The following is an 84,133-nucleotide window of genomic DNA, read 5'->3' as shown; positions in this document are numbered from 1 at the left end:
AAATAATATTCTGTTTCGTGAATAAAGAATAAAGCTGGCATCGAGGTTGCAATTAAAGGAAAGAGAGCGAAGAAAAGATGTATTAACTTGCTTCGTAAGCAATCTTATTTTTAATGGTAGACAGGATGTCCAGTATGAAAAAAGTAGTAAAAGGCTTTTCAGTGTCGTTGTTGGCTTCAGCGTTTGTGATGGTGGGGAGTGTTAATGCAGCCCCAGCTTCAACGGGCTCTACGTTAGATAAAGTGAAAAGTGCAGGTATGCTTAAATGTGGTGTAAGTACTGGCTTACCAGGTTTTTCAAGTACTGACTCAAAGGGTAATTGGGAAGGCATTGATGTTGAGTACTGCCGTGCTGTTGCGGCAGCCGTGCTTAAAGATGCCAATAAGGTGCAATTTGTTCCACTTACAGCAAAAGAGCGATTCACGGCTCTCCAGTCAGGTGAAATTGATATCCTTTCACGTAATACAACATGGACATTGCAGCGAGATGCCGCGCTAGGAATCAACTTTGTTGGTGTAAATTATTATGACGGCCAAGGCTTTATGGCGAATAAAGACTTAGGTATTAGTTCAGCAAAGGAGTTGGATGGCGCGTCAGTTTGTATTCAATCAGGAACAACAACTGAGCTTAACCTTGCGGACTATTTTCGAGTTAATGGCATGAAATTTAAGCCAGTCGTTTTTGATTCGTCGGATCAAACCGTGAAAGGGTTTGAAGCTGGCCGCTGCGATGTCCTGACTTCTGACCAATCTCAGCTATATTCACTTCGTATTAAGTTATCTGATCCAACGTCAGCTGTCGTACTTCCTGAGGTGATTTCGAAAGAGCCGCTAGGCCCTGCCGTTGCACAAGGTGATGATCAGTGGTTCAACATTACAAAATGGACGCTGAGCGTGATGGTTAATGCTGAAGAGTATGGTATTAACCAGAGTAATATCGAAGATAAGAAAACATCGACAGATCCAAATGTACGTCGCCTGCTAGGTATTGAAGGGCCTAAAGGCCAAGGCTTGGATCTAGTTGACGATTGGTCATATCAAGTTATTAAGCAAGTTGGTAACTATGGTGATAGTTTCGAACGTACCGTTGGCACTGGTTCACCATTAAAAATAGCTCGTGGTTTGAATGCCTTGTGGAATGACGGCGGCATTATGTATGCGCCCCCTGTACGTTAATTAATTGGCCGGCTGGCTAGGTGGGTACCAGCGAGACTGGATCGTTGGTATCTGCCTTTTTCATGCGCAAAGAAATAGATTAGTAGTATAGGTGCATAAATGTCGATGAGTAATATAGAGCTAGAATCACACTTGGTTCAAGATAGTGAACTCAACCACGAAAAGAAATTGGGGAAGAGTAGCCAAGGCCATGAGGTTAATTCAGCTACGCCGAAGAAATCGTTAAAGAGTATTATTTATAACCCAACGGTACGCGCAATATTCTTTCAAAGTTTATTATTACTGGGCGTTGGGTTGTTTGTTTTTACAGTAATTAATAACGCGCTTGATAATTTAGCACTACGAGGTATTTCTACAGGATTCGATTTTCTAAATCAAACGGCAGGCTTTGGTATTGGCATGTCTCTTATATCTTACGATGAAACCCATACTTATGGGGCAACTTTCATTGTGGGTTTATTAAATACAGCGCTTGTGGCGGCATTGGGGATTGCTTTTGCAACGTTGCTTGGGTTTCTTGTTGGAATAGCGAAATTATCAAAAAACTGGATATTAAGTCGAGCAGCAGCTGTATATATAGAGACGTTTCGTAATCTTCCTCTACTGCTACAAATTTTATTTTGGTATACCGTCGTTTTACAAGCAATGCCATCACCAAGAAATAGCCTCTCTATCGGAGATGCAATATTTCTTAATGTACGAGGACTATTCTTCCCTGCATTAGTACCGGGTGAAAAGGGCTGGTTAGTTGGTATAGCATTCATTTTGGCGCTATCGCTATCTATGTTTGTGCACTGGATAAGCCGTAAGAAACAGAGAGAAACAGGACATTCACTACCTGCTTGGCGATATACATTGATATTGATAACGGTGATCCCATTATTAGCGTTTTTCATCTTGGGTAAACCTATCGGTATCGAGTATCCAGTACTAAAGGGATTCAATTTCCAAGGTGGTATTGACGTGATGCCAGAGTTGTTTGCCTTGTTAATTGCACTGAGTATTTATACTGCAGCATTTATAGCAGAAATTGTCCGCTCAGGTATTACCTCTGTTAGCAAGGGGCAAACTGAAGCTGCTAGTGCATTGGGGCTAAGGCCTGGGTTGACGTTGAAACTGGTTGTTATTCCACAGGCAATGCGGGTCATTATCCCACCACTGACTAGTCAGTATTTGAATCTAGTGAAAAATTCATCTCTTGCTATGGCTATTGGTTATCCAGACTTAGTGTCGGTTTTTGCAGGAACAACCCTGAACCAAACGGGTCAGGCGATTGAGATCATTTCCATGACAATGGCCGTCTATCTGACATTTAGTTTATTGACGTCATTATTGATGAATTTGTTTAATCGTAAAATGGCTCTGGTGGAGAGATAAAAATGAAAACTTACTATTTTGCACCACCAGAAACGCCACCCGCGAAACTAACGGGCATATCGGCTTGGTTACGATCAAATCTTTTTTCTTCGGCCCTGAATACCCTGATCACCGGTATTGTGGTTGGCATAAGCTTTATTGCGATGGCGAGCTTAATTCAATGGGCGTTACTTGATGCTGACTGGATTGGCGCAACGCGTGATGATTGCACCCGTGATGGGGCTTGCTGGGTGTTTGTTCAAGCTCGTTTCGAACAGTTTTTGTTTGGCTTTTACCCAGCAGATCAATTGTGGCGACCAATCGCATTTATGGTGATGATCGCAGCGACGATAATTGGTTTAGTGGCTGGCAATATTTCAATTAAAAAGAAGCTGTTGGCATTCACACTAATCGGCTTTCCAATTATTTCAACAGTGGTTTTATATGGTGGTGTGCTAGGGCTGCCTGTGGTCGAAACCCATATGTGGGGTGGGTTACTTATCACTCTCGTTATCGCCATTACAGGCATTGTCGTTTCTTTACCCGTTGGCGTTGTGTTGGCGTTAGGACGTCGTTCGAATATGCCCATTGTACGTAGCTTAAGTACGGTATATATCGAATTTTGGCGAGGCGTACCACTTATAACCGTGTTATTTATGGCGTCGGTGATGTTGCCACTGTTTTTAGCTGGGGGAACCGAAATCGACAAGTTGGTCCGTGCATTGATTGGTGTCGTCCTATTCAATGCGGCTTATATGGCTGAGGCGATTCGGGGTGGTTTGCAATCGGTACCGAAAGGACAATATGAAGCTGCGGAAGCGTTAGGGTTATCCTATTGGAAATCTATGCGCTTGGTGATTTTACCGCAGGCATTAAAAGTCAGTATCCCTTCAATTGTTAACACCTTTATTGCTTTACTGAAAGACACCAGTTTGGTGCTGATCATAGGTATGTTTGATGTACTGGGTATTGCTCAATCAGCAAATAGTGATCCGGCTTGGTTAGGTTTTTCAACAGAGAGTTTTGTTTTTGCCGCGTTGATTTTTTGGAGTATGTGCTTCGCTATGTCGAGATATAGCATTCACCTCGAAGGGAAATTGAGTACGGAACACAAGCATTAATTTGGTACAAGGAAGTAAACATGTATACGAAAACAGTTTATAAATCACTGGCGGAAGACACGATCATCCAATTACAAAAAGTGAATAAGTGGTATGGTGAATTCCACGTACTAAAAGACATAAACCTAGAGGTAAAAAAAGGCGAAAAGATTGTTGTCTGCGGGCCATCAGGCTCGGGTAAGTCAACTATGATCCGCTGTATTAATCATCTCGAAAACCACCAGAAAGGTCAGATCCTTGTTGCAGGCACTGAGCTTAATGATGATTTAAAGAATATCGAACTTGTGCGGCGTGAGGTGGGAATGTGTTTTCAGCACTTCAATCTATTCCCGCATTTGACAGTACTTGAAAACTGCACATTATCCGCTGTGTGGGTTAAGAATATGCCCCAACATGAAGCCGATGAATTGGCTATGGAATATCTGAAGCGAGTTCGTATTGCGGATCAAGCCCATAAGTACCCAGGGCAACTCTCGGGTGGCCAGCAACAACGAGTCGCCATTGCTCGCTCATTAACCATGCAGCCACAAATCATGCTGTTTGATGAGCCAACATCGGCGCTTGATCCTGAAATGGTTCGTGAAGTATTAGATGTGATGGTGGAGTTAGCGGATGGAGGGATGACTATGATATGTGTAACTCACGAGATGGGCTTTGCGCGTGAAGTTGCGGATCGAGTTATCTTTATGGATGCTGGTGAAATTATTGAACAAAACGACCCTGAGACCTTTTTCAATAACCCTCAATATGACCGAACTCAGGCCTTTCTACAGCAAATTATTCACTGATTTTATCTAATTTATTGTGCAACATTTTGGCGCTCTTCCAGGCGCCTTTTTTATGCGCTTAAGTTAAAACTGTTATCGATAGTTTTGTTTACGACCTGCTAGCTGAAAGCATTGGGCAACTTTTTCAATGGTTTGGTCTTCAAGGTGAGGGGAGTGGATCATATTAATGGTGAGGGTTTGCGTGCTTTCAATGAGGGAAGATGGCAAAGGGCTGACAAGATCAGTATTAATAAGCGACTCTGGTAACAGTGCAATGGCATAACCGGTATTTACTGCTGTAACAATGTTTTCAAGTAATGTACTGGTTAATACCTTGTGATAGGTAAAATGAGCTTGTTGTAATCCTTGCTCACATAAGTCGCTTAATATGCAGTTATCCTGGTATATCGCAATCGGTAAACTGGCTAGTTGATCCAAGTTGTGGTGATTGGCTGCGACCCAAAAGAGCCTTTCACTCCATAACGTTAATTCATTTTCATATTCAGCCTCACCTGAAACAATGGCGATATCAAGTTCGCCAGTGGCCACTTTTTTTCTGAGTTCACGGCTTCTAGCACAAGTTATCGTCGCCTCTAAATTGGGTATCTCTTTGCGTAGTAGTGGCATGAAATACGTTAGAAAACACTGGGTATAATCGGTGGGTACACCGAAGTTGAAGTGCCCAGCTATCGTGTCTTCATTGAGTGCAGACAATGCTAGATTATTAAGTTGAAGAAACTGTTCGCTATAGGCGAGTAAGGTTTTGCCGACTTCAGTTAACTGAATACCGCGATTATTTCTCTCCATCAATGAGCTTCCAACCATATCTTCCAGCTTTTTTATTTGCATACTGACAGCGGCTTGTGACCGACAAATAACATCAGCTGCTTTTTTGAGTTCGCCGGTTTCAGCCACTACGGCAAAGGTACGTAATAGCTCAAGATCTAATAAGCGATCTTTCTTTAAGGCCTTTTCTGATACTTCCATACGATCACCAAAAAATTCATGATTTAGAAAAAGTGAATTGATAGTTCACTATTATTCGTTTGGCTGAATTGTAGTTATTTTTTACCATGATAAATAGAGCGTAACTTGAAATTTTTGAGGACATTATATGGAACAAAACAAACAGGCCTTACCGAAGAGTATGTCGGGTGTAGTACTGACGGGTCACGGTGGTCTTGATAAGCTGGAATATCGTACTGATCTTGTTGTTCCAACCCCAGCGCAAGACGAGGTCGTGATCAAGGTTGGCGCAGCTGCTGTGAATAATACCGATATCAATACTCGCATTGGCTGGTATTCCAAATCTGTATCGGAACAGACTGATACGGGGGCACTGAATGGTTTTGAAGGTGTTAATGATTCTGATGCGAGCTGGTCGGGCGATGCCCTTAATTTTCCATTAATCCAAGGCGCTGATTGTTGCGGTGTTATTGTTGCTGTTGGTGCAAATGTTGACCAAAAGCGCATTGGTGAGCGAGTACTGGTCAGATCGATTCAGCAAGTTGGTGAAAGTGCAGATTATATTTGCCAAACATTTGGCTCAGAGTGCAATGGTAGTTTTGCTGAATATACAAAAGCGTTATCAAGAGAGGCATTCGCGGTTGAAAGTAAATTAACCGATAGTGAATTAGCATCATTCCCTTGTTCGTATTCTACTGCAGAAGGCATGATTGAACGCGCTAACGTTGCAGCAAGCGACACAGTGCTGATTACAGGCGCGTCGGGTGGCGTTGGATCTGCCGCAATACAGTTGGCGAAGCGACGTGGTGCAAAAGTCATTGCCATTTGTAGCGATAGCAAGCGTGAGCAAATTCTTGCGATAGGTGCTGATGAAGTCATTAGTCGTGAGCAAAATTTACTTACGGTATTAGGTGATGAAAGCGTCGATGTTGTGATCGATCTTGTGGCTGGCAGTGAATGGGGAAAGCTACTGACCGTACTACGTCGTGGTGGGAGATATAGCGTAGCAGGGGCGATTGCAGGGCCAATGGTAGAGTTAGACGTAAGAACATTATATTTAAAAGATCTTACATTCTTCGGTTGCACTTTCCAGCCCAAATCGGTGTTTACAAACCTTATTAGTTATATTGAGCGTGGTGAAATTCAGCCTTTGGTATCAAAAGAGTATTTGCTTAAAAACATTCAGTTTGCACAGCAAGATTTCATGGCGAAAAAATTCGTTGGTAAGCTAGTGCTTCTGCCATAGCGTGGTATAGAAGCGCCTATTATTACTCATGTGTAATATTGATTTTATATTCTCATTATTATCATTTTACAGGTAACAAGTATAATGGTGGTTATCAAATAGATATACCAATATTACAGGCCAATTGTGACAGCCATCGCCTGTTGCACTAGTCTCTACAATGGACGGTGTAGTCGTTTTAGCCAGAGGAATAATAATGAAAAAGAAGGTATTTAACTATTTCCGCTACATCAGCTGGATTGCTATTTTGTGTTCGATGCTTGGTTCAATGCTACTGATCATCATTGGCGCGTATAAAGCTTATTCAGCCTTTGATGTGTTTATTTTTAACGCTATGCCGCCGGCTGAACTTGCACATCTTGATACTGCAGATATTGCGATTAGTTACTTGATTAAATCACTTGATACCTTCCTTGTTGCTTTGGTGTTATTTATTTTTGCCCACGGTATTTTTACACTGTTTATCTGGAATAAAAGTGCAGGGGAAGACCAAACAACAGAAGTGTTGAAGTGGATCAAGACCCCAAACATCGGTCATTTAAAGAATATTCTTGCCGAAGTGATCATTGTTATTTTGTTTGTGAAATTTTTGGAATTGGTATTAATTAACTTTAATAACTTAAGTTGGAATGTATTGATCTTGCCTGTGTCTATTCTATTACTGAGCTTAGGGCTTAAGTTTCTTGGTCTTGGCCAAGATGAAAACCAGAGTGAATGATCCCGCTTTACTGCTATCGTTTTACCAAAGTAAACCTAATGAGGGTGCTATGTATGGCACCCTCGTTAAGTGTAATGTTTAACTTCACACTGATAGCAATGTAGATGGCTTGGTTCACCTGTTTCTGTGTAGGTATACATAGACCAGTTTGAACACGATATGTGCTTTTTATTAGCGTAAACTTTCCCACAATGATCGCAGATGGGTTTAATTGATTCCCAGCGTTTCTGCTCACTATCGAGTGTACGTATTGCTGCTAAGAGAACGAATATAAACCAGAAGGCAGCAAGAGTGATGGCCCAAGCAGGGTTGAACCAAAACGCGACGAGTGGTGCAAGAAACGAACACCATACAAATAGCCTCATCTTGATGTTCTTAATGTGCACGACTTCGGCTAGCCACCAAGTCGATATAGCTGCAACGATTAGGAATACGATGAATAAGTGCATAGATTTCTTCTACAGTTCAGCATAAGGGGGAGGTAGATTAAGGTTTATCTATTTATTGCCACAAATTCGTTAGGAGTGAGAATGCTTGTTAACACGGCATATAGCCCCGTTTCACGCTCTACGAAACCACCGATTTCGAATACAAGGTCTGAAAATACTTTTTTCGTTTTACCATTTTCGTGCTCATCTAAGAAGCAATAACCCTTAGCACCTTGTTTAATCGCTTCCACATGTTCTATTCGTTTGCTGAGTCCAAGGTTTTTGGTGCCATCGGCCTTAGTACGCTCTCTGTTTGTTCCAAGAACACGAACCAAAATTGAATTACCGTCAGTAACGCGATCATTTATGTGCATCTGAAGCATGTAAGCTTCTTTGATTTTCATACCCCACATCCAAGGTACAGGCTGCTTTTCGGCACCTAAGTTAATGAACATTTGATTGCGCCCTATGCTGTCTTTCATTACTTATTTCCTCTGGGTAGATATGGACATTAAAACACTACTTTGTCATTTTTCACCGAAAGTAATGGTTTGCTCGTTAATTTTACGTACACCATTCTGTAAAGTCCACTGTTAGAATTTAATCTTTAGCTCTGGGTATGAGAGTGATTAAGCTAAATGTATACCATGCTAGCTAGGGGAGGTTATCTGTTGGAATACCCAATTGTCTTGAGTTCAATAGGTTTTTAATAAACCAGCTAAAGATCATTTATAACATCAGGAGTCGGTAATTTTTACCGATTCGATACACGTAGCAATACACAACTGTTCACAATTATCCAATGCATTAAAGCAAGCTTTATTTGAATTTTTATCCCATTATTGTTAGTCTCCGCACATATATTTATGTCCACCTCAGTTGTATGTGATGGTCATTTCGTTTTTACTTTTCGATCAAAAGTATTGCAGGGTATTCTTAAACCTTAGTTATGGATAGTACGTTAAATAAACAACGCTCCACAAACACATGTAGTTCAACAAATAAATACAGTATTAGAACTACTGATTACCAAGTTGGTCAGGATAATATTCAAAAATGGGGCGTCGATATACATAACCCTGTGTTCGGCATTAGCGCCGGTCTCATTCTCCTCCTCCTCACTGCACTCCTCCTCGCTGACTCCACTACCGCAAACGAAACATTAACTAGCGTTCGCAACAGCATCATGGCTGAATTTGATGTGTTTTTTATGTGGTCAACTAACTTTTTTGTTCTCTTTACTATGCTGTTGATTATATCGCCATTTGGTAAAATCCGAATTGGTGGTAAGCAAGCAAAAACTGAGCACTCAACGTTGTCTTGGGTAACGATGTTATTTGCTGCAGGTATGGGTATTGGCTTATTGTTTTGGGGAGTAGCTGAACCAACGGCTTACTTTACTAACTGGTGGGGAACCCCATTAAATGTTGAGCCATTTACGGAAGAAGCGAAATCATTAGCACTGGCTGCTACTGTTTATAACTGGGGCATCCATGGCTGGGCTGTCTACGGTGTTGTGGGTCTTGCTCTGGCTTTCTTTTCTTTTAATAAAGGACTGCCATTATCAATCCGCTCGGTATTTTATCCACTTATTGGTGATAGAACTTGGGGCTGGGCTGGTCACATAATTGATATAATGGCAGTACTTGCAACGTTATTTTCCCTCGCCACATCACTTGGCCTTGGTGCACAGCAAGCTGCAGGTGGTATCAATCACGTATTTGGCATAGAAAGCGGCATTGGCCTGCAGCTGATGGTTATTGTTTTTGTGACCTTAATTGCAATTATATCGGTTATTCGAGGCATTAATGGCGGTGTGAAAGTATTGAGTAATATCAATATGATACTAGCATTTTCTCTATTAGCTTTTATGCTGATTTTTAGTTTTGATGTCATTGTTATATCGATTCCAAACACTTTCGTTGCTTATGCAGAGAATTTTGCTGCTCTTAGTTACCCGCATGACCGTGGTGATGCTTCGTGGATGCAGGGTTGGACAATATTCTACTTTGCATGGTGGATTTCATTAGCCCCATTTGTTGGTATGTTCATTGCGCGTATTTCTAAAGGTCGTACTGTACGGGAATTCTTGTGCGCCGTGATCTTTGTACCAACCTTAGTGACATTGGTATGGATGGCGACGTTCGGTGGTATTGCTATCGATCAAGTAATCAATAAGGTAGGTGAGTTGGGTACGAATGGTTTGACTGATATTTCTTTATCATTATTCCACGTATTCGATGCCATCCCGTATGGTAATGCCTTGTCCATATTGTCGATTGTATTAGTATTAATCTTCTTTATTACGTCATCGGACTCTGCTTCGCTTGTGGTCGACAGTATTACGTCGGGTGGGAAGATTGATGCGCCGGTACCACAGCGTATTTTTTGGGCGGTAGTACAAGGTGCTATTGCTGCAACAATGCTTTGGCTTGGCGGTACCGAATCGCTGCAAGCCTTGCAAGCGGGTGTTGTGACAACAGGCTTACCTTTTACCGCTGTCATTTTGGTTATATGTGTAGGCCTGATAAAAGGTTTGAACTCTGAACGAGCTTTATATAAGTAATAATTTAAGTGGTAAAACTTAAGTTTAAAAACTTAATATGATAAATACTAACGGTCTCACACGCATGTTTGAGACCGTTTTTTTGTTCAGGTTGCGAATACTGATAGGGTGAATATATTCTTTGCTGAAGTAGACTTGCCTTAATGGTGACTGTGTAACCTAATGTTCAACCTCCCATATTTTATCAAACTCTCCCTTATGAGGTATTCCTATCAACCGTTATATACTTTAGTATATAACGGTGTTTGTTTTTACCTAAGGCGATAACAATGAAGCGATTGTGGGCATACGGAGCTCTAGTTGGAGCACTCTGTTTTTCAAGTACCATTCAAGCTAGTGAGCGCGTAACTGTTTTTGCTGCAGCATCGTTAACTAATGCATTAAATGAAATTGCAGATACCTACAAAGAAAAAACAGGCGTTAAAACAACTATTTCGTATGCTTCATCTTCAGCACTAGCCCGCCAGATATCTCAAGGTGCACCTGCCGATATTTACATCTCGGCAAATGAAAGATGGATGGACTATGTTGAACAACAACAAGCAATTGAACCTGAAAGCCGTAAGGCATTACTGCAAAATAGTTTGGTTGTTGTCGCCCCTAATGACTACCCGAAAGATAAAATAACAGTCTCGGCATCGTGGGATATTGAGCAAGCACTTCAAGGTACTCGGCTAGCTGTCGGCGACCCAAACCATGTACCTGCCGGGCTATATACTAAAGAATCGCTTCAATATTTCGGTCTTTGGCCTCAAGCCCTGCGTTTGATGGCAAGTGCTAGCAATGTGCGTTCAGCGCTCTTGCTGGTAGAAAGGCAAGAGGCCATGTTAGGGGTCGTATATAAAACCGATGCGCTGATTTCAAAAAATGTGAAAATTGTCTCTGAATTACCATCAGAAAGTCATACTCCAATTTCGTACCCAGTTGCTATTGTTAAAGGTAAATCAAATAGTAAGGTGCAAGGCTTCTACAGTTATTTATTATCAGATGAAGCCACCGCCATTTTTGCGCAATATGGCTTTGGGGACGTGAAGTAGTGTTGACGGAATACGAGCTTCAAGCACTGTTGCTGAGTTTGAAAATATCCAGTGTTGCTGTGTTAGTCAGTTTACCTCTTGGTGTCGCCTGTGCATGGTTACTTGCAAGGGGAAAGTTTATCGGTAAGTCGTTACTCGATGGGCTAGTGCATTTACCGCTGGTGCTACCTCCTGTTGTTATTGGCTATTTGCTATTGGTTCTACTCGGGCGACAAGGTGTTATCGGTAAAGCCTTATATGAATGGTTTGGTCTTACATTCAGTTTTAGTTGGCGTGGGGCAGTTATTGCTGTTGCCGTTGTTTCATTTCCATTGATGGTACGATCTATTCGATTGGCGTTAGAAAGTGTTGATAGCAAATTAGAACAAGCTGCCCGGACGCTTGGTGCAAGTCCGCTCAAGGTCTTCTTTACTATTACCTTACCGTTAACGATACCGGGTATTTTAACTGGCGCGATCTTAGCGTTTGCCCGAGCACTCGGTGAGTTTGGTGCAACTATCACCTTTGTTTCGAATATTCCCGGTGAGACTCAAACTATTCCATTGGCAATGTTTTCATTCATCCAAACACCAGGTGCAGAGCAGCAAGCTGCCCGTCTTTGTGTCATTGCAATTGTGATTGCATTATCTTCATTACTTGCTTCGGAATGGTTAACACGTAAGGCACGCAAAAGGCTGAATGCTCAATGATCACAATTAATGTCAAAAAAACACTGGGTGATCTGAAACTGGATATGCAGCTAGAGTTACCGATGCAGGGCATTACCGCAATATTTGGTCGCTCAGGTGCGGGTAAAACATCACTAATCAATATTTTAAGTGGGCTAAGTAAGCCCGATAGTGGTGCGATTACTATTGGTGAGCATGAATTGTTTAATAGCGAACGCGGGCTCAATTTACCACCTGAAAAACGTAATATCGGTTATGTATTTCAAGATGCTCGTCTATTCCCACATTATACCGTCGCTGGGAATTTACGTTATGGCTGTAAGGTGGAAGATCCTCTGCAATTTACCGCCATTGTTGAAATGTTAGGGATAGTACAGCTGCTGGAGCGTTACCCAGCTTCGTTATCTGGCGGTGAAAAGCAACGGGTCGCTATAGGTCGGGCATTGCTGTCTAACCCCGATATGTTATTGATGGACGAGCCACTTGCCTCGCTCGATTTACCACGAAAACAAGAACTTATGCCATATCTCGAGAAACTGGCTAAAGAAGTTAAGATCCCAATAGTCTATGTAACACATAGTTTGGATGAGATCCTTCGTTTGGCTGATCATATGGTGATGATAAATCAAGGTGAAGTCGTGGTTTCAGGTCATGTAAACAGTGTTTGGGGCGCGCCGGAAATGCGACCGTGGTTACCAGCAAAAGAGCAAAGCTCTTTGCTAAGTGCACGGGTTAATTACGATCATGCACGGTATGCACTCACACAGGTTATGCTGAATCATGACTCGTTCTTGTGGGTGAACAAACTTAATCGAACCCGAGGCGAATGGGTACGTGTACGTATTCACTCCAACGATGTGTCGATAACGAAAGTGATGCCACAGCAGACTAGTATTCGAAATGTTATTTCTGCGCGAATCGATAAAATTCATGCTGTTGATGAGCAACAGAAGGTAGAAGTTCGATTACGGGTTGGTGAAGCTCAATTATGGGCAAATATAACGTTATGGGCTGCCGATGAGCTAAATCTGCAAATAGGTGATCTTGTTTATGCTCAGATTAAAGGCGTTAGTGTGACTCAGGATGATCTTGCTTGATCACTGAATTTGAAAAATGCTTAAAATAGCTCCCAGAGACGGGAGCTATAAAACGTTGTTGCAAGGCTTAGTTAATAGACTGCGCAATGATGATATTACGTTTGATACCTTCTTGTTCATGTGCATCGTCTGTTGCTTTTAGCAGCGCTTGCTGCTTTGCAATGTATGCTTTTGCCAGTTCAGGTGAAGTGAACTTCAGATCTTTGACATTAATTGAAGCGACGTTGGTATAGCGGCCATCTTCGCTTGTCGGTACAGAAATCGTCCCTTCATTGATCAGGTTTTTAATGATTTCACGCTCTTGCTCGTAGCCTTCTAGTCCTGACAGCGCCCAGCGGTTCATTGACTTACCTGTATAGCTCCCTTCTTTAACTTCAGTTAAGTAACGGATTGCAAGGTTACGGATTGTGCCTGCTTCTTCACCGTATTCTTCTTCTGTATCAAACAGAACAGGGAAAGCTTGACCTTCCAGTACACCACCTGCTTTTGTTAAGTGGCCCATACGGTAGCTGTTCATACCAATACGGATAGGGGTGGTATTGGTGATTTGCTTGCCATCAGCAAATTGAAGTTGCTTAATGCGCTGTCCCGCAGGTTCTGTTAAGTCAATGGTGTAGGTAACGCCAGCAAAGAAGTCATTGGTTGAATACTTTGAAGCTCGACGTACAGGGTTGAAACTATATGTGACATCACCAGTACTGACACTATTGAAATAGCCCGCAGACCATTCCATATATTGCTTAAGCTCTTTACCTGTCATTTCGTAGACAGTGATTTCACCACCAGCGTACTGGTAGTTATAGGCAATATCTTTTGCTTTAATCTTGCCAACATCAAGCTTGGCGTAGTCATTGTCGATCTGTAGAGCTATAACATTCGCCTTTGGTGCATAATGCATGCTGGCTTCTTGGAATAGGGTACTGATACCAGTATCTTGGATATGAACTTGTGGAATACCGCGAACCTCATCCGCTGGAACAAGATCGATGCCTGTAAGTTCAGCGACAACTCGATTCGCATTTTCGCGTAAACGCTTATGATAAGGCGCATACAGCTCATCCATCTTTTCGTTAGAAGCAATTCCATCTATTTTGTAGGTGTAGCTGTCTTTATTCACAAGGGTGAACTTGCCATCATTTTCTTCAAATTGAAGGTCAATGCGTGACAATGCTCTACCGTATTTATCTGGTTCGGTAATAATTACGCCATTCACAACTGCTTTGTCGATGCGGGTATGCATGTGGCCAGCAACAATAGCATCAATTTCTGGGTTATCATTGGCGATATCGGTTACGCCGGTGGCTTCGATATTATTTTCATTGTCCAGTCCCATGTGGGCAACAAGAACGATGGCATCAACTTTATCATCAATCTGTTTGATGACTTTTTTAACTTCAAGAGAAGGGTTGGTGAATGTCATGCCTTCAAGACGGTTAGTCCCCTCGGCAAAAACTTGGGTCATTGGGGTATCCATACCGATGATCCCGATTTTGATCCCTTGCTTTTCGATCACCTTATAAGCAGGCAGAAATGGGTTACCGTCTTCTCGTTTAATATTCCCTGCTAAAGATGTACCTGAAAACTGAGATAGGGAACGATTTAAAACATCAAGGCCAAAGTCAAATTCGTGGTTACCAAGTACCCAGACGTCATATTGCATCTCGTTGAAGCCAAGCATCATCGGATCGACAGGTTCATCTTTAAAGGTCTCAACGAAGTTACCTTGAATCGTATCACCGGCATCGACCAAGATGACATTATCTTGATCTTGGCGGATCCCCTTAACTTTTGTTGCAATTTGGCTAAGGCTACCGCGCATGTTCAGTTTGTCACTGGCATAGTCCCATGGCATGAAGTGACCATGAATGTCTGATGTACCCAGGATTGTCACATCTATCATCTCTGATTCAGACGCAAAAGCGTTGCCACATAACGCTAGTATAATGGTTGAGGCTAAAATATTTTTCTTCATTATGATTCTTAAATAGTTGAAAATTCGCTTAAAGCTTACAAATATTACATTTTTATTACGGTGATTACGATCACTAAATAGCGACTACAAGCTCACACTGTTGCATTATTTGTGAGATGTAAATGGTGAAGGGAGCGGAGCTAAAAGGGCACATACAGGAAGCTAGTGAGAGGCACACAGCGGTAAATCGAGTCTTAAATTATTATAAAATCTGAGTTAGAGGCGAAGAGACTCATTTTTATGTGTGCTTTATAGCCAGTGTGGTTTATTTAACGGTATTATTAAATTATCGGATAAAATAGTAAAATATCGATATTAAAAATTTAGTATCAAGCAAAAAAGTTAAAAAACAAAAATAAATTTTTTGTCTTAAACATATTTATTACTAAATTAAAAGTCATGATAATGTCATGGGTGTCTTATTAATCATATCTTGGCGTTAGAATAATTGAGCATGGAATAAATTTAGTGGGTTATATTTATAGTTTATACTTATCAATGGCTTAATGTGACTTTTCGTGTGTTTAGGTATTATCCGTCTTGTTATGATTGTGTCAGGATGAACAAAAAGTAACCGTTGCATATTGAAGCGTTAAGGCTAGAGTCAGTATAGTGTGACTCACGAAATCGCTGACAGACGATTAGCGAAAATATTAATCATGTTTTATTCAGTTAAATATTTAATTTAATTTTTCCTATTTATAGGTGGGTAAAACATATCTAATGTATTCAACGGTTAGGTATCTCATGCGAGTAGTTCCATTAATTCTTCTTTCTTCATTATTATTGGCTGGCTGTGGTTCAGGCGGCTCAGATTCAGGCTCCAACTCTGGCAACAGCGGCTCCGACGTTTCTGATGGCGGTGGTAATTCAAATAATGGCGGTTCCGGTGATAATGGATCAGATGGCAACGATGATGGTAACCCTGTAGTTTTGCCTCCACCAAGTGATGAGTTTGCAGATCAAATGCTATACGCTGTGAATCTAGCGCGCTCGGAACAACAAAACTGTGGTGGAACTATCATGCCAGCAGTACCTGCATTGGAATGGGATTACGATTTAGAAGCCGCGGCATATCGTCACTCGAGTGACATGGCAAATGCAAATTTCATGAGCCACACCGGCTCGGACGGCAGTTCACCTGATCAGCGAATTGCCGATACAGGCTATTCTGCTAATGCATGGGCAGAAAACGTTGCCGCTGGACAACAAAGCATTGATGCCGTTATGACGGCTTGGATGAATAGTGCTGGCCACTGTACCAACATCATGAATGCGAATGTCACCGAGCTAGGTGCTTCACTGGTTGAGAACCCTGGTTCAGGTTATGGCTACTATTGGACACAGGTATTTGCCCGTCCTAAATAACAATCAAGAGATTGGTTTAATTTAGACTTATACCCAAACATCGACGATGTTTGGGTATAGTTGTTTAGGAAGGCTGCTTTTCTAACACTAATACTTGGCCATCAGTAAAATAATGGTTTGATTTTGAGTAGGCTTTTGGGTCACCAAGACGTCGGTAGCTGGCTGACCACTTAGTGTTATCTATCGCTTCTATAATTCTGTCGCGTTCTTGATCGATATCTGGGTCAATGGCATGCAATACAGTGATCATACCTTTGTAGTGAGCAAGTTTTAGATCATTGTCATAACTCACCGATCCCATCCAAATCTCTTTACTTGTTGATTGCTCTTTACCTGCATACCACCATCGAATGTGCCGTCGCTGTACAATATCGCCTTTATGTTGATAAGCGAGTAGTTGTGGCTGTTGAGCCCAATAAAGATCGGAAATAGGCGGTAATTCATCAGTCATTAAAGCAAGGTACTGCTTCAAGTTAAGGTCATCTTTTGAAAATGTTTTGTTTTCAATCCAGCCTTGTTCTGCCATTAAAATGCTTGGGTGTTCACCAATTATCACAACATTTATTGGCTGTGGCTTATAGACCGGAGCCAGACCCGGATAGATTTTGTAATCCAGAGTTTCTAAAGAAACGAGCTGTTCTGTATTCGTAGCACTAGCATTGGCTGATGATATCCACTCAATGCTGTATGCGTTGCTGTGGAAGAAATGGTAGTAATTTGCAGCACCTAAAGAAATAAGCCAGCAAACGGACATGCTAAACCACTTTTTTCTGGCATCGAGCCGATACAGGGTGGCACAAGCAATGGTTGCGAGTGTAATGGCAATCAGTAACACGCTATGTTCTTGAAGGAATAATAAGACAGTATCCCAGCTTGGCAGTAAATGGATGCCTTTTCCTACGAGAAAGCCAATGAGTACAAATTGACCAATGCCAGCGGCAAGGCCAATAGCAGAGTAAAAAGTGAATATGTGCCAAGGGACAGCATAACTTCCGGCTAAGAAAGGCATAATCCATGCGACTGGACCAAGTAGTCGTGCTAGTGCAATAAACCAAGGCCCACGTTTTTTTAAAATCAGCCGTGTTTTGGCGATAGGGCGACGCGTTTTCTTGATACGTCTTCCTAGCCAGCGGCGGCCTTGACCGCCGTACTTGCAGCCAATGAAGTAACTAAGCTGATCGCCAATAAATCCCCCCATAAATACAGCAATTACACCATAAAGTGCACCGCTTGCCAGAAGATAGCCTGCTGCGAGTAGGAAAGGCTCGCCGGGGACGACTAAATTCGGGCCGATTAATGCGTCTAATAGGCTCCCCCCGAAGAACCACCACCACGCATGCTCTGACATAATTTATTTTGCATCCTTGTAGTGATCAAATTTGTAGTCTATTTCGTTTTTACGCATCTCACCGAAGAGGAAACGTCGAACATTGGCTTTGAAGTAAGTCCATCCCATGGTGAATAAACCATCTTGCTCTAGGCGGCGGGGATCAAACCAAAAGCTGATTGGCAGAATTCGATAGCGCCATGTTTGTGCTGCTCGTTTGGCATAATCACAGTCTTCACAGAGTGTAATTTCTGTATCGAAGCCGCCTATCTCGCTGTGCACGCGTTTGGTTGAAAACATGCAGGCACCAACAGCTGTAGGGAAGAAATACGATGTTGCGAATAACCCTGCATTAAAGGCTAGGTAGCCAGCTTTATAGCCCAAAGATAGGTTTTCTGCACCCATATAGACGCCAGCAACCTCAAGCTTTTTCGCCTGTAGGTGGTGTAGGGCATTGGTTAAGAATGTTGGTGATAAACGTACGTCAGCATCTAGGAACAAAAGTCTTTCGTGTTTAGCGAGTTCTGCACCGGTATTTCGTCCTAAGCTTGTTCCACGTTGTTCCATCTTGTGAATCACGAGTGAGGGAAGGGCCTGTTCAAAACCGCGTGCTACTTCACAGGTGTTATCTTCGCTATTTGAGTCGACCACAATCACCTCAAATTGCTGGTGGCTTTGTTTACTGAGATCATCTAGCAGACGACCGATACGTTTTTCTTCATTTAGTGTGATTACAACAATACTGATAGGCGTCATAATTTTTTCTCTTCTTGTTTGAATATGTAGCCATCATACTTAGGCAAGTTTGAACTATTGATGACGGTAGCTATTCATATTCAATTCATATTAAAGAGAATTGAGCGCATATTTTGATAAGAATATAATGATTATCTGAATTGTTTGGAGATTGAAGTTATAAGTTAGAGAGTCATGGTTAGTAATGAGGAGAGTAAGGGGAGGTCATGATATTCACGTTAATCCGTTTAATTACTCTCCATATGGGAAAAGGTGATACTTCACCCTTTTGATTTTTCTAGTAAATAAGCTTCCACATCATGTACCCATTGCGGTCTGTTAATGTATTTCCCAAGTAAGATACATGGAATAAAGAACAAAAACAGTGGGATAGCATCATGAATGTAAGCGCTGGCGTAAGCTTCTTCATGAGAGTAGTAATTTAATACACTTAAAAGGCTAAAGATTGTACCTAACATAACCATTGCTGCAGAGATAACGAGAATGATCCCTAGAATATCTCTGAAATAGACTTTTGATGCTGTCATAACCATTATCTTGAGTTGTTTTCTGTGGCTATGAATATACGCCTAAATATAACTATGAATGTGAAAGAGATCACGCTTGGTGATAGGTTGAAAATAAAAAGAAATTTTATTGATTTTAAGCAAAAAAATGAGCGGGCAAAGCCTGACTACTTCAATGCCCATTTAAATGCTTGGTGAAGACATGCTTTACCATTATGAGAAATTACTTGCCCATGCGATAAAATAATACGTTCAAAAGGCCATGTTAGAATTTCCTGTAAAGATTGGCGTAATCGCGTTTTATCATCAAATGTGAGGCGCCAATAAATAGGCATTGCAGGATTAAAATAGCATCCATTCAGCATCCCGAGGATAAACGTAAATGGGTTAGAACTCGGTTTCAACCAAGCTAATGTGTCACCCACAATCAGTGTTTTTGATTGAGGATCGCAAAAGACGACTTCTTCCATCTTATCACTGCCACGTAAGAGGGTCTGGTAAAGTTGGTGACGCCAGATCACAGGGCTGCTAGCACCAAGGGCATCATCAAAGACTAGGTCAGTACGTTTGTTTTGTAGCCCTGGCGGGGCAAAAAAGTACGCATTGGGATAAGCAAGCCACCATTCAGATAAGAACAAATGGTGATTCATATTAGGTGTGACAATGGCGTAAACTTGACCGAGTTTACTCAGTGCTAGTTGAAGTTTGGTGGTGAGTTGAATAGGGGAGTGGATCAGGAGCTGATTATTATCCAACCGTAGAATAGTCATTCTGGCACCAACGGGAATGCCGTTCATCTTGAACGGCATGTCCACATACCAAAGTCTATCTTTGCTCCATTCAATCATTGGTCGTCCTTAACCAGTGATGAGCTACTTGATTTAGAAGCCCATAAGTTTTAATAAGTTTTCAGCCGTTTCAATGGCTTGTTGGCGATTAGCAATGTTGAGCTTTTGGTACAAATTGCGAATGTGTGTTTTGATTGTTGTCGAGGCCACATCCAGTTCAGAAGCAATTTGTTCATTACTATAACCGGTATAAATAAGCCCCAGTACTTGCCATTCACGTTGAGTGAGTGGGCTGGTACGGATAAGCTCCGGGATATCGGGTAAATTCAGTAGCTTTTCTACAAAGCTCTCGTCAAAGTGTACAGAGCGGTTACGCTCTTTACTGGTCATTTCGCGTAATAACTGTCTTGCGCGGTGCATTTCAAGTTCATTAAGCGACTTATTGTCAACGAGCTCTTGTATCAGGTCACAAATTTCACTGCCATCACATAAGAAAATACCAACCATGCCAGTGCTATTAGTAAGAGACAATGCTTCTTGAAGCTCAGAAAGCGCCGCATCACGGTGTCCTTGCTTCTTACTTAACATTGCTTTTACCACAAGATTTCGGTTTTTGTCTGTGATCAAGTTATGCTTCACACAACTCTCTTCGAGCATATTAAAAATACTTTCAGCACGCTCATAATTACCCATATTGATACAAGCCCGACCAATATTACGCCATTGTAATTGCTGGAAGTGGTTACAAGCAGCCTCTGGTTGTTCGGCTTGAGCCAGCCACTGTTGGATATTCTCTAGATCCCCCGTATTTTGCCAGAAAAGGAGGTTGGCTAAATCGGTATTTGCACGCCAGTCAATATGGTAACTGGAGCGATCCATCATGCTATTACACAGTTCGAGGTAGCGAGCCGATTTATCTTGTTCACCGCGAGTAATCGCGATTCTCGCGAGCATGGAATATGCGTGAAGTGATTTAGTTTCATCGTATGGCGCAAGCACTTCAAGGCTTTTTAAAGCCGCTTCTTCTGCTTCATCCAAGCGGTTCCAGCACCAGAGTATTTGGGCACGTAAACGAAGTAGAAACTCATGAAGAGGAACTTGTTGTAAGTGCTGTTCTTTAACGAGCTTGAAGGCTTGGTCTAATACTTCGAAAGCGGTTTGCACATAGCCTTGCGCAAGTAATATTTCACTTTGTTGCAGTAATGCCCAAAGCGCTTGATGATAAACATGATATTGACGCGCCATTTTCTCCGTTTGTTGCATCATTGGTAGAGCGCGACTTAGGTTACCTAAGCAGTGGTGTACTTCACCCACAACGGATGTTGCAACAATACGGCTACGATAGGTTGTTGATGGCAGTTGCCCAAGCGCTTGCTCTGATAAAGTCAGCGCCTCTTCGGGCTTACTTTGGTTTATGGCGACTTGCGCGCGAAGTGCGTTGAATTCACCTTGTATTGCATCATCTAATACGATATCTCGACAGAGCATCGCTTCTTCTGCGGCGGTGATCATATCGCCGACATCATTATATCGGTGTTGGCTTTGGGCAAGCCACATGCGTAGTAACCCCAAGCGAGGGTGGCTAATTAACTGTTCACTTTTGAGTGAAGCCAGACAATCTTCAAGCAACTTGATTTCGCCATGGTGGTACATTCCCCATCCGTGATCAGTCAAGATCTCAATGATCAGAGCTTCATTTTCACACTTTTGAGCATGAAGTAATGCCTGTTGCGGTGAATCTTGCTTGAGCCATGCCCGCGCTGCTAGGGCATGAAGCTCCCCACGTTGTTGTGGGATTTGAGAGTAACGTTGGTGACGAAGGAATTCGGCAAACAAGTTATGAAAACGGTACCAGTTGTTGTCACCTTCTAATGTGTTTAAGAATAAACCGAAGCGATTCAGTGACTCGAGCATGGCGAGTGCGTCACTTCGGCCAGTTAGCTCTGCCACCAACTGGGCATTGAAAATATCAAGTACGGAGCACTGTAATAGGAATTGCTGTGTCTCGCGATCAAGCTGGTCGAACACTTCTTCAGCAAGATAATCCCATAAGTGGCCACGGTTAAAGTTAGCCATTGATTCTGCCGATTCAACCAGCGTGTTTGGTCTTTGCTGGGCGTGAAGTGCAATAAGCTGTAATGCAGAAGGCCAACCTTCAACCTGTTGGTGAAGATTACGCAGTACCGATGTTTCTATGCTTTCATTAACCCGTTTGCTGAAGAAGCGCTCAGTTTCTTCTTCGTCGAAAGCGAGACGATCGTTATCAACTTCGATAAGAAGATCTCGGATTCGTAGGTTTGCAGTACCGAGCGGTGGCAATGTTCGGCTGGTCACCACAAGCGTGATGTTGTCTGGCATGTTTTTTAAGAAAAAGCGCAAACCGTCGTGAATGTCGTCGTTATTAATAACATGATAGTCATCTAAGACGAGGTAGGTTTGTTCGTGATATTCGCTTAATTCACTAAAAAGCTCACTAAATAACGTCGATAAGCAGGCAAACTGCCGCCGTTCTGCCATTGCTTGTGTTTTAGGGCATGCATTGTTTGTGGCTTTGTTTATCGACTGTAATAGGTAATTGGTAAACCGGAATGTGTCGTTGTCATTCTCATCGATGTTGAACCAACCCGTATGCGAGTGTTCGTTCAACCATTGCGCTGCCATTGTGGTTTTACCGAAACCAGCCGGAGAGCGAAATAGCACGAGGCGATAGAAAGGGGCCTGATCAAGAGTTTCCAGCAATCGCGGACGAATTATCGCGTTATGAAGGCGTGCTGGGCGAGTCAGTTTAGATGGTATCCACATAATCTAGCTATCTTATTGTAAGGTTTAGTCGATTTTGCTCTGTTGTTTGTATTCGTCCGCCACTTAGTCGGCGTCACGTTTTTAATAGAGCTATTATGCTAACAAGTAATGATTATCTTGCATGAAAATCATTACACAGCATTTGATCTGCTCCATAACTTTACATTTCAAAATCTTGAAATCAGCAATTCTTACCCTCTCATCCCCATATTTATGAGCCCGATCACATATATAAGATCTTTCATAAATATTTAAGCCTCTAATTGCACATGAGATTACATCCCTAAAGTGTGAATCATGTTGCATTTGACGCGGTTTGTGAATGGTTCTACACCTCGATTTTTTGCAGGTGGTCACAGAAAGGGGTGTAGAGGCGTAGCTACGCCCCTATTCCTCCTCCCTCACCCCCCATTGGTTGGGAGGATGTTTTAGCCTATAAATAAAGGCAACATAGTCCCCAGTTGGAAATAATCCTAGAGAGAGATTGAACCATGTCAAAAAATGGTCAGGCACAACAATTTGATAAAGCTGCATTTAAAGCATCTGTTGAGAAGCACTTAACTGCAACTTACGCAAACACAGCTGAAACTGCGTCACCGCGTAGCTGGTATATGGCAATGGGCCGCGCCCTTGCAGAAATTAGTACAGGTAGTTTATTAGCGACTGAGCAAAAACTGGCTGAAGAAAAAGCCCGTAGTGTTAACTACCTATCACTTGAATTCTTAATTGGCCGTCTAACAGGGAATAACCTGATTAGCATGGGTCTGTATGAAAATGTGTCATCAGCAATGGAAGAGATGGGTCAGAGCCTAACTGACTTACTTGAAGAAGAGCGTGACCCTGCATTGGGTAATGGTGGTTTAGGGCGCCTAGCTGCTTGTTTTATGGATTCTTTAGCGGCACAAGAATACCCTGCGGTAGGTTACGGTCTTCACTATGAATATGGTCTGTTCCGTCAGTCTTTCGAAGATGGCCGTCAGGTTGAAGCACCAGATGCATGGCGTGGTATTGAAGGTTACCCTTGGGAGGTTATTCGCCCTGAATTAACCCAAGAAGTTAGCCTTTACGGTCATGTTGAAGCTTACGCAGACGAAAATGGTGTTGAATGTCGCCGTTGGGTTCCTGCGATGAGCGTAGAAGGTATCGCTTGGGATCTCCCAATCGTTGGTTACGATAACAACAGCGTTTACCCATTACGTCTTTGGGAATGTCGTTCAAATGCACCGTTTAACCTAGCTCGTTTTAATGATGGGGATTACGTTGGTGCACAATACCCAGCTTTAGAAGCGGGTAACGTCACAAAAGTATTGTACCCAAATGATAATCATGACCAAGGTAAAGCACTGCGCCTAATGCAGCAGTACTTCCATTGTGCATGTTCAATTGGCGATATTCTACGCCGCCACTTCGCTGCTGGTAACAAGATTGAAGCGCTATCTCAGCTTGAGACTATTCAGCTAAACGATACTCACCCAACCATCGCGATTCCGGAACTATTGCGTATTCTTATCGATGAATACAAATTAGGTTGGGACGCTGCTTGGGCTATTTCGTCGAAGACATTTGCCTACACGAACCACACATTACTGCCTGAGGCACTAGAAACGTGGAGCGAAGCACTTATTCAACAAATGCTTCCACGTCATATGGAAATTATCTTTGAAATTAACCACCGCTTCATGAAGCAGGTTGAGGCAACTTGGCCAGGCAACAATGAAGTGAAGCGCAAGCTTTCAATTATTCAGGAAGGCCCACAGCGTATGGTTCGTATGGCTAACTTGTGTGTAGTCAGTACTTATGCCGTTAACGGCGTAGCAGCATTGCACTCTGAGTTGGTTAAGCGCGACCTGTTCCCTGAGTTTAATGAATTATTCCCAGGTCGCCTTCAAAATGTGACAAACGGTGTAACGCCTCGCCGTTGGATTAAATACTGTAACCCAGGTCTTTCTGCGCTAATCAGCGAGAAAGTGGGCGATGACTGGCCAGCGAAGCTTGAAAAAATTGCTGGTCTAGAGAAATTTGCTGACGATGCAGCGTTCCAAAAACGCTACATGGCAGTGAAGAAAGAGAACAAACAGCGTTTGGCTGATTGGGTTGAAGAAAACATGGGTATTGAACTTGATACTGATGCGATCTTTGACATCCAAATCAAGCGCCTACACGAGTACAAGCGTCAGCACCTTAACTTGCTTAATATTCTGGCGCTTTACCACCGTCTTCTGAACGACCCAACATTCGACATGCACCCACGTGTATTCTTCTTTGGTGCAAAAGCAGCGCCGGGCTATGCGTTGGCAAAAGACATTATCTTTGCAATTAATAAAGTTGCTGAGAAGGTTAATGACGACCCGCGTCTAGGCGGCAAGTTAAAAGTTGTCTTCATTCCTGATTACCGCGTAAGTCTTGCTGAAATTTTATTCCCAGCCGCTGATGTGTCTGAGCAAATCTCTACCGCAGGTAAAGAAGCATCGGGTACGGGTAACATGAAGTTCGCCATGAACGGTGCATTAACTGTCGGTACGATGGATGGTGCGAACGTTGAGATGCGTGAAGAAGTGGGTGATGAAAATATCTTCATCTTTGGCCTATTGGTTGATGAAGTACAAAAACTAAAAGAAGAGGGCTACGACCCTTACCGTTATTACCATGCTGATAGCTTACTGCGCGCGGCAATGGATTTATTGGAAACGGATGAGTTTACCCCAGGTCAACCAGGTCAGTTGGCTGCTATTCGCCATAACCTGTTAGACGGCGGTGACCCATACCTAGTACTGGCTGACTTTGCAGATTACGTGAAAACACAAGAAAAAATTGATGCGGAATACCGTGACCAGAAAACCTGGGCACGAAAAGCCATCCTAAATACTGCATTAATGAGTAAATTCAGTTCAGACCGTAGTATCCGTGATTACGCCAATAACATCTGGAAGCTAGAACCAGTAAAGCGTTAATTAACACTTAAAGCGTATGAGTACCAACCTGAATTGGCTGGCTCTCTTCAGGTTGGTATCACCTCTAAATCGATATCAGCAATACCCTAACATCGTAGCAGCCAAATGGCTGCTATCGGAGAGAACGATGAAAGATGATCAAGTATTAAAACAAGTTGCTGACATGGCAGGTATTGCCGATAGCTATGTAAGTGCTTGGGGCGATGATGCTAACGTTGATAGCGATACAATTCGTCGCTTATTAAAAGCGCTAGGTTACGACACAAAAAATGACGAAGCTCTGCTAGAGTCAGCGAATAAAAAGCAGCGTCCAGATGTCTTGGCACCAGTTAAAGTTATTCGTAGCGGCGAAGCTATGCATATTGAAATGCATCTTGGTCAAAGTGCACGTATTAGTGACTTTAGCTGGCGTTTAGAAACCGAGCAAGGGGAAGTACTAGAAGGCTGGCTTCAATCTCAACTTGTTTCAGACACCCGTGTTGAAGGTGGAACTTTATTATTTGCTTTGCCAGATGACCTTGAGTTGGGGTACCACAAACTAGAAGTTTTCCGTAAACGCCGTAAAACGCCATTTGAAATGACATTAATTGTCACTCCGGTGTCTTGTTATAAGCAGGAAGCATTGCTTAATGATAAGAAAGTGTGGGGCACAAGCGTTCAACTTTATTCAATCCGCACGAATCACAACTGGGGCATTGGTGATTTTGGTGACCTGAAACAATTGGTTGCCGATGTGGCTGCTCGCGGTGGTGATTTTGTGGGTTTAAACCCAATTCACTCTTTATTCCCAGCAAATCCTGAAGGGGCGAGCCCATATAGCCCGTCATCGCGTCGCTGGCTAAACCTGATGTACATTGATGTAAGCTCGGTGAGTGAGTTTGCTCAATGTGATGAAGCTCAACAGCTTGTTGGTAGCCCTGAGTTTCAACAACGCTTAAGTGAAGCTCGTGATACCAATTGGGTGAATTACAGTGAAGTGTCTTGTTTGAAAATGGCAGTACTGCCATTACTGTTCAATACATTTAATGAACGTCATTTAAGCAATAACACAGCACGTGCTCAAAAGTTCCTTCACTTTGTTGAAGAGGGGGGCGAAAGCCTGCTTCATCAAGCCGCATTCGATGCGCTGCATGCCGAATTAAAAACAAGTGATGATTCTATTTGGGGCTGGCCTGTCTTCCCTGAAGAATACCGTCATTTCGATAACGCTGCGGTTCAGATCTTTATTAAGAAAAATTACTCGAAAGTACAATTATTCATGTACCTTCAGTGGATTGCTGATACCCAGCTGGCTGAAGTGAATGAGCTGGCTGAAGAGAAAGGCATGGTAATGGGCCTTTACCGTGACCTTGCTGTCGGCGTGTGTGATTCAGGCTCTGAAACATGGGCAGATCATGGTGCACTTTGTCAGGATGTAAGCGTAGGTGCCCCACCTGATATTTTAGGTCCACTGGGTCAAAACTGGGGTTTACCACCGCTGAATCCAGAAGTATTGAAAGAACGTGCTTATGAACCTTTCATTCAGTTACTTCGCGCCAATATGCGTAGCTGTGGTGCACTGCGTATCGACCATGTATTAGGCTTACTTCGCCTATGGTGGATACCAAAGGGTGAGTCGGCAGAAAATGGGGCGTATATGTACTACCCCGTTGAAGATATGATGTCGATTTTGGCGTTAGAGAGCCATCGCCATCAATGTACAGTCATCGGTGAAGATTTAGGTACCGTGCCAGATGAGATCGTTGAAAAACTCGCAACAGCAGGTATTCATTCTTATAAAGTATTTTTCTTCGAAACTGCTGAAGATGGTGGTTTCTATTCACCAAAGCATTACGCAGATCAATCAATGGCTGCATTGTGTACGCATGATATGCCAACGTTACGTGGCTTCTGGCATTGTGATGATTTGAAAATGGGTGAAGAGTTAGGTATCTACCCTAATAAAGAACAGCTTGAAGGTTTGTTCGATGCTCGTGCCGAAAGTAAGCAAAAAATCCTTGATAGTTTGGCTTGGCATGGTTATCTTCCTGAAGGGGTTGGGCATAATGCTGCATATGTTCCAATGGACCGTCACCTGAGTGAAGCAATGCAATTGCATTTAGCAGCAAGTGCTAGCGCACTGTTAAGCCTTCAACTTGAAGATTGGTTAGAAATGGATAAACCAGTCAACATTCCAGGTACGGTTGATGAGTACCCTAACTGGCGCCGTAAGTTGTCGACTACTTTAGATGACATATTTACTCGTCAGAACATTGTTGACTTGACTCAGCGTTTAACTGAAACGCGAGAACAAGCATCACAAAAATCATAATATCAGGAGTAATGCGTTGGACACATTGAAAGTGACCCGCAGTGATAAGGATTACATGCAGCTCGAAAGAGCTGCATTTTCAGACCCATTTTCATTTTTAGGCCCTCAGTATCAGTCTAAGGAAGTCGCACTACGCGTTTATCTTCCTGGCGCTGATAGTGTCGTTGCAATAACTGAAAACGGTGCGCGTTTTACCCTTAGTCGTGAAGGAGATAGCGGCTTTATTTTTGAGGGTGACACCGATTTTACCACTGCTTTATATCAACTTGTTGTTAGTTGGCCGCATGGCGAACAAACGATTTATGACCCTTACCAATTTCATGACCTGATTCAATCGAATGAGTTATTGAGTACGCCTTCGCAAATGCATAGCGAAATGGGTGCTCAGCTTATTACCTTGAATCGAGGCAGCAAGCCAATTTCAGGTGTACGCTTTCTTGTTTTTGCACCGCACGCGTCTGCTGTTAGTGTTATTGGGCAATTTAATGCATGGGACGGCCGTCGTCATCCTATGCAGCGCTTAGATGATGGGGTATGGGGACTATTTGTTCCTGAACTTGAAGCGGATGAACTGTATAAGTTTGAACTGAAAGACAGCCAAGGGAAAGGGCTCCCTCATAAAGCTGATCCTTGGGGTTATCATTCAGAGCAGTACCCGTCGTTTGCATCAAAGGTGTATGACCAAAGCCAATACCAATGGCAAGATACTCAGTGGCAGAACCGTCCTGTATCGGTAAAACACCAGCAGGCATTGTCTTTCTATGAGCTACATGCTGGTTCATGGAAAACCAATGAGCTAGGCGAACTGCTTAATTATCGTGAGCTTGCCGAAGAGCTGATCCCTTATTTAAGTGATATGGGTTATACCCATGTTGAATTAATGCCAGTATCAGAGCACCCATTTTATGGTTCTTGGGGTTATCAGCCAATTGGCTTGTTTGCACCAAGTAGCCGTTATGGTTCGCCAGATGACTTTAAGTATTTCGTCGATATGTGTCATCAGGCCAATATTGGCGTTGTACTTGATTGGGTACCTGCCCACTTCCCATCGGATGATCATGGTCTCGCCAATTTTGATGGTACACCATTATTTAATGACCCAGACCCACGTCGCGGTTGGCACCAAGATTGGCAGAGCTACATTTACGACTACGGCCGTGATCATGTTCGCCGTTTCTTAGTTTCAAATGCTTTGTTCTGGTTTGAGCATTACCACATTGATGGCTTACGTGTTGATGCGGTTGCGTCGATGCTTTACTTGGATTATTCCCGAGAGCATGACCAATGGATCCCGAACCATGAAGGCGGTAATGTAAACTTTGACGCCGTCAGTTTATTGCGTTGGATGAACGAGGAAGTATACCGTTTATACCCTAATGCAATGACCATAGCTGAAGAGTCAACAGCGTACTCTGGTGTGACTAAACCAACAGATATGGGCGGTTTAGGCTTTGGCTTTAAGTGGAATATGGGCTGGATGCACGATAGTTTATCGTATATTCAAGAAGAGCCTGTCCACCGCCGTTACCATCACGATACCATTACTTTCCCAATGGTCTACGCCTATAGTGAAAACTATGTGTTATCACTGTCGCATGATGAAGTCGTGTATGGCAAAGGGTCCATGCTAGACAAAATGCCGGGTGATGAATGGCAAAAATCAGCCAATCTACGTGCTTATATGGGCTACATGTACGGACAACCGGGTAAAAAGTTGAACTTCATGGGGGCTGAAATTGCACAGAGTGCAGAGTGGGCACATGAAGGCCAACTAGAGTGGCATTGGTTGCAATACCCTCGTCACAGCGGCATGCAAGCGTTAGTTAAAGATTTAAACCATCTTTATACGTCTGTACCTGCATTGCATGAACAAGACTGTGATCCGACTGGTTTTGAATGGCGTGTTCAGGATGATGCTGAAAATAGCATTCTTGCTCATGAGCGCTTTGCACTAAATGGTGACAAGGTATTAGTGATATCTAACTTTACGCCAGTGCCTCGCGATGGCTACACCTTTGGTGTGCCAAAAGCGGGTGAATATGAGTTACTGATTAATAGTGACGATGAAAAATACTGGGGTAGTGGTTCACCTGTGAAAAGTGTTGTCGAAACCCAAGAGGTAAGCTCTCACGGTTTAGATAATTCACTTGTGATTGATTTGCCACCATTGTCGACAATGATTTTGCATTTTAAAAGCTAACTTGCCAGCTTGTCCCGTACCTAAGTCACGTTGACGATTGATAGATAAAAGGCCCATAGCGAAAGCTATGGGCCTTTTTTTGGATTATGTTTCGTCCTGAAATATGTCTACACATTGAGGACTTATTATGACGCCACCAAGCAGATATCAACTTATAGATAGTTAACAATATGCGGGTAGTGTCGATTGTGGTATTTCTCTTGTTTTACCATCTCTTTTAGTCCCAGCAGGCTGTTATATGGCTGAGAAACTGATACAAGGTTGATTAACCACGCGGGTAGATTACCCCCAGGATCAGTAAGTACCTGATAGTGAACATGCGTAACTGTATCGCTCACAGGGGTGAACACCCAACGGCTGGTTAGACTTTTTACCCTTACAACGCCTTTCTTTAGTGGCAAATAGTCTGGAATACCTTTTTGTTTAAGGGTAACGGCTAAAGAATCTGGATTTTGAGTCGTTTTATTAAGTACAACGGCATCACGGTCGGCAACAGGCCACGGTGCCTTGCTGAGTGTTACGGTGATGGTCTCTGAATCACTTATCACCTTCTCGGTATGCATTTCATCGACGTTCTCAACCCAGTCGATACCCGCTTGGGTATCCTCAAAGACAGCGATGATAGTACTGAGATCGGCGTTTACCGTTGTTTGCGCCATGAACTCTTTGAAGTCACTTCCTTCAATAGAGCGGTTGTATACTTGTATATCATTACGATCACGCACGTTTTTCCACGGGGCTTCTTGTGCGAAGACCTGAGTAGATACGCCTTGAAAAGAAACCAGTGCAATGAGGCTAAATAGAATTTTTTTCATTATTCCACCACGCGTCCTTTCCAAGAAATGGACTTCTGTTTTGCTAAACGGTACGAGTTAATGATTAACAAACCCTGTAAAGAGATCCCAAATGGGACAAACACAGCATAGACCACAGGTACAAATAACTGAGCCACAAGCACTGCGTATGTTATAAGCAGTACTATTAACATGACAGCGTTGAGACCAAAGCTAATTAGGGCTAATAGCGTTGGATCGTTATTGTAAGCAAACCATGATAATAGAAATAGAATAGGGGTGGACCATGCGATAAAGAGTGACTTGCCTGCCGATGCGATAACACTGGTTAAGTCATTGGTTTCCACTATTCGGTTCATGTTTTTCGAGAAACCGTGCCAAATCTCTTCGGCACTGGTATACATGCGTGTACTCATCAGATCATCAGCAAACGCCCAGAAAATCTTAAACCCACGTGTTTTCATTGCTTTAGCAAATGCGAGATCTTCAGATATCTCAGAGGCAACCACAGTATGTCCTTCTACAGCTTGGTATGCGCTGGTTTTAAACAACATTGCTTGGCCGTTGGCAATCGCTTCTTCTTTTTCTGGATCGTTTGATTCATGAAACTTCATATAAGAGGCGATAGATAAAAATAGGCCCGGTAACAAGTTCTTTTCAGCGGCAGAAACCATGAGCTGGCGAGGATTGAACGAAAGTAGATCAATCTGTTTTGTTAAAGCGAAATCCATAACGCTTTTTAACATTCCTTTCTCTGAGTTAGTATCGGCATCAATAAAGAAGATATATTCCCCATTTGCTTGTAAAGCGCCGGCCATGCAAGCATTACTCTTGCCGATCCAACCTTTGGGCAGTGGCCGACCACTGATACAACGCGCGTTGAAATGACTATTAGACATCAGTGATTCAGCGACTTCACGGGTACCATCTTCAGAGAAGTCATCAACAACAATCACTTCAAGTTTATCTATTGGGTAGTCTTGTTCAAGTATGCTACCAAGCGAGACGTTAAGGTTGTGCTCCTCATTACGAGCAGGGATCACGACAGTAACACTCGGCCAGTTAACTCTAGAATGTTCGCCTTGTTTTATGTGTACCCTGTGCCCAGCTAAGATACCAAGCTTGATTAAAAAGACGACCACCCCAATTAACGAAAGGATAGTTAAAGCGAGTAAAACCATAAATAAAACCTGTTTGACCTAAATTATTCACAACCTAAATGCTAAGACTAAACACTTTTGCTGAACTTCAATTGACTGGTGTTTAATTAAGTGCAAATAAGTTTGACGTTTAATTAAAAAGGTATTGAAATGTAGGCACTATTGACTAGGTAGCTAAGGTGTTACGTGATAATACGAGCATTGCTCCTAACGGATTTGTATTTTCTATTAATCACACTCACCTTTTTTCATTATTGTCTCGCGATGGTAGGTGAGACAGGTAAGATTGGCATTTGGGTATGACGTCATGTGGTGAGTTACTGGCTTTTATCGAATAAATATTTTTCAAATTGTCGCCTTTTTCGAGGGTTTGGCGTCTTATTATCCAGTACATGGTAGTACATCATTGTTGGCAATAGAGAAAATCCCACTGGTCAAACCTCAGTTTGATCTATATTATTCACCGCCCAAATGGTGCGAGCAGATTTTTTTAATGAAAAGCAATTGACTGCTGTTCAATTAAGTATCTGTTAAGTATTGGAATGTAATGATGCCCGCGCGATGACCATGGAAGGGGTTTACTAGATAATTGAGATATAATTTTGAAAATAAAAGTTTTACTGCTAATTGCCACTTTCTTTACTTCAAAGGTTTTTGCACAAGAATCTTTTTTTCCAATTTGGGGAAGTGAAGCAGAAAAGTTAGGTCATACACTGCCAAAGCCTTATGGTTTCTCTGTGTCATATATGGACATGAGTAATCCTATTACGGTGAATAGCATCAATCTTACAGGGCACCCAGTATTGGAAGCTCTTGATGTTGATGCCAATCATGCTGATTTTACAGGCTCAAATATCACGTTTCGTGGTGATGTTTGGGTTTTCCCATTCATGAACGTCTACGGCATTCTTGGCTATACACAAGGCACAAGTAAGGCAAGGATCAACTCGGTTAGCTGTGATCATGCATCTGTACCTGGTTTAGGCAACAAAGCGCTATGCCGTTTGCTTGATTCTGTTGGTGGCGAATTACCTGACAGTGCCATGTTTGAGTTGGATATGGACGGTGGTACCTATGGTATTGGTACGACGTTAGCTGGTGGTGTTGGTAACTGGTTTGCATTACTCGACATGAATTATACCTATACCAGCATTTCTGCAATTGATGGCAACATTAAAACATTTGTTGCTGCACCACGTGTGGGGTACCGCTGGGAATATGGTGGTGGTCGTGAACTTCGAGTTTTCACTGGTGCGATGTATCAAGATGTACAGCAATACTTGTCTGGTGATCTAAAAAGCTTAGGGCTACCTTCTGCCTTAGAGCGAGTTATAGATGAACTAGCCCCTGACGGTAAATTTGAAGTCAGCCAAAGCGCAGATGAAAAATGGAACGGTGTCGTAGGTTTTCAGTACGCCTTTAACCGCGATTGGGATGTCTTGATGGAAGCGGGCTTTGGCCCACGAGAAACATTGTTCTTTGCTGTAAGTCGCCGATTCTAAGTAGATATTCATGATGAAACGTATTGTTCCTATATCGATTTTGCTCTTTTCTACGAGTGTGTACGCTGATCAAGATTTAACACCTTATCAGCGTTATCAACAGTGGCTTAATAATATGCTGCTTGAACTCGGTGCTGATGGTCAATTTAACCCTGATAAAGGGGTAGATTGGAGTGTTATGCCAGGGCCGTTTTATACGCCAGAGAAAGAGTTTGGCATTGGTGTTTCGGCTGTTGGTTTATATCTACCTGACTTGAATGACACTGTTTCTCAGCCAAGTTCAATAACGATTAATGGTTTCGGTTCGATCAACGGTGCTTACGGGATCGCAGTTAGTAATTCGAATTATCTTAAGCAAGACAAATACCGGATTTTTGTTAACGCTGAAATCATTGATTCTCCTGATATTTTCTATGGTGTTGGGGTTCAAGCCGGCAGGAACAATTCAAGGGTTGATTACGACCGTCGTACTTACGCAGCTTCCATGACTGGGCTGGTGCGGGTTTTACCTAATACGTATGTTGGCGGCGGGTTTGAAATTTCACAAAATGAAGCGTCCAAGGTAAAGCAGCAAGAGCCTGATAATAGTTGGATTGGCCAAGATATTGCGGATTTTCCTGAGAAGCAATACAACGCAGGGATGATGCTGACGGTATCTTATGATTCTCGTGATTTCGCCTTAAATGCTTCTGAAGGGCGGTTAGTTCAGCTTGAATATCATAACTTCAATACAGCGTTTGGCTCAGATAATGACTTTGAGCGTGTTGGCTTGAATTATAGCGAATACTACTCACTTTCGGCTATTCCTGGTGTATTAGCATGGCAAACCCGATTCGAGTCTAATTTTGGTGATGTAAGCTGGGATCAAATGGCATTGCTTGGTGGTGCTGAAGCATTACGTGGCTACGAGCAAGGACATTACCGCGATAAAAACATGTTGTTATCTCAAATAGAGTATCGCCAGCCTTTATCTGGCCGTCATGGCATGGTGTATTGGGTTGGTGCGGGTACGTTGGCCGATGAATTTGATGAAATTGGTCAAGACAAATGGCTGACTTCTGTTGGCATTGGTTACCGATTTGAGATCAAACAACGCGTTAATTTACGTCTGGATATGGGCTTTGGTAATGACCAAAGTGGCTTTTATTTTGCCATCAACGAAGCGTTTTAATTATTATGAAAAATGTCTTAGTTCGATTACTCCTTATGGTCTCCGTAGCGTTATTTATTAACGGTTGTACGACGAGCACTTGGTCTACTTATGCAATACCTGATGAGGCAGATGTCGCTAGTATGCTCAAGGGTAAGCCACTGACGCCTGAAACTTGGCATCTTGATGAAGCAAGTTACCCTAACTTTTCTGTACCTCAGAACGTACGTCCATGCTGTGCATTTGGCGATATGCAGAAAGTTAAATTAGGGCCTATTCCAATTCCTTTTTTTCGTCTAAACAATGTGGTCGATATTGATGATCTTGGACCACATAAATTTGCAAGTGGTATTTATTATTACACCCCGTCATCAGCTTCTGCGCTGAGTATCGGTGGTAGCGAAAATAATGGTTTACTCTATGCGAAGCATGGTGGATTTATCGATCTTGCCCATATACGAGATACCGCAGATGATACAATCGCGCTATTTTTTGAAATTTTGGCGAATTTGGGCAATGCTCATCGTATTGAATTACCCGCAGAGCTTGGACCTCGTTATATCGAACTGAAAGCTTTTGATACAAGCACATTAAACGATGAACAAAAATGGCAGCTATCAGCGCATTTAGCGGCAAGACTTGCTTATTTCAAAGCCGAATCGCATGAAATTGCACAGTGGCATGGTTATAGCAGCTTTAGTCGGTGGCCTGAGACTATATCGGCATACTCAATTGAAGATTTGTACTCCAACATGCTCGGTGCAAAGTTGACGTTAGCATTGATTCAACAGCGTAAAATGCTAAGTGAAATCCAATATAATCAGAATTTAACACTGTGGTTGAATGCATCATTACGCGAGTTAGGCGCGGTTGACAAATCACAGGCTAAAGACGTGTTATCGGCGGTTGATGGAGTATGGTGGTCATCACAAGAAGCGATACCTAATAAGTATATGGTACTCAAGCGACATTACGGGTTAGGGGATCATCAGGCGCCATACCTTTTACCGCAAGTGCTGGCGGGGGATGATCAGAGCTCAGATATGTTTAAGCTCGCGACATCTTCACCAACAGTATTGTCGTTGCCTGCAATGGTAGAGGGATTGGATCTTGATAAAATAGCATTACTGGTATTAGAAATTGCGCCTGATTATGCGCCCACATTTTCACACATTCCAGAAGCGATATGGTCAGACAGGATCGACCATACTCAATTTCCATTAATTGCTGAATATGCAGAGCAACAAGATCGTATTGATCTGGAAGCCTTAGGAGCTATCGGTGAATAAATTAATGTTGAACAGCAAGGATTATCGCCCAGTTATTCTTTCCTTATTGTTTCTTGGAGTCGCTGGTTGCTCGACAGTTAATCAATATGATGATCTGACCGTGGTTAATGTGTCAGAGCCAGAGCTTCAATCACAGCATGGACTCCACACGCAACAAGATCTCCAGACACAGAAAGAGCAGGGGCAATTCTTAGGAGAGAAGCCTAAACTTGCAATCGCGTTTGGTGGGGGGGCTTCACGTGGGATGATGCACCTCGGAGTGATGAAAGCACTTGAAGAAGCGGGTATTAAGGCTGATATCGTTACGGGTACATCGGTTGGCGCTATTGCTGCGACGCTATACAGCAGCCATGATTATGAGGAAGTTGAACGGAAGATGTTTGAATTCTCTGAACATCAAATCGTTGATTTCAACTTGTCCCGTAAGGGGTTAATTAAAGGTAAAGCACTCGCAAAGTGGGTTAACAAGCAATCTGGCTATGATGATATCAGCGATCTTCCAATACCAACGGGGATTGTCGCGACGAATTTGACCCAGCAACAAGCCGTTATGTTTACTGCGGGTGATATCGGTGAAGCGGTGCAGACTTCATCAAGTGTTCCTGGGGTGTTTGTACCGATTTATCATAATAGCGATATATTGGTTGATGGTGGTGTATTGTCATTAGTCCCTGTTTACGCAGCCCGTCAGTTAGGTGCTGATATCGTTATTGGCGTTGATGTATTCTGTAGTTTGCCACCGCCACTGAAATATACTGCTGTTGATACCATGGCAAACACATTCTGGGTTCAGAGCTGTATTGCAACCAAGGACGAAATCGAAAGTGCTGATATTGTATTATCGCCAGTCTCGCCTGATCCGAGCTTGATTAACTTTGGTGGGACAAAAGAGCGTGAAGCGGCAATGAATGTCGGCTATGAGGCAATGAAGAAAGCGTTGCCCGAGCTAATGGAACTGTATCAATAGCGAAGCTTCATTAGCTAAATTAGAGATGTTGAAGTTTAATGCTAAAAAAACGATGAGGCTTTCACCTCATCGTTTTTTTATATGGCTTGAGCGTAGTGAATCTTATTTAAATTCAGCACAGCGCATGCGGTTCAGCACTGCCATAACCTCAATGGTACGAGGTTTTGCAATGTCACCATAGTTAGGCATTGAACGGAACCATTCATCATTTGAAAGCATCATTTCAAATGCTTTGCTTGGTGATTTTTCCCAGCCTTTGATTTGTGCCATCTGGAACCATAGCCAGCCAATTGCGTGTAACTGGCTTGAATCAGCAACTTGCTCAAGTGCTTGTAAATTGACAAGCTCACGGCCAAAGCGCATTGATGTTTTGCCTTTAACCTGAATACGGAATTTACCTTCGTCAAGTAACGTTTTCAGGGCCGCACGGTTAAGCTGGCGAGTACGTGGGCGAGTGATCACTTCTGTGCCTTCAAGCTGACGGCGAGTCGGGTGAGTTTCAACCACTTCTTTCGCTTTTGCTGTTACATCAACAGCTTGATAGTTATGCATCTGAATAACGGTATCTGCGACATCAAGGTAGTCACCAGAACCACCCATTACGAGTAATACCGACACACCAAGTTGATCACGTAGCAGCGAAATTCGGTCAACAAGCGGCGTAATTGGCTCATCGTTTTTCGCGATCAATGCTTGCATACGCTCATCACGGATCATGAAGTTTGATGCTGATGTATCTTCATCAATAAGTAACGAATTAGAACCCGCTTCAATTGACTCTTGTAGCCATGACGCTTGTGATGTTGAACCCGATGCATTTTGGGTTGCAAACATACTGGTATCTTTACCCATCGGCAGATTGCTGATGTAAGGGGTAAGGTCGACATTGTGTACACAGCGGCCGTCTTCAGCGCGAATTTTCGAGGCAGTTTCGTCTGCAACAATGTACTCACGACCATCACCCGGAATATGATCGTAGACAGAGTTCTCAATTGCATTTAACAGCGTAGACTTCCCATGGAAACCACCACCAACAATCATGGTAATGCCTTTCGGTACGCCCATGCCGCGGATTTTACCTTTATGTGGTGCTTCAAGTTCAACCGCTAGGTTATCTGGGCTTACAAATGGCACTGCATCGGCTAGTGGTAATTCACTGTTACCGGCTAGACGAGGTAAAACACTCCCGTCAGCAACGAAAGCCATTAAGTTCTTTTCATCAAGTTGGCGACGTAGTGCAACTTGATCTTCAACTGTCTCACAATGGCGTTTAAGCTCATCCATTGGCAATTCGCGGGCGATGGTTGCACGGCGAATGATTTTTGGCATTGTGAATGTAAGTAGATTAGCTGTTTTTTTCGCAATAATTGTTCTGCCGTCTGCTGGCAGGTTTACACGAAAACGCAGCTCAAGGGCATCATCGTCGAATACGACAGCAGTACGGTCAATAACCGTTTGGCCCGGACGGTCAATTTGAATGTCGTTAATCTGCTGAGCGAGTTCAGCAAATTGACGTGCAATAAAGTCACGAGCTGCACGCTGGTAGTCAGCAGATTGATCTTTAAGCCATTCTAGATCAGTTAAAGACCATTTACGGCGTGCACGAACTCGGGATGCTGGCGCATAAGGGTCAGCCTGAGTGATATCGATGAAAAAATCGAAGTCAACGAAGTGATATTCACCGCGAAGGCTGGTGTAGCTGCGGTAATTGTGACGGTCAATTTTATGTAWCTTTGCTTCGAGTAATTGCATGATGCCTCGATATCTTCATTGTAAATTCCGGGGAGCGGATTTTACACTAATCCACCCCATTAAGCATACAAAGTTTGTGCTTTGGCGCACTAAAAGCGTGTATTTAGTTAGAAGATGAATAAATGCTTAGGTTATAGGGGGATATTCCACCTAAGTCTAATTGAACAACATGTGCTTTTACGGTTTATTAAGGCTTTAAATATTAGTGGTAAGGGCGTTTTATGTTAGCAACCGGAATGTTTACTGTTCAGATGGCTTTGTTGGTGGTTGGTTTAGCAATGGTTACCGTCAGTATCGCCCAGTATGGGAAGCGCACTCATGACTGGGGCGGCATCGTGAAGATGTTTTATAAGCGTGTCGAAATGACCACGGGTGAATATAAAAGCTATCGGTTAGGTATCGCACTGCTTGTCATTGGTGTGGTGATCCGCATTGTAAACTTAACGTTCTGGCCTGTTTAGTTCACTATCAAATAATCAGTAGCGTTGCAGGGCAAGTTACTGTTGCTCGATAGTTACCGTTGAACGATAGGCGATAGCTTACTCGCGTGGCAGTGGTAATGTCAGCTCGACACACAGGCCACCAAGCGTACTTTTCGATAGTTTAAGGCCTCCTCTGTAGCTATGCGCCAGTTCACTTACGATGTTAAGGCCAAGCCCTGTTCCTGGTGTTGTTTCATCTAGCCTAACGCCACGTTTTATTGCTGATTCATAAGCTGCGCTGTCAATGCCTGGGCCATCATCTTCAATCAGCAACTTAATTGTCTTTTTATCCCCATCAATTTGGTGAATACGAACAAGGTTATTTGCCCACTTATAGCCATTTTCGATTACGTTGCCGATGATTTCATCGAGATCTCGCTTTTCTATAGCAACAATTAACTCACTGTCGAGCTCGTTCACCAGTACAACATCACGGTGTGCATAAACTTTATCCATCGCCATTGATATGGCATCAACCCGTGCAGAAGGGGCTGTCTTTGCCGCTAGAATGTTCGCAGCACCCGCCATACGAGCACGGCCAAGGTGATATTCAATCTGTTGTTGTAATTGTTGGAGGGTAGGCTGCAACTTCGATTGTGCAGGTTCAGGTAATTGCTCAACGTCGTTATTGAGCACGGCAATCGGGGTTTTTAAAGCATGAGAAAGATTACCAGCATGGTTTCTTGCTCGTTCTAGGATCTCTTGATAGTGAAAAAGGAGTGCATTGAGATCATCAACAACCGGACGGATCTCTTTTGGGTAGCTACCTGACAGTTCTTTTTCTTCACCGTTACGAACCTGCTTTAATTTCGTCTGCAGTCGGAGGAGTGGCCATAGCGACCAACTAACCTGTAGCGTGATAAGCATAAGAATCCCACCAGACATAATAGCCAATATGACCCAAAAGCTTTTTGTTAGTTGGTGAAGTGTATTTAGTAACTGATCTTGGTTTGCTGCAATGGTTAATTCAACCGGTTCATCAACTTCCGGCAAATAGAACTCACGCTTTACGGTAAGCAAAGACTGCTCGTTTGGGCCCTGAAAACCGCTGTCTTCATCACCTGTTATTTTTGTATCCCACAGAGAGCGAGAGCGAATTTGCGTGTTGTTAACGCTTAGGCTCCAGTACAAGCCGCTATAAGGTTGTTGAAAGCGAGGATTCGATATTTTTTGTGGAAGGCTGAGTTTACCTGTTGCATCAACATCAACCAGCGCCGTTAGCTCATCAAGGTATAAGTAGAGCTGGTGCTTTTCTTGTTCAACCAAATAATCTTTGATGAAGCTTGGAACGATGTAACCTGCAGCAAAAGTGATCAACAGCAGCCAAACTGATGACGAAATCAGTAGGTGGCTGCGAAGGCTAGATTGTGTTGATAGGGTGGGCTTAATCGGCATTTATGCGATATCCAAGCCCACGAACTGTTTTTATTACGTCACTGCCAATTTTGCGGCGTATACGGCCGATAAACACTTCAATGGTGTTCGAGTCACGGTCAAAATCTTGCTTATAAATATGCTCAACGAGTTCAGTTCGTGAGATAACTTTATCCGCGTTATGCATCATGTAAGAAATGACTTTAAACTCAAGCGCAGTTAGTTCAATACATTCGCCATTGTGCATAACTTTAGAGCTACGAGTATCTAAACTGAGGCCACCCACTTGAATAACAGGTGAAGCGTTACCCGTTGAACGGCGCAGCTGTGCACGTAAACGAGCAACAAGTTCCACCATTTGGAAAGGCTTGGTTAAATAGTCATCAGCGCCAGCATTGAGTCCCTCCACTCGCTGCGTGAGCTCATTTCGAGCGCTCAAAATAATCACAGGCGTCGACACATTTTCGTCTCGAATCCCTTTGAGTACGGTTAACCCATCTAATTTTGGTAAACCAAGATCAAGAATAATAGCGTCCCAAGGCTCAGAGGTTGCACGGTATAATGCATCAATACCATCAGGGGACAATTCCGCTACCCAACCATTACTTTCTAAACCGGCAACAATTTGTTCGCCAAGTGTGACTTCATCTTCAACGACAAGTATTTTCATTCAGATACCTTGATGACATTTTCGAGAGCGCGACCTTTAATTTCAATAATAGAAAGTGTTCTGGCTTCATATTCTACTTTGACAATGTTGTTGTTCGGGTCGATAAGTTTTAATTCATAGATCCAGATATCATCATCCTCTTCAAGCTCTACCTTTATAATTCGGCCTCGAAGTTGTTTGCTAACGACTTCCTGAAGCGCCGAATAGGGTTGAATGAGCCCCTGCTGGACAGCCTGCATAACGTCATCATGGTCTTCATCAATTTCAAGCTCAACGCTAGCGTTAGCTTTCGACGTAACTAATAAAGCCAATAAGAATAGGGTAAGAATTTTTCTGGATATATTCATAGAATTAATTGTAATGCATTGTACGTGAACCGAAAATGAATATTATTGGTGATAAAGTACTCGTTTGAACTGTAGCACATACAAAATTTATTCTTGATCACAAAGTAACTTAAACCTTCACATTATAATCGGCGCCAACGTGACGTATTACAAGGATTATTATGCAGCTGTCGTTAAAGTCGAAACTTCTTCTTTCTAGTTTTGCCGCAATTTCAATTACAGCCATTGCGCTGGGTGGATTTTCGTATCAATCAATGAAGGCGCAAGCCTGGCAATCAATTCAAAGCGAGAGTACTAATACTTCCATTGCCGTGACAAAAGGGATTGGTGATTGGCTTGGTGATAAGCAAGCAGCAATCACTGGTATGGCAGATATAATGCGCAATAGCGCCGAGCCAGATATTGTTAACCATTTGAAGCAAACATTAACTTCTGGAAATTTCAGTCTTAGCTTCTATGGTAACCAGCAAGGGGAGATGTATCGTCATGATCCATCATTAAACCGAGCGGGTTATGACCCTCGTACTCGCGGTTGGTATCAAGACGCTCAAGCTGCGCGTAATGCCGTTGTAACTGCACCGTATGTTAGCCATACCATGCAAACATTGGTTGTGACACTGGCTGAACCGGTAATGCAAGGTGGTACTTTGGCGGGTGTTGTAGGTGCTGATCTTGCGCTGGGCGATTTGATGAAAGATGTGCTTAACGTGCCTGTACTAGGTAACGGTTATGCCATGCTACTTGATATGAAGAATCAAGTTATTGTCGCTCACCCAAACGAAAAATTTCAATTAAAGCCTATTTCAGAGTTGGGGTTAACAACACAAACACTGCAGTATGAAACCAATCGAGGTGATGGCTTCTTCTTCAGTGACTTTGACGGGAAAGAACGTGCCGTTGCTGTACAGCAAGTCCCTAACTCTGGCTGGGCTATGGTTATGGTGATGGACCGTGAAACCCTTGAAGCGCCAATTGTTGAAACACTGGTTGAACAACTCTTAATTGGCTTGGCTATTTTAGTATTAGTCTGCGGCTTCATTGGTTGGCTGGTTCATCGACAGCTGAGCGAGTTGAACAAAGTGTCAGTAGCATTAGCTGATATCGCTAACGGTGAAGGTGATTTAACCGTACGTATTGATGTTAATACGCAAGATGAAGTGGGTAAACTGGCTGAGAGCTTTAACCAGTTTGTTGCGCGCCAACATATTATGGCAAGTAAACTGCGTGATATTACGGTTGAATTGAATCGCAATGCGGCAGATGCTGCAACATCAGCCACTCAGCGCAGCCATAATATACGTCATCAGCAAGATGAAATCACAATGGTTGCCACTGCGGTAACGGAAATGGCAAGTGCCACCCAAGAGATTGCAGGCAATGCTGAAAATACAGCGAAAACCGCAGAGCAAGCTGTAACACTTACCGCAGAAGGCCATAGCCAAGTTGGTCAAAGCCAACAGTCGATTGGTAACCTTGCAAGCGAAGTCGATAGTGCCGTGGGTATTATTGAAGATCTGAACGAGCACGCGCTTAAGATTAGCATGATCCTTGCGACGATTCGTGATATTGCCGAACAGACCAATCTATTGGCGCTAAATGCTGCAATTGAAGCAGCACGAGCGGGTGAACAAGGCCGTGGTTTTGCTGTTGTGGCGGATGAAGTACGAGTGTTATCTCAGCGTACACATACTTCAACGGAAGAAATCCAGACGATGATCGAAACACTTCAATCAACCACCAAGCAAGCTGTTTCAGTTATGAATGACAGCCACCACTTAGCTGAAACCAGTGTTCAAGACGTTGATGGTGCTGGTGAGCGCATTAACAACATTGCCAGTGAGATTAATGTTATTAGTGATATGGCAACGCAAATTGCGTCAGCGGCAGAAGAACAATCGAGTGTAACGGCAGAAATCAGCCGTAATACGGAAGGTGTTCAAGAAGTAGCGAATCAAATGGCTGTGGAAGCTCAAGAAGCGGCACAACAAGCTGAAGGTTTGAAGTCACTTGCTGATCAGCTTGAATCTGAAGTTAAACGCTACAAGCTATAAGACAGCTTGTTTAGCAAATTAATAAGTTAAGCCACCCTGGTTATATAAAGCAACTTAAAGGGTGGCTTTATTATTTTGCCTGTTTATACATTTGGTGATGGTTAAATCTCGGGTGTAGGCCGTATACGAATATAACGAGCAAAACGAGGAATGCCGCTATTGGTAAAACCGTTGTACCGAAATTGAATAATACTGCCTAATGGGGGAGGGCTTCCTCTTTCCGCATCACTAAACCCAGAACCAATCTTGAACTTAATATTGTTCGCGGTAAGCACCCAAACTGACCCAAGTTTCCCTTTGTACTTGCCTTCTCCTTCCACATAGCCAATGACTGTTGCTTCGCTATCATGATGGTTTTTTAGCTTAAAGAAACCGTCCGTTTTACCTGGACGGTAGTCGTTAGCCTGGTGTTGAAGCATTAAACCTTCACCACCTTTGTTTTCAACCTCATCTAACAACTTGAGAAGTGCATCTAAGCTGGCTATTTGCTGCTGTAAAATCACATGAATATATGGTGATTCTAGAGTAGGTATTTGTTGTGAAAGTGCTTGGTAGCGTATTTTGAATGGCCCTTTTATGGAGGGTGAATCGAATACATGAAAGGTCACCTGCCGCCATAGCTCATCGCTTGGCACATCATCTAAGACTATTTTGCTCAATGCTTGAAACTGACCCCGACCAAGCCAAAGCTCTCCTTCAAAGCTTCGATTTTTAGGGAAATTGGCCGTAAACCATTTGGGTGCATGAATGAGGTTTCCACGACGAGTTTGTAGGTTTTCGCCATTCCAGTGAGCACGAATCCCATCTAACTTTTCACTCACAAGGTAGTGGCTAAGATTCTCTAACTTTAAGTCAACAGAGCTCAAGTCAGCAGGTGATAGAGCGGTTGAGCGCATGATGTCGGGCGTAGACCCTGAAATAGCATGGAAAGGACTAAGTAGTAACGCCAATGTACCAGAGAGCCGGCTCAGCCGTAGGGCACCATTAATGATAAACGACATAGATTAGATACTTTTGTGGCTAGTAATTCTGGCTAGGCTGTCAGGTTTAGTACGGCGAGTACAAAGCTATCTAGCCGAGATCATGATATTGCGAGAAGCTATGCCAAAACATGTAATTACGAGCACATTAAAGAAGAATAATTGCGATAGGAATCTATGGTAGTTAACCAAGAAAAGCGAGTTAGCTTTATTGTCTGTAAAGGTTCAGTATGAATGTATATTACGCGACCAGAATTGCTAACTGTGAACTCACTGAGTCAATATGAAAGTTGGGCTGGATCAAAGCTGACGATTTTTCTTTTAACTTATTAACTCACTAACTACTGTTTTCACATTAATTTTGATATAAACATGACATAGTATATAGGCGTATGTGTAGCATCTTAACCAACGGTTATAACCTGTTTGGTTGTTGCATGGCTTCAGCCGACTTAAGTGGATAGATAGATATGACATCTTGGAAAGTTTCATTAGTTGCAGGTTTAGTCGTTGGTAGCTTGTTGGCCACGGCGGTTTGGAATCGAAATCCGGGCCCAAGCCAAGAAGATTATGACGCTTTAAAACAGAAAAATGCACAACTTGTTGAAGATAAACAAGTACAGCAACAACGCTACGAAAAGCTTGAAACTCAGTCAGCGATAGATCTACAAGCCATGGTTCTTAAGCTTGAACAAAAACAAGCTGATTTAGATGCGCAAAAAATTGAGTTTGAAAAGCAGCTTAGCTCAATGAAAAAAGAACAAAAGACCTTAACCGTTACGAAGAAAAAACTTGATACTAAAGTGGTTGAGTTGAAGACAACGGCTGAAAAACAAAAAGTGGTTTTGGATAACTCTAGAGAACTTTATCAGCAGCAATTACGCTTACAGAAAGATATTGAAAAAGCTAAGAAAAGCGTTGCAGATGCAGAAGGAATCGCAAAAGAGTTTAAGCAGGCATGCGATGAATTTAAGTCAGGAACTAGTTGGAACTGGGTTTCACAGGCTGACTGTGACAAATATGAAGCAAGGCTTGATGTTGTTGAGGATAACCAGGCACAGCTCGTAGCTCTACAAGCTGAATTAGACGCTTTGAATCAAAAAATTGAAATTGATGTACCAAAAGTAAAGTAGTCGATATCACCTAAAAATCACGAGTGCGACGAAAGTTGTGCTCGTTTTTTACCTCTTAGAATACAAAATCAATGAAAACGTAATGAACGCTTAGTAATAACTGCAAAGTGGTTTTGATAAGGGGATCTTTCTCGTTTCTGGTGCTCTTCAGCCTAGCCTTGCTGGAGGAATTATCGTTCATAATAAATCTATTGAAGACTTAGAGTCATTAGTAAGAGATGATCCTTTTGTTGCTGAAAATATTGTTGTTCCTGAAATTATCGAAATCAGTCCATAAAAGGCTGATGTTCGAGTCAGCTTTCTATTAGATTAATAATTTAACGTGTGTCATTATTCCATTTCCAGTATTCTTTGTACGCTAGTAAATGAATCACCTTGATGTATCCTCCGTTTTATATCAACGGCAGTAAATTAGCCTCCATATTGGCAATTTAGAGTCTAGTTTGGAGGTGTTTATAGTTGACGTTATGAGAGATAAATGTAAGCAATGTAATTACGTAATAAAAATTGTGCAGGAAATTCAGAACTTTAAAATCGTTAGCGGTTATTTTTATACACTGGCATTAGTATTGGGTAGTGAGTTAAATGACAATGTTTGCTAAGAATTTTGGTATTTATATAAATATCCGTAATACGTATGTGACGTATTATGGTGGTCGTTAGCACAAGCTACACTTTTAAATTACAGGCATGGAGGTCTGAATTGGAATATTTACTAGAGTATAAAATATCTATTATTGTAATTGGATTGGTTGGATTGTTGATGTTGACTCAATTAGTTATCGTTGATGTCATCGCAATAAAAATGAAGCATGTTCCTGGATATCCAATTGAATCAAATCATAATAAATTTCACTTTCGTGCTTCACGGGCACATTTAAATACAAATGAGAGTATTACTATATTTGTTCTTTTTCTGTGCTTTTCATTTTTATCATCAGCTAGTGCTACCATTGTTAATTACTGTTCATTGGCTTATTTGTTTTCTCGTCTAGGACACATGATATTTTACTATTTTGACCTTAAAGTAGCTCGTAGTGTATCTTTTTCTATTAGTCTTTTAAGCCTTCTTGTTTTATTTCTTTCTTCCTTCGTTGAGTTTCTTGCAGAGCTTTAAATAAGATGATAGCTATGAGGTTAAGAAGGAGCCTCAAAGATTAGTTTTAAAAGTTGATATCAGTTTTAATGCCTTAAAGTTGCTGGTCCAATAATGGGTGTGACGAGGTTGAGGTTTATCTTTGCATCCCCATAGCCTTGGCATAAAGACACGACGGTACTGTACTGATTGAGCTTTATGCGTCTACAGTGTAATCTTTTGTGTGCGGGAACCGATAGCAGGCGTTAGATTAGCGGGTAAAGTATGCGTAAAACGGATAAGAAAATCGATAACCAACTTAGAATTGCATTAACAGCTGTTTGTGAAACGGCCTTAAAAGAAATTGACGGATTCCAATGGATAACCCATATTGCTAATTATTCCAACTTCCCGAAAAGTTTGAGGGTTATTTGTATTTTTAATACCAATGAAGAGCTTTCTACTTTCATGAGTGGTGATGGTGAAAAATCACTCACACTTTTAATTGAGAGCAAGCTGAATACAATGGGTGTCAGATTTAAAAGTGTGGCGGCTCATATCTCATATGATACAGAAGAAAACTGTACAAAAGAAAATAATGGGAACTGGGCTATTAGGTTGGGTTGAATATACAAGTTGTATTTCAGGAATGATAATTCTTAGATGTTAAAAGCTTTATGAGATAGAACTCTGAGGCTTTGGCTAACGCATCTAAGAAGTTATTTCGTGTGTACCGCTATGCTATCATTTATTGTCAGGTCGTTATTTTTTCAACATCAGCGACAGGCTCGAACAGAACTGACATATAGGAGTATGTGAAATGCAAACCCCAAAAAGACCTATTAATATGCATGACCAGTATCATGCTCATGTATATTTCGATAAAGATTCTTTGGTTTTTACTACTGAGTTATGTCATGAGGTAGGTGAAAAATTTGGTTTAAAAGTGGGTAGAGTACACCAAAAGGCTGTTGGCCCTCATACTAAATGGAGCTGCCAAATCCTATTTGGTAATGAAAGCTTTGATGACTTAATTCCTTGGTTAGATACTCATAGAAAAAATCTAAGTGTGCTTATTCACGGAGTAACAGGCGACGACTTAGCGGATCATACAAAATATGCGTACTGGCTGGGAGACTCGGTTGAATTAGATTTGAGTGGCTTTTAGGAGTCTAACAAAGCGATTAAATTAAGTTTAATCGCTCGTATATTGGAGCTCATCAAGTAGGCTAAGAGTGGATAATGAGCTGCCCGTCTTCAGTCGTTACAAGGCTAGCTTTATCTTGATCGATGAGTTGTGCTGCATAAGACGGTGTGACTGCTTGAACTTCACCTTTTGCTTTAGTAGCTAAAGCTTCCCACGCGTGGTCTCTATATTTTCCTGTCTGGGTGTATTGGATGAGTACTTTCATAGTTTCGTATTCCGGTGCGATTGACGTGCTACTAACATTAGTGTGTTTGTGCCAGTTGCGCACCTGTTAAATATGAAACATAAGTTTAACCAAATGGTTTGGACGCTTCGGGTGAAATGCTGGTAAGTAATGAGGTTACTGCAATACGTATTTAGTAAGAACGTTACACATAACAAGGTGCTGCAACCGACCTCCGGCGGCTGAGCGCGGCGTTATGTGCAAGGAGTGTACGAAATATGAATATTGGAATATATATATACGATAATGCTGAAGTTCTTGATTTTTCAGGACCATTTGAAGTATTAAGCACTGCAAAGCGATTGGAAGATAATAATTGGAATATATTCTTGGTTGCTGAAGAACGTCGTATTATCCAAGCCCGCGGAGGGTTTCCGGTTCAACCTCATTTTGCTTTTAATTCTCACCCTGATATTGATGTTCTAATCGTGGTTGGTGGCGTGCATACAGAAGAAGTGAAAAATTCAAATGTAGTATCGTGGGTTTCACAGGTTGCAAGTAAATCCCAAAGGGTCCTATCAGTTTGCACTGGTGCTTTTATTTTAGCTGAAGCTGATTTGTTAAATGGTTTAACGGTTACTACACACTGGGAAGATATTGCGGATCTTAAAGCAGACTACCCAGCGCTAAACGTTGTTACTAACCATCGTTGGGTTTCTGATGGAAAATATATCACCTCAGGTGGAATCTCAGCTGGAATAGATATGAGTCTGCATTTAGTATCAGAGCTTGCTAACTTAGATTTAGCTGAAAATACTGCCAATCAAATGGAATATCATTGGCAAAAATGTACATAACAAGTTGTTTAAACGGGATAAAATCAGTTGCTAGAATTGAAAACAATCGGGTTGTTCTTTGTCACGGCAATCGCAGAAATATTGGGTTGTTACTTACCTTATCTCTGGTTAAAAGAGGATAAGTCGGTTTGGCTCTTACTACCAGCAGCATTCTTCCTGGTACTATTTGCATGGTTACTATCTCTTCATCCTACTGCTGCGGGTAGGGTTTATGCCGCGTACGGTGGTGTCTATATTTTTGTAGCAATACTTTGGTTATGGGTAGTTGATGGTATTCGCCCTACTTTATGGGACGTAGTCGGCGTATCAGTTGCACTGTTAGGAATGGCAATCATAATGTTCGCGCCCAGAACCACATAACAAACTGCTCAAGAGGGATTCATAAGTGGCAGGCGTTAGGCAATTCATGAAAATGGACAGTAAGGAAAAACGATGTCTGAATATACTGCTGAAATTCGATGGAATCGTAGTAAAAATGAAGTTTTTAGCGACAATCAATATAGTCGCGGTCATATTTGGGAGTTTGATGGTGGTGCAACTGTTTTAGCATCATCTTCACCTCATGTTGTTCCATTACCATATTCAGTTGAAGCCAACGTCGATCCAGAGGAAGCTTTTATAGCAGCCTTGTCTAGTTGTCACATGTTGGTATTTCTCTCAATTGCAGCCAAACGTAAGTATGTAATTGAAGAATATGTCGACAATGCTCTTGGTTTAATGGAAGAAGATACTGATGGAAAAACATCAGTGACAAAAGTAACTTTACGACCGCACATCGTATTTTCCGGTGAACGACAGCCAACTTATGAGCAACTAGAGAAAATGCATCATATGTCCCATAAGAACTGTTTTATTGCAAATTCAGTCAAAACAGAGGTGACGACTGAGATAATTGCTTAGTATCAAGCTTGAAGAAAGCCCCAAGTGATTATATTGCTGGGGCTTTTCGTTTTAATCGAGGTTTATGGATGCCTGCCATCAGGAATTTTTAAACGAAGACCGGATTAGATTAGTTCTCGTTGCCGAAGTTGTAGTGGATGAAGCCTGCCGCTCCAGAGAGCAGAGTCGCGAGTGAAAAAATAACAAATCCCATACGTCTCTCCTTTCAAAGTCAAAACTAAATACCTTGAATCATCATGTCATATCCGGTTCAGAGCCGATAATGACTAGTTATCAATTTATGACTCAATTAGGGGAATGAGTGACCCCTTGTGTAAGTATTTCTTATGCTTGCTTGTCGTTGTTGGCAAAATAGTGCAATTGAGTTGCTTGAATAGCTAATGTAAGCTTGTCTATTACATTGATTTATTTGATCGAAATATAAACATTAGCTCGAAGTAAAGAACATGAATAACCGATATTTAAGTGGCGTGAACAAACTGAATGAACTTGATCCTGATGCTGTTGAAGCGATGACAGAACACTTCAGTGAGGTTTGCCCAGATCTTGCCAGATACACTATCGAATACCCGTTTGGTGATGTGTTACAACGAGAAGGATTAGACTTCAAGACCCGGGAATTGGCCACGATTGCAGCGTTAACGGCGATGGGTAATTGCCAACCACAGCTGAAAGGGCACATAAAAGGCGCAATCAATATTGGCTGCACGCAAAAAGAAATCACCGAGATCATCTTACAAATGTCAGTCTATGCTGGCTTTCCCGCTGCAATCAACGGAATGAATATAGCCAAAGAAGTGTTTGAAGAGCGATAACAAAGCAAAGGCTTTATCTTTGGCCTGTGATCGTTGTGCCAATCTCTTTGCCCAGAGATTGGCACTGATCCCATGGGTGATCACGCAAAGGGTAACGGTACAGACCACAACATCGATTTAAATGGATTCACTTTGGAGTGGGTTGCTAATAGCGATGAGTAGAAACACGATACTGGCGAGTCCAGCCTAAAAAGAGTTTATGCTCCCAGCTTTCATCAGTGCCGTGCAGAGATATAACGATGGGGATAATGCGAATCACCGTCAGGCTTAACAGCGAATAGAGTAATATATTGAGTGATATACCAAGCCAGACTTGGCCAACAACCGCGACACCAAATGTCACCCAAGTTAGCATAACGATTAGCTCTGCAATCCCTTCATTAGCAAGGACTAACTCGTGCGTGTCTTTCTTGGCTACTATGTTCTTCATGATCTATTACCGAATAAACGGCCAATGCGCTTAATACAATGCTCGTACTGAATCCTGAGTAATTGAGACTCTTTTTATGGATGTTAGGGCATTGATTTTTCATCGACTCGTGTAGTATTTGAATATCAAGCTCTAATGTTTTCGCTCTCTTCATCAGTAAAATATGCCAAGGTTCGTGGGTGCTTTGTTTTGAATTTGAGCTTCATCGATTGGAAGTGGGTCGAGCTCAAAGTCACTTTGGGTTTATTTACCAAGTTGACTTTTAAATCGTAGATAAATGGTTTGGTTCTAATTGTCGGTTTTGTCTAAGCTTTATTCTGAATGTGGGATGTTATTTCATCGAAGTCGATTGCTGTAAAATATAACAAACAATTCAAGCTGACAGCCAACACGTGAAATTTTGAGTTCTAAATGATTCTGGTGTAATCGGTGCGTTGCTTTAGGTTCAGGTTTGCGTTGTTCAGCGACTTAATTGTGCGTTAGTAATCTTAACCAGTTACAGGGGATTTAATTATGAAGTCAATTGTTTTTGAAGCACAAAGGCCTCTTAAAGACAGCTATGTTAAAGAGCCTGACTTGGCAATGGTCACCGACCACGCCAAAACGTCAGGTGAAAATGCCGCAGATCCATACCATTTTATCGTTGAACCTATGGATGGGTGTGGTGTTTCGATACCTGTTGGCGTTCATGCTGCTGTCGGAGGAAAACACGACGCTCCGACTCCTGGAGATATACTATGTGCAGCATTGGCAGCCTGCCAAGATTCATCCATTCGTATGGTTGCTAACTTGATGGGCATTGAGTTGGTTGAATTAGAGGTCAACGTAACGGCGACTGCGGATGTGCGAGGGGCGCTGATGATGGATAAGCTAGTTCCAGTAGGGTTTCAAAAAATGACCTGTGAAGTGAAAATGAAGGTAAGTGAAGGGACTGATTCAAAACAGCTAGAGCGGCTCCAGTCAGCTGCAAAGGCATGCTGCGTTGTTCAGCAAACACTTAAGTCACCCCCTTCCGTAGAAACGACATTTACCTCCTAAAACATATACGTATTTGAATTAGGTGTTTATGGCTAATGGTTTAGTATTGTACTCGCGTTGCTCATACCTTACTGTGGCATTATGTTTGCGTTGAACAATTAAAACTGTTTGATAGGAGCATGGAAAATTAGTTTTTGATAAAAGGATACCGATGAGTAATTTATTTTTTAGAAAAGATGGCTCAGCTCAAGGAGTAGCTAAACAGCGCTTGATTGAAACACTTGCTGAATCGGATAAACGCGTCATAAATGATCCTTATGCCGATAGGTTTGTTATAGGTGCTGGCTTGATCAAGTTGATGGGGCATAAGCTAAGCGTCTGGCTAACTCAAAAGTTCGCGCCTGGTTTCCACGAACATTTAATTTCCCGTACGCGTTTCATCGATGATCTGATCAAAAAAAGTGCTGCTAATGGTTCAGAGCAATACGTCATTCTGGGAGCGGGATATGACTCGAGGGCTCATCGGCTTGAACTTCCGCCTTCATTAAAAATCTTCGAAGTTGATCAGCCTGACGTTCAGGCTATAAAACGCTCTAAACTTCCCAAAGAATTACCTAATTCTGAAAACGTCACTTATGTGAGCGTTGATTTCAATCATCAGTCGCTAACCGAACAACTTTTGGCTGCGGGTTTTGATCAAAGTAAATCCACCGTTTTTACCCTTGAAGGCGTCTCGCAGTACATCACTAAAGAGGCGATCTCTTCAACAATTAAAGAACTCGCTGAGCTTACTCAAAAAACAAGTTCTACTTTTTTTATCTCTTACGTTGATGAATTGCTTGAGAAAGAGCCAGAAGCCTGCTTTGGCAAGGGGTACCCTAAAGCGGCGAAGCGAGCGGAGGCAATACAACGCTTATCAGCTAAAGTGGGTGAACCTTGGATATCATTCTACACGGCTGAAGAAATTGAAGCCCTGCTTTCTCAAAATGGTTTCTCATTAAAAGAAAATAAATCTTTGGCAGACCTCAACGCTGTGTACTATGCCCCCGTAGGTAGAACTCTTCCTGAAGATCAAATTTTTAAACTCGAACATTTTGTGATAGCGAAATCTTAGACTGTAAGGAATCAAAATCTAGCAAGGCGTTATGTGTAACCAGAGGAAAAGACATGGAAGTCCAGTTCGTAAAAGGCTTTGACTCACTATTCGCAGAATCCCTCACAAAAGCGAATATGGTAATTACTACCAAGCTCGAGGTATTGTTTGGTATCACAAGCAGTTCTTACATAGCTAGGATGAACTAGATATTTGATCTCTGCTGTAATCTTCATTTTTATCCTTGAGTTTGAATTCAGGTTATGTACATATGTGTTCTAACCAACTGAATTTAATGATAAGGGTGAAATTCATGGAAAAGTTTCAGTTTTTTTGTAAGCCTAATACAGGTCGGAAACAATTTACTTTTTTGAATCCTTCTTCTGATAGCTTTTTACAAGAAAAAGAACAATTACTGTCTGAAGGGTTTGAAGTTGAGGATGACTATATTTATGCAAAGACTGAGTCGGAAGCGGTAGAAAAATTCAAATCAAATTATATTTATGCAACGGAAGAATATGTAGCATCACATCCAGAATCAGGCTTATTTATCTTCTTAAAAGAGTCACTGTTTACACTCATCAAGGTCTTTAGGAAAAAGTAGTTACTTGTTTGTTAACCAGGGCAAAATACAGAGTTGGACTTCCCCCCGATTTAGTGGGCACGCATAATCAATTAGGAGATGGAGGTTTTATGAAACGGAAAGTATCTGAAGATATATTCCTTACACCTTTAAAAAATTCAGATGCTTTAGCTTTGTATGAAGCTGTTGAATTTAGTAGAACAAATTTATCTAAATACATGCCTTGGGAAAAATCTGTTGTAGATCTCACGAGTGCTGAAGTTTATATCGAGAGTCGTTTGAATAGTAGGCTAGAAGGTTCGGAGTGGTTATCAATTAATTTTAAGAATCAATTTGGTGGTGTATTTGGAATAAAGTCAATTGACCGTAGTTTAAAGTCATGTGAACTAGGTTATTGGCTCGCTGATAATGCACGAGGAAATAGAGTAATAGGGCAAGTTTTGGACATTGTAATTCCCTATTTGGCAGATGAGAAAAATGTTCGTGTTATTGAATTCCATTGTTTAGAAAGCAATGTTGCTAGCGTTAAGCTTGTTAAACACGCAGGGGCAAAGTTGAAAAGAAAAATAGAGACCACATTAGACGTACCTAACCAAGCACAATTGATGTGCATATACGCACTAAAAGTACATGCATAACAATGTGTTCAAGAGTGATTCTCAACACTTGACATTTTTAGCTTAAATTGACTTAAGTTTTCAGGCACAATTTTTAGGTTAGGTTAGGTTAGGTTAGGTTAGGTGCTAGCGTTACTCACACCTTAAAGTGGAACCGTTGGTATGTAATAAAATCATTTTAAATCAATTGTATATAAAGCTTAGATGCGTAGGGGATGGACTTTGGTGATGCACAGCATCGATAATTTCTTCTAGTTTTTTAGCTATATTAAGAAATTTATAGTATAACGTACCTTAAATTGAATTAGCCGTAAACTAATTAAAAGGTGTGTTATGAAGCTACTCAAAACTATCGTACTATTTCTCTCTACTCTAGCTTCCGCTCAAGCGTTTGCAGCTAATCACCCTATAGTAGATAAGTGTATTGAACTTGGATTCACTAACCCTAACTTAGTTAAAGAAAAAATTTCTGGCTACCAAGAGTCAGTTGCTCGCCATAATAAGGGCTGGGAAGGGGAAATCTCTCAGAAATCATACAATGTATGCTTAGAGTTTAATGGGCGTAATGATAAGTTTCACGTTCACTGGAAAGACATCAATAAGGGTAATACTTACCAGGTATACTTAGATGCTCTTGCTGAGCGTAACGCAAGTATCGATGCGGAAATTAAAACTTTACGTGATGACTCTGCAGAGCATGTTGCAAAACATAAAGAGTTATTAGAAGAACTTAAAGTAGCTCAAGCTAAGCGTGACGAGTACCTTATTGTTAAACGTCTATACCATCAACGTTTCCACTTAAAGAGCGTTATCGAGCGTGGATCTTTAATGGCATATGGTGCTGTAACTGATCGTGAAGAAGTTGTATTTTACACTACTTCTGATCTACCCCAAGGTAACTACGAAGCTTGGGCTGTGCGTAGCGTCAAGCCAGTACAGTTCGTACGTACTAATGGGTTTACTGTAGAAGTATATACATTCATTGAAGCTAAAGCTGATTCTCCGATGGTTAAGGAATATAAAGCTCTTAGCAAAACTGCAAAAGCTGCTGATGATGCTCGTTATAAATACTTCGTTGCTAACCTAAAGAATCTTGACCGAAATATATCTAAACTAAAGAGTAGGAAATCTCATACACTGAGGCTCAAATAAGGTGTTCAGCAACATAATAAGGCATTTAAGAGTGATTCCTTAGTTCAAGGTTGGGTTTTATGTTGAAGGTGCAACGGTTTAGATATGGTGTCAGCGTGGCACACCTTATTCGAGGCGCTGGCGGTACCCATATAATTTACGTACGATAACTGATCCTTTCCATGATAATAAAGGTTTGTTGCGCGGAAGAGCCTAATTAACGATGAAACACGTCGGTCTTTACGTCGCCTCTGAGACGTCCTAGATAACACAACCCATGTCGTTAACCTTTCTAAATCAGGTATTACGAAATAAGAACTTTAAATTAGCCGCTAAGCCCTATATATATTTCTCTATGCTCATTGAAGACAAAAAGCTCATTACTTTCTTCTGTTTTAGTGATGGCATTATTTGCTAACATTGGAATTAATGAAAAATCAACGCTTTGAAATTGCTGAATCATCTCTATCCAAAGCATTATAACCCAAGGAGAGCTTATGCGAAAAAAGTTGTATCTAATCCCAGGGACAATGTGCACCGAAAAACTGTGGACTGAAATACTACCTTACCTGTATGACTCTCTTGAATTGGTTTATTTGGACATACCGCAAGGTAAGAATTTTGATGAGTTAGCAGAGCACTACCATAATATATTTGGCAGTGATACGGTAAACCTGATTGGTTTTTCGTTAGGGGGCTATATTGCAACATATTACGCAATGTTACACCCTAATCAGATTGAGAAACTATTCGTTATATCAAATAGCCCTACTAATTTGTCGGTTGAGGAGTTAGAACAACGAAGCGATATTCTAAAGTATGTTAAAACATATGGTTACAAAGGGATGAGCCGAAACAAAGTCGCTAGCTTATTAGATAGTAAGAATCAGACTGATCAACTTATAGATTTGATTTTAGAAATGGATAATGCTCTTGGTGAAAGCGAATTTATTAGCCAATACAAATGCACTTCAGAAAGAGTGGATCTTTCCCAGAGCATTATCCAGTTTCCGTTTTATACACACTTATATTATAGCGATAATGATAGCCTGATTAATTCGAAATGGTTAAATGAGCTGGATAACATAAGCCCGAGATTATCACTCATCAGCACATCAGGATCGGGTCATATGTTGCCACTTGAAAAACCTCGTGAGTTAGCTCAGTACATAAATTCTTGGGTAGAGTTATAACGAGGTTGTAAAAATCAAGTAATTGAAGGCTAAAGCAAAGTTACTTTTCTTACCATAGCAGTCTTATTCGATAATCAATGGAGTTTAAATATGGCAATACATCAAAAGGTCGCATTAGGGCTTGGTTCTGGATTACTGGTAGGTTCGGTTGCACCAGTATTACCGAACTTTCAGTTTTGGTGTTTTGTTGCAGGGTTAATCTTAAGTAACTATGCCATGATGACTAAGAGTAAGTAGTTCTGTGGATGAATATCATCATACAGTTGCTTGGCTTTCCTTGGCTAAATTTTGTATCCACTTACCACTTTTTATACGGTAAATAACAGGAATGAGTTTCAATGCTTCTTCCAATAACACCATACTAAATACCAGCTGAATCGGCCATTCAAACCAGAATGCAGCTATCAAGGATAAAGGTACTGCGCCAAACCATTGCGCTATAAAATCAAGCTTCATGGTAAATTTAGTATCTCCTCCACTTTTTAAGACCCCTGACATCGCAGTCATAGTAATAGCACGTAAAATAATGCTCAATAAGATGAATGGGAACAACAGGTGTAACATCTCAATCACTTCTTGCTCTATGCCATTGAATAGCCCAACAATTAAATGACGACTTAGCCATAAAGTAGCAACTAGTATTAAACCTAAGCTTAATGCCGCAACAAACGCCGCTTTTATATATTCTTTCAAGGCATGCTGTTGTTGAGCACCAATTTTTTCACCAATTAAAATACCTACAGCGGCGGCTGCTCCCCAACAAATAGAAGATGTCATCACCTCAATGGGGGCAAGAATAGAGATAGCAGCCAAGGCTGTAGTGCTAATATTCCCGTAAATCATATGGTAGATAAATATGCCACCACTCCAAATAATTTCCCCAGCTATAATCGGTAAACTAATCTGTAGAAATCGTTTATTTTCAGCCCAGGGCAGCACTTTACTAAAACCAGTTAAACTAACGGATAAAATTGGAAGCTCAGCATGAACATAGATAAATAATAATAGCGTTGACGAAATTCTTGCTATTAAAGTTGCCCAAGCAGCGCCCACTAAGCCTAATTCAGGAAATCCCCACCAGCCATAAATCAATAAACAGTTAAAGATAATATTGATTAACATCTCCACTAGAAAAAGATATAACATCACCTTAGGTTTTTGCAGGGCACGAATTGCAGCCCCCCAAATCACTGAAAAGGCACTAATCAGTAAAATAAAAGCAGTAATTTTCATATAACTAGCCGCTAACGCAATCACTACAGTATCCTTGCTCATTAATGTGCTAATAAACTCAGCGCCAAAATAGATCGTAGGTATCAGCAGCAAAGAAAATAAAAGGCTATGTAGCAAGCTGATATGTACAGATTGGTTTATTTTTCCACTGTTTTTAGCCCCATAATATTGCGAACAAAAAATGGCCGTTGCGCCGCCAACACCGATCAATACATTCATCGCAAACCATAAAGTGCGCGCGCCAATACCAGCGGCCGCTACAGTTTCACCACCCAACTTCGACAACATAAAGGTATCTATAAACCCTAGTGATGAAAATAGCACGCTATGCAGTGCTAAGGGCGCCGCTAAAAAAAGTATTTTTTTGTAAATTTCCATATTTCTCTCACAATAAATCAATGTGTATTGACCACTCTACTGATATTTAGGCAATACGAAGCCCTGCTTGTAAACAGTCTGTTTAATATGCTTATTTTCTTATTTAATCGGTTAGGTTGTTATGCTTAAAATAGTGCATTAAGTAGTCGATAAAAGCGGATAAGGCGGCACTACGCTGCAATAGCTGCGGATAAATTAGATAAATATCATTTTTACTAATAAAGTAATTATCTAATACTGGTAATAATTCGCCCGAAGAAATTTTAGGCTTCAACAAATAATCAGGTGCTTTAATGATACCTTGACCATTTAATGCGGCACTAAGCATTAAAAAATGGTTATTTGCTAAAAAAGCGCCTTGTGTTTCAATGGATAGTTTTTTCTCACCATCAAAGAATGGCCACTTAGTCGACATCGGATCCGATAAGCACTGATGCTTATGTAAATCAATGGGGTGCCTTGGAGTACCATGAATTGCTAAATATTCAGGAGAAGCACAGCAGATATGCTGATAACTGAGCAGCTTTTTGGCAATCATATTTTCTGGTGGATTATTGGTGGAGCGGATAGCTAAATCATAATGGCTTTGGGTCAAATCGCGTTGGCTAAACCCAACATCGACCGTAAATCGAATGCTTGTATGTTGCTCTTGAAACTGCTTACATATCTCCGCAAGAAAGCTTTGGCTAAATACTTCTGGTGCTGTAATGGTTAATAAACCACTAACTGCACTTTTTTTATGGGTTAATTCACGCTCTAAATTGATAATTGAGCCATTTATATTCTGCACTTCGGATAAAACTTTCATACCGTCCGGGGTCAAACGAACACTTCGAGTCGACCTTATTAATAAATCAAGACCTAATTCTTTTTCTAATCGAGTGATTTGACCCGATAAATAGCTACGTGAAATATTGAGGCTTTCAGCTGCTTTAGAAAAGCTCAATAGCCTCGCCACTTCACTAAACAAAACATACCTTTCTACTCTCTTATGAAGCTTCAGCATTGTTCGCTCACCCGATCCAAAATGTTAGCCACAGAACAAGAGCAATGCGCCCTCTTATTATTGTAAAACTATATCACACAAAATATAGAGTATTGTTCTTTATAGTGAATTATGAATTTTCGGACTCTACAGGTACTTTAATGAAGCTTTATCGTTGCTTAAGATGACAATCAAAGTGATGTGTTTTTCTCGACAATTTAGGTATGAATTGGGTTTTGTGATTACGGTGTACAAGTTTAGTCTGTGTAAAGCCTCGCCACATTCAGGTGTTATATGTAGGAGTGGATATGGTAACTCTTATAAGCTTATCGCTCTCATTAATCTTAGATAAACTATTAGGTTTAATCTAAGATTTGAACTCCGCCGTAATTTTCATATCTATTCTTGAATTTTAATTAAGGCTATGACCATATTTTACTTTAACTCGCTGAACCTCARGCTAAGGGTAACTTATGTTCGCAAGTCATTTGTTGCAGGTTAGGAATCTATTTTTAGAATTTATGAAATACTATTGTGCAACAGTTCTTGTGCTCGGATTAAAAGGTGAGCTATTTAACTTTGCGCTCAGGTTTTGGTCTGACAATCAAATGTCGTTTTATAGCGGAGGACTCTGGCAAATTACGTTTATTTTATCATTTTTCTTAACTATCTATGTCATGCTTGTTAAATACTGCCCAGAGTAGGGGATAAAAGCCATAGAAGGCTATCAAAAGAGTTATTATGGGGAATAGAGATAAGTGATATATCCAAAGGCTTTGAGAAGAGGTGACAAAATTGGTTTTTTCTCACCGTCATCTCCCGCAACTGTTTTTGCTCCAAATCGCTTTCAACGCGCTAAATCTTATCTTGAAGATCAAGGTTTTGAATTGGTTGAAGGTATGCTTACAGGGCGCTTAGACAGCTATCGCTCAGGCTCAATCCAAGAACGAGCAGAAGAGTTAAATCAGCTTATTCGTGATCCTAGTGTTCGTTGCATCATGTCTACGATAGGCGGCAACAATAGTAATTCCTTGTTGCCATACATAGATTACGATGCGTTAAAAAACGATCCCAAGATAATCATTGGCTACTCTGACGTAACAGCACTGTTACTCGGTATTTATGCAAAAACTGGACTAATCACGTTTTATGGCCCTGCTGTCGTTGCATCTTTCGGTGAATTTCCGCCTTTAGTCGATGAAACACTACAATCATTCCTAGATATATTGTGTTCTCACTCAAACCAGTATCAATACACCATGCCGGAATCATGGACGGACATTAAGGTAAATTGGGAAACTCAGAGTTCTGCAAAACCAGTTTATCCAAATGAATGGAAGTTCATTGGTCGTGGAAAAATCTCTGGCCGTATTATTGGTGGCAACCTCAATACTATGACAGGGATTTGGGGGAGTGAGTATATGCCAGAAATTAAATCTGGAGATATTCTGCTGATAGAGGACTCACTAAAAGGCATAGAAACTGTGGAGCGTTCATTTGCTCATCTTTTGGCTTGTGGTGTATTCGATAGAGTTGGCGCAATAGTACTTGGTAAACATGAATTGTTCGAAGACAAAGGGACTGGGCGTTCACCTTTAGATGTTCTGCTTGAAGTTTTAAATGGCAAGAGTGTTCCAATCTTGTATGGCTTTGACAGTTGTCACACACACCCAATGCTGGTAACACCGCTAGGTATACAAAGCACCGTAGACTTTGATAATCATACCTTCACACTTGAAGGTCAGTGGTTATCAGAAAATAACTAAGCATTGCACACGCCTTAATCTGGCGTGTTGGATTTCGAAATAATCAAAGGTATCAAAATGAAACAAGCGCCCATTAAAGAGTTAATCACATTCGACGATTTTGAGAAGCTAGATATACGCGTTGGAACAATCACAGCTGTTTCGGGCGTTGAAAAATCGAAGAAACTGATGAAATTAACCGTGGATTTTGGCGATCATGTACGTTCAATTCTTGCAGGTATAAAACAAGAACGTGAAAACCCATACGAGATTGAAGGTAAACAAGCCCTATTTGTGGTTAATCTACCAGAGCAAAAAATGGCAGGAGAGATTTCGCAAGGAATGCTATTTGATATTGGGTATGCAGACAAGTTAACGCCTTGTTTAGCGATACCAGAGACGGTGGTACCTAATGGCAGTAGAGCGGGATAGACGTTGTTGTAGGTAAAAATCCATAACAAAAACATTAAGCTAACGATTGGCGTTTTGGCATGGTGCTAGGAGTGTTTACCATAGAGCCCCTTATGTTGGTTTAGCATATTAACAAGGAGGTTCGATGTTTCCATTAGATGTTTGGTTAGCTTATAGCATTGCATGTTTACTGTTGGTTATCTCACCGGGGCCAGATAATTTACTCGCGGTAGGCCGTGGTCTCAGCCAAGGAAAGTTGGCTGCAGCTATATCAGCGGGTATCTTATTTCATGTTCTAGCTGCAACGTTTGGGCTTACCTTATTGCTTCAAACATCAACCGTTGCATTTTATGTTGTCAAATTTATTGGCGCTGCTTACCTGATTTGGCTTGGGGTTAAAGTCCTCAGGTCTAAAAGCTTATTTTCGTTGGAGCCTGCTAATAAACAATCATTGAAAACTATATTCTCTACGGGTTTTTTATCTGCGGCATTAAACCCGAAGCCAGGTATGTTTGTTCTCGCTTTTATTCCTCAATTTGTTAATCCAAGCTTGGGTTCAGTCTCAATCCAAATGTTAGTTTATGGTGTTTGGTTTGCATTACTTACAGCTGTTGGTTTTAGTTTAATGGGTGTTTTTGCCTCAAAACTTTCAAGCTGGTTAAAAAATAAGCCAAAATTGGTCTCAGGTTTAAACATTGGTGCAGGGGTTACATTTGTGTCATCGGGGTTAGTCGTTGCATTAATGAAACAGCGATGAAGGGCGTGCAATGCCATAAATTGACTGTATTATGGTGATTAACATTATTAAACAGCGAGGAAACATGGAAGTTACTCTACTTGCGGACCACCCACATGAAGTAAATATAATAGCTCAGTGGTACTACAATGAGTGGGGTCACATCTCCCCAAATGTTACTGAAGAAATAGTGCGTGAAAAGGTTGTTGAAAAGTCGATTAATCGTAATGAAATTCCTTTGGCAATAGTTATTCATGACAATAGTGAACTTGTTGGGGTTGCAGAGCTTAAATATCGTGAAAACAGGAACTACCCAGAATATGAACATTGGCTAGGTGGCGTTTTTGTTAATCCTTCAAACAGAGGTCGTGGAATATCAAGTTTGTTGGTTTCAGAGGCTAAAAGTAAAGCCGTGAACTTAGGCATCAAGCAGCTGTATCTACAATGCGAGAGCGACAATGTAGATCTTTATAAAAAACATGGTTTTAAAGAGTTACACCAAGCAAGTCACCTTGAGATAACCACAACGATAATGGTGTGGGGCTTAACCTCATAACAGAAGTATTTAGTAGGGGATCAGCATATATGGAAACTGACAGACTTCAATTAGTACCACCTTCCATGGAGATTCAGCCCTTAATGCTGGAAGCGATAAGGGAAAGTGAGGCAGAGCTTAGTGAGTTTCTTCCTTGGGTTCCGTTTTCTTTGACAGAAGATGAATCCATCGAAAATATGAAGCAAGCAATATCAAATTTTGAGGCGTTCGAAGGTGAGTTACGTTACTCATTAATTGATAAGAACTCTGGCATATTTGTTGGGGCAATAGGTCTTATCATTCGTGATAAAGATGTACCATATTTTGAAATTGGCTATTGGTTACGGAGTACTTGCGTTGGTTTTGGATATATAACTGAAGCGGTGAGCGTTATTGAAAACTATGCGTTTACAGAACTTAAAGCAAATCGTGTAGAAATCAGAGCAGCTGAAGGAAATACAAAAAGTAGGGCTGTAGCTGAGCGACGTGGGTATTCATTTGAAGGTACACTATTTAATGAGCGCAGAATGCCATCTGGTGATTTAAGTAATACGGTGGTTTACGCGAAAACTGTCTTGTAACAATTAGTGTGGGTTGACCTTGGTCTTCCTTTCTATATTCGATTGATGGGGGACATGTCATTAGTTAGACGATTAACAATACAGATAGGATTGATTAGATGGCAGAAGAAATTAGCTTTGATGAAGTAAGAACCAATAGACAATTAGAATCTATAGTGGAACTAGCGGGTATTATTTGGGAGGAACACTATACGCCTATAATTGGTGCTGATCAGGTTGAGTATATGGTTAGTAAATTTCAATCGTATACTGCTTTAAAGGAAGAGTTAAAAAATAATAACGTACATTATTATATGATTGGGCGTGGTGGTAATTTAGTTGGTTATTCGGGTGTACGATTAGAAGATAATGCCCTCTTTTTGAGTAAACTATACGTCTTATCAAGTGAAAGAGGTAAAGGAGTAGGAAAGAAATCAATAGGGTCTATTATACAACTAGCTAAAAATAACAATATAAAACTAATTTATCTTACTGTTAATAAAGAAAATCTAGAAACTATAGCAGCGTACAAAAAAATGGGATTTGAAATTGTTTGCGAAGTGTGTGCTGATATCGGGAGTGGATATGTTATGGACGATTACAAAATGGAATTAAAGCTATAAAACGGCATCGACAAATTTTTTAATAAGGTGCTCTGTTGGTTTTAGGGCACATATTAGGAAGGCATTATGTTTCTCATTTAGTTATTTCCCTACTCAATAATTGGACATTTTTTCTTACATTACAGTAAGTAAAGCAAGATATTCGTATTGTTAAATTTTATAATTTACGTTAGCTTATCCTGAAACTTTGAGTCTTCGGATAGAACTCAAATTAGTCGGGAATTTAACTTGTTTTTATTGCTAATGTTAGTCAATTGTTCAGTCCTCGATCTAATGTGCGCAATAATAATTTCTTGGGATAGTCCATGCATATATCAATGTTCATTGAATTTAATTCGTTAATAACAGTCGCTGTCATCTTAGTTTTAACATTTGCTTTGTTTATAAAAGAACGAAGTGTTCAGACTCGACTTATGAAAGCCACAAAAGTATCACATTACCTGTCTTTTATCGTCGCTATGGTTTGGCTTATTTATTGGCTCTCTCATATAGAGGAGCTTAAGCAAGTTGGTTTTATTCTAGCCTTCGCGTTTCAACTGATACTTTATTCTTCAATTATAAGAGTCGTAGTGGTTGTTATCGAACAGCTAAAGTCTGGGTCTAAAACAGAATAAAACATTCAAACAATCTGTCATCTGCGGCGATTTTTAATAAGGTGCTAGTGGAATACCATATGATTTACGCATGATAAATGGTCATTGCCATGAAAATAAGGACCATTGATTCCCAACAGATCGTGCTTATCTGGGATGTGAAAGTAGCGGTGTCAGGCGCTCCATGGATGGTAAATATTATTGATTCATCAAAAGCTCAAACATTGAGCTGGTAGTCATATTGGCTGTGTACTTTCTAAATAAAGTGAGCCAGCATCGGATATTCCAACGTTGAGATTTATTTTTGTTTCTTTCTAGGGTAAATCTGTTAGTAAGCGGCGCGTTATGCTGCTTATATCTATCAATTACGTGATTAACTGGTTTGAGAGGGAGTTTTGATGGCGGAATCTATCAACGTAGATGTTGTTGTACTCGGTGGTGGACCCGGTGGGTATACTGCGGCTTTTAGAGCGGCAGATCTTGGCTTGTCGGTATGCATCGTAGAAAAGCGTGAAACGTTGGGTGGCGTATGTGTCAATGTGGGCTGCATTCCTTCGAAGACTCTGCTTCATGCTGCGTCGCTTATTGAGCATGCAAAACAAGGGGCGAGCATGGGGATTTCGTTTACCAAGCCCAATGTCGATATTGACGTATTGCGATCCCATAAAGAGGGGACGATTTCAGAGCTGACCAAAGGGATAGCGAACCTTTGTGCAGCGAGAAAAGTAGTTCGAGTTCAAGGTGAAGGCCAATTCATTGGAGAAAACACGCTTTCAGTTATTGCAGACACAGAGCAAAGCGTTAACTTCAAACATGCCATCATTGCGACGGGCTCTCACTCCGTTAAACTGCCTATGGCGCCAAATGATCCTCGAGTATGGGACTCGACTGACGCGCTGACTTTGCCAAGCATTCCTGAAAAACTACTCATTGTTGGTGGTGGCATCATCGGCTTGGAAATGGCACAAGTGTACTCGGCGTTAGGCTCAGAGATTACGATTGTAGAGGCACAAGACCAAATTATCCCTGCTGCCGATAAAGACGTTATCCAGCCGTTGGTTAAAGCGACGAAAAAGACTTACCAGCTGCTAACCAAAACCAAAGTGACCGATATGGAAGCACAGCCTGATGGCATTGTTGTTTCTTTTGACGGTAAAAAAGCCCCAGATAGCGCCATTTTTGATGCTGTATTGGTTGCTGTTGGCCGTAGGCCAAATACTTCGGGTATTGGGCTGGAAAGCATCGGTGTTGCGCTCAGTGATCAAGGGCTTATTGAAGTCAACGACAGGATGCAGACGTCGCTGCCAAATATCTATGCTATTGGAGATATTGTTAAGGGACCAATGTTAGCTCATAAAGCGACCCACGAAGGTAAGGTTGCCGCAGAAGTTATTTCAGGGATGGATGCAATGTTCCACCCAGCGGCGATCCCATCAGTGGCCTACACTAGCCCAGAAGTGGCTTGGGTAGGTTTGACAGAGAAAGAAGCAAAACAGCAGGGTGTTGAGTATAGCATTGGTAAAGTGCCGTGGCTGGTCAGTGGCCGCGCACAAAGTGTTGGCGCAACCAATGGGGTGACTAAGGCGCTGTTTGATAAAGAGTCAGGGGTATTGCTGGGTGCTGGTATCTGTGGCGAGAATGCGGGTGAGCTCATTCACGAAGCTGCAGCCGTCCTAGAACTTGGCGGTAGAGCAAAAGATATAGCGCATACGGTACATGCACACCCAACATTGGCTGAAACCTTCGCGTTTGCTGCAGAATTGGTTGAAGGCTCAATGACCGATATGCTGCCAAGTAGACGTCGTTAGGCATAAACCGCATATTTTTGAGTTTATAGCTTCGAGCTAGGCTAAATACCTAGCTCGTTATATTTTAGCTTACGGCACTTATACCTTGGTACTGATAAAGAAATCTCGGAAGGTATATAGCACCGTACTAAACGCGGCCAAAATTACAAAGTAGCCAATCAAAATCACCGTATTATGGGACACAGCATAATTAGCGGCGTTTTTAACAGCAGTGACTTTTTCATCATCGAATACTTGAACAAAATGCGCAGGATAGTTTTTGGGTAATGGCTCAATTGAAAGTTGGCCAATGGTTAGAATTAAAATGACTAACTTTCCAACCCTATACGCGAGTTGGTTACCAAAAATAATCAGTATTTGCGCTATTGCCTCTGCCATAATACCACCATCTTGAGCTATTGAACCTGCGATGATATATGGTTAGCGCGTTGAGTTTTCTGCGTCGGCTCAAATAATCGAGTAACAAAGTATTTAGCTTTGTTTTGAATCAGTTAATGCTTTCTATGTAACCGAAAATATCATTGATATCTTTTTCTGAAAGAATGCCTTTAAATGCTGGCATCAAGCCATCTTGGCCATTATCACCATCTAGGACAGAACTAATTAGCTCACTTTTGAAGCCGAAAGGATTGGTTAGTTCTTTATAGATATTATCTGGACTAACTGCTAGGTTATTGGCCATAACACCATTACCAAGCCCTTTATTACCGTGGCAAACCGCACAGTTGTTAACAAAATGTGCTTTGCCATTGGCTAAGTTTGGTTCACCAAACTGACTGTTAGTATACGTTTTCAGCCCAAAGAATCCGCTTGCAGAAATAATGATAATGCCAATAGAGTATGCTGTGATAGTTTTCATATAACCTCCAAAACTTTTAATCATTGGTTTATAAGGTATGTGGTGTGAATAAAGTGTGAAAAGACGCTGGGAATAGGATTCGGTATACTCAATAAGGCATTAAATGTAGTGCACATTTCAAACTCATAAGGTGATCATGAAACTTACAGCTTTAGTTGATAACACTCGACTAGATAACAGGCCTGACCTAGCGGTTGAGAGGGGGTTGTCTCTTCATGTACAGACTATGGGTAGGCAGATATTATTTGATGCCGGTAATGGTAGAGCATTTTGTGATAATGCTGCTTTGCTGAATATTGATATTCAAGATGTTGATGCTGCGGTTATCTCTCATCGACATCATGATCATTGTAATGGTGTTAGTTACTTTCTCGATAGTAACTCTAAAGCTCCGGTGTATTTTCGAGAATGTGGAGAAACTGACTATTGTTTCAGAGCGTTTGGTTTTAAGAGCAATGTTGGTCTCGATAAGAGCTTATTAGACAAAGCACAGGGACGAATAACTTTCGTTAATGAAACAACAGAGATACTTCCTAATATTTTTGTTGTTACAAACATAAGCAATAGGTATCAAAGGCCGCCAGGGAATAAATACTTATTCACTAATTCGGGGCAGGGCTATAAGCCAGATAAATTCGACCATGAACTACTTCTAATTATCAGAGAAAGCGATGGACTGATAATATTTACTGGTTGTGCCCATAGCGGTGTTCTAAACATGGTTGAAACTGCCGTAGAGCTTTTCCCGAATATTAGGATTAAGGCTGTTGTCGGAGGTTTCCATTTGGTTGGTTTACCAATACTTAATAGTATTGGTGGTACGAGAGAAGAGGTTGAGTCTCTAGGACGAGCGCTACGGAACTATCCAATAGATAAACTTTATACAGGTCATTGCACAGGTAAAAAGGCGTATGTGATACTCAAAGGTGTACTTGGTGACCACCTCGAGCACCTTCCTACAGGGCGCAGTGTAACCATTTAGTTTCGATGCACTAACAATGCGCTCGCTAACTTAGAAAAGACCCATTACTATATGCGTCAGACTAACTTAAAGAAGTAATAATCGATGTCCTTACCTCCTTGCTTAAACTGTAAATCTGAATTTGTTTACCAAGATCAAAATAACCTAATCTGCCCAGAGTGCGGCCATGAATGGAATCCGCAGGAAGAAGCTGAGAACCAATTTACGGTAAAAGACATCAATGGAAAACTGTTGGAGCAGGGCGATAAAGTCACACTAGTAAAAGATCTGAAAGTTAAAGGTAGCTCTCTTAACCTAAAAATTGGTACAAAAGCAGTAATTAAGCGCATTATTGAAGGTAAGGATCATCAATTAGACTGCAAAGTGGATGGCGCAGGCGAAATATTGGTGACAGCCAAGTACGTAAAGAAAGCATAGCTTGCTGAAGTAATATCGATGTTAAATAGCAGAGATGAGAGGTTTGGGGGAGTAGGAAATGTTCATTATTCCAGACTTACAGCTAACATTTGTTATAACGTCAGGTGATATCGGCTCAGGTTGAAGACTCCCCCATCTGAACTGATTGTCGATTGTTTTTTGTCACCTATTGGCACCGCTAATGTTAAGTGTGAACTAAAATTATATCCAAATAATCAATGGTATGCGTTAAACTGATGTCTCTTTTTGAGAGTTTGGTGTGCTGATTTATGCTATTAAGCATACTTTATGGCAAGCGTTATAACTTATAAGGAAGATTTATGCTAGGGAAGCATCAAGACCTTTACGGCGCGTTTTATCGCTCTACTCATGACAATGAATATTTAGATACAAGAACTGAGCTTTTAGTTGGTTTATCGGCAGCGATGGCGCTGAATTGCTTACCTTGTACGCGTTATTATTTGCATGAGGCAAAGAAGGCAGGTATTACGAAGGGAGAAATTTCAGATGTGACCGCGAAAGTAATGGCTGTCGCGGCAGGTCAGAAAAAACTTCAAATGCAAGAGGTGCTCGATAAATATAAAATTGATCTGGATACCTTTGAATAATCTCCTAACGTAGGCCTCAGAGTGATACGTTATATTCGACAGTATTAGCATCGAGTTCGGTGTGCTTTGTTGTTTTGATGAAGTACACCTTATTGCAGCGATTCAACTTGAGCCGAAGCTGCTCGTTCCTATTATAGAATCCAATAGCATTATTACCTCCGGGTGGAGTAACGGTATTATCTTCTGTCCGTAAGCAATTATAGTGATGCCATATAATCATTAGGCTGGGGTAGGTTAACCTGCTGCGTTGTGCGCTTTTAATTATCTTAAGAGTTATGGTGTACAATGGCTGAAATTAAGAAACTGACAGTGTGAGTTATGACTAAGCCAATTCAGCAGCAAATCGGTAACATTGCTTTGGTTGTCGAAAATTACGACGATGCCATTGCATTCTATACCCAGAAACTACAATTCAAGCTCATAGAAGATACAGATCTTGGTGGTGGGAAACGCTGGGTACAAGTATCTCCACCTAATTCAAATGGTACAAATTTACTACTGGCTCAAGCTAGCAACGATGAGCAACTAAAATCAGTAGGTAATCAAACTGGTGGACGTGTGTTCTTATTTCTACAAACTAATGACTTTTGGCGTGACTACGAGCACATGAAAGCGAATGATGTGGTTTTCAATGAAGAACCACGAGTAGAAGCTTATGGAACTGTAGTGGTATTCCAAGACTTATACGGTAATAAGTGGGACCTATTACAACTTAATCAATCGGTTAAGTAGCCAGAGTAAAATGTAATCATAAAATTAACGAATTACTCTCGGCGATTTGGGTGAAGTTCAGTGTGCTTTGTTATTTCTATGGAGCACACCTTCTGAGAAGTGTTTATATAGATAAGATAAATGTAGCTTGAATCGTTGTTTAGAGGGTGGTACGTTTAAGACATGCAAGTAAATCATACGTTTAATCTAATCTCAGTTTCATGGTGGCGCTCTATTTCATAGAGCGGCGCTGAATCACATTTATTCAAAGCCGTCGGAAGACTGCTTATGAATAACGCATTTTATGTCTCCGATGGTACAGTTAGGAGTCATATTATGCATAATCAAAAACACACCACTAAAAAAGAAAAAGTATTAACCGGCGATCGAGCAACAGGACAGTTGCACCTTGGGCACTTTGTCGGCTCTCTTCAGCAAAGAGTAGCGCTACAGCATGACTACGAACAAACCATCTTGGTTGCCGATTTACAAGGCTTAACTGATAACGGTCATAATCCACATAAAGTATCTTCAAATATTTTGAATGTTGTTGCTGATTATTTAGCCGTTGGCATCGATCCTCGAAAGACGACCATTTGTTTGCAGTCTGCAATTCCCGCCTTGTCTGAATTGACAATGTATTACTCAAACTTAGTGTCGGTATCGAGATTACAGAGAAACCCAACCGTTAAAAATGAAATAGCAGGTAAGTCATTTGGAGGTTCAATTCCAACGGGTTTTTTAACGTATCCGATTAGCCAAGCCGCTGATATCACAGCATTCCGAGCAACACTCATCCCTGTTGGAGATGATCAATTACCGATGATTGAGCAAACAAACGAAATCGTGAGAAAACTAAATCATATCGCTCAAGAAGATATTTTAGTTGAGTGTCGACCGTTATTAAGCAAAGTTCCTCGTTTACCAAGCTCGGATGGCAAAAGTAAAATGTCTAAATCAATGGGGAATTGTATCCTTCTGAGCTCTAGCGAGAAGGATATATCAAAGGCGGTTAAATCAATGTACACCGATCCTAATCATTTAGCCGTTGAAGACCCAGGTCAAATTGAGGGGAATATTGTTTTCACATATCTAGACGCATTCCATCCTGATTCTGCTTATGTTGAAGAGTTAAAGGCTAGGTATCAAAAAGGAGGTTTAGGCGATGGAACAACAAAAAAAATTCTTGAGGAATGTTTGCAGGAGATTTTAAAGCCAATCAGAGAGCGTAGAGCAACATTCATTTCAGATAAAGCTCAACTTATTGAAATTCTTCGAGCGGGTAGTGAAAAATCACAAGATGAATCCAATCAGGTGCTTGGCAGCGTAAAACGAGCATTTGGCCTTAACTTGTTTCAGTAGCTAATATTCAGTAGCCAAAATAAAGGCTAGGGTATAACAAACGACTGTGGCGTTAATGGCCTAGATATTTAACGATAACGAGGTTGGCATTACGTATGAAATGGGTTCAGTTAATTTATTGAGCCCAACTACCTATAAATAAAACGGTAGACATAAAAAATGCCAGCCTTAGCCAGCATTTTCTTTAGAAGATAAAACTTCTAATTATAAAGCAACAACGTTAGCTGCTTGTGGGCCTTTTTGGCCTTGCTCTAGGTCGAAAGAAACTTTCTGACCTTCAGCTAGAGTTTTGAAGCCTTCAGATGCGATTGCACGGAAGTGAACAAATACGTCAGCGCCGCCGTTATCTTGAGTGATAAAACCGAAACCTTTCTCTTCGTTGAACCACTTTACGATACCAGTGCTTGAGTTAGACATGTTATGTCCCTTATAAATTCATTAATTAAAAAAATCGCTAAAATGCGAAGTGCTAAGCAGTTGAATTATCGAATGTTACGCTAAATATAAGGGAAACACTGAGATACAAAAACGAAAACRTGATGTAGCTAAAAGTTTAACTTGTACTTTATGTTGCATTTAATAACTATCTGAACAACAGAGCGAGAGAGATAATAACAGCTGTACCACATTTGTATAGTCTAATTTGCAAATTGAACGTGAATTCTATTGTGGTCGGTCCAAGCTGTTGGTATCACAACCGTTTTAGGTCTAAATGGTGAAAAATCAAACCATTTTTGTGGGTATCAAAATGCTACTTGTACTTTAATTCATCAGTAATCGCTTGGATGGTAAGACTTAAAGTGTTCAGCGAAGACTTCTACTGGTGGATTTGGTAGTTTGGAAGAAAACTATTCACGGATTTGAAATATGTCAGCTGCAAAAGTAAAGCTCTACTATGTATACGATCCAATGTGTTCTTGGTGCTGGGGTTATAAACCGACTTGGGACAAAATAAGAGAGGCGTTGTCTGATCACGTTGAGATCGTGTACGTGCTGGGTGGGTTAGCGCCAGATTCTGATATACCTATGCCAGAAGCTATGCAGGTACAAATAGCGTCTTACTGGAAGAAAATTGAACAGTACCTTGGCACTTCGTTTAATCATGACTTTTGGAGTAAAAATACACCACGTCGCTCAACGTATCCATCGTGTCGTGCCATTATCGCGGCACGCTCTCAAGGCGCGGAGTTAATGATGCTAGAGGCAATACAAAAAGCCTATTACCTAGAAGCTAAAAACCCCAGCGATGATGCTATCTTGATTAGCCTAGCGGAAGATCTTGGATTAGATAGTGCCATGTTTAAGGCTGAATTTTTATCAAATCGCACACAGGACTTGTTACTTGAGGAGTTAGCATTCGCACGGTCGATCGGCGGTAATAGCTTCCCTTCTCTAATTGTTGAAAAAGAAAATCGCTTTATAGAGGTTCCGGTCAACTACGAAAATGCCGATGTTACGATTGCTCAACTGAACTCTTACCTCTGAAAACCGTCATTTAAACTGTCGATCTATCCCTGACTGCAATTTGCTTAAACGCCTGAGATCTCTCAGGCGTTTTTGTATCTATTACACGTGATTGTATTATGGCATACCAAAAGTGTGACCAATGATGTGAAGTCTAGAACAAATAGAAATCACGCTAGATGTTACAAAGTTGTTTTGTTAATGTGTGGTAAATAATGCAATTGAGAGGGGCTACCTCTTTAATTATAAATACCAGTGCGGAGTGGTGTGGCCATATGCCAAACAGGGAAAGTGATCAGGATGATACAGGAATCCGATATGATCAGGTTATACGGCCTCATCATGAAGAATCTAATCATCTAGCGGCAATGCAAATTTATGAGCATGCTAGCAGTGTTATGGCGTGTTCAAGGCAGCAGGTACAAGGTTGTGATGTCACTTTGTCTATCGACTCTGTCATTATTGAAGAGCCGCTACAAATTAGCCTGATATACACTGATTTAGATGGTATACCAAGAGAGCGTGTATATCTTGTCACGATGAGAACACCTGGTGATGATCAGCACTTAGTCATTGGATTGTTGCTATCTGAGGGGATCATTCAGCATGCGACTGATGTGGTTGGGATGAATGATCAGCTCGATGACGACGAAATTCGACCAAATGAAATCACTGTTCGTCTTGACGCAAGAATACGCATTGACTGGTCAAGTATTAGCCGTGAAACAACCTCATTTTCAAGCTGTGGCGTATGTGGTAAATCATCCATGCAATCGCTTGAACTTCGTAATATTCCATCGTTAGACGAACAATCACACTGGTTATCTGGACAAGCAATTACCTCGCTATCCAAGGCACTACGATCCCAACAGCACCTTTTTAGTATTACGGGTGGAGTACATGGTTGTGGGCTATTCAATCAAAACGGTGAACTACTCGAAAGTAGTGAGGATATAGGTCGTCATAATGCGCTTGATAAGCTATTAGGTGCGCGTTCAAGACGTGCTGAACTTTGGCAGAATGGAAAAGTCATTATGCTGAGTAGCCGTATAAGTTTTGAATTGGTGCAGAAGGTACTTGTTGCTGGTGTACCTGTATTGGTTGCGGTGGGTGCACCTTCAAGCCTAGCACTGAATCTCGCCAAACGGTTTAACCTTACCTTGATTGGCTTCAGCCAACACGGCCGATTTAATGTATACCACGGTGCGTTTCGATTACGCCTGCAAAAATAAAATGAACAACAGGGAAGAGTAATGACAGTTAAACAATATTCAGGTTCAGCAGGTGGATGGGGAGCGCTGCTTAGCACGACAAAGCATTTGGTGAAAAGCGAAAACGTAAGCCGTAATATTCGCAACTTGCTTAAAACTAACCAAGATCACGGCTTTGATTGTCCAGGCTGCGCATGGGGTGAGAATGATGAAAAGGGGCGTTTTAAGTTCTGTGAAAATGGTGCAAAAGCAGTTAATTGGGAAGCGACTAGTCGTCGTGTCACCCCTGCATTTTTTAGCGAACACCCCGTTTCGTGGTTGATGAAGCAAAGTGATTACTTTTTGGAATACCAAGGTCGACTCAGTCATCCTGTAAAATACAATTGTAAGACTGACTGCTATGAAGAAATGACATGGGAACAAGCCTTTACACTTATCGCTAAACATTTAAATGCACTAGAAAGCCCGAACCAAGCTGAGTTTTATACATCTGGCCGTGCTAGTAATGAAGCGGCATTTTTATATCAGTTGTTTGTTCGTCAGTTTGGTACCAATAACTTTCCAGATTGCTCCAACATGTGTCATGAAGCAAGTGGAATAGCACTTAAACAAGCGGTAGGTACGGGTAAAGGAACCATCACAATTGATGATTTTGAATTTGCCGACGCCATTTTTGTTTTTGGGCAGAATCCAGGCACTAATCACCCTCGAATGCTAGACACTCTGCGGCAGGCTTCACGCCGGGGAGCTGCTGTTGTTAGTTTTAATACGCTAAAAGAGCGAGGCCTAGAGCGTTTTACGAATCCACAATCGCCCCAAGAAATGCTTTCAGGCAAAGGAACTGAAATTAGCCAGTCGTATTTCACGCCTAAATTAGGTGGGGATATGGCTGTAGTTCGCGGTATGGTAAAAGCCCTGTATGAGTTTGATCAACAAGAACTGGCGGCTGGAGGTAAAGGGATTTTTGACCGTGATTTTATTGCCTGCCATACCGAAGGATTAAATGACTACCTTGCGATAGTTAACGCAACTGGCTGGAGCGATATTGTCGAACAGTCTGGTTTATCAGAATCTGAAATACGTGATGCCGCAACAATTTACCGCCAAGCAAAAAACGTTATTACGACCTGGGCGATGGGTATTACTCAGCATAAGCACTCGGTTAATACCATTCAGGAAATCGTTAACTTACAACTTTTGTTTGGCCAGGTAGGCAAGCCGGGTGCAGGGCTTTGCCCAGTGCGCGGGCATAGTAATGTGCAAGGTGACAGAACGATGGGCATTGATGAAAAGCCAACCGATGCTTTTCTGGATAATTTGGCCAATGTATTCGAATTCGAACCGCCCCGAGAAGCAGGTCATAATGCAGTTGAAGCTATTAAAGCCATGCTAGCAGGGGACAGTAAGGTTTTTATTGGTCTCGGTGGTAATTTCGCTGCTGCCAGCCCGGATACCGAGTTAACTCAACAAGCATTAAGTAGCTGTGAATTAACCGTCAATATCGCGACCAAGTTGAATCGTAGCCACCTTATTACCGGGCGAGATTCTCTTATTTTACCGTGTTTAGGGCGAACAGATATTGATATGCAGGTTGCAGGTGCGCAGAGCGTCACTGTTGAAGATTCGTTCAGTATGGTACATGCCTCGGCAGGTGTAGTAGAGAGTGATATTGCTGAAATGCGCTCAGAGCCAGCGATTATTGCAGGTATAGCCTCAGCGAGTGTTGGTAGTGATGTGGTCGATTGGTCATATTTAATTGAAGACTATACCCGAATACGTGATCTTATCGCTAAGGCGATACCGGGTTTTGAAGGCTTTAATGAAAAGCTTCAACAACCAGGGGGGTTCTATTTAGGCAACAGTGCTGGTGAGCGTAGGTGGAATACGCAAACGAGCAAAGCAAACTTTTATTCTCATCAACTACCAGTGCATTTGTTACCGGCGAACTTACGTGAGTTAAGCCAAGACCCTGTATTTGTTTTACAAACAATGCGGTCACACGATCAATACAATACGACCATATACGGTTTTGAAGATCGCTATCGCGGTATTTCAGGTGAACGCAAAGTATTGTTAGTGAACCAAACAGACATTGACGCATTAGGTTTACAAGCGGGTGATTTAGTGGATGTTGAGTCACTCTGGCCAGATAAAGTTGAGCGAAAAGTCTTTGGTTTCAAGCTTGTAGCTTATGACATTCCAGCAGGTAATATTGCAGCCTATTTTCCTGAGACGAATCCATTAGTATCGATTGATGGGAAAGGGGACTTGAGTGATACGCCGATATCGAAAGCTATCCCAATTGTTCTTTCACCAGCGAAGCAAGATGAAATGCTCATTCGAGTGAATACATAGAAAGTACAATTTTCGTAGATAAAGAAGCCTGACTGCTTAGTCAGGCTGCTTTCTAATAATTAATGTGGGGGAAAAGGACTAATATTTGTGAGCGTGCATTAAAAACACTGTGTAGTTTTATACCTTTAAGTTTCCTTATGATAATTTCAGCTAGAGAAAGCGCCATATTATTAGTTTTTAAGGAAAAAGAGTGCCACATTGCATTATTGAATATTCACAAAATATTGAATCACAAACCAGCCCATTTTCGTTAGTTAACGCTGTTTCTGAAGGTGCATCTTTATCGGGGTTATTTGATGGGCCAGACATTAAAACGCGTGCAATTCCTTACCAATACTACCAAGTAGGTTCCGAGCAGTCTGACTTTGTTCATGTATCAGTCCGTATTCTATGTGGACGAGATCATGAGCAAAAAGCGCACTTATCCGATCATGTTTTAAAAGGACTCGTTGCGCTAGGATTAACTGACGTTTCATTAACCGTTGAAATTATAGATATTGATAAAGATACTTATTCGAAGTGTTTGTTGTAACGGTAATAGTTAAACGTTATCACCCTTTGTCACCAGCACGAATAGGTTAAAGTGATTAAACTCAAATGAATATAGTTTTAATGGCTATCTGTTGTTAGTGGAACATCACTAAAATTGCCGCGATAGCGACAAGAGCCAAAGCAAAAAAGTCTTTAAGTTGCGTCTTTTCTTTAAGCCAAAAAGCAGAAATTAACATCATAAAAAAGATTTCAACTTGGCCGAGGGTTTTTACATAAGGCACACTTTGCAATGACATGGCACTAAACCACCCCAATGATCCTAAAAAGCTTGTAATACTGGTCATCAAGACAAGCTTTCTCTCTTTAAACATTAACCGAAGTGCTTGCCTGTCTCGAATAAGTAAGTACGACACTAATATGAGCGTTTGAATAGAAATAACTAAAAAGAGCACCCATGCGGCACTATGAGGGAAGGGTAGAGATAAACTAAGACTGGCTTCTCTTATCCATAGTGAAGTGAGTGCGAAGGCACTGCTGCAAGCTAGCCCAATAGCGACTGTTTTCAAAGAAATGTGATTAAGTTTACCCGGTGAGCTTAAAATCAGTACCGCGATAGCTCCAATACCGACGCCAAGCCATCCCCAATAGGTCAGTGTTGTACCAAAGAATAAAACCCCAAATAATGCTGCAACGGGTGCTTCACACTTTGCCAAGCCTGCACCAACCGCAAAGTTTTTCTGTTTGAACAGTACCACCATGAGTGCAGTGGCAGCTATTTGCATAATGGCAGCACTTAGAATAAAGCTGATTGATGTCACCGATAAGTTGGGTATGTCGGCGGGTTGCCATTCGTAAAGACCATACAGGTAAACTAATGCCAATGGGCTTGCCCAAATAAACCGCGCAAGTGTAACGCCTGCGATATCAAGTTTTTTGCTTAATTTACTTTGTAGTGCGTTACGCCATGATTGGCAAAAAGCAGCAAAAAATGTGAATAGAACCCAACTCATTCTTCATGTTTACCTTTATTAAGCTTATGAAAATAATAATAAAGTGTTGTTATGCAGAATGATATGACTTTTGACTGTATACATAAAGAACAGACTTTGAAGACACAGGAAGTAATGAGTGTTGCAATGTTCAAGGAGGTATTAGTTACTAAATATAAACGTTTCTATTCTTGTGACCTTTATCTAACTAACGTACCAAAAATGCAGGGATAATGCAGTATTTATAGACTATTCAATACTATGTGGCTAGATTCTGACATTTGTGATTTTAGTTATTCCCGTTGTATTACCGTCAATCATTAACATGGCTTTTAAATTAACGCTAATTATGACGAATTTTTGATGAAACGTTTCTATGTTGTGGCGGTGAATGAAGCTGTGATACGGGTCAACAGTTGGTGAGGAAGTTGTGATTAAGAGCAATAAGTTATTGGCAGTCGTGATGGGTACTTTTATGCTTTATGGATGTGTGTCTACTCAAGAGGCTACGACCATAAATATGTCACCTATTTCAGAGGTATTTTTCGGAGAACAACACTATCCCGATAACTTCTCCGCGCAGCTGCATACAAACTTGCAGTATTTTCAAGATGGCGTAGGCGTTGACCCACAATCTGGTATGCCTTTCGATTTTATTCGTATCATGGATGATGGTGAAATTGTTCCTCGTCCAGTAGTGAATAGCACAACGATTGGCCTTTATTTAAATATTTTGACGGAGATGGAACGTGCTGGATCAGAGCCTGCACGCCAGCGATTAAGCGATGCGCTTACCCGTCTCGAAAATGCGCCAAAATGGAATGGTTTGTTCTATTGGATGTATCAGATCCAAGCGGGAGAATTAGCTCTTGGTGGACGTTCTATTGCATCTGCGGTTGATGCGGCGAATCTAACTTCTTCATTAGCTGCAGTTGCTGGCGCCTATTGGGAGCATGAAGACCCAATGCTAGCACAGCTCGCAATTCGCGCTGACACCTTGGTTAAAGCAACCAAGCAGGGGTGGTATGGCTTGTATGACCGAGATAATAACTCGCGGGAGTTATTACGTGCGGCTTGGCGAGATACAGGCGATGGTCAACCCGATTATGTTAATTATTGGATAGATAGAAAGTCGAATGAAAGCCGCTTAGCACCATTGTGGGCTTCGGTATTGACGCACAATGATGTTGCGCCTATTCCAGAAGGCGTATTTACGAATATGGGATTATATCAAGGAGAGTATGTTACTCAGCAAGGGGATATCACTCATCCAATGTTGACGTGGAACGGCGCATATTTTCAAGGCATGTTGCCATCGATTTGGTTCAATGAAAAGTCAATGGTGCCAGTACCACAGATGTTTGATGATATGGCGACAGTACAGCTGGAATATACCTCTGAGTACGGCATTCCGTTTTTGTCATCATCGTCAACCATTGAGAGCCGCTACAGTGAGTATGGTGTAAATGGTATGGCAGAAGATTTTTGTCGTAATCAAAATACTTACCAAGAGCCCGTTGGTACACCACATGCGACAGCACTCTATGCCATGATAAATCGGGATCATGCAGTAGAATTGCTGCGTGATATTGAAACACGCTTTCCTGCAATAGTGAGTGAGGCTGGGTGGTTTGATGCAGTAAACGATAAAGGTGAAGTGACCAATAAGATCATCGGCCTAGATCAAGGAATGTTTGCAGCATCGTTTATAGCCGATACCATTCGTGCCGACGTTGAAAACTATATAAAACAGTCGCTAGGTGATGATGCTTGGCTGGTGGTTGAGCGACTGTATAGCCAGTTTGAAAGTGATGGTTTATGTGACGCCTGATGTTAATCGGCTATATTTAGTTGTATCTAACTAAGTTGGTATAAGGCTAGACCCAAGTGTTCAAAAGGGTACGGCTGATGGTTAAAGCTCTGTCTAATGGCAGGGCTTTTTTGTTTCTAATTCATAATGCTTGCAATAATGCATAATCAAAGGCAGTAGCGTATGATATTAAGCAATTGAAAATTAACAAATATTGGTGCTGTAAATGGGAAAGGTCATTGATAAGTTGGCTTGGTTACATATTCACGATGGCAAACTGCTAGTGGTTCGCTCTAAAGGCAAAGAACTCTTTTATATCCCAGGAGGGAAGCGTGAAGTTGGCGAAAGCGATGAACAAGCCCTTGTCCGCGAAGTCAAAGAAGAATTATCCGTCGATTTAGAGCCAAAAACAATTAAATATGCAGGGTCATTCACTGCTCAGGCTGATGGTAAAGCGAGTGACGTATCAGTACAACTGACTTGCTACTATTCTGACTTTAACGGTGACTTGAAGCCAGACGCGGAAATTGATGAGTTAAATTATTTTGATATGGGTGATGTATCTTCTTGTTCATTAGCAACGATTTTGGTCATCGAGCAGTTAACATCTCAAGGCTTAATCGGAGCAAAGCATGATCGAGACAGATAGGCTTATATTGAGGCAATGGCGTGACAGTGATCTTGCACCTTTTGCTGAAATGAACCGCGATCCTAAAGTAATGACGTATTTTCCTTCATTACTTTCAGCGCGCGAAAGTAATGAATTAGCAGAACGGTTCCAACGTCTCATCGTGGATAAAGGTTGGGGCTTTTGGGCGTTGGAGCAAAAAAACACAGGCCTATTTCTCGGATTTGTTGGTTTGCACTTTCAGGAGGAGGGTAGCGGCATTCCAAATGCACCACTCGTTGAGATTGGCTGGCGTTTGTGTTCTTCAAGCTGGGGGAACGGGTTTGCTCCAGAGGCGGCGAAAGCCGCATTAGCGTTTGCTTTCGATACGCTTAATCTATCTGAGGTATATGCATTCACCGCTCTGCAAAACTTGCCTTCAAAGCGGGTTATGGAAAAAATTGGTATGCATAACACTCATCAAGATTTTAATCACCCCAAGCTACCCAAAGGTCATCCATTAGAACGCCATTGTTTATATCGAATTCAATCTGAAGCGTTAATTAAATAGCGATTTGATAGTAATCATTTACTTAATGAGTTAAAAATAGAAGTGTTAACACTTTTGTAATGAAAACAAGGAGCTTGAAATGGAATTAAATGTTTACTTGTCTGGTGAAATTCATACTGACTGGAGAGAGCAAATTGTTCAAGGTTGTAAGGACAATGGTGTAAATGCCGTGTTTACTTCTGCGGTCACCGATCATGATACAAGTGATAGTGCTGGCGACGTGCTTGGTGAAGAAAGCTATTCTTTTTGGCGAGACCATAAATCAGCGAAAGTAAATGCAATCAGAACAAAAACACTGATAGAAAAATGCGATATAGCGGTTGTTCGTTTCGGTGATCAATATAAACAATGGAATGCAGCATTTGATGCTGGCTATTGTGCTGCATTGGGTAAACCTTATATCACGTTACATAGTGAAGCATTGGTACACCCATTAAAAGAGGTGGATGCTGCTGCTCAGGCTTGGGCTACCACACCGTCGCAGGTTGTTGAAATACTGAAATATGTCGGTTGCAAATAAGGGGGTAGCGAAGCATGAAAATTGCGGTAGATAAGCTTGAAGATAAGGGTGTGATAAAACTTCTGGAGCAGCACCTTGCAGATATGTACGCTACGTCACCTCCAGAGAGTGTCCATGCCTTGGATTTAGATGCGCTCAAGTCTCCTTCAATCACTTTTTGGAGTGCTCGATATAATGGAGAGGTGTTGGGATGCGTGGCATTAAAAACATTGAATACCAAGCAAGCTGAAATTAAGTCTATGAGAACGACTGAAAGTAGTCGAGGGCTTGGTGTTGCAACGAAATTGCTAGAACACCTAATCAGTGAGGCTCATACTCAAGGTTATGAAACGTTAAGCCTTGAAACCGGCTCTATGGACTTCTTCAAACCCGCCCGTAATTTATATGAGAAGTACGGATTTTCATATTGTCAGCCTTTTGGTGACTATAAGCTTGATCCAAATAGCTTATTTATGGAATTGAACTTGTCATCATAGGGTAACATGAGTTAAAGATAGTTATGTAAGCTTCGGGAGTATGCCGCACTTTATGGATATTTGCGGCAAAACAAGAAAAAGGGAATTTATGGTATTAGAGCAGTTTAAAGAAAAAGACTATGAACAACTGATTCAGTGGATAGACTCTGCGGAACTAAATTATCAATGGGGTGGTCCTGCATACGATTTTCCTCTTACTATTGAGCAAATAGCCGATCATTGTGCCCAACCAGATATCACACCTTATTTATTCAAAATTGAGGGTGAGAATATTGGCTTTGTTGAGTTATTAAAAGTATCCAGCACTCAGTACCGCCTATGTCGAGTGTTCATTGCCGAGCCATTTCGAAGGCGTGGGCTTGCAACCACTATGCTTGAAGACGTCATCATTAAAGCGAAAAGCCAGTTTGATTGCGTTGAAGTGAGCCTTGCGGTGTTCGAACATAACCATAGAGCCAAGAGATGCTATGAATCATTAGGCTTTGAAACGTATTTAGAAGAAACAGGCTTTCAGGCTCCCAATGGTGATAGCTGGGATCTCGCATTAATGGAGAAGCGTATCTAGTATTGATGGTTTTTCTGTCATGGGGCGAGATGAGCAAGTTACTGATACCTGAACTTAGTTAACTTAATATTACCAAAGCGACTTCGAGTTACATATTTAGTGTAGAACCAAGAACTTCTCTCTGAATACAGTACCTTGAAGTTGCATGGTTATACAGGTAGCTATTGTCGCTTGGAGCTTATGATTGACTGAGTAAATAGCACTTGATGACAGTTGAATTATCATTTTCCGTTTAAGAAAACTTAAGTCTGTTAATTTTTGTTATGTTTGTGAATGATAAAGTATTGTTGTAATTATATTACACCGTGTGTTTTTGTGCTAACCATTTGTTTCTATTGGAATAAGCTTAACTCGATATCGTATTTACTGGCAGCGTCACGGCTTTAAATTGCTATGAATAAAAGCGGGAATTACTCTACAATCAGCACTTTTAGAAGAGATAATGCTTTCCTATATCTGATGAACGTTTACAAATAATGTGAATTATAGTTATTGTGTAAATAGTTAATAGCATTGTGGGCAGGCAGTTAATAAATGAATTTATTTCCTCAAATTCTAAAGGCGAGACGAAAAGAGCTTAAATGGACACAGGGAAGGTTAGCACTATGGCTTCAACAAGCCGATATTGAGCTTCACGGTGTTGATGTGGTATCGATCAGCCGTTGGGAAATGGGCAAGACGCAACCTAGCGTCTATAAAGTTCTGAAAATATTATCAATATTAAAGATTGAATTACTTCCATTTCTTAAGTCGTTAGACGTTTCAGTTGACAGTAATATAGTTCAAACTGTGTTACAGAAGCGTTATCAGTCTTTTCACTCGATGATATCGACGGCCAATTACGTACACCAACACCAGAATAAGAGTTCGATAGAGTGTTTCCCATTACTGAGGAGTGCAAATGATAATCAGGTTCTTTCTGGTATTCATAATTTAGCGATGCACACAAAAACAGATACTAGTTTGCTAAATTTGGTTGATTTTTATTTGTATCAAATGACGAACAGAATTCATGGTCGAAAGTACATATCTTCACATAATGGTGAATTACAGGGACACAGTTTAGGGTTCTTTTTTAAAAATAATGAGTTTGATCAGTATCAGCGGAAAAAGGTAGATTTCACGAAAGCTACACCATATTCTGAAAATAAAGATTTGGTGTACTTTATTACTAGTACGTTTTCTTTAAGCATGGAGGTTACCATCGATAATATACTTCAAGACCTAAAGTATTTTTCAGACAACCCGAGTATTAAACGGGTAGCAGCATTAATTATTAACCCTGATGCACTTGAAGTATATAAAGCGCTTGGATATGAAACTTTTAAATATTCAGATGAGTATAAGGAAGGTGATGAAGGAGGCAGCTTAGAGCTTAATGGTCGAAAGTATAACTATTGCGTGGTTGTTATCGACAAGTTAAGATTGTTGAGTAATAAGCATATCATTGATTTTATTAAAAAAATGAAATCTGTAACAAAAAGGTGCGAATGATGGCGGAACGCCTAGTGACGAAATTTGTTTGCCTGTATCTATATTTTACCCTTAATTTTATTGTTTTAGTTGATGTTTGATTCTCGATTATATTGACCACCGAGTGTCTAACTTACCTTTCTAATTTTATGATTCAGCCTAATATTTTAGTCATTTGTCTTTTTCCTCTCAAAATAATCGTGATATTCATCCCAATAACTTATCTGGTTAATTT

83 protein-coding genes and 1 pseudogene are annotated in these 84,133 nt (G+C 41.4%); 59 read left to right on the top strand and 25 right to left on the bottom strand.

The genetic code is table 11. From position 1 onward, the window contains the following. Positions 1-134 precede the first annotated feature (134 nt). From L4D09_RS14695 to L4D09_RS14680, 4 genes and pseudogenes are all read left to right on the top strand, one after another. Positions 135-1,175, top strand: coding sequence for an amino acid ABC transporter substrate-binding protein (locus L4D09_RS14695; protein ID WP_428458269.1), 1,041 nt, complete (start codon positions 135-137; stop codon positions 1,173-1,175). Positions 1,176-1,274: 99 nt separating this feature from the next. Continuing rightward, positions 1,275-2,552: an amino acid ABC transporter permease gene (locus tag L4D09_RS14690; RefSeq protein ID WP_428458268.1), complete on the top strand. Its 1,278-nt coding sequence runs from the start codon at positions 1,275-1,277 to the stop codon at positions 2,550-2,552. A gap of 413 nt (positions 2,553-2,965) precedes the next feature. Further along, positions 2,966-3,652, top strand: a pseudogene (locus L4D09_RS14685) (amino acid ABC transporter permease); the annotation flags it as partial. A gap of 20 nt (positions 3,653-3,672) precedes the next feature. Then, positions 3,673-4,440: an amino acid ABC transporter ATP-binding protein gene (locus tag L4D09_RS14680; protein WP_428458267.1), complete on the top strand. Its 768-nt coding sequence runs from the start codon at positions 3,673-3,675 to the stop codon at positions 4,438-4,440. A 72-nt stretch (positions 4,441-4,512) separates the two neighbouring features. Here the strand turns inward: L4D09_RS14680 and L4D09_RS14675 are convergent, their stop codons facing one another. Further along, entirely contained in the window at positions 4,513-5,406 is an 894-nt protein-coding gene (locus L4D09_RS14675; protein WP_428458266.1) for a LysR family transcriptional regulator, read from the bottom strand. 127 nt (positions 5,407-5,533) lie between these two features. On the opposite strand from L4D09_RS14675, the gene L4D09_RS14670 reads away from it, so the two are divergent. Both L4D09_RS14670 and L4D09_RS14665 read left to right on the top strand, forming a co-directional pair. Further along, a complete protein-coding gene (locus L4D09_RS14670) occupies positions 5,534-6,631 on the top strand; it encodes an alcohol dehydrogenase family protein (protein ID WP_428458265.1) in 1,098 nt (365 codons plus the stop codon). A 196-nt stretch (positions 6,632-6,827) separates the two neighbouring features. Further along, a complete protein-coding gene (locus tag L4D09_RS14665) occupies positions 6,828-7,349 on the top strand; it encodes a YqhA family protein (RefSeq protein ID WP_428458264.1) in 522 nt (173 codons plus the stop codon). A gap of 65 nt (positions 7,350-7,414) precedes the next feature. Here L4D09_RS14665 and L4D09_RS14660 read toward each other — a convergent pair whose 3' ends face one another. Together L4D09_RS14660 and L4D09_RS14655 are read right to left on the bottom strand one after the other, a co-directional pair. Further along, positions 7,415-7,798 (bottom strand): hypothetical protein, encoded by a 384-nt coding sequence (locus tag L4D09_RS14660; protein WP_428458263.1) that lies wholly within the window; start codon positions 7,796-7,798, stop codon positions 7,415-7,417. Between the two features lie 44 nt (positions 7,799-7,842). Further along, positions 7,843-8,259 carry a hypothetical protein gene (locus L4D09_RS14655; RefSeq protein WP_428458262.1) on the bottom strand — a complete coding sequence of 139 codons (417 nt, stop codon included), beginning with the start codon at positions 8,257-8,259 and terminating at the stop codon, positions 7,843-7,845. 467 nt (positions 8,260-8,726) lie between these two features. Between L4D09_RS14655 and L4D09_RS14650 the strand changes: the two genes are divergently transcribed. From L4D09_RS14650 to modC, 4 genes are all read left to right on the top strand, one after another. After that, a complete protein-coding gene (locus L4D09_RS14650; RefSeq protein WP_428458261.1) occupies positions 8,727-10,343 on the top strand; it encodes a BCCT family transporter in 1,617 nt (538 codons plus the stop codon). Positions 10,344-10,612: 269 nt separating this feature from the next. Next, positions 10,613-11,380, top strand: coding sequence for a molybdate ABC transporter substrate-binding protein (modA, locus tag L4D09_RS14645; RefSeq protein ID WP_428458260.1), 768 nt, complete (start codon positions 10,613-10,615; stop codon positions 11,378-11,380). Further along, a complete protein-coding gene (gene modB, locus L4D09_RS14640; protein ID WP_428458259.1) occupies positions 11,380-12,069 on the top strand; it encodes a molybdate ABC transporter permease subunit in 690 nt (229 codons plus the stop codon). The genes modA and modB overlap by 1 nt, the downstream gene beginning before the upstream one ends. Continuing rightward, complete coding sequence (gene modC / locus L4D09_RS14635) at positions 12,066-13,145, top strand: molybdenum ABC transporter ATP-binding protein ModC (protein ID WP_428458258.1); 1,080 nt, start codon at positions 12,066-12,068, stop codon at positions 13,143-13,145. The genes modB and modC overlap by 4 nt, the downstream gene beginning before the upstream one ends. A 67-nt stretch (positions 13,146-13,212) precedes the next feature. Here the strand turns inward: modC and L4D09_RS14630 are convergent, their stop codons facing one another. Then, positions 13,213-15,117 carry a bifunctional metallophosphatase/5'-nucleotidase gene (locus L4D09_RS14630; RefSeq protein WP_428458257.1) on the bottom strand — a complete coding sequence of 635 codons (1,905 nt, stop codon included), beginning with the start codon at positions 15,115-15,117 and terminating at the stop codon, positions 13,213-13,215. A 747-nt stretch (positions 15,118-15,864) separates the two neighbouring features. Here L4D09_RS14630 and L4D09_RS14625 point away from each other — a divergent pair. Beyond that, on the top strand, positions 15,865-16,485 hold the full coding sequence (locus tag L4D09_RS14625; protein ID WP_428458256.1) for a CAP domain-containing protein: 621 nt from the start codon (positions 15,865-15,867) through the stop codon (positions 16,483-16,485). Between the two features lie 64 nt (positions 16,486-16,549). Here L4D09_RS14625 and L4D09_RS14620 read toward each other — a convergent pair whose 3' ends face one another. From L4D09_RS14620 to malT, 5 genes are all read right to left on the bottom strand, one after another. After that, positions 16,550-17,833 (bottom strand): LssY C-terminal domain-containing protein, encoded by a 1,284-nt coding sequence (locus L4D09_RS14620; RefSeq protein WP_428458255.1) that lies wholly within the window; start codon positions 17,831-17,833, stop codon positions 16,550-16,552. 3 nt (positions 17,834-17,836) lie between these two features. Continuing rightward, a complete protein-coding gene (locus L4D09_RS14615; RefSeq protein WP_428458254.1) occupies positions 17,837-18,568 on the bottom strand; it encodes a glycosyltransferase in 732 nt (243 codons plus the stop codon). Positions 18,569-18,828: 260 nt separating this feature from the next. Next, positions 18,829-19,095 carry a D-fructose-6-phosphate amidotransferase gene (locus L4D09_RS14610; RefSeq protein ID WP_428458253.1) on the bottom strand — a complete coding sequence of 89 codons (267 nt, stop codon included), beginning with the start codon at positions 19,093-19,095 and terminating at the stop codon, positions 18,829-18,831. A gap of 146 nt (positions 19,096-19,241) precedes the next feature. Further along, on the bottom strand, positions 19,242-19,922 hold the full coding sequence (locus L4D09_RS14605; protein ID WP_428458252.1) for a DUF4336 domain-containing protein: 681 nt from the start codon (positions 19,920-19,922) through the stop codon (positions 19,242-19,244). A gap of 33 nt (positions 19,923-19,955) precedes the next feature. Then, positions 19,956-22,664: an HTH-type transcriptional regulator MalT gene (gene malT / locus L4D09_RS14600; protein ID WP_428458251.1), complete on the bottom strand. Its 2,709-nt coding sequence runs from the start codon at positions 22,662-22,664 to the stop codon at positions 19,956-19,958. 491 nt (positions 22,665-23,155) lie between these two features. Between malT and L4D09_RS14595 the strand changes: the two genes are divergently transcribed. The 3 genes from L4D09_RS14595 to glgB all read left to right on the top strand — a co-directional run bounded on the left by L4D09_RS14595 (position 23,156) and on the right by glgB (position 30,126). After that, positions 23,156-25,615: a glycogen/starch/alpha-glucan phosphorylase gene (locus L4D09_RS14595; protein WP_428458250.1), complete on the top strand. Its 2,460-nt coding sequence runs from the start codon at positions 23,156-23,158 to the stop codon at positions 25,613-25,615. Between the two features lie 127 nt (positions 25,616-25,742). Continuing rightward, entirely contained in the window at positions 25,743-27,926 is a 2,184-nt protein-coding gene (gene malQ / locus L4D09_RS14590; protein ID WP_428458249.1) for a 4-alpha-glucanotransferase, read from the top strand. A gap of 16 nt (positions 27,927-27,942) precedes the next feature. After that, complete coding sequence (gene glgB, locus L4D09_RS14585) at positions 27,943-30,126, top strand: 1,4-alpha-glucan branching protein GlgB (protein ID WP_428458248.1); 2,184 nt, start codon at positions 27,943-27,945, stop codon at positions 30,124-30,126. Between the two features lie 152 nt (positions 30,127-30,278). Here the strand turns inward: glgB and L4D09_RS14580 are convergent, their stop codons facing one another. Further along, positions 30,279-30,941, bottom strand: a complete 663-nt coding sequence (locus L4D09_RS14580) for an START domain-containing protein (protein ID WP_428458247.1) — start codon at positions 30,939-30,941, stop codon at positions 30,279-30,281. Continuing rightward, positions 30,941-32,101: a glycosyltransferase gene (locus L4D09_RS14575; RefSeq protein ID WP_428458246.1), complete on the bottom strand. Its 1,161-nt coding sequence runs from the start codon at positions 32,099-32,101 to the stop codon at positions 30,941-30,943. The genes L4D09_RS14580 and L4D09_RS14575 overlap by 1 nt, the downstream gene beginning before the upstream one ends. Before the next feature lie 581 nt (positions 32,102-32,682). Between L4D09_RS14575 and L4D09_RS14570 the strand changes: the two genes are divergently transcribed. The 4 genes from L4D09_RS14570 to L4D09_RS14555 are packed head-to-tail and all read left to right on the top strand — an operon-like array spanning position 32,683 to position 36,988. Continuing rightward, complete coding sequence (locus tag L4D09_RS14570) at positions 32,683-33,582, top strand: hypothetical protein (RefSeq protein ID WP_428458245.1); 900 nt, start codon at positions 32,683-32,685, stop codon at positions 33,580-33,582. Between the two features lie 10 nt (positions 33,583-33,592). Then, complete coding sequence (locus tag L4D09_RS14565; protein WP_428458244.1) at positions 33,593-34,753, top strand: BamA/TamA family outer membrane protein; 1,161 nt, start codon at positions 33,593-33,595, stop codon at positions 34,751-34,753. Between the two features lie 5 nt (positions 34,754-34,758). Further along, positions 34,759-36,021: a DUF4056 domain-containing protein gene (locus L4D09_RS14560; RefSeq protein WP_428458243.1), complete on the top strand. Its 1,263-nt coding sequence runs from the start codon at positions 34,759-34,761 to the stop codon at positions 36,019-36,021. Next, entirely contained in the window at positions 36,014-36,988 is a 975-nt protein-coding gene (locus tag L4D09_RS14555) for a patatin-like phospholipase family protein (RefSeq protein WP_428458242.1), read from the top strand. Before L4D09_RS14560 ends, L4D09_RS14555 begins: the two co-directional genes overlap by 8 nt. A 102-nt stretch (positions 36,989-37,090) precedes the next feature. On the opposite strand, the gene L4D09_RS14550 is transcribed toward L4D09_RS14555, so the two are convergent. Further along, positions 37,091-38,740, bottom strand: coding sequence for a P-loop domain-containing protein (locus tag L4D09_RS14550; protein WP_428458241.1), 1,650 nt, complete (start codon positions 38,738-38,740; stop codon positions 37,091-37,093). Positions 38,741-38,961: 221 nt separating this feature from the next. Here L4D09_RS14550 and L4D09_RS14545 point away from each other — a divergent pair, with 221 nt between their 5' ends. Next, complete coding sequence (locus tag L4D09_RS14545; RefSeq protein ID WP_428458240.1) at positions 38,962-39,201, top strand: hypothetical protein; 240 nt, start codon at positions 38,962-38,964, stop codon at positions 39,199-39,201. Positions 39,202-39,279: 78 nt separating this feature from the next. On the opposite strand, the gene L4D09_RS14540 is transcribed toward L4D09_RS14545, so the two are convergent. The 3 genes from L4D09_RS14540 to L4D09_RS14530 are packed head-to-tail and all read right to left on the bottom strand — an operon-like array spanning position 39,280 to position 41,613. Next, positions 39,280-40,617 (bottom strand): ATP-binding protein, encoded by a 1,338-nt coding sequence (locus tag L4D09_RS14540; protein WP_428458239.1) that lies wholly within the window; start codon positions 40,615-40,617, stop codon positions 39,280-39,282. Beyond that, entirely contained in the window at positions 40,607-41,266 is a 660-nt protein-coding gene (locus L4D09_RS14535; RefSeq protein ID WP_428458238.1) for a response regulator transcription factor, read from the bottom strand. The genes L4D09_RS14540 and L4D09_RS14535 overlap by 11 nt, the downstream gene beginning before the upstream one ends. Continuing rightward, entirely contained in the window at positions 41,263-41,613 is a 351-nt protein-coding gene (locus tag L4D09_RS14530; protein ID WP_428458237.1) for a PepSY domain-containing protein, read from the bottom strand. The genes L4D09_RS14535 and L4D09_RS14530 overlap by 4 nt, the downstream gene beginning before the upstream one ends. Before the next feature lie 161 nt (positions 41,614-41,774). Between L4D09_RS14530 and L4D09_RS14525 the strand changes: the two genes are divergently transcribed. After that, positions 41,775-43,664, top strand: a complete 1,890-nt coding sequence (locus L4D09_RS14525) for a methyl-accepting chemotaxis protein (protein ID WP_428458236.1) — start codon at positions 41,775-41,777, stop codon at positions 43,662-43,664. A 101-nt stretch (positions 43,665-43,765) separates the two neighbouring features. On the opposite strand, the gene L4D09_RS14520 is transcribed toward L4D09_RS14525, so the two are convergent. Next, positions 43,766-44,665 carry a DNA ligase gene (locus L4D09_RS14520; protein ID WP_428458235.1) on the bottom strand — a complete coding sequence of 300 codons (900 nt, stop codon included), beginning with the start codon at positions 44,663-44,665 and terminating at the stop codon, positions 43,766-43,768. Between the two features lie 449 nt (positions 44,666-45,114). Between L4D09_RS14520 and L4D09_RS14515 the strand changes: the two genes are divergently transcribed. From L4D09_RS14515 to L4D09_RS14500, 4 genes are all read left to right on the top strand, one after another. Continuing rightward, positions 45,115-45,777: a chromosome segregation ATPase gene (locus L4D09_RS14515; RefSeq protein ID WP_428458234.1), complete on the top strand. Its 663-nt coding sequence runs from the start codon at positions 45,115-45,117 to the stop codon at positions 45,775-45,777. 703 nt (positions 45,778-46,480) lie between these two features. After that, on the top strand, positions 46,481-46,894 hold the full coding sequence (locus L4D09_RS14510) for an MAPEG family protein (protein ID WP_428458233.1): 414 nt from the start codon (positions 46,481-46,483) through the stop codon (positions 46,892-46,894). A gap of 243 nt (positions 46,895-47,137) precedes the next feature. Then, a complete protein-coding gene (locus L4D09_RS14505; protein ID WP_428458232.1) occupies positions 47,138-47,479 on the top strand; it encodes a Fis family transcriptional regulator in 342 nt (113 codons plus the stop codon). A 193-nt stretch (positions 47,480-47,672) separates the two neighbouring features. Next, positions 47,673-48,020: a DOPA 4,5-dioxygenase family protein gene (locus L4D09_RS14500; RefSeq protein ID WP_428458231.1), complete on the top strand. Its 348-nt coding sequence runs from the start codon at positions 47,673-47,675 to the stop codon at positions 48,018-48,020. 61 nt (positions 48,021-48,081) lie between these two features. Here the strand turns inward: L4D09_RS14500 and L4D09_RS14495 are convergent, their stop codons facing one another. Further along, positions 48,082-48,264: a hypothetical protein gene (locus L4D09_RS14495; RefSeq protein ID WP_428458230.1), complete on the bottom strand. Its 183-nt coding sequence runs from the start codon at positions 48,262-48,264 to the stop codon at positions 48,082-48,084. A 236-nt stretch (positions 48,265-48,500) separates the two neighbouring features. Here L4D09_RS14495 and L4D09_RS14490 point away from each other — a divergent pair, with 236 nt between their 5' ends. From L4D09_RS14490 to L4D09_RS14475, 4 genes are all read left to right on the top strand, one after another. Then, complete coding sequence (locus L4D09_RS14490; protein ID WP_428458229.1) at positions 48,501-49,079, top strand: DJ-1/PfpI family protein; 579 nt, start codon at positions 48,501-48,503, stop codon at positions 49,077-49,079. A gap of 27 nt (positions 49,080-49,106) precedes the next feature. Then, positions 49,107-49,439, top strand: coding sequence for a YnfA family protein (locus tag L4D09_RS14485; RefSeq protein WP_428458228.1), 333 nt, complete (start codon positions 49,107-49,109; stop codon positions 49,437-49,439). A gap of 72 nt (positions 49,440-49,511) precedes the next feature. Beyond that, positions 49,512-49,979 (top strand): OsmC family protein, encoded by a 468-nt coding sequence (locus L4D09_RS14480; RefSeq protein ID WP_428458227.1) that lies wholly within the window; start codon positions 49,512-49,514, stop codon positions 49,977-49,979. A gap of 446 nt (positions 49,980-50,425) precedes the next feature. After that, on the top strand, positions 50,426-50,794 hold the full coding sequence (locus L4D09_RS14475) for a carboxymuconolactone decarboxylase family protein (RefSeq protein WP_428458226.1): 369 nt from the start codon (positions 50,426-50,428) through the stop codon (positions 50,792-50,794). Between the two features lie 145 nt (positions 50,795-50,939). Here the strand turns inward: L4D09_RS14475 and L4D09_RS14470 are convergent, their stop codons facing one another. Continuing rightward, the gene (locus tag L4D09_RS14470) at positions 50,940-51,224 is read right to left on the bottom strand and encodes a hypothetical protein (protein WP_428458225.1); all 285 of its coding nucleotides are present in this window, start codon (positions 51,222-51,224) and stop codon (positions 50,940-50,942) included. A gap of 513 nt (positions 51,225-51,737) precedes the next feature. Between L4D09_RS14470 and L4D09_RS14465 the strand changes: the two genes are divergently transcribed. The 5 genes from L4D09_RS14465 to L4D09_RS14445 all read left to right on the top strand — a co-directional run bounded on the left by L4D09_RS14465 (position 51,738) and on the right by L4D09_RS14445 (position 55,647). Then, on the top strand, positions 51,738-52,262 hold the full coding sequence (locus L4D09_RS14465; RefSeq protein ID WP_428458224.1) for an OsmC family protein: 525 nt from the start codon (positions 51,738-51,740) through the stop codon (positions 52,260-52,262). A 151-nt stretch (positions 52,263-52,413) separates the two neighbouring features. Beyond that, on the top strand, positions 52,414-53,316 hold the full coding sequence (locus tag L4D09_RS14460; protein ID WP_428458223.1) for a class I SAM-dependent methyltransferase: 903 nt from the start codon (positions 52,414-52,416) through the stop codon (positions 53,314-53,316). A gap of 292 nt (positions 53,317-53,608) precedes the next feature. Further along, positions 53,609-53,899: a hypothetical protein gene (locus L4D09_RS14455; RefSeq protein WP_428458222.1), complete on the top strand. Its 291-nt coding sequence runs from the start codon at positions 53,609-53,611 to the stop codon at positions 53,897-53,899. A gap of 89 nt (positions 53,900-53,988) precedes the next feature. Further along, complete coding sequence (locus L4D09_RS14450; RefSeq protein ID WP_428458221.1) at positions 53,989-54,516, top strand: GNAT family N-acetyltransferase; 528 nt, start codon at positions 53,989-53,991, stop codon at positions 54,514-54,516. Between the two features lie 312 nt (positions 54,517-54,828). After that, positions 54,829-55,647 carry a hypothetical protein gene (locus L4D09_RS14445; RefSeq protein WP_428458220.1) on the top strand — a complete coding sequence of 273 codons (819 nt, stop codon included), beginning with the start codon at positions 54,829-54,831 and terminating at the stop codon, positions 55,645-55,647. 304 nt (positions 55,648-55,951) lie between these two features. On the opposite strand, the gene L4D09_RS14440 is transcribed toward L4D09_RS14445, so the two are convergent. Beyond that, entirely contained in the window at positions 55,952-56,089 is a 138-nt protein-coding gene (locus L4D09_RS14440) for a hypothetical protein (RefSeq protein WP_428458219.1), read from the bottom strand. A 34-nt stretch (positions 56,090-56,123) separates the two neighbouring features. Here L4D09_RS14440 and L4D09_RS14435 point away from each other — a divergent pair, with 34 nt between their 5' ends. Continuing rightward, entirely contained in the window at positions 56,124-56,819 is a 696-nt protein-coding gene (locus tag L4D09_RS14435) for an alpha/beta fold hydrolase (protein WP_428458218.1), read from the top strand. A 90-nt stretch (positions 56,820-56,909) separates the two neighbouring features. Beyond that, positions 56,910-57,056 (top strand): hypothetical protein, encoded by a 147-nt coding sequence (locus L4D09_RS14430; protein ID WP_428458217.1) that lies wholly within the window; start codon positions 56,910-56,912, stop codon positions 57,054-57,056. An 18-nt stretch (positions 57,057-57,074) separates the two neighbouring features. On the opposite strand, the gene L4D09_RS14425 is transcribed toward L4D09_RS14430, so the two are convergent. Next, positions 57,075-58,430 (bottom strand): MATE family efflux transporter, encoded by a 1,356-nt coding sequence (locus tag L4D09_RS14425; protein WP_428458216.1) that lies wholly within the window; start codon positions 58,428-58,430, stop codon positions 57,075-57,077. A 103-nt stretch (positions 58,431-58,533) separates the two neighbouring features. After that, positions 58,534-59,436: a LysR family transcriptional regulator gene (locus L4D09_RS14420; RefSeq protein WP_428458215.1), complete on the bottom strand. Its 903-nt coding sequence runs from the start codon at positions 59,434-59,436 to the stop codon at positions 58,534-58,536. Positions 59,437-60,173: 737 nt separating this feature from the next. Between L4D09_RS14420 and L4D09_RS14415 the strand changes: the two genes are divergently transcribed. From L4D09_RS14415 to lpdA, 8 genes are all read left to right on the top strand, one after another. Further along, positions 60,174-61,181 carry a S66 family peptidase gene (locus L4D09_RS14415; protein WP_428458214.1) on the top strand — a complete coding sequence of 336 codons (1,008 nt, stop codon included), beginning with the start codon at positions 60,174-60,176 and terminating at the stop codon, positions 61,179-61,181. Between the two features lie 57 nt (positions 61,182-61,238). Continuing rightward, positions 61,239-61,592 carry a tRNA-binding protein gene (locus L4D09_RS14410; RefSeq protein ID WP_428458213.1) on the top strand — a complete coding sequence of 118 codons (354 nt, stop codon included), beginning with the start codon at positions 61,239-61,241 and terminating at the stop codon, positions 61,590-61,592. Positions 61,593-61,716: 124 nt separating this feature from the next. Beyond that, entirely contained in the window at positions 61,717-62,328 is a 612-nt protein-coding gene (locus tag L4D09_RS14405; RefSeq protein ID WP_428458212.1) for a LysE family translocator, read from the top strand. 64 nt (positions 62,329-62,392) lie between these two features. Continuing rightward, the gene (locus L4D09_RS14400; protein ID WP_428458211.1) at positions 62,393-62,863 is read left to right on the top strand and encodes a GNAT family N-acetyltransferase; all 471 of its coding nucleotides are present in this window, start codon (positions 62,393-62,395) and stop codon (positions 62,861-62,863) included. A gap of 29 nt (positions 62,864-62,892) precedes the next feature. Continuing rightward, the gene (locus tag L4D09_RS14395; protein ID WP_428458210.1) at positions 62,893-63,423 is read left to right on the top strand and encodes a GNAT family N-acetyltransferase; all 531 of its coding nucleotides are present in this window, start codon (positions 62,893-62,895) and stop codon (positions 63,421-63,423) included. A gap of 98 nt (positions 63,424-63,521) precedes the next feature. Further along, entirely contained in the window at positions 63,522-64,025 is a 504-nt protein-coding gene (locus L4D09_RS14390; protein WP_428458209.1) for a GNAT family N-acetyltransferase, read from the top strand. A gap of 703 nt (positions 64,026-64,728) precedes the next feature. After that, on the top strand, positions 64,729-64,854 hold the full coding sequence (locus L4D09_RS14385; protein WP_428458208.1) for a hypothetical protein: 126 nt from the start codon (positions 64,729-64,731) through the stop codon (positions 64,852-64,854). Positions 64,855-65,016: 162 nt separating this feature from the next. After that, positions 65,017-66,426 (top strand): dihydrolipoyl dehydrogenase, encoded by a 1,410-nt coding sequence (gene lpdA, locus L4D09_RS14380; protein WP_428458207.1) that lies wholly within the window; start codon positions 65,017-65,019, stop codon positions 66,424-66,426. A 78-nt stretch (positions 66,427-66,504) separates the two neighbouring features. Here the strand turns inward: lpdA and L4D09_RS14375 are convergent, their stop codons facing one another. Beyond that, positions 66,505-66,804 (bottom strand): hypothetical protein, encoded by a 300-nt coding sequence (locus L4D09_RS14375; RefSeq protein ID WP_428458206.1) that lies wholly within the window; start codon positions 66,802-66,804, stop codon positions 66,505-66,507. Between the two features lie 109 nt (positions 66,805-66,913). Next, positions 66,914-67,285 (bottom strand): c-type cytochrome, encoded by a 372-nt coding sequence (locus tag L4D09_RS14370; protein WP_428458205.1) that lies wholly within the window; start codon positions 67,283-67,285, stop codon positions 66,914-66,916. Between the two features lie 136 nt (positions 67,286-67,421). Here L4D09_RS14370 and L4D09_RS14365 point away from each other — a divergent pair, with 136 nt between their 5' ends. The 5 genes from L4D09_RS14365 (at position 67,422) to trpS (ending at position 71,365) form a co-directional block, all read left to right on the top strand. Next, the gene (locus tag L4D09_RS14365; protein ID WP_428458204.1) at positions 67,422-68,267 is read left to right on the top strand and encodes an MBL fold metallo-hydrolase; all 846 of its coding nucleotides are present in this window, start codon (positions 67,422-67,424) and stop codon (positions 68,265-68,267) included. An 84-nt stretch (positions 68,268-68,351) separates the two neighbouring features. Continuing rightward, on the top strand, positions 68,352-68,684 hold the full coding sequence (locus tag L4D09_RS14360; RefSeq protein WP_428458203.1) for a zinc ribbon domain-containing protein YjdM: 333 nt from the start codon (positions 68,352-68,354) through the stop codon (positions 68,682-68,684). Between the two features lie 320 nt (positions 68,685-69,004). Beyond that, positions 69,005-69,292, top strand: a complete 288-nt coding sequence (locus L4D09_RS14355) for a carboxymuconolactone decarboxylase family protein (RefSeq protein WP_428458202.1) — start codon at positions 69,005-69,007, stop codon at positions 69,290-69,292. A 318-nt stretch (positions 69,293-69,610) separates the two neighbouring features. Next, positions 69,611-70,024, top strand: coding sequence for a VOC family protein (locus L4D09_RS14350; RefSeq protein WP_428458201.1), 414 nt, complete (start codon positions 69,611-69,613; stop codon positions 70,022-70,024). 315 nt (positions 70,025-70,339) lie between these two features. Beyond that, positions 70,340-71,365 (top strand): tryptophan--tRNA ligase, encoded by a 1,026-nt coding sequence (gene trpS / locus L4D09_RS14345; protein WP_428458200.1) that lies wholly within the window; start codon positions 70,340-70,342, stop codon positions 71,363-71,365. Between the two features lie 204 nt (positions 71,366-71,569). On the opposite strand, the gene cspE is transcribed toward trpS, so the two are convergent. Then, complete coding sequence (gene cspE / locus L4D09_RS14340; protein ID WP_428458199.1) at positions 71,570-71,782, bottom strand: transcription antiterminator/RNA stability regulator CspE; 213 nt, start codon at positions 71,780-71,782, stop codon at positions 71,570-71,572. Between the two features lie 450 nt (positions 71,783-72,232). Here cspE and L4D09_RS14335 point away from each other — a divergent pair, with 450 nt between their 5' ends. From L4D09_RS14335 to L4D09_RS14320, 4 genes are all read left to right on the top strand, one after another. Further along, positions 72,233-72,850 carry a DsbA family protein gene (locus tag L4D09_RS14335; protein ID WP_428458198.1) on the top strand — a complete coding sequence of 206 codons (618 nt, stop codon included), beginning with the start codon at positions 72,233-72,235 and terminating at the stop codon, positions 72,848-72,850. 254 nt (positions 72,851-73,104) lie between these two features. Next, on the top strand, positions 73,105-74,061 hold the full coding sequence (fdhD, locus tag L4D09_RS14330; RefSeq protein WP_428458197.1) for a formate dehydrogenase accessory sulfurtransferase FdhD: 957 nt from the start codon (positions 73,105-73,107) through the stop codon (positions 74,059-74,061). A 21-nt stretch (positions 74,062-74,082) separates the two neighbouring features. Then, positions 74,083-76,395, top strand: coding sequence for an FdhF/YdeP family oxidoreductase (locus L4D09_RS14325; protein WP_428458196.1), 2,313 nt, complete (start codon positions 74,083-74,085; stop codon positions 76,393-76,395). Positions 76,396-76,585: 190 nt separating this feature from the next. Beyond that, entirely contained in the window at positions 76,586-76,927 is a 342-nt protein-coding gene (locus tag L4D09_RS14320; RefSeq protein WP_428458195.1) for a 5-carboxymethyl-2-hydroxymuconate Delta-isomerase, read from the top strand. Positions 76,928-77,021: 94 nt separating this feature from the next. Here the strand turns inward: L4D09_RS14320 and L4D09_RS14315 are convergent, their stop codons facing one another. After that, on the bottom strand, positions 77,022-77,897 hold the full coding sequence (locus L4D09_RS14315; protein WP_428458194.1) for a multidrug transporter: 876 nt from the start codon (positions 77,895-77,897) through the stop codon (positions 77,022-77,024). Positions 77,898-78,306: 409 nt separating this feature from the next. On the opposite strand from L4D09_RS14315, the gene L4D09_RS14310 reads away from it, so the two are divergent. The 7 genes from L4D09_RS14310 to L4D09_RS14280 all read left to right on the top strand — a co-directional run bounded on the left by L4D09_RS14310 (position 78,307) and on the right by L4D09_RS14280 (position 83,919). Beyond that, positions 78,307-79,707, top strand: coding sequence for a hypothetical protein (locus L4D09_RS14310; RefSeq protein WP_428458193.1), 1,401 nt, complete (start codon positions 78,307-78,309; stop codon positions 79,705-79,707). Between the two features lie 205 nt (positions 79,708-79,912). Beyond that, positions 79,913-80,335 (top strand): NUDIX hydrolase, encoded by a 423-nt coding sequence (locus L4D09_RS14305; RefSeq protein WP_428458192.1) that lies wholly within the window; start codon positions 79,913-79,915, stop codon positions 80,333-80,335. After that, the gene (locus L4D09_RS14300; RefSeq protein ID WP_428458191.1) at positions 80,319-80,864 is read left to right on the top strand and encodes a GNAT family N-acetyltransferase; all 546 of its coding nucleotides are present in this window, start codon (positions 80,319-80,321) and stop codon (positions 80,862-80,864) included. Before L4D09_RS14305 ends, L4D09_RS14300 begins: the two co-directional genes overlap by 17 nt. A 79-nt stretch (positions 80,865-80,943) precedes the next feature. After that, a complete protein-coding gene (locus L4D09_RS14295) occupies positions 80,944-81,384 on the top strand; it encodes a YtoQ family protein (RefSeq protein WP_428458190.1) in 441 nt (146 codons plus the stop codon). Positions 81,385-81,398: 14 nt separating this feature from the next. Then, positions 81,399-81,860, top strand: a complete 462-nt coding sequence (locus L4D09_RS14290; protein WP_428458189.1) for a GNAT family N-acetyltransferase — start codon at positions 81,399-81,401, stop codon at positions 81,858-81,860. 88 nt (positions 81,861-81,948) lie between these two features. Then, entirely contained in the window at positions 81,949-82,425 is a 477-nt protein-coding gene (locus L4D09_RS14285; protein WP_428458188.1) for a GNAT family N-acetyltransferase, read from the top strand. A gap of 534 nt (positions 82,426-82,959) precedes the next feature. Continuing rightward, positions 82,960-83,919 carry a helix-turn-helix domain-containing protein gene (locus L4D09_RS14280; RefSeq protein WP_428458187.1) on the top strand — a complete coding sequence of 320 codons (960 nt, stop codon included), beginning with the start codon at positions 82,960-82,962 and terminating at the stop codon, positions 83,917-83,919. The last annotated feature ends 214 nt before the right edge of the window (positions 83,920-84,133 follow it).

Origin of the sequence: Photobacterium makurazakiensis, assembly GCF_050336715.1 — a bacterium.
GTDB classification, from domain to species: Bacteria; Pseudomonadota; Gammaproteobacteria; order Enterobacterales; family Vibrionaceae; genus Photobacterium; species Photobacterium makurazakiensis.
This window is presented reverse-complemented; position numbering and strand designations above follow the sequence as displayed.

What these genes read in the sequence shown, in the direction of transcription:
- modA (WP_428458260.1), top strand. Translation starts at nt 10,613, where the DNA reads ATGAAGCGATTGTGGGCATACGGAGCTCTAGTTGGAGCACTCTGTTTT.
- L4D09_RS14350 (WP_428458201.1), top strand. Translation starts at nt 69,611, where the DNA reads ATGACTAAGCCAATTCAGCAGCAAATCGGTAACATTGCTTTGGTTGTC.
- cspE (WP_428458199.1), bottom strand. Translation starts at nt 71,782, where the DNA reads ATGTCTAACTCAAGCACTGGTATCGTAAAGTGGTTCAACGAAGAGAAA.
- L4D09_RS14365 (WP_428458204.1), top strand. Translation starts at nt 67,422, where the DNA reads ATGAAACTTACAGCTTTAGTTGATAACACTCGACTAGATAACAGGCCT.
- L4D09_RS14360 (WP_428458203.1), top strand. Translation starts at nt 68,352, where the DNA reads ATGTCCTTACCTCCTTGCTTAAACTGTAAATCTGAATTTGTTTACCAA.
- L4D09_RS14535 (WP_428458238.1), bottom strand. Translation starts at nt 41,266, where the DNA reads ATGAAAATACTTGTCGTTGAAGATGAAGTCACACTTGGCGAACAAATT.
- L4D09_RS14465 (WP_428458224.1), top strand. Translation starts at nt 51,738, where the DNA reads ATGAAGTCAATTGTTTTTGAAGCACAAAGGCCTCTTAAAGACAGCTAT.
- L4D09_RS14425 (WP_428458216.1), bottom strand. Translation starts at nt 58,430, where the DNA reads ATGGAAATTTACAAAAAAATACTTTTTTTAGCGGCGCCCTTAGCACTG.
- L4D09_RS14305 (WP_428458192.1), top strand. Translation starts at nt 79,913, where the DNA reads ATGGGAAAGGTCATTGATAAGTTGGCTTGGTTACATATTCACGATGGC.
- L4D09_RS14455 (WP_428458222.1), top strand. Translation starts at nt 53,609, where the DNA reads ATGGAAAAGTTTCAGTTTTTTTGTAAGCCTAATACAGGTCGGAAACAA.
- L4D09_RS14450 (WP_428458221.1), top strand. Translation starts at nt 53,989, where the DNA reads ATGAAACGGAAAGTATCTGAAGATATATTCCTTACACCTTTAAAAAAT.
- L4D09_RS14615 (WP_428458254.1), bottom strand. Translation starts at nt 18,568, where the DNA reads ATGACGCCTATCAGTATTGTTGTAATCACACTAAATGAAGAAAAACGT.
- L4D09_RS14290 (WP_428458189.1), top strand. Translation starts at nt 81,399, where the DNA reads ATGAAAATTGCGGTAGATAAGCTTGAAGATAAGGGTGTGATAAAACTT.
- L4D09_RS14690 (WP_428458268.1), top strand. Translation starts at nt 1,275, where the DNA reads ATGTCGATGAGTAATATAGAGCTAGAATCACACTTGGTTCAAGATAGT.
- L4D09_RS14375 (WP_428458206.1), bottom strand. Translation starts at nt 66,804, where the DNA reads ATGGCAGAGGCAATAGCGCAAATACTGATTATTTTTGGTAACCAACTC.
- fdhD (WP_428458197.1), top strand. Translation starts at nt 73,105, where the DNA reads ATGCCAAACAGGGAAAGTGATCAGGATGATACAGGAATCCGATATGAT.
- L4D09_RS14655 (WP_428458262.1), bottom strand. Translation starts at nt 8,259, where the DNA reads ATGAAAGACAGCATAGGGCGCAATCAAATGTTCATTAACTTAGGTGCC.
- L4D09_RS14610 (WP_428458253.1), bottom strand. Translation starts at nt 19,095, where the DNA reads ATGACAGCATCAAAAGTCTATTTCAGAGATATTCTAGGGATCATTCTC.
- L4D09_RS14665 (WP_428458264.1), top strand. Translation starts at nt 6,828, where the DNA reads ATGAAAAAGAAGGTATTTAACTATTTCCGCTACATCAGCTGGATTGCT.
- L4D09_RS14435 (WP_428458218.1), top strand. Translation starts at nt 56,124, where the DNA reads ATGCGAAAAAAGTTGTATCTAATCCCAGGGACAATGTGCACCGAAAAA.
- L4D09_RS14285 (WP_428458188.1), top strand. Translation starts at nt 81,949, where the DNA reads ATGGTATTAGAGCAGTTTAAAGAAAAAGACTATGAACAACTGATTCAG.
- L4D09_RS14280 (WP_428458187.1), top strand. Translation starts at nt 82,960, where the DNA reads ATGAATTTATTTCCTCAAATTCTAAAGGCGAGACGAAAAGAGCTTAAA.
- L4D09_RS14430 (WP_428458217.1), top strand. Translation starts at nt 56,910, where the DNA reads ATGGCAATACATCAAAAGGTCGCATTAGGGCTTGGTTCTGGATTACTG.
- L4D09_RS14545 (WP_428458240.1), top strand. Translation starts at nt 38,962, where the DNA reads ATGTTAGCAACCGGAATGTTTACTGTTCAGATGGCTTTGTTGGTGGTT.
- malQ (WP_428458249.1), top strand. Translation starts at nt 25,743, where the DNA reads ATGAAAGATGATCAAGTATTAAAACAAGTTGCTGACATGGCAGGTATT.
- modC (WP_428458258.1), top strand. Translation starts at nt 12,066, where the DNA reads ATGATCACAATTAATGTCAAAAAAACACTGGGTGATCTGAAACTGGAT.
- L4D09_RS14560 (WP_428458243.1), top strand. Translation starts at nt 34,759, where the DNA reads ATGAAAAATGTCTTAGTTCGATTACTCCTTATGGTCTCCGTAGCGTTA.
- L4D09_RS14530 (WP_428458237.1), bottom strand. Translation starts at nt 41,613, where the DNA reads ATGAATATATCCAGAAAAATTCTTACCCTATTCTTATTGGCTTTATTA.
- L4D09_RS14480 (WP_428458227.1), top strand. Translation starts at nt 49,512, where the DNA reads ATGTCTGAATATACTGCTGAAATTCGATGGAATCGTAGTAAAAATGAA.
- L4D09_RS14325 (WP_428458196.1), top strand. Translation starts at nt 74,083, where the DNA reads ATGACAGTTAAACAATATTCAGGTTCAGCAGGTGGATGGGGAGCGCTG.
- L4D09_RS14335 (WP_428458198.1), top strand. Translation starts at nt 72,233, where the DNA reads ATGTCAGCTGCAAAAGTAAAGCTCTACTATGTATACGATCCAATGTGT.
- L4D09_RS14565 (WP_428458244.1), top strand. Translation starts at nt 33,593, where the DNA reads ATGATGAAACGTATTGTTCCTATATCGATTTTGCTCTTTTCTACGAGT.
- L4D09_RS14405 (WP_428458212.1), top strand. Translation starts at nt 61,717, where the DNA reads ATGTTTCCATTAGATGTTTGGTTAGCTTATAGCATTGCATGTTTACTG.
- L4D09_RS14660 (WP_428458263.1), bottom strand. Translation starts at nt 7,798, where the DNA reads ATGCACTTATTCATCGTATTCCTAATCGTTGCAGCTATATCGACTTGG.
- L4D09_RS14495 (WP_428458230.1), bottom strand. Translation starts at nt 48,264, where the DNA reads ATGAAAGTACTCATCCAATACACCCAGACAGGAAAATATAGAGACCAC.
- L4D09_RS14390 (WP_428458209.1), top strand. Translation starts at nt 63,522, where the DNA reads ATGGCAGAAGAAATTAGCTTTGATGAAGTAAGAACCAATAGACAATTA.
- L4D09_RS14525 (WP_428458236.1), top strand. Translation starts at nt 41,775, where the DNA reads ATGCAGCTGTCGTTAAAGTCGAAACTTCTTCTTTCTAGTTTTGCCGCA.
- malT (WP_428458251.1), bottom strand. Translation starts at nt 22,664, where the DNA reads ATGTGGATACCATCTAAACTGACTCGCCCAGCACGCCTTCATAACGCG.
- L4D09_RS14515 (WP_428458234.1), top strand. Translation starts at nt 45,115, where the DNA reads ATGACATCTTGGAAAGTTTCATTAGTTGCAGGTTTAGTCGTTGGTAGC.
- L4D09_RS14670 (WP_428458265.1), top strand. Translation starts at nt 5,534, where the DNA reads ATGGAACAAAACAAACAGGCCTTACCGAAGAGTATGTCGGGTGTAGTA.
- L4D09_RS14445 (WP_428458220.1), top strand. Translation starts at nt 54,829, where the DNA reads ATGAAGCTACTCAAAACTATCGTACTATTTCTCTCTACTCTAGCTTCC.
- L4D09_RS14505 (WP_428458232.1), top strand. Translation starts at nt 47,138, where the DNA reads ATGCGTAAAACGGATAAGAAAATCGATAACCAACTTAGAATTGCATTA.
- trpS (WP_428458200.1), top strand. Translation starts at nt 70,340, where the DNA reads ATGCATAATCAAAAACACACCACTAAAAAAGAAAAAGTATTAACCGGC.
- L4D09_RS14580 (WP_428458247.1), bottom strand. Translation starts at nt 30,941, where the DNA reads ATGAAAAAAATTCTATTTAGCCTCATTGCACTGGTTTCTTTTCAAGGC.
- L4D09_RS14440 (WP_428458219.1), bottom strand. Translation starts at nt 56,089, where the DNA reads ATGATTCAGCAATTTCAAAGCGTTGATTTTTCATTAATTCCAATGTTA.
- L4D09_RS14410 (WP_428458213.1), top strand. Translation starts at nt 61,239, where the DNA reads ATGAAACAAGCGCCCATTAAAGAGTTAATCACATTCGACGATTTTGAG.
- L4D09_RS14355 (WP_428458202.1), top strand. Translation starts at nt 69,005, where the DNA reads ATGCTAGGGAAGCATCAAGACCTTTACGGCGCGTTTTATCGCTCTACT.
- L4D09_RS14520 (WP_428458235.1), bottom strand. Translation starts at nt 44,665, where the DNA reads ATGTCGTTTATCATTAATGGTGCCCTACGGCTGAGCCGGCTCTCTGGT.
- L4D09_RS14575 (WP_428458246.1), bottom strand. Translation starts at nt 32,101, where the DNA reads ATGGTTTTACTCGCTTTAACTATCCTTTCGTTAATTGGGGTGGTCGTC.
- L4D09_RS14370 (WP_428458205.1), bottom strand. Translation starts at nt 67,285, where the DNA reads ATGAAAACTATCACAGCATACTCTATTGGCATTATCATTATTTCTGCA.
- L4D09_RS14500 (WP_428458231.1), top strand. Translation starts at nt 47,673, where the DNA reads ATGCAAACCCCAAAAAGACCTATTAATATGCATGACCAGTATCATGCT.
- L4D09_RS14385 (WP_428458208.1), top strand. Translation starts at nt 64,729, where the DNA reads ATGAAAATAAGGACCATTGATTCCCAACAGATCGTGCTTATCTGGGAT.
- lpdA (WP_428458207.1), top strand. Translation starts at nt 65,017, where the DNA reads ATGGCGGAATCTATCAACGTAGATGTTGTTGTACTCGGTGGTGGACCC.
- L4D09_RS14395 (WP_428458210.1), top strand. Translation starts at nt 62,893, where the DNA reads ATGGAAACTGACAGACTTCAATTAGTACCACCTTCCATGGAGATTCAG.
- L4D09_RS14540 (WP_428458239.1), bottom strand. Translation starts at nt 40,617, where the DNA reads ATGCCGATTAAGCCCACCCTATCAACACAATCTAGCCTTCGCAGCCAC.
- L4D09_RS14295 (WP_428458190.1), top strand. Translation starts at nt 80,944, where the DNA reads ATGGAATTAAATGTTTACTTGTCTGGTGAAATTCATACTGACTGGAGA.
- L4D09_RS14400 (WP_428458211.1), top strand. Translation starts at nt 62,393, where the DNA reads ATGGAAGTTACTCTACTTGCGGACCACCCACATGAAGTAAATATAATA.
- L4D09_RS14625 (WP_428458256.1), top strand. Translation starts at nt 15,865, where the DNA reads ATGCGAGTAGTTCCATTAATTCTTCTTTCTTCATTATTATTGGCTGGC.
- L4D09_RS14630 (WP_428458257.1), bottom strand. Translation starts at nt 15,117, where the DNA reads ATGAAGAAAAATATTTTAGCCTCAACCATTATACTAGCGTTATGTGGC.
- L4D09_RS14605 (WP_428458252.1), bottom strand. Translation starts at nt 19,922, where the DNA reads ATGATTGAATGGAGCAAAGATAGACTTTGGTATGTGGACATGCCGTTC.
- L4D09_RS14490 (WP_428458229.1), top strand. Translation starts at nt 48,501, where the DNA reads ATGAATATTGGAATATATATATACGATAATGCTGAAGTTCTTGATTTT.
- L4D09_RS14315 (WP_428458194.1), bottom strand. Translation starts at nt 77,897, where the DNA reads ATGAGTTGGGTTCTATTCACATTTTTTGCTGCTTTTTGCCAATCATGG.
- L4D09_RS14300 (WP_428458191.1), top strand. Translation starts at nt 80,319, where the DNA reads ATGATCGAGACAGATAGGCTTATATTGAGGCAATGGCGTGACAGTGAT.
- L4D09_RS14650 (WP_428458261.1), top strand. Translation starts at nt 8,727, where the DNA reads ATGGATAGTACGTTAAATAAACAACGCTCCACAAACACATGTAGTTCA.
- L4D09_RS14470 (WP_428458225.1), bottom strand. Translation starts at nt 51,224, where the DNA reads ATGAAGAACATAGTAGCCAAGAAAGACACGCACGAGTTAGTCCTTGCT.
- L4D09_RS14475 (WP_428458226.1), top strand. Translation starts at nt 50,426, where the DNA reads ATGAATAACCGATATTTAAGTGGCGTGAACAAACTGAATGAACTTGAT.
- L4D09_RS14460 (WP_428458223.1), top strand. Translation starts at nt 52,414, where the DNA reads ATGAGTAATTTATTTTTTAGAAAAGATGGCTCAGCTCAAGGAGTAGCT.
- L4D09_RS14620 (WP_428458255.1), bottom strand. Translation starts at nt 17,833, where the DNA reads ATGTCAGAGCATGCGTGGTGGTGGTTCTTCGGGGGGAGCCTATTAGAC.
- L4D09_RS14595 (WP_428458250.1), top strand. Translation starts at nt 23,156, where the DNA reads ATGTCAAAAAATGGTCAGGCACAACAATTTGATAAAGCTGCATTTAAA.
- L4D09_RS14420 (WP_428458215.1), bottom strand. Translation starts at nt 59,436, where the DNA reads ATGCTGAAGCTTCATAAGAGAGTAGAAAGGTATGTTTTGTTTAGTGAA.
- L4D09_RS14675 (WP_428458266.1), bottom strand. Translation starts at nt 5,406, where the DNA reads ATGGAAGTATCAGAAAAGGCCTTAAAGAAAGATCGCTTATTAGATCTT.
- L4D09_RS14680 (WP_428458267.1), top strand. Translation starts at nt 3,673, where the DNA reads ATGTATACGAAAACAGTTTATAAATCACTGGCGGAAGACACGATCATC.
- L4D09_RS14695 (WP_428458269.1), top strand. Translation starts at nt 135, where the DNA reads ATGAAAAAAGTAGTAAAAGGCTTTTCAGTGTCGTTGTTGGCTTCAGCG.